At 69.5% G+C, this 114696-nt stretch carries 108 protein-coding genes and 3 tRNA genes; 66 read left to right on the forward strand and 45 right to left on the reverse strand.

The window, feature by feature from the left end; translation table 11 throughout:
* Positions 1-659: 659 nt before the first annotated feature.
* Entirely contained in the window at positions 660-911 is a 252-nt protein-coding gene (locus KBX46_RS06110; RefSeq protein ID WP_210791500.1) for an SCO4848 family membrane protein, read from the reverse strand.
* Positions 912-1058: 147 nt separating this feature from the next.
* Here KBX46_RS06110 and KBX46_RS06115 point away from each other — a divergent pair, with 147 nt between their 5' ends.
* The 6 genes from KBX46_RS06115 to KBX46_RS06140 all read left to right on the forward strand — a co-directional run bounded on the left by KBX46_RS06115 (position 1059) and on the right by KBX46_RS06140 (position 6467).
* Positions 1059-1529 (forward strand): PRC-barrel domain-containing protein, encoded by a 471-nt coding sequence (locus KBX46_RS06115; protein ID WP_099849268.1) that lies wholly within the window; start codon positions 1059-1061, stop codon positions 1527-1529.
* A gap of 273 nt (positions 1530-1802) precedes the next feature.
* On the forward strand, positions 1803-2861 hold the full coding sequence (gene trpS / locus KBX46_RS06120) for a tryptophan--tRNA ligase (protein ID WP_141911733.1): 1059 nt from the start codon (positions 1803-1805) through the stop codon (positions 2859-2861).
* A 59-nt stretch (positions 2862-2920) separates the two neighbouring features.
* The gene (locus KBX46_RS06125; RefSeq protein WP_210791502.1) at positions 2921-4120 is read left to right on the forward strand and encodes a low temperature requirement protein A; all 1200 of its coding nucleotides are present in this window, start codon (positions 2921-2923) and stop codon (positions 4118-4120) included.
* Positions 4121-4230: 110 nt separating this feature from the next.
* Entirely contained in the window at positions 4231-4578 is a 348-nt protein-coding gene (locus KBX46_RS06130) for a YciI family protein (RefSeq protein ID WP_179783609.1), read from the forward strand.
* Between the two features lie 2 nt (positions 4579-4580).
* Positions 4581-5837 (forward strand): RNA polymerase sigma factor, encoded by a 1257-nt coding sequence (locus tag KBX46_RS06135; RefSeq protein ID WP_210791504.1) that lies wholly within the window; start codon positions 4581-4583, stop codon positions 5835-5837.
* Positions 5838-5876: 39 nt separating this feature from the next.
* Entirely contained in the window at positions 5877-6467 is a 591-nt protein-coding gene (locus KBX46_RS06140; RefSeq protein WP_210791506.1) for an HAD family phosphatase, read from the forward strand.
* 4 nt (positions 6468-6471) lie between these two features.
* On the opposite strand, the gene KBX46_RS06145 is transcribed toward KBX46_RS06140, so the two are convergent.
* Positions 6472-7443 (reverse strand): NADP-dependent oxidoreductase, encoded by a 972-nt coding sequence (locus KBX46_RS06145; RefSeq protein ID WP_210791507.1) that lies wholly within the window; start codon positions 7441-7443, stop codon positions 6472-6474.
* A 214-nt stretch (positions 7444-7657) separates the two neighbouring features.
* Here KBX46_RS06145 and KBX46_RS06150 point away from each other — a divergent pair, with 214 nt between their 5' ends.
* Complete coding sequence (locus tag KBX46_RS06150) at positions 7658-8353, forward strand: YoaK family protein (RefSeq protein ID WP_210791508.1); 696 nt, start codon at positions 7658-7660, stop codon at positions 8351-8353.
* 11 nt (positions 8354-8364) lie between these two features.
* Here the strand turns inward: KBX46_RS06150 and KBX46_RS06155 are convergent, their stop codons facing one another.
* The 3 genes from KBX46_RS06155 to KBX46_RS06165 all read right to left on the reverse strand — a co-directional run bounded on the left by KBX46_RS06155 (position 8365) and on the right by KBX46_RS06165 (position 12959).
* The gene (locus tag KBX46_RS06155) at positions 8365-9432 is read right to left on the reverse strand and encodes a WxL protein peptidoglycan domain-containing protein (RefSeq protein ID WP_210791510.1); all 1068 of its coding nucleotides are present in this window, start codon (positions 9430-9432) and stop codon (positions 8365-8367) included.
* Between the two features lie 89 nt (positions 9433-9521).
* The gene (locus tag KBX46_RS06160) at positions 9522-11495 is read right to left on the reverse strand and encodes a metallophosphoesterase family protein (RefSeq protein WP_141911741.1); all 1974 of its coding nucleotides are present in this window, start codon (positions 11493-11495) and stop codon (positions 9522-9524) included.
* 144 nt (positions 11496-11639) lie between these two features.
* Positions 11640-12959: a HupE/UreJ family protein gene (locus KBX46_RS06165; protein WP_308159397.1), complete on the reverse strand. Its 1320-nt coding sequence runs from the start codon at positions 12957-12959 to the stop codon at positions 11640-11642.
* Between the two features lie 80 nt (positions 12960-13039).
* On the opposite strand from KBX46_RS06165, the gene KBX46_RS06170 reads away from it, so the two are divergent.
* Positions 13040-13702 carry a hypothetical protein gene (locus KBX46_RS06170; protein ID WP_210791512.1) on the forward strand — a complete coding sequence of 221 codons (663 nt, stop codon included), beginning with the start codon at positions 13040-13042 and terminating at the stop codon, positions 13700-13702.
* Positions 13703-13721: 19 nt separating this feature from the next.
* On the opposite strand, the gene KBX46_RS06175 is transcribed toward KBX46_RS06170, so the two are convergent.
* Both KBX46_RS06175 and KBX46_RS06180 read right to left on the reverse strand, forming a co-directional pair.
* Positions 13722-14414: a hypothetical protein gene (locus KBX46_RS06175; protein ID WP_210791514.1), complete on the reverse strand. Its 693-nt coding sequence runs from the start codon at positions 14412-14414 to the stop codon at positions 13722-13724.
* On the reverse strand, positions 14407-14907 hold the full coding sequence (locus KBX46_RS06180) for a sigma-70 family RNA polymerase sigma factor (RefSeq protein ID WP_088950649.1): 501 nt from the start codon (positions 14905-14907) through the stop codon (positions 14407-14409). The genes KBX46_RS06175 and KBX46_RS06180 overlap by 8 nt, the downstream gene beginning before the upstream one ends.
* Positions 14908-15087: 180 nt before the next feature.
* Between KBX46_RS06180 and KBX46_RS06185 the strand changes: the two genes are divergently transcribed.
* Positions 15088-18318 (forward strand): S8 family serine peptidase, encoded by a 3231-nt coding sequence (locus KBX46_RS06185; protein ID WP_210791516.1) that lies wholly within the window; start codon positions 15088-15090, stop codon positions 18316-18318.
* A 102-nt stretch (positions 18319-18420) separates the two neighbouring features.
* Here the strand turns inward: KBX46_RS06185 and KBX46_RS06190 are convergent, their stop codons facing one another.
* Positions 18421-19176, reverse strand: a complete 756-nt coding sequence (locus tag KBX46_RS06190) for an SDR family NAD(P)-dependent oxidoreductase (RefSeq protein ID WP_210791518.1) — start codon at positions 19174-19176, stop codon at positions 18421-18423.
* Positions 19177-19519: 343 nt separating this feature from the next.
* Between KBX46_RS06190 and KBX46_RS06195 the strand changes: the two genes are divergently transcribed.
* From KBX46_RS06195 to KBX46_RS06230, 8 genes are all read left to right on the forward strand, one after another.
* Entirely contained in the window at positions 19520-21007 is a 1488-nt protein-coding gene (locus KBX46_RS06195) for an MFS transporter (RefSeq protein ID WP_210791520.1), read from the forward strand.
* Positions 21008-21121: 114 nt separating this feature from the next.
* Positions 21122-21721 carry a trans-aconitate 2-methyltransferase gene (locus tag KBX46_RS06200; RefSeq protein WP_210791522.1) on the forward strand — a complete coding sequence of 200 codons (600 nt, stop codon included), beginning with the start codon at positions 21122-21124 and terminating at the stop codon, positions 21719-21721.
* 157 nt (positions 21722-21878) lie between these two features.
* On the forward strand, positions 21879-22214 hold the full coding sequence (locus tag KBX46_RS06205; RefSeq protein WP_088950652.1) for a hypothetical protein: 336 nt from the start codon (positions 21879-21881) through the stop codon (positions 22212-22214).
* Between the two features lie 21 nt (positions 22215-22235).
* The gene (locus KBX46_RS06210; RefSeq protein ID WP_088950653.1) at positions 22236-22541 is read left to right on the forward strand and encodes a pore-forming ESAT-6 family protein; all 306 of its coding nucleotides are present in this window, start codon (positions 22236-22238) and stop codon (positions 22539-22541) included.
* A gap of 37 nt (positions 22542-22578) precedes the next feature.
* Complete coding sequence (locus KBX46_RS06215; protein WP_088950654.1) at positions 22579-22938, forward strand: DUF6507 family protein; 360 nt, start codon at positions 22579-22581, stop codon at positions 22936-22938.
* Positions 22935-25316: a hypothetical protein gene (locus tag KBX46_RS06220; protein WP_210791523.1), complete on the forward strand. Its 2382-nt coding sequence runs from the start codon at positions 22935-22937 to the stop codon at positions 25314-25316. The genes KBX46_RS06215 and KBX46_RS06220 overlap by 4 nt, the downstream gene beginning before the upstream one ends.
* Positions 25313-26008: a hypothetical protein gene (locus KBX46_RS06225; RefSeq protein ID WP_210791525.1), complete on the forward strand. Its 696-nt coding sequence runs from the start codon at positions 25313-25315 to the stop codon at positions 26006-26008. The genes KBX46_RS06220 and KBX46_RS06225 overlap by 4 nt, the downstream gene beginning before the upstream one ends.
* Positions 26009-26107: 99 nt before the next feature.
* On the forward strand, positions 26108-26443 hold the full coding sequence (locus KBX46_RS06230; protein ID WP_210791527.1) for a toxin-antitoxin system YwqK family antitoxin: 336 nt from the start codon (positions 26108-26110) through the stop codon (positions 26441-26443).
* Positions 26444-26768: 325 nt separating this feature from the next.
* Here the strand turns inward: KBX46_RS06230 and KBX46_RS06235 are convergent, their stop codons facing one another.
* The gene (locus tag KBX46_RS06235; protein ID WP_210791529.1) at positions 26769-27476 is read right to left on the reverse strand and encodes a DUF899 family protein; all 708 of its coding nucleotides are present in this window, start codon (positions 27474-27476) and stop codon (positions 26769-26771) included.
* Between the two features lie 136 nt (positions 27477-27612).
* On the opposite strand from KBX46_RS06235, the gene KBX46_RS06240 reads away from it, so the two are divergent.
* Entirely contained in the window at positions 27613-28542 is a 930-nt protein-coding gene (locus KBX46_RS06240) for an RNA polymerase subunit sigma-70 (protein ID WP_210791531.1), read from the forward strand.
* Positions 28543-28628: 86 nt separating this feature from the next.
* Here KBX46_RS06240 and KBX46_RS06245 read toward each other — a convergent pair whose 3' ends face one another.
* The 7 genes from KBX46_RS06245 to KBX46_RS06275 all read right to left on the reverse strand — a co-directional run bounded on the left by KBX46_RS06245 (position 28629) and on the right by KBX46_RS06275 (position 38384).
* Positions 28629-29594, reverse strand: a complete 966-nt coding sequence (locus KBX46_RS06245; RefSeq protein ID WP_210791533.1) for a DUF6177 family protein — start codon at positions 29592-29594, stop codon at positions 28629-28631.
* Positions 29591-29950: a hypothetical protein gene (locus KBX46_RS06250; RefSeq protein WP_210791535.1), complete on the reverse strand. Its 360-nt coding sequence runs from the start codon at positions 29948-29950 to the stop codon at positions 29591-29593. The genes KBX46_RS06245 and KBX46_RS06250 overlap by 4 nt, the downstream gene beginning before the upstream one ends.
* On the reverse strand, positions 29950-33909 hold the full coding sequence (gene eccCa, locus KBX46_RS06255) for a type VII secretion protein EccCa (RefSeq protein WP_210791537.1): 3960 nt from the start codon (positions 33907-33909) through the stop codon (positions 29950-29952). Before eccCa ends, KBX46_RS06250 begins: the two co-directional genes overlap by 1 nt.
* A 15-nt stretch (positions 33910-33924) precedes the next feature.
* Positions 33925-35010, reverse strand: a complete 1086-nt coding sequence (locus KBX46_RS06260) for a MinD/ParA family protein (RefSeq protein WP_210791539.1) — start codon at positions 35008-35010, stop codon at positions 33925-33927.
* Positions 35011-35023: 13 nt separating this feature from the next.
* Positions 35024-36349: a type VII secretion integral membrane protein EccD gene (gene eccD / locus KBX46_RS06265; RefSeq protein ID WP_210791541.1), complete on the reverse strand. Its 1326-nt coding sequence runs from the start codon at positions 36347-36349 to the stop codon at positions 35024-35026.
* Positions 36346-36600, reverse strand: coding sequence for a hypothetical protein (locus KBX46_RS06270; RefSeq protein ID WP_088950666.1), 255 nt, complete (start codon positions 36598-36600; stop codon positions 36346-36348). The genes eccD and KBX46_RS06270 overlap by 4 nt, the downstream gene beginning before the upstream one ends.
* 242 nt (positions 36601-36842) lie before the next feature.
* Positions 36843-38384 (reverse strand): non-reducing end alpha-L-arabinofuranosidase family hydrolase, encoded by a 1542-nt coding sequence (locus tag KBX46_RS06275; RefSeq protein ID WP_141911773.1) that lies wholly within the window; start codon positions 38382-38384, stop codon positions 36843-36845.
* Between the two features lie 644 nt (positions 38385-39028).
* On the opposite strand from KBX46_RS06275, the gene KBX46_RS06280 reads away from it, so the two are divergent.
* On the forward strand, positions 39029-39793 hold the full coding sequence (locus KBX46_RS06280; RefSeq protein WP_210791543.1) for a class I SAM-dependent methyltransferase: 765 nt from the start codon (positions 39029-39031) through the stop codon (positions 39791-39793).
* A 12-nt stretch (positions 39794-39805) separates the two neighbouring features.
* Here KBX46_RS06280 and KBX46_RS06285 read toward each other — a convergent pair whose 3' ends face one another.
* The 3 genes from KBX46_RS06285 to KBX46_RS06295 all read right to left on the reverse strand — a co-directional run bounded on the left by KBX46_RS06285 (position 39806) and on the right by KBX46_RS06295 (position 42504).
* Positions 39806-41041: an MFS transporter gene (locus KBX46_RS06285; RefSeq protein WP_247667090.1), complete on the reverse strand. Its 1236-nt coding sequence runs from the start codon at positions 41039-41041 to the stop codon at positions 39806-39808.
* 117 nt (positions 41042-41158) lie between these two features.
* The gene (locus KBX46_RS06290; RefSeq protein ID WP_210791545.1) at positions 41159-41659 is read right to left on the reverse strand and encodes a DUF1772 domain-containing protein; all 501 of its coding nucleotides are present in this window, start codon (positions 41657-41659) and stop codon (positions 41159-41161) included.
* Entirely contained in the window at positions 41656-42504 is an 849-nt protein-coding gene (locus KBX46_RS06295; protein WP_210791547.1) for an NAD(P)H-binding protein, read from the reverse strand. Before KBX46_RS06295 ends, KBX46_RS06290 begins: the two co-directional genes overlap by 4 nt.
* Positions 42505-42576: 72 nt before the next feature.
* On the opposite strand from KBX46_RS06295, the gene KBX46_RS06300 reads away from it, so the two are divergent.
* The 4 genes from KBX46_RS06300 to KBX46_RS06315 all read left to right on the forward strand — a co-directional run bounded on the left by KBX46_RS06300 (position 42577) and on the right by KBX46_RS06315 (position 46410).
* A complete protein-coding gene (locus KBX46_RS06300) occupies positions 42577-43515 on the forward strand; it encodes an AraC family transcriptional regulator (RefSeq protein WP_210791549.1) in 939 nt (312 codons plus the stop codon).
* Between the two features lie 91 nt (positions 43516-43606).
* On the forward strand, positions 43607-44077 hold the full coding sequence (locus KBX46_RS06305) for a TspO/MBR family protein (protein ID WP_088950673.1): 471 nt from the start codon (positions 43607-43609) through the stop codon (positions 44075-44077).
* Positions 44078-44963: 886 nt separating this feature from the next.
* The gene (locus tag KBX46_RS06310; protein WP_210791551.1) at positions 44964-45692 is read left to right on the forward strand and encodes a helix-turn-helix domain-containing protein; all 729 of its coding nucleotides are present in this window, start codon (positions 44964-44966) and stop codon (positions 45690-45692) included.
* A gap of 58 nt (positions 45693-45750) precedes the next feature.
* Positions 45751-46410 (forward strand): dihydrofolate reductase family protein, encoded by a 660-nt coding sequence (locus tag KBX46_RS06315; RefSeq protein WP_210791553.1) that lies wholly within the window; start codon positions 45751-45753, stop codon positions 46408-46410.
* A gap of 80 nt (positions 46411-46490) precedes the next feature.
* Here the strand turns inward: KBX46_RS06315 and KBX46_RS06320 are convergent, their stop codons facing one another.
* The gene (locus tag KBX46_RS06320; protein ID WP_210791555.1) at positions 46491-47102 is read right to left on the reverse strand and encodes a TetR/AcrR family transcriptional regulator; all 612 of its coding nucleotides are present in this window, start codon (positions 47100-47102) and stop codon (positions 46491-46493) included.
* A gap of 208 nt (positions 47103-47310) precedes the next feature.
* On the opposite strand from KBX46_RS06320, the gene KBX46_RS06325 reads away from it, so the two are divergent.
* From KBX46_RS06325 to KBX46_RS06350, 6 genes are all read left to right on the forward strand, one after another.
* Positions 47311-47913, forward strand: coding sequence for an NADPH-dependent F420 reductase (locus KBX46_RS06325; protein WP_141911792.1), 603 nt, complete (start codon positions 47311-47313; stop codon positions 47911-47913).
* A gap of 26 nt (positions 47914-47939) precedes the next feature.
* The gene (locus tag KBX46_RS06330; RefSeq protein ID WP_210791557.1) at positions 47940-48920 is read left to right on the forward strand and encodes an alcohol dehydrogenase catalytic domain-containing protein; all 981 of its coding nucleotides are present in this window, start codon (positions 47940-47942) and stop codon (positions 48918-48920) included.
* 33 nt (positions 48921-48953) lie between these two features.
* Entirely contained in the window at positions 48954-49862 is a 909-nt protein-coding gene (locus tag KBX46_RS06335) for an NAD(P)H-binding protein (RefSeq protein WP_210791559.1), read from the forward strand.
* A gap of 339 nt (positions 49863-50201) precedes the next feature.
* Positions 50202-53150 (forward strand): DUF4132 domain-containing protein, encoded by a 2949-nt coding sequence (locus KBX46_RS06340; RefSeq protein WP_210791561.1) that lies wholly within the window; start codon positions 50202-50204, stop codon positions 53148-53150.
* A 412-nt stretch (positions 53151-53562) separates the two neighbouring features.
* Positions 53563-54513, forward strand: coding sequence for a DUF1963 domain-containing protein (locus KBX46_RS06345; protein WP_210791563.1), 951 nt, complete (start codon positions 53563-53565; stop codon positions 54511-54513).
* A 412-nt stretch (positions 54514-54925) separates the two neighbouring features.
* Positions 54926-55363, forward strand: a complete 438-nt coding sequence (locus tag KBX46_RS06350; RefSeq protein ID WP_210791565.1) for a VOC family protein — start codon at positions 54926-54928, stop codon at positions 55361-55363.
* A 720-nt stretch (positions 55364-56083) separates the two neighbouring features.
* On the opposite strand, the gene KBX46_RS06355 is transcribed toward KBX46_RS06350, so the two are convergent.
* Positions 56084-57376: a hypothetical protein gene (locus KBX46_RS06355; protein WP_210791567.1), complete on the reverse strand. Its 1293-nt coding sequence runs from the start codon at positions 57374-57376 to the stop codon at positions 56084-56086.
* Positions 57377-58256: 880 nt separating this feature from the next.
* Between KBX46_RS06355 and KBX46_RS06360 the strand changes: the two genes are divergently transcribed.
* The 3 genes from KBX46_RS06360 to KBX46_RS06370 all read left to right on the forward strand — a co-directional run bounded on the left by KBX46_RS06360 (position 58257) and on the right by KBX46_RS06370 (position 61285).
* Positions 58257-58688, forward strand: coding sequence for a hypothetical protein (locus tag KBX46_RS06360; protein ID WP_210791569.1), 432 nt, complete (start codon positions 58257-58259; stop codon positions 58686-58688).
* A gap of 178 nt (positions 58689-58866) precedes the next feature.
* Positions 58867-60429, forward strand: coding sequence for an AAA family ATPase (locus KBX46_RS06365; RefSeq protein ID WP_210791571.1), 1563 nt, complete (start codon positions 58867-58869; stop codon positions 60427-60429).
* Between the two features lie 4 nt (positions 60430-60433).
* A complete protein-coding gene (locus KBX46_RS06370) occupies positions 60434-61285 on the forward strand; it encodes an HNH endonuclease (protein WP_210791573.1) in 852 nt (283 codons plus the stop codon).
* A 1684-nt stretch (positions 61286-62969) separates the two neighbouring features.
* On the opposite strand, the gene KBX46_RS06375 is transcribed toward KBX46_RS06370, so the two are convergent.
* Together KBX46_RS06375 and KBX46_RS06380 are read right to left on the reverse strand one after the other, a co-directional pair.
* Positions 62970-63683, reverse strand: a complete 714-nt coding sequence (locus tag KBX46_RS06375) for an HAD family hydrolase (protein ID WP_210791575.1) — start codon at positions 63681-63683, stop codon at positions 62970-62972.
* Entirely contained in the window at positions 63680-64546 is an 867-nt protein-coding gene (locus KBX46_RS06380) for a GntR family transcriptional regulator (protein ID WP_210791577.1), read from the reverse strand. The genes KBX46_RS06375 and KBX46_RS06380 overlap by 4 nt, the downstream gene beginning before the upstream one ends.
* A 184-nt stretch (positions 64547-64730) precedes the next feature.
* Between KBX46_RS06380 and KBX46_RS06385 the strand changes: the two genes are divergently transcribed.
* The 12 genes from KBX46_RS06385 (at position 64731) to KBX46_RS06440 (ending at position 72277) form a co-directional block, all read left to right on the forward strand.
* Entirely contained in the window at positions 64731-65129 is a 399-nt protein-coding gene (locus KBX46_RS06385) for a transcriptional regulator (RefSeq protein ID WP_210791579.1), read from the forward strand.
* Positions 65130-65220: 91 nt separating this feature from the next.
* Positions 65221-65388 (forward strand): hypothetical protein, encoded by a 168-nt coding sequence (locus KBX46_RS06390; RefSeq protein ID WP_210791581.1) that lies wholly within the window; start codon positions 65221-65223, stop codon positions 65386-65388.
* Positions 65388-67031, forward strand: coding sequence for an FtsK/SpoIIIE domain-containing protein (locus tag KBX46_RS06395; RefSeq protein WP_247667092.1), 1644 nt, complete (start codon positions 65388-65390; stop codon positions 67029-67031). Before KBX46_RS06390 ends, KBX46_RS06395 begins: the two co-directional genes overlap by 1 nt.
* The gene (locus KBX46_RS06400; RefSeq protein WP_210791585.1) at positions 67028-67333 is read left to right on the forward strand and encodes a spread protein; all 306 of its coding nucleotides are present in this window, start codon (positions 67028-67030) and stop codon (positions 67331-67333) included. Before KBX46_RS06395 ends, KBX46_RS06400 begins: the two co-directional genes overlap by 4 nt.
* 27 nt (positions 67334-67360) lie before the next feature.
* Positions 67361-67549 carry a hypothetical protein gene (locus tag KBX46_RS06405; RefSeq protein ID WP_210791587.1) on the forward strand — a complete coding sequence of 63 codons (189 nt, stop codon included), beginning with the start codon at positions 67361-67363 and terminating at the stop codon, positions 67547-67549.
* On the forward strand, positions 67546-67812 hold the full coding sequence (locus KBX46_RS06410) for a hypothetical protein (RefSeq protein WP_210791589.1): 267 nt from the start codon (positions 67546-67548) through the stop codon (positions 67810-67812). The genes KBX46_RS06405 and KBX46_RS06410 overlap by 4 nt, the downstream gene beginning before the upstream one ends.
* A complete protein-coding gene (locus KBX46_RS06415) occupies positions 67797-68426 on the forward strand; it encodes a hypothetical protein (RefSeq protein WP_210791591.1) in 630 nt (209 codons plus the stop codon). Before KBX46_RS06410 ends, KBX46_RS06415 begins: the two co-directional genes overlap by 16 nt.
* On the forward strand, positions 68423-68860 hold the full coding sequence (locus tag KBX46_RS06420) for a hypothetical protein (RefSeq protein WP_210791593.1): 438 nt from the start codon (positions 68423-68425) through the stop codon (positions 68858-68860). The genes KBX46_RS06415 and KBX46_RS06420 overlap by 4 nt, the downstream gene beginning before the upstream one ends.
* Before the next feature lie 5 nt (positions 68861-68865).
* On the forward strand, positions 68866-69087 hold the full coding sequence (locus KBX46_RS06425; protein ID WP_210791595.1) for a hypothetical protein: 222 nt from the start codon (positions 68866-68868) through the stop codon (positions 69085-69087).
* Positions 69084-70826, forward strand: a complete 1743-nt coding sequence (locus tag KBX46_RS06430) for a replication initiator (RefSeq protein WP_210791597.1) — start codon at positions 69084-69086, stop codon at positions 70824-70826. The genes KBX46_RS06425 and KBX46_RS06430 overlap by 4 nt, the downstream gene beginning before the upstream one ends.
* 12 nt (positions 70827-70838) lie before the next feature.
* The gene (locus KBX46_RS06435) at positions 70839-71045 is read left to right on the forward strand and encodes an excisionase family DNA-binding protein (RefSeq protein ID WP_210791599.1); all 207 of its coding nucleotides are present in this window, start codon (positions 70839-70841) and stop codon (positions 71043-71045) included.
* Complete coding sequence (locus KBX46_RS06440; protein WP_210791601.1) at positions 71045-72277, forward strand: site-specific integrase; 1233 nt, start codon at positions 71045-71047, stop codon at positions 72275-72277. The genes KBX46_RS06435 and KBX46_RS06440 overlap by 1 nt, the downstream gene beginning before the upstream one ends.
* Before the next feature lie 76 nt (positions 72278-72353).
* Here KBX46_RS06440 and KBX46_RS06445 read toward each other — a convergent pair.
* Positions 72354-72426, reverse strand: a tRNA-Arg gene (locus tag KBX46_RS06445).
* A gap of 35 nt (positions 72427-72461) precedes the next feature.
* Positions 72462-72552: transfer RNA gene (locus tag KBX46_RS06450), tRNA-Ser, on the reverse strand.
* Between the two features lie 145 nt (positions 72553-72697).
* On the opposite strand from KBX46_RS06450, the gene KBX46_RS32380 reads away from it, so the two are divergent.
* Positions 72698-74068 carry a hypothetical protein gene (locus tag KBX46_RS32380; protein ID WP_247667093.1) on the forward strand — a complete coding sequence of 457 codons (1371 nt, stop codon included), beginning with the start codon at positions 72698-72700 and terminating at the stop codon, positions 74066-74068.
* 4 nt (positions 74069-74072) lie between these two features.
* Here the strand turns inward: KBX46_RS32380 and KBX46_RS06460 are convergent, their stop codons facing one another.
* On the reverse strand, positions 74073-74843 hold the full coding sequence (locus KBX46_RS06460) for a CPBP family intramembrane glutamic endopeptidase (RefSeq protein WP_088950679.1): 771 nt from the start codon (positions 74841-74843) through the stop codon (positions 74073-74075).
* A 145-nt stretch (positions 74844-74988) separates the two neighbouring features.
* Between KBX46_RS06460 and KBX46_RS06465 the strand changes: the two genes are divergently transcribed.
* The gene (locus KBX46_RS06465) at positions 74989-76104 is read left to right on the forward strand and encodes a globin domain-containing protein (protein WP_088950680.1); all 1116 of its coding nucleotides are present in this window, start codon (positions 74989-74991) and stop codon (positions 76102-76104) included.
* Positions 76105-76172: 68 nt separating this feature from the next.
* Here the strand turns inward: KBX46_RS06465 and KBX46_RS06470 are convergent, their stop codons facing one another.
* A complete protein-coding gene (locus tag KBX46_RS06470; RefSeq protein ID WP_210791603.1) occupies positions 76173-77702 on the reverse strand; it encodes a peptide deformylase in 1530 nt (509 codons plus the stop codon).
* 331 nt (positions 77703-78033) lie between these two features.
* On the opposite strand from KBX46_RS06470, the gene KBX46_RS06475 reads away from it, so the two are divergent.
* Positions 78034-78810 (forward strand): hypothetical protein, encoded by a 777-nt coding sequence (locus KBX46_RS06475; protein ID WP_210792027.1) that lies wholly within the window; start codon positions 78034-78036, stop codon positions 78808-78810.
* A gap of 175 nt (positions 78811-78985) precedes the next feature.
* Here the strand turns inward: KBX46_RS06475 and KBX46_RS06480 are convergent, their stop codons facing one another.
* Complete coding sequence (locus KBX46_RS06480; RefSeq protein ID WP_247667094.1) at positions 78986-80815, reverse strand: hypothetical protein; 1830 nt, start codon at positions 80813-80815, stop codon at positions 78986-78988.
* Positions 80816-81028: 213 nt separating this feature from the next.
* On the opposite strand from KBX46_RS06480, the gene KBX46_RS06485 reads away from it, so the two are divergent.
* Complete coding sequence (locus KBX46_RS06485; RefSeq protein ID WP_210791605.1) at positions 81029-81739, forward strand: class I SAM-dependent methyltransferase; 711 nt, start codon at positions 81029-81031, stop codon at positions 81737-81739.
* A 62-nt stretch (positions 81740-81801) separates the two neighbouring features.
* Here KBX46_RS06485 and KBX46_RS06490 read toward each other — a convergent pair whose 3' ends face one another.
* A complete protein-coding gene (locus tag KBX46_RS06490) occupies positions 81802-82344 on the reverse strand; it encodes a YbhB/YbcL family Raf kinase inhibitor-like protein (RefSeq protein WP_141911806.1) in 543 nt (180 codons plus the stop codon).
* 143 nt (positions 82345-82487) lie between these two features.
* On the opposite strand from KBX46_RS06490, the gene KBX46_RS06495 reads away from it, so the two are divergent.
* Positions 82488-82643, forward strand: a complete 156-nt coding sequence (locus KBX46_RS06495; protein ID WP_157744092.1) for a hypothetical protein — start codon at positions 82488-82490, stop codon at positions 82641-82643.
* Positions 82644-82742: 99 nt separating this feature from the next.
* On the opposite strand, the gene KBX46_RS06500 is transcribed toward KBX46_RS06495, so the two are convergent.
* Positions 82743-82832: transfer RNA gene (locus tag KBX46_RS06500), tRNA-Ser, on the reverse strand.
* A gap of 163 nt (positions 82833-82995) precedes the next feature.
* Here KBX46_RS06500 and KBX46_RS06505 point away from each other — a divergent pair.
* Positions 82996-83970 (forward strand): NAD(P)H-quinone oxidoreductase, encoded by a 975-nt coding sequence (locus KBX46_RS06505; RefSeq protein ID WP_141911808.1) that lies wholly within the window; start codon positions 82996-82998, stop codon positions 83968-83970.
* A gap of 10 nt (positions 83971-83980) precedes the next feature.
* Here KBX46_RS06505 and soxR read toward each other — a convergent pair whose 3' ends face one another.
* Positions 83981-84454 (reverse strand): redox-sensitive transcriptional activator SoxR, encoded by a 474-nt coding sequence (gene soxR / locus KBX46_RS06510; RefSeq protein WP_088950686.1) that lies wholly within the window; start codon positions 84452-84454, stop codon positions 83981-83983.
* Between the two features lie 47 nt (positions 84455-84501).
* Between soxR and KBX46_RS06515 the strand changes: the two genes are divergently transcribed.
* Entirely contained in the window at positions 84502-85197 is a 696-nt protein-coding gene (locus tag KBX46_RS06515) for a transketolase (RefSeq protein WP_141911810.1), read from the forward strand.
* Positions 85198-85202: 5 nt separating this feature from the next.
* On the forward strand, positions 85203-86096 hold the full coding sequence (locus KBX46_RS06520) for a transketolase family protein (RefSeq protein ID WP_210791607.1): 894 nt from the start codon (positions 85203-85205) through the stop codon (positions 86094-86096).
* Here the strand turns inward: KBX46_RS06520 and KBX46_RS06525 are convergent.
* Positions 86082-86789: a glycosyltransferase family 2 protein gene (locus tag KBX46_RS06525; RefSeq protein ID WP_088952086.1), complete on the reverse strand. Its 708-nt coding sequence runs from the start codon at positions 86787-86789 to the stop codon at positions 86082-86084. The genes KBX46_RS06520 and KBX46_RS06525 overlap by 15 nt on opposite strands.
* Positions 86790-86914: 125 nt before the next feature.
* On the opposite strand from KBX46_RS06525, the gene KBX46_RS06530 reads away from it, so the two are divergent.
* Entirely contained in the window at positions 86915-89173 is a 2259-nt protein-coding gene (locus KBX46_RS06530; protein WP_210791609.1) for a glycosyltransferase family 39 protein, read from the forward strand.
* A gap of 164 nt (positions 89174-89337) precedes the next feature.
* On the forward strand, positions 89338-90939 hold the full coding sequence (locus KBX46_RS06535; RefSeq protein ID WP_210791611.1) for a ricin-type beta-trefoil lectin domain protein: 1602 nt from the start codon (positions 89338-89340) through the stop codon (positions 90937-90939).
* Between the two features lie 39 nt (positions 90940-90978).
* On the opposite strand, the gene KBX46_RS06540 is transcribed toward KBX46_RS06535, so the two are convergent.
* The 6 genes from KBX46_RS06540 to KBX46_RS06565 all read right to left on the reverse strand — a co-directional run bounded on the left by KBX46_RS06540 (position 90979) and on the right by KBX46_RS06565 (position 96738).
* Positions 90979-91578 carry a hypothetical protein gene (locus KBX46_RS06540; protein WP_210791613.1) on the reverse strand — a complete coding sequence of 200 codons (600 nt, stop codon included), beginning with the start codon at positions 91576-91578 and terminating at the stop codon, positions 90979-90981.
* Between the two features lie 56 nt (positions 91579-91634).
* A complete protein-coding gene (locus tag KBX46_RS06545) occupies positions 91635-93101 on the reverse strand; it encodes a HAMP domain-containing sensor histidine kinase (RefSeq protein WP_088950690.1) in 1467 nt (488 codons plus the stop codon).
* Positions 93094-93786 (reverse strand): response regulator transcription factor, encoded by a 693-nt coding sequence (locus KBX46_RS06550; protein ID WP_088950691.1) that lies wholly within the window; start codon positions 93784-93786, stop codon positions 93094-93096. Before KBX46_RS06550 ends, KBX46_RS06545 begins: the two co-directional genes overlap by 8 nt.
* Before the next feature lie 85 nt (positions 93787-93871).
* Positions 93872-94384, reverse strand: a complete 513-nt coding sequence (locus KBX46_RS06555; protein WP_088950692.1) for a hypothetical protein — start codon at positions 94382-94384, stop codon at positions 93872-93874.
* 111 nt (positions 94385-94495) lie between these two features.
* Positions 94496-95509 carry a phosphotransferase gene (locus KBX46_RS06560; protein WP_210791614.1) on the reverse strand — a complete coding sequence of 338 codons (1014 nt, stop codon included), beginning with the start codon at positions 95507-95509 and terminating at the stop codon, positions 94496-94498.
* Between the two features lie 56 nt (positions 95510-95565).
* Positions 95566-96738, reverse strand: a complete 1173-nt coding sequence (locus KBX46_RS06565; RefSeq protein WP_088950694.1) for an acetyl-CoA C-acyltransferase — start codon at positions 96736-96738, stop codon at positions 95566-95568.
* Between the two features lie 76 nt (positions 96739-96814).
* Here KBX46_RS06565 and KBX46_RS06570 point away from each other — a divergent pair, with 76 nt between their 5' ends.
* Positions 96815-97279: a PH domain-containing protein gene (locus KBX46_RS06570; protein WP_088950695.1), complete on the forward strand. Its 465-nt coding sequence runs from the start codon at positions 96815-96817 to the stop codon at positions 97277-97279.
* A 4-nt stretch (positions 97280-97283) separates the two neighbouring features.
* On the opposite strand, the gene KBX46_RS06575 is transcribed toward KBX46_RS06570, so the two are convergent.
* Positions 97284-98195: a rhomboid family intramembrane serine protease gene (locus KBX46_RS06575; protein WP_141911823.1), complete on the reverse strand. Its 912-nt coding sequence runs from the start codon at positions 98193-98195 to the stop codon at positions 97284-97286.
* A gap of 100 nt (positions 98196-98295) precedes the next feature.
* The gene (locus tag KBX46_RS06580; RefSeq protein ID WP_210791616.1) at positions 98296-98826 is read right to left on the reverse strand and encodes a peptidylprolyl isomerase; all 531 of its coding nucleotides are present in this window, start codon (positions 98824-98826) and stop codon (positions 98296-98298) included.
* 84 nt (positions 98827-98910) lie between these two features.
* Here KBX46_RS06580 and KBX46_RS06585 point away from each other — a divergent pair, with 84 nt between their 5' ends.
* Complete coding sequence (locus KBX46_RS06585; protein WP_210791619.1) at positions 98911-99723, forward strand: hypothetical protein; 813 nt, start codon at positions 98911-98913, stop codon at positions 99721-99723.
* 134 nt (positions 99724-99857) lie between these two features.
* Here KBX46_RS06585 and corA read toward each other — a convergent pair whose 3' ends face one another.
* From corA to KBX46_RS06605, 4 genes are all read right to left on the reverse strand, one after another.
* Complete coding sequence (gene corA, locus KBX46_RS06590) at positions 99858-101006, reverse strand: magnesium/cobalt transporter CorA (RefSeq protein WP_210791627.1); 1149 nt, start codon at positions 101004-101006, stop codon at positions 99858-99860.
* Between the two features lie 324 nt (positions 101007-101330).
* The gene (locus KBX46_RS06595; RefSeq protein ID WP_088950700.1) at positions 101331-102425 is read right to left on the reverse strand and encodes a PLP-dependent aminotransferase family protein; all 1095 of its coding nucleotides are present in this window, start codon (positions 102423-102425) and stop codon (positions 101331-101333) included.
* Positions 102426-102531: 106 nt separating this feature from the next.
* Positions 102532-102990: an ester cyclase gene (locus KBX46_RS06600; RefSeq protein ID WP_210791629.1), complete on the reverse strand. Its 459-nt coding sequence runs from the start codon at positions 102988-102990 to the stop codon at positions 102532-102534.
* Positions 102991-103096: 106 nt separating this feature from the next.
* Entirely contained in the window at positions 103097-103492 is a 396-nt protein-coding gene (locus tag KBX46_RS06605) for a cyclic nucleotide-binding/CBS domain-containing protein (protein WP_088950701.1), read from the reverse strand.
* Between the two features lie 113 nt (positions 103493-103605).
* On the opposite strand from KBX46_RS06605, the gene KBX46_RS06610 reads away from it, so the two are divergent.
* From KBX46_RS06610 to KBX46_RS06630, 5 genes are all read left to right on the forward strand, one after another.
* Positions 103606-104055 (forward strand): NUDIX hydrolase, encoded by a 450-nt coding sequence (locus tag KBX46_RS06610; RefSeq protein ID WP_210791631.1) that lies wholly within the window; start codon positions 103606-103608, stop codon positions 104053-104055.
* The gene (locus KBX46_RS06615; RefSeq protein WP_088950703.1) at positions 104052-104819 is read left to right on the forward strand and encodes a hypothetical protein; all 768 of its coding nucleotides are present in this window, start codon (positions 104052-104054) and stop codon (positions 104817-104819) included. Before KBX46_RS06610 ends, KBX46_RS06615 begins: the two co-directional genes overlap by 4 nt.
* A gap of 88 nt (positions 104820-104907) precedes the next feature.
* Positions 104908-105639 (forward strand): sugar phosphate nucleotidyltransferase, encoded by a 732-nt coding sequence (locus tag KBX46_RS06620; protein WP_088950704.1) that lies wholly within the window; start codon positions 104908-104910, stop codon positions 105637-105639.
* Positions 105627-106694 carry an iron-containing alcohol dehydrogenase family protein gene (locus KBX46_RS06625; RefSeq protein ID WP_210791632.1) on the forward strand — a complete coding sequence of 356 codons (1068 nt, stop codon included), beginning with the start codon at positions 105627-105629 and terminating at the stop codon, positions 106692-106694. The genes KBX46_RS06620 and KBX46_RS06625 overlap by 13 nt, the downstream gene beginning before the upstream one ends.
* Positions 106669-107391, forward strand: coding sequence for a CDP-alcohol phosphatidyltransferase family protein (locus KBX46_RS06630; protein WP_088950706.1), 723 nt, complete (start codon positions 106669-106671; stop codon positions 107389-107391). The genes KBX46_RS06625 and KBX46_RS06630 overlap by 26 nt, the downstream gene beginning before the upstream one ends.
* Before the next feature lie 358 nt (positions 107392-107749).
* On the opposite strand, the gene KBX46_RS06635 is transcribed toward KBX46_RS06630, so the two are convergent.
* Entirely contained in the window at positions 107750-109021 is a 1272-nt protein-coding gene (locus tag KBX46_RS06635; protein ID WP_088950707.1) for a glycosyltransferase, read from the reverse strand.
* Between the two features lie 163 nt (positions 109022-109184).
* Between KBX46_RS06635 and KBX46_RS06640 the strand changes: the two genes are divergently transcribed.
* The 5 genes from KBX46_RS06640 to KBX46_RS06660 all read left to right on the forward strand — a co-directional run bounded on the left by KBX46_RS06640 (position 109185) and on the right by KBX46_RS06660 (position 114659).
* Positions 109185-110045, forward strand: a complete 861-nt coding sequence (locus KBX46_RS06640) for an Fpg/Nei family DNA glycosylase (protein ID WP_210791634.1) — start codon at positions 109185-109187, stop codon at positions 110043-110045.
* 264 nt (positions 110046-110309) lie between these two features.
* On the forward strand, positions 110310-111881 hold the full coding sequence (locus KBX46_RS06645; protein ID WP_210792029.1) for a sugar transferase: 1572 nt from the start codon (positions 110310-110312) through the stop codon (positions 111879-111881).
* A 39-nt stretch (positions 111882-111920) separates the two neighbouring features.
* Positions 111921-113147 carry a sensor histidine kinase gene (locus KBX46_RS06650; RefSeq protein ID WP_141911837.1) on the forward strand — a complete coding sequence of 409 codons (1227 nt, stop codon included), beginning with the start codon at positions 111921-111923 and terminating at the stop codon, positions 113145-113147.
* 23 nt (positions 113148-113170) lie between these two features.
* Entirely contained in the window at positions 113171-113932 is a 762-nt protein-coding gene (locus KBX46_RS06655; RefSeq protein WP_088950711.1) for a LytTR family DNA-binding domain-containing protein, read from the forward strand.
* Positions 113933-113996: 64 nt separating this feature from the next.
* The gene (locus tag KBX46_RS06660) at positions 113997-114659 is read left to right on the forward strand and encodes a DUF5701 family protein (protein ID WP_210791636.1); all 663 of its coding nucleotides are present in this window, start codon (positions 113997-113999) and stop codon (positions 114657-114659) included.
* Positions 114660-114696 lie beyond the last annotated feature (37 nt).

Consider the following 114696-nt stretch of genomic DNA (forward strand, 5'->3'; position numbering starts at 1 on the left):
CAACCAGCCAGCAAAAACTGACCAGTCCGGGGTATAAATCATAATTGGCACTGGCTTTACAAGCACCCTGTTGAGTTCTCAAAGAACAACCACACACCGACCAGAAGCCCCACCTCAGTGGAACCCCAACCGGGGCTTTTCGTTCGTGTCCCCGTCGCTCTCGCGCCGGGCACTTTTACTACGTTACCTCACCGTCTTCGCCGTGTCAAACCGTGTGTCCCGGTCTGTCATGCTTCGTACGGGTTGGCACCGGCGCACTCACGCAGCAGCGGACCGCTGCGTCAGGTCGTCGGATTTGGCAGAACCGGCCGCTGCGGTTTCCCGCAGTCTCGCCCGGTGCCCTGCCGGTCGTGAACCTTACCCGGTCGGCTTCGCCGCACCAAATCCGCCTCGCGGCCGATCCGGCAAGCCCCGCCCGGACCGTGTCCCGCAGGAGCGAACCCCTGCTTGACCCGGTTGCCAGCTCGTTCCGGACCCTCAGGACTTTCGTCCCGTTTGCCCCGTTCGCGCTGACAGAGAGAAAGTTACGCGTCCGCGGGTTTGATCGTCAAATCCGCGGGTAGCGGCGCGCGTCACATTCGCGTCGTCGACCGATTGCCGAGCTCGGACTGAGGCCCGATCCGTTCTGCGACAGCCGCTGTCACCGAGAGGCGGGCAGGTCAGGCCGCTTGCCGACGAGCGGCGAACCAGGCGCGGATGCCGAGGACACCGACCGTCGTGCCGATGGCGAGAGAGGCCCCGATCAGCAGCGCGTGCACCCACAGGAAGCTGGTGGCGGCGCCGTCGGCGACAGTGCCGGACGCCCAGGACCGCGGGTCCTGCCAGATGGCGATCGCGAACCTCGGCCAGATCACCCAGGTCCAGATCCCGACCCCGACCAGGAAGACAGCCCACCCTCGCGACAGCACCATGGCAGCCGAGTATGCCAGCGCACCTGCTCACCTGGCCTATCAGCAGAAACACGCAAGCACTGGGAGGCGACCCGGTCTGTTTCCGACGGCAGCGGGATGGGCACTTCGAAACAGGACAGCTGAGGACCGTCCCCCCGGAGGTGCCCCATGCAACCCTCGATCTTCAATCCCTGGGCCTGGCGTGACCCGTCCGCCCTGGCCGGCGGATACACGCAGACCACCCCCTCGGTCACCCCGCCCGACGACCAGGACGGCGGGCACGACGGTCCGGACGCTCCCGGCCCCGGCACGCCGGTGGACCTGGTGGGCTACCAGGTCCAGGCGAGTGACGGGCGGATCGGCACCATCGACGAGGCGAGCAACGAGGCGGATGCCGGCTACCTGGTGGTGGACACCGGGCCCTGGATCTTCGGCCAGAAGGTGCTGCTGCCCGCCGGCACTGTGGAGCGGGTGGATCACCAGGAACGCGTCGTGCACGTCGACCGGACCAAGGAACAGATCAAGGACGCACCGCCGTTCGATGCGGATCCGGCCGACCCGGAGTACCGGGAGCGCGTCGGCAGCTACTACGCCGGCGGTCACCTTCCCCCGCCCGGGGCTGTCCCGCGGGTAATGTGAGGCCGTGGTCCGGATGGGCAGCTGCGCGTCGGAGGCGGTCGACAAGGTCGACGGTCTCCCGCTCGGTGCGGTGCCCAGGATCCCGACCAGCTCCGGCGACGGCCGTGAGCAACTTCTGAACGTCCTCCGTGCCGGTGGTCTGCGATACCGCGCCGGCGCGCGATGGCGGACGGCTCGCTGAGCCGATCCCGCTGACCGAGGGGGCCTGAACATCGGCCCCACTCGGCGCGCGCCCACGCGTCACCCAACCTCGGATACGAGAGGCACACCACCATGTCCGTCGCACGAATGCTCACCGGCGACCGGCCCACCGGCCGCCTTCATCTCGGTCACTACGTCGGCAGCATCGCCAACCGGGTGCGGCTGCACCGACGCTACGAGAGCTTCTTCATCATCGCCGATCTGCACATGCTCACCACGCGCAACCGCCGCGAGGACATCGACCAGGTCTCCGGCAACGCCCGGGAGATGGTCACCGACATCCTCGCCGCCGGCGTCGACCCGGAGAGCGCCACGTTCTACCTCCAGTCCGCCATCCCGGAGGTCGGCGACCTCAACACCCTCCTACAGAACCTGGTGACCGTCCCCCGGCTGGAACGGGTGCCGTCGCTCAAGGACATGGCCCGCGACGCTGGCAAGGAGGAGATGCCGTACGGGCTGCTGGGTTATCCGGTGCTCCAGGCCGCGGACATCCTCTGCGTGAAGGGCGAGGTGGTCCCGGTCGGTCGGGACAACGCCGCGCACGTCGAGGTGACCCGGGAGATCGCGCGGCGGTTCAACCATCTCTACGGGCCGGTCTTCCCGGTGCCCGAGCTGATCCCGGCGGACACACCGAGCCTGGTGGGCACCGACGGCGCGGCCAAGATGAGCAAGAGCCGGGGCAACTCGATAGCGCTCTCCGACGATGCCGCCACCGTGCGTCGGAAGGTGCTCGGCATGTACACCGATCCCAACCGGGTACGGGCCGACGTGCCGGGCACGGTGGAGGGCAACCCGGTGTTCGCGTACCACGAGGTCTTCAATCCGGACCGCGACGAGGTGGCCGACCTGGCCCGGCGTTACCGGGCCGGGCAGGTGGGTGATGTGGAGGTCAAGGAACGGCTCGTGGCCGCGCTGGAAGGGTTCCTGGCGCCGATCCGGCAGCGCCGGGCCGAGATCGAAGCCGACCGGGGGTTGGTCGACCGGCTGATCGTCGAGGGCACCGAGCGGACCCGCCTGGAGGTACGCCAGACCTTGATCGAGGTACGCCGGGCGATGGGGCTGACCGGCGCGTACCAGCAGGTGCGGCGGCGGGCCGAGCGGAGCCGGCGGCGGACCGACGCCTCGGCCTGAGGCCGGCGCCCGGCGGGAAGAGCGGATGAACCCGCGACCGACCTGGGCAGAATGCCAGGATGGGGAGGATTTTCGACGAGCGTCCGGTGCGGGCTGCGGAGACGCACCGGACCACGATGTTCGAGATCTTCTTCGACCTGGTCTTCGTCTTCGCGCTCACCCGGGTCATCACGTTCATGGCCGGGTCGCCGACCGCGCTGACCCTGGCTCAGGGGCTGCTCCTCCTCCTGCTGCTGCTCTACTCCTGGGGGCCGTACACCTGGGTGGGAAACCTGGTCCGTGCGGACGTCGGCCTGGTCCGCGCGGCGACCCTGGTCGCGATGGCGGCGATCTTCGTGGTCGCGCTGGTGCTGCCAGACGCGTGGAAACAGGGTCCGGGGTTACTGGACGCCCCGCTCGCCCTCGCCCTGGCCTACGTGGTCGGTCGGGCGGTGCAGCTCGTGGTCCTGTTCTGGGTGAGCGCGACGAACCCGCCACTGCGCTCGACGCTGCGCTTCTTCACCGTGCCGGTGGTGCTGGCGTGGCTCCCGCTGGTCGGCGGCGCGCTGCTCGGCGGCGCGGCTCAGACGGCGCTCTGGACGGTCGCGCTGCTGGTGGACATCGGTGGCGCCCGGATCGCCTCCGCCTTCCGGCCGTGGCAACTGCGCAGCGTGGACCACTTCACCGAGCGGTTCGGCCTGGTGCTCATCATCGCGTTGGGCGAAGCGCTGATCTCCGCCGGTGCGGGGCCACGGACGATGGCACCCGTCGGTGCGGCGGTGGTGGCCGCGCTGCTCGGCCTCACCAGCACTGTCTGCCTGTGGTGGCTCTACTTCGACCGGCTGGCGCCAGCCGCGAGGAAGGCCGTCAGCGATGTGCCGGATGAACGACGAGCCGGCGTGGCCGGTGACGCGTACGGCATCGGGCACTCCCCGCTGATCATCGGTGCGATCTACGTCGCGCTCGGCATCGAGGAGGTGATCAGCCAGCTCAGCGAGGAGTCCGGTCATTCCGACCCGCTGGGCTGGGAAGCGGCCACCGCGCTCTACGGTGGCGCAGCGGTCTACCTGATCAGCAGGCTCGTGTTCCGCCGGCTGACCGTGCGCGTCGTCCACCCGACGCAGGTCGTCGCCGCGCTCCTGCCTCTGGCCCTGCTGCCGATCGGCCGGTCCCTGCCTCCGCTGGCGGCGCTCGCCCTGCTGACCGTCTTCCTGATCGGGGTCACCTGGTTCGAGCGGCGGGTCGATCAACGCGACTGGGCACAGCCGCGCCACGCGTGAACTCCGGCCCGGGAAAAAACCTGACGTGCCGTGTCGACATCCCCGGTGGTCGTTCGTCGTCATGCTGTACGGCGACCCCGCCGCACCGAGAGGAGCCAAACGTGAAGTACATGCTGCTGTTCATGAGCCCCATGGTCGACGGGGAGGTCGTCGACAACGGGTGCAGTTTCGAGGACTGGATCCGCTACGACCGGGAGATGAAGGACGCCGGGGTCTGGGTCTCCGGGCACCCCTTGCAGGACCTGACCACCTGCACGACAGTGCAGGTGGGTCCGGACGGCGAGCGCACGATCACCGACGGGCCGTTCGCCGAGACCCGCGAGCTGCTCGGCGGGTACGACGTCATCGACGTGCCGGACCTCGACGCCGCGCTGGACTGGGCGGCCCGCAGTCCCGGGGCCATCGGCACCGGGTCGGTCCAGGTCCGTCCGATCTTCGAGATCGACATGCAGGCCTGACCGTGCCGGACGAGAGGGCAGCAGTCGGGTCGTCGGTGGAGGCGGTGTTCCGGGAGGAACGCGGCCGACTGCTCGCCTCGCTCGTGCGCCGCTTCGGTGACCTCGACCTGGCCGAGGAGGTCGCCTCCGAGGCCATCGAGGCGGCCCTGGTGCACTGGCCGACCGACGGCGTCCCGAGCCGGCCGGGCGCCTGGCTGCTCACCACGGCGCGGCGTCGAGCCGTGGACCGGCTGCGTCGCGACCAGGTGCTGGCGACGCGGCTCGCCGTCCTCCGGGCGGAGGCCGAGCGGGCCGACCCCGCCCCACCCGCCGACGCTGACCGCGATCTGCCCGACGACCGGCTGGCACTCTTCTTCACCTGCGCACACCCGGCCCTGGCCGCGCAGGACCGGGGAGCACTCACCCTGCGGTTCCTCGCCGGCCTCACCACGGCCGAGGTCGCGCGGGCCTTCCTCGTGCCACCGGCGACCATGGCCCAACGGCTGGTCCGGGCCAAACGCAAGATCCGGGACGCCCGCATCCCGTTCCGGGTGCCCGGCGACGACGAGCTGCCCGGTCGACTGCCCACGGTGCTCCAGGCCGTCTACTCGGTCTTCACCGAGGGGTACGCCGCCAGCTCCGGCCCGGATCTGCAACGGATCGACCTGGCCGAGGAGGCCATCCGGCTGGGCCGGATCCTGCGTCGGCTGCTGCCCGCCGAGCGGGAGGTCGCCGGGCTGCTCGGCCTGATGCTGCTCGTCCATGCCCGACGTGACGCGCGTACCGGGCCAGATGGCGCCATGGTCCTCCTCGACGACCAGGATCGCGGACGCTGGGACCGTCAGATGATCGAGGAGGGGCGGAAGCTGGTGGTGGTCGCGCTGACCGGCCCGGAGCCCGGCCCGTACGGCGTGCAGGCCGCCATCGCCGCGCTGCACGACGAGGCCGCCGACGTGGCCAGCACCGACTGGCCGCAGGTGGTGGCCCTCTACGACGTCCTGCTCGGCCTGGTGCCCTCACCTGTCGTCGCGCTGAACCGGGCCGCCGCGGTGGCGATGCGGGACGGGCCGGAGGCGGGGCTCGCCCTGCTCGACGAGTTGGCCGACGAGCCGCGGCTGCGCGGCCACCATCCCTATCCGGCGGCGCGGGCCGACCTGCTGCGCCGCCTCGGCAGGTACGACGAGGCCGCGACGGCGTACCGCAGCGCGTTGGAGCTGGTCGGCACGGAACCGGAGCGGGTGTTCCTGCTCCGCCAGTTGGAAGCCGTCACGAGCCCGTGAGCGGAGCTCGATGGCCGGCGCGCGCTGTACCCTTCCCCGGTGACTCTGCCTCTGCCTCCCGGTGAGTTCGCCGCGTACCTGTTCGACTGCGACGGCACGATCGTCGACTCGATGCCGCTGCACTACGTGGCCTGGCAGCGGGCTCTGAACGAGTGGGGCTGCGAGTTCCCGGAGGACCTCTTCTACGCCTGGGGCGGCCGGCCGACGGCCGACATCATCGTCGCCCTCAACGAGCAGCAGGGTCTGAGCATGCCGGTGGCGACGGTCGTCGAGCGCCGGGAGAGCTACTACGAGGAGCTGCTGCCGCAGCTCGCGGCCGTGCCAGAGGTGCTGGCGCACATCCACGACGCGCACCGGCGGGTCCCGTTCGCCGTCGTCTCCGGCAGCACCCGAGCCTCGGTCACCGCCTCCCTCGACGCGCTCGGTCTGCTGGACCGGTTCGACGTGCTGGTCTGCGCCGACGACTACACGCGGGCCAAGCCCGACCCGCAGGCATTCCTGCTCGCGGCGGAACACCTCGGCGTAGCGCCCGAGTCGTGCCTGGTCTTCGAGGACACCGACCTGGGCATCCAGGCCGCGACCGCCGCCGGCATGGCATCGGTACGCGTGCCGCAACAGCGCACGCCCTGAGGTCTCAGGCCACCGTCAGCAGGAGCTTGCCGGCGTAGGAGGTCTCCAGGCGCTGGTGCGCGTCCCGCACCTTGCCCAGCGGGAACTTCTCCGCGACGTGCACCACGAAAGGCCCCGCCTCGATGAGTTCGTTGAGGCGCTGCAACTGTCGAGGGCTCGATTCGCCGTCGTAGGCCCGCACCGTGACGCCCGGCCGTTCCTGCGGCTCCGGCCGCACCCCGTGGGCGAACGCGACGACCCCGCCGTCGGCCAGCGCCTCGGTGAGCCGGTCGAGGGTCGCACCGCCGGCCATCGCCAGGATGGCCTTCACCCCGTCCGGCGCCGCGTCCCGGATCCGGGCCAGCACGTCGGTCATGTCGCCGTGGCCGTCGAGGGAAACGTCGGCGCCGAGCCGGGTCACCAGGGCGACGCCGTCCGCACCGGATGCCACGGCGATCACGTTCAGTCCCTGCCGTTTGGCCAGCTGCACGGCCAGGTGTCCCTGACCGCCGCTCGCGCCGAAGATCAGCAACCAGTCGCCGGTCGACAGGCTGACGGTGTCGAGTCCGGCCAGCGCGGTCAGCGCGTCGGTGGGCATGGCGCCGGCGTGCTCCGCCGGCACGCCATCGGGCACCCTGGCCGCGTACTGCGCCTTGACTGCCGCGTACTCGGCGTAGAAGCCACCCTTCGGCCGGGTGGTGGCGGAGACGTAGACCAGGTCGCCGACAGCGACGTTGGACACCTTGCTGCCGGCCGAGACGACGGTGCCAGCACCGTCGGAGCCGGGCACGATCGGAAGGGCAGAGCCCTCCGGTACGAGCACGCCCTGCCGCTCGTACACGTCCCACACCCCCACGCCGGCGCTCCAGACCTTGATCAGCACCTCGTCGTCGGCGATCTCGGGGATCGGCAACTTGCGGAGGGTGATCACCTCCGGCCCACCGAAATCGTCCAGGGCCGCGGCCTGCATCCGCTCTGGCACATCCCCGTCAACCATGTGGATTCCCCTCCCGTGCCGGCGTCACCGTCGCAGCATGCCGGCTCGGGGACAGACGTGACCCCGGTGCCGGGTGCCGTTCACCCACAAGGGCGACCGTCCGCTCGCGGCGTGTCCCGGCGGGCGTAGTCGGGACGGGCACGGGAATGGCTGCGTGCCCGGAGTCAGTCGGCGCCGGGCCAGGGCTGGTGGCAGGACGACGGGAGGCAGCACCGTGCGCGCACCGTCGACGCGGGCGACGGCCTGGCTCCTGGTGACGTTGGCCGCGGCTTCCGGCTGTATCGACGTGATCTGCCTGACCAGGCTCAACGGGTACTTCGCCAGCGTGGTCACCGGCAACCTGGTGCACTTCGGCCACGCGCTCGCCACGGCGGATGCCCGCTCGTTGATGGGTGCCGTGGTGGCGGTCGGTGGTTACGCGGTGGGGGTGGCAGCCGCCACGCTGCCGCTGCGTCGCACCCCACCGGGTTGGAACGGCCGTACCGCCGTGGTGACCTCGGCCGAGGCGGTGCTGCTGCTCGGCTTCACCGTGGGCTGGTTCGCCTGCTCGGCCCGTCCCGGGTACGGCTTCGGGCTGGTGCTGCTGGGGATGGCCGCCGTGTCGAGCGGCATCCAGAGCGTGATCACCGTTGGTGCCGGCGTGAAGGGCGCGTCGACCACCTATCTGACCGGCTCGCTGACCGAGCTGGTCCGACGTCGCATCGTCGACCCGCACCGGTTCGCCGACGTGGGTGGCGTCGGCCGATTGGCCGGGCTGGTGCTCGGCGCCGCGCTCGGCACGGTGCTGCTGCGCACCGCCCCGACCTGGGCACCGGCGCTGGCGGCGGTGCTGGTGATCGCGGTGATCGCGGTCGCCGTCGGTCTGACCCGCCGCGCGAGCGCCGCCGGCGACCACAGCCAGCGGCGCTGACGACAGCTGGATCAGGACGTCTGCGGCTCCTGGCCGCGCAGCGCCTGCGCGACGGCGTCGCGCACCCGGGCGTCCTCGCGCACCTTGCGCTGCGTCCGGTTGCGGCGCCGATACAGGTACGCCCCGACGAGCGCGGCGACCAGGACGACGAGCGCCAGCACCAACGTCCACGGCAGGGCCCAGCCGTGCGCGGTGACCGTGACCGGTTTGAGCGAGGTGGTGGAACCCGACGCGTCGGTGAGCAGCGGCGTGAGGGTCGCGGTCGCGGCCAGCGAGATGGCAGGGGCGACGCCGTGCACGGGCACGGTCACGTTCCAGCTCTCACCCGGAAGCAGCTCCGGCGGCGCGGCGATGTCCCTGGCCCGTACCCGCAGCAACCCGAACGGGCCCGAGACCGACACCGTCTGCTGCCCGGACAGGGCGGCGTTGCCGACGTTGTGGACCTTGTAGGTGATGGTGGCGTCGCCCTTGCCGAACGGGTTGGCCGAGCCGGCGTACGTCACGTGCAGGTCCTCGATCGCGAGGTTCGGCTTCAGCTCACCGCCGACCCGCAGCTTGATCCGGATGCCGAGGCGCCGGTCGACGTTGATGCCCTCGGCCTGGTCGGCCTGCGTCAGCGCGGTGAGGATGCCGCCGACGTAGTCACCGGGCGTGGCGTTGTCCGGAACGCCGATCGTGAAGGGGACCTGCGCCGTCTTCCCAGGCTGGATCACGACACTCTCGGCTTTCGCCTTCACCCAGGCGCCGACCGCGGTGGACTTCTTGTCCTTGGTGAGCAGGTCGAGCTGGCCCGCGTCGGTCGTGAAGCCGTCGGCTGCGTACACGGACAGGGTCAGCGGCGACGGGCCGCGGTTGGCCACGACCATGGCGTCCTCGACGGCGCCACCGGGATTGACGTTGTAGCTGTAGCTGGACCGGGCTTCGCCGTAGCCGTTGGAGGCCGTCCGGACCGTCCAGGCGACGTTGCCGTCCGCCGCCGAGGCGGGGCCGGCACCGACACCGACGGCCGCGACGGCGGCGAGCAGGGAGAGCGCGGTGGTACGAAGGACTGTCTTCCAGCGCGTTACGGACGGATACATGTCGGTTCCTTGGAGTGATCTTGGGAGGATGGCACATGGGTGGCGGGGCAGGCCCCGAAGGTGCCTACCCCGCCGAGTGGAACGTCCGGTCAGCTGCTCAGGGCAGTGATCGTGAGGGTGGTGCGGTAGCTGCCCTTCGCGATGCTGTCCGGGATCTTCAGGTCCAGGTCAGCGCCGAGCTTGGCGCCGCCCCGGGGGTGACCCTGCGCGGCCGCGCCGAGCCCGCTGGAGACCGAGAGGCCCTTGCCCTGGTCGTCGTAGGACGACAGGATCGGCGCCCCGGCCTCGGCGCCCGCGCCGCCGTCGAGCACGTACGGGGTCCAGCCCAGGTAGGAGCCGGAGAACTTCTTCTCGGCGTCCTGGAAGTCGCCGACGTTGGCCGAGATCGACCACGGGGCGAGCGAGCGGCGGCTGTCCGACACGAGGATCGGGTTGATCTTGCCGGTCGCCTCGAAGAAGGTGCCGTCGCGCTCCTGCGCGGTACCCAGGTCGACCAGACCGTTGTAGCCGTCGATCGTCCAGCCGAACTCGCCCGGAGCCGGGTTCGGCACGTTGACCTGGATGGCCTGGCCGTCACCGTGGAACGGGTGCACTGTCACGTTGTCGACGATCGAGCCGACCGGCTGGCCGTCCGGGGTGTTGACGCAGGAGAGGCCCTTCTCCACCGCCGCGTTCGGTGCCGCGCAGGTGCCGCTGCGGACGTTCGCGAGGACCAGCTTGTCGCCGCGGACCTGCACCTTGACGTAGCTGCGGACGTGCTCCTGGTTCTGCACGGAGTTGTACCAGTACTTGTTCGGGTCCAGCGGGTCCGGGCCGTTGCCCCGGATGCCGGTGCCGGTGTTGTCCGGCTTCTTGATGTCGTAGTACTTCGAGCCGGAGGCCGAGTTGGCCGTCACGTAGATGACGCCACCCGGGCCGGGGAACACGTCGGCGGAACCCGGCTTCTCGGCCGGGTTCTCCTTCTGGCCGTTCTTGATGGAGTAGCTGCGGGTGTAGCTGTGGTCGTGGCCCTGGAGCACCATGTCGACGCCGAGGTTGGAGAACGCGGTGGTGAAGTCTTCCCGCCGCTGCTTGTTGTCGGTGTCGGTCGCGTGGCTGGCCGGCGAGTAGATGGAGTGGTGGTAGACCAGCACCTTCCACTTGGCCTCGGAGCCGTGCTTGTTGATGACGTCGGTGACGTACGCGACGTGCGCCGCGTCGCCGCCGGCGGAGCCGTCCGCCGGGTTGACGTAGCTGTTGCTGTTCAGGTCGATGAACAGCACGTCCTTGTGGATGAACCAGTAGTCGCCGCCGGACCGCGTCGCCTGGTCCCCGTTGTAGTACGCAGACGAGCGGTCGGTGTTCGGGGTGAAGTGGTGCTGCTCGTACGACTTGCCACCGACGTCGTGGTTGCCGATGGTGGCCACGAGGGGGATCTGGCGCAGCTGGTCGGGGGCCAGGAACGAGGTCCACTGCCCCTCGTCGTTGGCGCTCTCGACGTGGTCGCCGGCGGACACCAGCAGCTCGGCGTTCGGGTTGGCCGCGGTGGCCACCTTCAGGGTGTCCTCCCAGCCGGCCTGGTCCTTCAGCCGGTCGCCGGAGGAGCCGATCTGCGGGTCGCCGAAGAACAGGAAGTCGTAGTCGCCCTCGAAGTCCTGCGTCTTGAAGGCGTACGTCGGGGACCAGCTGCCCTCGGCGCCGACCCGGTACGAGTAGGCCGTCTTCTCCCGCAGGTTGCTGATCGTGGCGTGCCGGTTGAAGCCGGTGGTGGAGGTGTTCGCCGCACCGACGGCGTCGAAGCTGACGGCGCCGGCCGGGAACTCACCGTTGACGATCTCGGCGGTCGGGGCGAGCTGGATCTTCTGCGCGGTGTCGGCCGAGGAATACCAGCTCACGATGCGCTGGGTCTCGTTGGCGCCGACGCCGAGGACCACGCTGCTGATCGTGGTGGACTCAGCCGCACTCGCGGTGGCCAGCAGGCCACTGCCGAGGGCCGCGCCCATTCCCAGGAAGCCGGCTGCGACCCCGGCCACCAGACGCCGCCGCACGAGCCCGGAGGCCCGTGTCGAGGTCTTCAATGTCATCGACATTGTTCCCTTTTCAAATAGAGAAATGGATTGTGCCTTCACCCGACGCCGGGGAAGCAGATCCACGCTTTCGCCGCCTGATGAACCAACCATGAACGTGATCTTGCGAAAGACTGCACTTCACGAACTACTTAGCCCTACTTATGATCCAGAAATGCGCTGGACAAACCAGATCAATCCGATAATGGACACGCCCGCAGAAACAACCCCGGTCGCCCAGAGGCCGGCTTTCGGCGCACGGCGGCGCAGCACGAACAGCAGCGGGAAGACGACAGCGATAATCGACAACTGAACGACCTCGATGCCGACGTTGAACACCAGCAGCGACCACAGCAGGGTCCACGACCACGCCTCGTCGATGCCCAAGGCGCCGGCGAAGCCCAGACCGTGCACCAGGCCGAAGCAGAACACCACCCCGAGGCGGATCCAGCCCGCTCGGTCGAGGCTGAAGTGACCGGCCCCGGCCGTCTCCAGGTCGGCCGCGTGCGCACCGCGCCGCCAGATCCCCCACAGGTGCCAGCCGGCGACGACGGCGATCGACAACGCGATGACCGGCTCCACGATCGCCGCCGGCACCTCGACCATGCCGAGGGCGGCGAGCATGAACGTCACCGAGTGCGCCAGGGTGAAGCTGGTGGCGGCGAGCACGATCTCGCGAAGGCGCCGCGATCCCGCGATCAACGCCAGCAGGAACAGGATGTGGTCGATCCCGGAGAGCAGATGCTCGGCGCCCAGCAGGAAGAACTCGCCGAACCGCTGGTACCAGGCCTGCCCGGTGGAGAAGGCCGGGTGGTCGGCGTCGAGCGCCGCACTGCCCGACCGGCCGTCGATCTCGTACGTGACGATCGTCTTGGTGCCCTTGACGTAGCCCTCGCCATCGGGGAAGAGACCGCTGCGCACCTCGTGCTCGTCGACCTGCTCAGGGCAGGTCCAGTCCAGCAGCAGATCCGCGTACGGCACGCCCTCGCGCTCGCCGATCGACGCGTCGCCCACCTCTGTCGGTCGGCAGGCCGCACTCCCCGACCTGACCGAGAAGCGGTCGGCGACGTACGCGAGGACCGTCGAGGCATGGCTCTTCAGGGCCGTCGCCTGGGCGGTGGCGTCACCCGCCTCGAACGCGGCCGTTCCCGCCTGGAAGAGCGGATCGGCGTCAGCGGAATCGGCGGCGGACACCACGAGAAGGTCGTATTCGAGCTCCAACGCCGTGCGGATGTGACCCTCGTCTCCCGCAGAGATTTTCGCGTACACGGTCGACGAAAAGCCGTGCGCGGACGCGGTTCCGGCGCCCAGAAAAGGAATCACCGCTGCGGCGATCCCGACAGCGGCGACGATTACGGTACGGCGGACGCGCCCTGACATGCGACTCCCTCGGTTGGCCAGTGCACGTTGCACGGCGCGGGTGAACACCAGCCCGCGCGCCGACGAACCGCCGGAAAACAAAGAGCCCGAGCACCCATCCACGGATAGTTGGCGACCAGAATTGAGATAGGAATAGGAAGACGTACGCGCACTTTCCGCCACCACTCGAAAGGACGATCGCCTTGCGCCCCCCGCTCCGGGCCGTTGCCATGCTGGCCGCGACCGTCGCCCTGATCACCGGCTGCGACTCCGGCGACGACTGGTCACAGCCACACCCCGAGCCCGCCGCCATCGGCACTCTCGGCCCAGGATTCGTCGCCCCGTCCACCACACCCGCTCCGGAGGCGACGATCACGCCGCAGCCGGGCTCCTGGGACGGCGTCCACCCGCCGAAGGACTACCGGGTGGTGTTGCTGACCTCCGGGGACGACGACCCGACCAAGGTGCTCGTGACAGCCGTCAAGGAGTGGGCCGACGACGAGCACGTCGACCTCCGGACGATCGTCGTCGGCACTGCGCACGACGCCGTCCCCAGCATCGCCAAGGCCATGGAGATGGGCCCGGACCTCATCATCGGCGCCGGCAACGACCTCATCGACCCCCTCGCGCTGGTCACCCCGAGCCACCTGGACGAGAAGTTCCTGGTGGTGGGCGCGGAACTGGCCGAGCCCACCCACAACGTCACAGCGGTCGACTGGGACGGCGCGTCGTTCCGCGGGGAAGGGCTGGGCGCGTCCTCGACGTACGACCCGAAGTCGTTCACGGCCGAGCGCTGCGCGGCCGCCATCCGGGCCGGCGTGGCCGCGGTCCTCAACGACCTGACCGGGATCGTCGTCTGGCTCTGATCCCGTCGGTCAAGTCTGCTCAGCGGGCCGGTCCGCGATCCTCGAACTCGTACGTGGTGGTCAGGCCCTCGGGCAGGTCGGGAACCAGGGCGTTGGTGCCGTCGACCACCTGGACGTAGCGCTTGCCCTGGAAGATCGAGTAGCTGCCGTCGGGGACCTGATCGATCCGGAAGAGCTGCGTCTCGGCGGCCGGGTCGCACCCCCGGCCGCGCACGCTGCCCGGCGCGGCGTCGTGCACGACGGTCATGCAGACCGCACCGGCACCCGTGGCCGAGGCGATCTGGTACCTGTCGCCCTGCGGGCGTAGGACCCAGAGCGACACGTCGTCGGTGCCCGGCTCGCTGGCGGCCCGCACCTGGTCGGTGCCAGGGCCGATCACCAACGCGGCTCCGCTCATGCCGGGCACCACGATCCGGACCTGACGCCTGCCGCCGAGGATCTCCTGCGGACCGGCGGTGGCGGTCACGGATGGCACGACAGCCGGTGGGGCCTGGCTGGCCGGGCCGACATCGGGCGTGTCGACGTCGGCCCGCACCTGCGACAGGGCGGTGCCTGCGGCAACGGCCACGACAGCCAGCCCGGCTGCGGTGGCGGCCGTCCGGCGTCGCCGTCGCCGGTCGCTGCGGCGACGCAACGCCTGCGCCCCGGGCAGCGTGGTGACTCGCCGAACCTCGTCGGCGATCGCCGTGAGGTCGTCGCGCGGATCAGCCATGGGAGGTCTCCTCCTGGTGGGCATCGGTCAGCAGCCCGGCCATCGCTCTCCGACCTCGGGCGAGGTACGTCTTCACGGTCCCGACGGGCGCCTGCATCTCCGCTGCCACCTCGGCGACGCTGAGATCGTTGAGGTGGTGCAGCACGACGGCCCGGCGCTCGTTGGCACTGAGCTGCTGGAGCGCCTGCAACAGGGCGACGTGGTCCTCGTTCAGTCCGGGCACGCCCTGGTCGACGGCGGCCCGACGGTGGGCGCGTACCCGGTTGAAGGCCTTGCGCCAGCTGCTCACCGCGATCCGCGAGGCCACCCGGCGGACCCAGGCCTCCGGGCTGTCCGTCTCCCGCACCGTCCGCCAACGCTGCCAGGCCCGCATGAACGCCTCGGCGACGGCGTCCTCCGCCTCGGCGCGGTTGCCGGTCAGCGCGTACACGTGACCCACGACCCGACCCGCACAGGCCGCGTAGAGGGCGTCGAACTCCTCGGCATCACGCATCCGGCCGGTGCCCTCCCACGCCTCGTCCCCTGGTCACCGCGCATGCAACTCGCCCGGGCCGACCGGTCACGTCGGCGCGGGGCAGGAATGTGACCGCCATCACAGCATTGTGATCAACCTGACGCCCTGGCCAGGCGTCATCGTGCCGTCCCGGGAGAGGCCCGTGGCGGAGAGGACGATGTGCGACGACGGCAACGACGCGCCCTGACAGCCGGCGTACTCGCGACCGCGCTGGTCGCTGCAGGCCTGGCTGCCCAACCGGCGAGCGCGCAGGCGAGGCCGACGGCCGCCGGCTCTGGCACTTCCGGCGCCTTCACCCTGATCACCGGTGACCGGGTGACGCTCGACGCGGACGGGCGGCCGGACATCCAGCGGGCGCAGGGACGGGCCGGCATGCGGTTCGTGAGCAGTCGGGAGGACGGTCACCAGTACGTCATCCCGGTCGACGCGATGCCACTGCTGCGCGACGGTCGGCTCGACCGGCGGCTGTTCGACCTCACCGCGCTCGGCGAGTTGGGCTACGACGACCGGGCAGCCGAGTTGCCGCTGCTGGTCGCGTACCCCGAGAACGAGGCGGCGCAGGCGCGGACCGCGACCGTCGGCGGTGACGGGCGGGTGCGGGCCGACCTGCCGGCCGCCCACGCGCTCGCGGTCCGGGCGGGCCGGGACGACCGGGTCACGCTCTGGGCCTCGCTGACCCGCGGGACGAACTCCGCGCGCACCCTCACCACCGGCGTCACCCACATCTGGTTGGACGGCAAGCGCAAGGTCTCCCTGGATCGCAGCGTGCCGCAGATCGGTGCGCCGGCGGCCTGGCAGGCCGGGCTCGACGGCACCGGCGTCACCGTCGGCGTGCTGGACACCGGAATCGACGCCAGCCACCCGGACTTCGCCGGGCACCTCACCGAGGTCCGGGACTTCACCGGCAGCAACGATCCCGGCGACGCGGTCGGCCACGGCACCCATGTGGCGTCGACCATCGTCGGCAGTGGGGCCGCGTCCGGCGGCAGGTACCGAGGTGTGGCGCCGGGGGCCAAGCTGCTCGTCGGCAAGGTCTGCGCCACCACCGAGTGCCAGGACTCGGACATCATCACCGGCATGCAGTGGCTCGCGCCGCAGACGCGGGTGGTCAACCTCAGCGTGGGCGGCGACGACGCGCCCGGACTCGACCCGCTGGAGACCGCGGTCCAGGAGCTGAGCCACCGGTACGGCACCCTCTTCGTGGTCGCGGCCGGCAACGAGGGCAAGCCGAAGTCGGTGTCCTCGCCGGCCTCCGCCGACGACGCCCTCGCCGTCGCCGCGGTCGACGCCGACGACCAGCGGGCCTACTTCTCCAGTCGGGGTCCGCGCATCGGCGACAACCACATCAAGCCCGAGATCAGCGCGCCCGGCGTCGACATCGTGGCCGCCGCGCCCGGCGGCGAGTACGCCACCATGTCCGGCACGTCGATGGCCACTCCGCACGTGGCCGGCACCGCCGCGATCCTCGCCGGGCAGCACCCGGACTGGGCCGGCCCGCAGCTCAAGGCCGCCCTGATGGACTCGGCAAAGCCGACCGGCGAGGACACCATCTACGAGCAGGGCGCCGGCCGGGTCGACATCGCCCGCGCAGTCGCCCAACCGGTCGCCGCCGAGGTCGCCGCCATCGACTTCCCGGTCCAGCGCTGGCCGCACGCCGACGACACCCCGGTCACCCAGGTCGTCGGCTATCGCAACACGGGCACCGCGGCGGTCACCCTGACGCTGGGCATCGCCCCGGCCCCGTCCGGCATGCTCACCGTCAGCCCGACCACCCTGGTGGTGCCGGCCGGTGGCCGCGCCCAGGCGACGATCACCGTGGATACCCGGGTGGACGCCCCGGACGGCGTCTACCAGGGGGCGCTGACCGCGACGGGCGCCGGCGATCTGCGGGTACGGACGCCGTTCGCGCTCAACCGCGAGATCGAGAGCTACGACGTACGGCTCGACCACACCGGGCGCGACGGCAGGCCGGCCACCGAGTACACGACAGTGGCCGCGAACCTGGCCACCGGAGAGTTCAGCACCCTCGCCGTGGCCCCGGGCGGCGGAATCCTGCGCCTTCCCAAGGGCCGTTACGCGCTCTGGAGCACCATCCACGAGGCCGACATGTCGACCCTGCTCGTGCAGCCGGTCCTGGACGTACGCGGTCCGGTCACCGAGGCGCTCGACGCCCGTAACGCCAAACCGGTCGCGTTGACCGTGCCGGAGCGCGACGCCGCAGCCATCTCGATCAACGTGAGCGCCAACTGGGACGACGGCTTCCGCTATCCAGGCGTGCAGCTCAGCGGCGTGTCCTTCGCGGACGTCTTCTTCGGCCGGATCGGGCCCGCGGTCGCAGCACCCGAGTTCACCGCCACACTCGGTGTCGGGCTCGCCCGACCGGGCAGGGACGGCACCTTCCGGAACAGCCCCTACACGTACGACCTGGCGTACGTCCGCCCGGGCGATATGTTCACGGGCCTGACCAGGAAGCTCTCACCGAAGAACCTGGCCACCGTACGGACGACCTACCGGAGCCAGTCCACGGCGACGACGGCCGTCCGGTTGCACCGTGCGGCGGCGCCTGGCGGCTCGGGCCCGATCGGTTCGAGGACGCCGGTCGACCTGCCGTTCCGCGGCACCGAGTACCACAACACCGACGGTGGTATCAGCTGGACGTCCACGTTCGTCGAGGGCGACAACTCCACCACGCAGACGTCGACCTTCACGGCGGGCCGGTCGTACACCCAGACCTGGAACGCGGCGCCCTTCGGGCCCACCGTGGCCCAGGCACCGACGCTGTCGCCCCTGGGGTACGCGGGCCGCGACGGCGACACCATCTCGGTCGCGTCGTTGCCCCTGTTCGGGGATGCCACGGGTCGCCCCGCGAACCGCGATGACCGGCCGGTGCAGATCCGGCTGCTGCGTGACGGCAAGGAGATCGGCACCTCGGACAGCCCGTGGGCCGAGTTCGGGGTGCCCGCCGGCAAGGCGACCTACCGGCTGGAGGCGACGGCCACCCGGGGCGCACCGGACACCCTGTCGACGTCGGTCTCGGTGGCCTGGACCTTCACGTCGGCGCACACCACGTCGCCGCAACGGTTGCCGCTGACGACGGTCCGGTCGACGCCCGTGCTCGACGACACCAACACGGGCCGGGCGGGCCGGATCACGACCATCCCGCTGGCGCTGGATCGGCAGGCGGGCTCGACGGCGGCGGCCAACCGCAGTCTCGGCGTGTCCGCGTCGTTCGACGACGGCAGGACGTGGATCGCGTTGCCGGTGCTCCGGAACGTCGCCCTCATCAGTCACCCCCGGCGAGCCGGGTTCGTCTCGTTGCGCCTGACGGCCACCGACACCGCCGGCAACACGGTCACGGAGACGATCCAGCGGGCCTACCGGATCGCCTGACACACTGCCCGGTCCGGGGTGGCGGCCGTTTGAGCCGCCGCCCCGGACCGGACCTCAGTACCTCGGTGCCTCAGTACCTCAGTGCCTCGGTGCCTCGGTGCTTCAGGCGGTGAGGGCACCGTCGATGGCGATGGACGCGCCGCTGATGAAGGTGGCCTCGTCGCTGAGCAGGAACGTGGTCAGCGCGGCCACCTCGTCGGAGGTGCCGGCCCGTCCAGTCGGCTGCACCGACAGGTAGCGCTCTGCGGTCGACGGGGCCTGGTTCACCACGTTCTGCCACAGTGGGGTGTCGATAAGGCCGGTGACCAGGGCGTTGACCCGCACACCGGAGCGCGCCACGTCGAGGGCCGCCGAGCGCGTCAGACCGATGACCCCGTGCTTCGACGCGTTGTACGCGGCCTGGGTCGCGTCACCCTTCACACCGGACACGGAGGCGTTGTTGACGATCGCGCCACCGCCGGAGGCGATGATTGCTGGCAGTTCGTACTTGAGGCCGTAGAAGACGCTGGTCAGGTTGAGGGCCAGCGACCGGTGCCAGTCGGCACTGTCGGCGTCGCGGACACTGGCCATCGGACCCCCGCCGGCGTTGTTGAACGCGCCGTCCAGTCGCCCGAACTCCGACACCGCGCTGTCGACGAGCCGCGCCATCTCCTCCTCGACCGTCACGTCGGTGGGCACGAACAGCGCGTTGCCGCCCGCCTTCCTGATCTGCGCGGCCACCTCCTCGCCCCGGTCCTTGTCCCGGGCGCCGATGACGACGCTGGCACCTTCGGCGGCCGCCCGCTGCGCGAACGCCAGGCCCATGCCCTGCGTGCCGCCGGTCACGACCAGCACCTTTGCTTCCAACCGTCCGGACATCTCGTCTCACATTCACTCGACTGGTCAGCCGCCGCGCGGCTCAGGATCGAAGATCGCGGGTTGCCGGCGGTCGAACGTGTCCGGCCGGCCCGCAGGACCCACGAGGCGGAACGCTAGCCTTTTCTGGAACGATCGACAAAGTAATGCCACTCACAGCTTTGGGGTTTAGGTGGCGATATCAGGCATGGTTGGCCGGCTTCTAGCGCTCAGATCCCTCCAGGCGCGGTTGGCTGACCACCTCAACCCCCTGTAATCGGAGGCACATTCTGTGGCGGTCGTTCCACAACTTCGTTAGCGTTGGGCGGGTTGCGCAAATACCCATAAACCGCCCTTAAGGAATGCCATGCCCACACGTCACGCCGCCCCGCAGTCCCAGCGGTGGAAGGCACTGCTGTTCATCTCCATCGCTCAACTGATGGTGGTGCTCGACGGGGCCGTCATGAACATCGCGCTCCCCTCGGCGCAGCAGTCGCTGCACTTCACGGACGGGAGCAGGCAGTGGGTGGTCACCGCGTACGGTCTGGCCTTCGGCGGTCTGCTGCTGGTCGGTGGCCGGATCGGTGACATGGTCGGGCGCAAGCGCGTCTTCCTGATCGCACTGGCCGGGTTCGCGATCGCCTCGGCGATCGGCGGCCTGGCGGTCAACGCCGCGATGCTGCTGACCGCGAGGGCGTTGCAGGGTGTGTTCGCGGCCCTGCTCGCGCCGGCCGCGCTCGCGTTGCTCTCCCTGTCCTTTCCGCAGCCGAGGGAACGGGCGAAGGCCTTCGGCGTGTTCAGCGCGGTCTCGATCGCCGGTGGAGCGGTCGGTCTGATCGTCGGCGGTCTGCTCACCCAGTACCTGAACTGGCGTTTCTCGATGTTCGTCCTCGTCCCGGTGGCGATCATCGGGATCCTGGGCGGCAGTCGCACCGTCCACGACGACGGGGAGCGGCACCGTTCCCGGCTCGACCTTCCCGGCGTGGTGCTGGCCAGCCTCGGACTCGTCGGCCTGGTCTACGGCTTCGGCGTCGCCGAGAGCCGCGGATGGTCGTCGAGCGTGACCATCGGATCGTTCACCGCAGGCGTGCTGCTGCTGGCGGCCTTCATCCTGGTGCAGACGCGGGTCACGTCCCCGCTGCTGCCGATGCGCGTCCTGACCGAACGCAACCGGGCCGCCGCGTACCTCTCGGTCGGCCTTGCCATCGTCAGCATGTTCGGGATGTTCCTCCTGCTCAGCTACTACTTCCAGCAGGTCAAGGGATGGTCGCCGGTGCTGGCGGGCCTGGCGTTCATGCCGATGGCGGTGGCGCAGGCCATCGGGGCCACGCAGATCGGCGCCCGGCTGGCGCACCGGATGGCCCCCAGGCCGATCATGGTCGGCGGCTACCTCGTCACAGCGGTCGGTCTCGTGCTGCTCGCCCTGCTCGACGCGGACAGCGCCTTCCTGGAGATCGCGTTCGCCGAAGCGGTGATCGGGCTCGGCATCGGCACCGCGTTCATGCCCGCGATGAGCATCTCCACCCACGGCGTCGAACCCAGGGACGCCGGGGTTGCCTCCGCGATGATCAGCTCGTCGCAGCAGGTCGGTGGCTCGATCGGCACCGCACTGCTCAACACCATCGCGACCAGCTCGGCCGCCACCTATCTGGTGTCGCACAGCGGCCCAGCGGCCCAGGCCCACGAGAGGAACCAGGCGCTGATGCACGGCTACTCGGCCGCGTACTGGACCGCCGTCGGTTTCGTGGCGGCAGCAGCTCTGGTCTCCGCGGTCATGGTGAACGCCGGCGCCCCGAAGCATGCTCCGGCGTCAGCCGACGTCCTACCGGACATCGCGCCCTTACCCGCGCACTGATCGGCGCGACTCCGCGTGCCGGACGCACCACCGGTGATCGAGGACACGGTGCACCGATGCGTCCGGCAGGGTGGAATCTGATGCGTGAGCAGAGCAGGCACCACGGGTGACGTTGTGAAGCGCACTCTGCCCATCCACGATCCGGCTGGCGCCACCGGCGATGCCGCCTCCTCGCCGGACGAGCCGGCGCGTCCGACGACCGCCCACCGGCAGCGCTGGGCGATCCAGACGATGGCTGTCGCACCCGACGACAAGGTGCTGGAGATCGGATGCGGTCGGGGGGCCGCCGTTTCTCTGGTCGCCAGCCGACTCACGACCGGCCGGATCGTCGCCATCGACCGGGCCGCGACGATGGTGCGAATTGCCGCCAAACGGAACATGGCCCATATCAACGCCGGCCGAGCTGAAATTCAATGTGTCGGATTCGAGTCGGCGGACTTCGATTCGCTCCGTTTCGACAAGATCTTCGCAGTGAACGTCAGCATCTTCTGGCTGGGCGACGCAACACAGCAGATCGAACGGATGCGGAGCCTGCTGACGCCTGGTGGACGGCTCTACGTCTTCGGCGAGCGGCCCACAACCGCACACGCCACAGCGAACCTCACGTCGACCACGCTGCTGCTCGAAGCCCACGGGTTCGCGACAACCACAGCAAGCGCCACTCGCGGTAAGAGCCAGGTGCTCACCTGCGCGATCGGTACGCCAATCGGCTGAGTCGTGCATCTGCGGATGCGGTGGTGTGGTGATCTCCGTGGCCCCGCCGAGACAACCGCTATTTGATCTATCGCGGTCGGTGGATGTCCAACCGTGTCGCACGGGTGACGTAGCATTGACCGCGAACGTTATTCATCCCGGCACGGGGAGGAGCGGCATGAAGTTCGACATGGGAGCGCAGACTCTCGGCAGCCTCACCAAGCAGACCCAGGGTTCGTCTGATGATCTCGGCAGCCTGATCAAGCAGTTGATCGCTGCCGCTGAGCCGCTGCAGGGCAACTTCAACGGTGCCGGGCGGGTGGCATTCGATTCGTTCAAGGCCAACGCCGATTCGATCACCGCCTCTCTCAATTCCGCACTGGGCGCGATTCTGGGCGGTCAGGGCGGAATGGATTCCGCGTTCGGCCAGGGTGACACCGAGATGGCCGACAACGCGTCGTCGGCTGCGGGCACCGCCAACTTCGACGCGGCCAGGTTCTCGAGCAGCCGCTGATTCCCGGGGGAGTGACAGGTTATGAGCACAGATCGACGCAGCTTTGACGTGGGCACCTCGCAGCAGGTCCAGAGTGACCTCGCCGGGATCATCGCCCGGCTGGAGGCCGTGATCTCGCAGCGCAGCGCCGACGTGTCGGCCGCGATGGCCGACTTCCAGGCCGACGGCGTCTCCGAGGAATACCGGACCGTCGAGGATCGGTGGAACCGCGCCGCCGGCGAGGTGCGCACGATCATCGATCTGGTCAAGACCACGATGGTCAAGAACGACGAGACGGCGACGACCACGCTGTCCAAGGCGCGCACGGCGGTGCAGTCCATCGGCTGAGTTGTTTTCCATCGAGTGTTGACGAGGGAGCACAAGCGTGAGCGCCTGGGATATCTCCCCCGGTGGAGTGCGCGACGTCCTGAATCGCACCCATGCCGCGGCCGCCCCGTTCGAGGGGCAGATGACCAAATTCAACTCGGCGCTGGAGGGCTCCGCCGTCCAGTCGAGTTCGGAGATCGTCGGCCAGGCACTTCAGGGCTTCGTTGAGTCGATCAAAACGGACCTCGAGTTCGTGTTCACTCGCACGGGGGCGTGCATGAATGCGGCGGCACAGGCGACCAACGCCTACGTCCAGGGTGATCTGGACATGGCCGCCAACGCGCAACGCAGTGCCTCGGCGGCACCTGACCCCTCGGCGACGATGCCGGGGCCGGGCCGTGGGGCGGTGCCGCGATGATCAATCCGGGGGAGATTCCCCAGATCCCCGGCAACATGGAGCAGTTGGCCACCCACGCACAGACGATCAAGACGACCGGTGTCGACTTTGCCAACACCGGTCAGACGATCGACACCACCTGGCAGGGGTTGGCTGCGGTATACGAGGCACCGGAGGCGGCACAACTGTTCGCCGCCTCCGGCCCGATACGCACCGTGTCGGCCTCGGTCGGTGAGGACGTCCAAGCCGTCGGCACCGCCCTGGCCACGTACGCCAGCGAGGTCAAGGAGATCAAGGCCCAACTCGCGGCACTGAAGGGCCAGGCGGAGCAGTTCGTCGAGTCGACAAAGGACGACGACGACTGGCGTGAGGACGAGGGCAAGGTCAACCAGCACAACGGCCTGATCTCTGCGGTGAACACGCAGGTCGCCGCGTTCTTCGAGGCGCAGCGCAAGTGCGCCAACACAATCAACGCCCTGTACGGGGGCCGCCAGTACCGCGCCGACAACGCCGACGGCCGAGCCGACGACGGCGAGTACGGCTTCAACGCCGACACGCTCAACGCCGCGGCCGGTGAGGACGGCGCTCTGCCCTGGGGCAGCAACGAGGAGCACGACCGCGGGTTCCTCGGTGACGTGGGCGCGTTCTTTGGTGGCATCGGTGAAGGCTTCGTCACCATGCTCGAAGACCTCGGCGGGCTGATCGGCCGCGACCCGACGACCGGCGAGTGGAGCTGGGGCACCGCCGGCCAGTCATGGTTGGGCCTCGGCAAGTTCGTCTGGGCGGTCTCCATCTACGTCAACCCGGTCACTATCGTGATCGACCAGACGGTCGGCATGCCGTTCCTGGAGAAGCGCGAGGCGGGCAACCTTCTCCTCAACGCCGGCAAGAGCATCATCGCCTACGACATGTGGAGTGAGGACAAGTCGAGGGCCGGCGGCCTCGCCACGTTCAACATCGTCTCCGCCGTCATCGGCACCAAGGGGGCCGGCTCCGGCGTACGCGGCGCAGGTGCCGCGGTCAACAGCATCCGGGGCAGCGCGACCGCCGCCCGAATCGGCGCCGGGCTGATCCGCGCCGGCAACTGGCTCGACAACCTGCCCACGGTGGGCGAGGTCGCCATCAACTTCGCCAAGAAGTTCGACATCCAGATTCCGCAGATCGGGCCCCTGCCCGCCATTGCCGGCGACGTGCCGGTCGGGCGCGGCTTCGACGTCGAGATGCCGAACGACCGCGGCGGCAACCCGATGAACATGGACGCTGGCAACGGCCCCGGCAACACACCCGGTGGGCGCACCCCGGGAGAGTCGACCACTGGCAACCTCCCCGGCGACAACACACCCGTCCGGAACGGGCCGGAAGACACGCCACCCGTGCGGAACATGCCGGAAGACAACACGCCGCCGGGCAACCTGCCGGAGGACAACACGCCTCCCGGCAACCTTCCAGAGGACACCACACCGGGCAACGTCCCCGACGACACCACGCCCGGCAACGTCCCCGACGACACCACGCCCGGCAACGTCCCCGACGACACCACGCCGGGCGGGGGAAGCCCGGACCGAGGGCGGGATCTCACCCCGGCCGAGCAGCAGCGGTTCGTCGATCAGGCCGAGCGTCTGGATCCTGCATCGCGGGCCCAGGTGGAGAACCTGCTCGCCCGTACCGACCTGCCGGACGGTATGGCCAACCAGGCCGTCCGGGACTTCATGGACCTTCAGGACTCCGGTCGGCTGGCGGGAAGCGTCGACCGGCAGGGAGACATCTTCCGCGACATGCTCGACAACCTCAGCGGGGACCGCTCCGCCTTCGAGGGCGCGGCGACGGAGTTGCGTGCCGCGAACGATGTGATCCAGAGCGGCGACCTGGCCCCGGGCAGCAGGATCGGTCTGAATGTCGTCGCCGGCGAACGGGTCAACCTGGGCAACGGCACGGTCGTCGACACCGGTCGCATCCCCGAAGCCGATCTCGTCTACCAGACCGCTGACGGCAACGTGCATGTGGTCGAGGTAAAGGCCGCCGCGCAGACCGTGGCCAACAAGTTCCGATCCGACCCCGCCCAGTTGGAGCGCATGCTCGACTGGCGTGATGGCGCGCCGGGGCGGGAGGTGAGCATCCGGGTCGGCACCGACGAGGGTTGGACGGGGCTCTTCAGTCGCGCTGGCAACAACCCGCCGCAAATGGCGATCGAACGGCTCGCCGACCAGAACGTACCGATTACGATCGGCGGGCGTACCTTGTCGGGTGAGCAATTGGCCGCGCTGCACCAGGCGGTGGAACGGGCTGCGGCCGACCCGGCGCACCCGATGAAGAAGCCGGCTGCCTGGTTCGGCGAGCACCTGCCGAACCTCGACGCGGCACGTGACTTCCTCAGGCCCTACGGAGTTGATTTCCTGTGACCGGTCCCTGGGTTGCCCCCGAATTGCTGGCCGCCCTGCCACTTCCGTGGCGGCTGGCGGATCCCGTCGAGCGTGGCAAGGCGACACGAGAGCTGTTGCCCGACCCACAGCAGCGGGCTGAAGCCCTACAGGCGTTGGAGATGTGTCTCGCCTACCTGGTGGACGTGAGGGACCGTTACGGCGACGAGACCGACTGGGGGCTTCCCAAGGAGTTCTTCGACGACTATTGGTTCATCCTCTACGCGGGGCTCAAGCAATCGATGCCGACCCTCGCCGACGTCACGCCCGAGAGGGTGCGCGACTGGGCCGAGGCGTACCTGGACCCGGAGGACGTCTTCGGTGCCACCTGGACGACGCCACCGGACGAGGTCGTTGACAGCATCGGTCGGTCGTGGGTCTTCTTCATCGTGCAAGGTGCGACGGAGAGTCTGGTTCGATGGCTCCGCGGCGTTGGACCTGAGCATCTGGACGATTGGGAGCGGGCCCGAGTGGTCGACCTGCTCAAGGAAGCCACTCCTCGTCTGCAGTGGCGTCTGACGATCATCACCATCCCGACGATTCTTGATCTCGGGGGCCCCGACCAGAAGAGCTACTTCGATCGACTGGCCAACGACCAGGGCCTGCACGAGAAGACCCGCGCCGAGGCGGAGAGTGTGAGCTCGTTCATCGACCGCGCACACGAGCCGATTTAGGGCCGTCGCGAGTGCGGCGGCCACCCTCGAGGCGGTGTCGGCCCTGGTCCAGTGCCGTGGTCACGACGACTCGGGATCCGTCACCCCCGGAGTAGGCACATGCGAGTCGAGTACGACGACGTTGAAATCGAGGACGACCTGCGGGTGACCCACCAGGGCGAACTCTTCACCGGCGAGGTGGTCGAACGCTCGCCGCAGGGTCAGGTCATCGCCGTCACCACGTACTTCAAGGGCATGGAGGACGGCCTCTCCGCCGAGTGGTACCCGAGTGGCGAGCGCAAGGCGGAGGGCAGCGCGCACTATGGCATAGCTGTCGGCGTCCACGAGGAGTGGCACCGCGACGGCAGCCCCGCCGCCCGTGTCGAGTTCGACGACCAGGGCAAGCTGATCAGCCGCCAGCGCTGGGCCGAGGACGGCACCCCGATCAAGAACTAGTACTCCAACGTCATTTGATCTGCCGACTGGCTTGCTCGGCTAGCTCATGAAGAAGATCATGGCCGCGAGGCTTGCCCCCATGGCCAGGTGCTCCCAACGGAGCAGGTCCGTGATCGGTCGATTGCGCAGCCGGACGAGTGCGGTCGCCATCCAGCAGAATTAAGCCGAGGTGGCGGCGCGAGCGCCATGAGCACGGCTCCGGCCATACGGTGCCACTTCAGCTCCGGGCCGCGGTCGGTCGGACCGCCGACGACGATTGCCACCGCCAAGGCCAGGAGCAGCAGCAGGCGGAGACTGCGGCCGACCGAGCATGATCATCAGGACGTCATCGCGGTGCGACGCCGGGGCGTGACCATTGCGCGGTGGGGCGGCCGTTGAGACGCCACGGGTGCCCGGTGACCCGCGGCCAGCCTTCAGGCGAGTTTTCCCAGTTCTCCTGCCGGCCGTACACCGTGAGGTCCAGGGCTTGGTAGGTGGTCATCAACGCCTCCACGCCCCGCCCGGTGGTCCAGTAGGTCTCGTAGACCTTGTCGCCGTCGCGCAGGTAGCACGCGATGAACCCGAAGTCACGACCGTCGGCCAGAGCTGGGTCGGAGTCTTTCGCCGAATACCAGGGGAACCTGTAGCCCATGAACTCAGCGAACGGGGCACTTTCGTCGTAGGGACCCTCGCAGAACACGGCGTAGGTGACGTCCCGAGCGTGCAGGTAGTCCAGCATCTGCAGGTGACAGGTCGAGAAGGTGCACCCCTCACACTGATGCTCGTGCGGTTTGCCGTCGTGCCACATGTGGAAGTAGGCGATGAGCATCCGGCGGCCCTCGAACACCTCCACCAGCGGGGTGTCCCCGCCTGGGCCCCGCACCGTCACCGTCGGCATCAAGGTCATCGGCAGCTGACGACGAGCGGCTGCGATCGCGTCTCCTTCGCGGGTATGGGCCTTCTCCCGGACCAGCAGTTCGTCGCGCTCGCGCAGCCAGGTCTCCCGGTCGACGACCGAGGGCGCGGCGGCGCTGGACGCGGGGGTTGCCGTCATGGCTATCTCCTTCGTGGAGTGGGGATCGGTCACAGGTACAGACGACCGAGTCGGCGATCGTCATCGGTGACCGATGACGGATGGGTCCGCGGTCGTCAGTACGGTTGTGAGGACCAGTCAGCCCCGGGGAGATCACATGTCCGACTCGCCTGATGAGCAGGCGGTCTGGCTGCAGCGCGCTTTCGACGAGCACCGGCGTGAGCTACACGTCCACTGCTACCGCCTCGCCGGGAACGTCACCGACGCGGAGGACCTGGTGCAGGAGACCTTCCTGCGTGCCTGGCGGGCTCGCGACCGCTTCGAGGGTCGGGCGTCGGCGCGCACCTGGTTCTACCGGATCGCCACGAACGTCTTCCTCGACAGCCGCAAGGCGGCCGGTCACCGGACGGTACCGTACGGTGATCCGCTGGAGTGGTCCACCGAGCTCGGTCCCTATCCCGACGCTCTGCTGGCCGACGATCCGCAGACCGGTCTCGCCGCCCGGGAGACCGTCGAGCTGGCCGTGATCGCAGCGCTCATGTACCTGCCGCCGCGGCAGCGGGCGGCCTTCGTGCTGCGCGACGTCTACGGCTGGACGCCGCAGGAGATCGCCGCCGCGCTCGACACCGCCGTAGCGGCCGTCAACAGCCTCCTCCAGCGGGCCCGCCACACCCTCCGGCGGCGCGCTCCGTCGGACCCGAAGGACTGGCGCCGCCCGCAGCTCACCAGTGAGGACGAAGAGATCCTGCGCCGCTACGCCAACGCGAAGGACCCGGAGACTTTCCGGGCACTGCTCGCCGAGGACGTACGGATCACGATGCCGCCCGAGCCGCCGGTCGTCGGGATCGACGCGGCCGCGGAGTTCCTCGGCCGACCGCTCGACTGGCGTACGTTCCCCACCACGGCCAACGGGCGCCCGGCACTGATCAACTATCTCCGCCGGCCCGGCAGCCCGCACTACGAGGCGTTGGTCGTCGACGTACTCCGGATCGAGAACGGGAAGATCGTAGAGAGCAACGCCTTCATCGGTGCCCGTCACGTCGCCGCCTTCAGCATGCCCGCCACGCTCGACGCCGAAGCCAAGTGACGGTGGAGTACCAGGCGGCGGAGAGCTGAGCAGGTGATGCTGACAAGCGGTCGGCGAAGAATCTCGCGCAACGGCTCGCCGATCCCTCAGCCGGTGCCTTGGCGGTCGGTACGCAGGCCGTACCTGCGCAGCACTGCCGAGAGGTTCTCGTACGGGGCGCCCGGCCCGCTGTCCAACCTGTACCACCAGGATCGCCGCGCGCCCCTGCCGAGCGCCCGGCCCGGAATCACCTCGGGCTCGGAGTCGAGCGCCTGTTCCTGACGGCCGACCAGGATGCCCCACGGCAGCGCGGGAAGGCTCGGCGTGCTGGCCCGCTTTCCGCCGGACCGGCCCGGGTGCACGGCCACGATCATGCTGCGGACGGTCGACGCCAGCTTCTCGGCGAGTGCCTCGATCGTCGCCTCGTCAACAGCCGACAGTGGGGGGCCGGCCAGCCGGAGTTGTTCGCGGACGCCGACGTCGACCCGCTCGACAGTGAGGACACCGAGCAGCGCCGACCGATTGTCGCCGCCGACGATCGCCACGCTGGTCGGTGCCGGTGCCCGCGTACGACAGAAGGACGTGAGGTCGCGGCGCGACCACGTCTCGGTCACCGGCTCGGCGACGCCCCACCCGACCGGGTCGTTGCCGGTGAGAGCGCGCACGGCGGCCTCGGTGCTGGCGCCGAGGTCCAGGGCCTCGGTGGCCGGGTGCAGCGTGACGATCTGGATCTCCAGGCCGCCGGTCCACGGTTCGGAGGCCGGCAGCGCGCCGGCGCCCTGGGAGCCGTTGGCCGACGAGAAGCGGTGGCCGTCCCACTGCAGCGGCAGGCCGGTGAGACCGTCGCGGTACTGGTCGCCGGCGCGCACCACCCACTGCCCCTGTGCCTGCGCGAGCATCACCTCGACCGGGTACGTGATGAAGCCGTCGGCCGGAGTGACGAGCTGGAGCATCAACCCGTTGCGGACCGCGTCGACAGCGGCTTCGGCGAGCCAGGGCGACAGGCCGACCACCGTACGGTGCTGGTGCAGGACGATGGCCTTGTCGCTGATCGTGTCGGTCGTCCCCGTCATCGGTCCGCCCATGTCAGCCCTCCCGTTATCGATACGAGCGCGGCGGTGAAGCGGCGGGTCACCTCGGCGGCCTGCGGGTCGCCGTCGGGTGCCCGGCTCTCCACCCACCAGACGCGGCCGCCGAAGGAGCCGTCGAGCGTGACCCCGAGCAGCCGCTCCGCCTCCCCTGGCACCTGGACCAGTCGCGCGGTCTCGACGGTCAGCAGCAGCCGCCCGTCGCCGGGGTCGAACAACTGCACCAGCCCGGCCGAGTCGACAGTGTCCATCTTGAGGTCGGAGCCGACCGCGAGCAGGGCGCCGAGCATCGCGGCAGCGTCGGGCTCGGCGCGGCACAGGGCCACCGTGTCGTACGTCATCAGTGCTCCTTGGTCTCGCCGAGGTACGCGGTCTGGGTCATTCGTGGGGGGTGCCCGGGGCGGATGAGCTGCCCGCGCCCCACCGGCAGGACCATCGGCCGTACGCCAGTGAACAGTTGCCCCTCCGTCCGGTCACCGGACATGAGCAGGCCCAGGCAGCCGGCCTCGCGCACGGCCAGCGGGAACGGCTCGAACAGGCCACGTGAGGCGCCGGACACCCGGCGGGTCATCACGACGTGCAGCCCGGTGTCGCGCCCGGCCGCCACGTACGGGACGAACGCGCCGAGCGGTTGGCTGGCCGACGCGGCGAGGATGTCGTAGTCGTCGATGAGCAGCACGATCCGTGGACGTGCCGCCTCGGACGGCTGCCTCTTCGCCAGCTCCTTGCACACCGCCGCAGACAACTGCTGGGCGAGTGTCGCGTTGGTGGCGTAACCACCGAGGTAGGACTCCGGCACCACGTCGGCGAGCCCCCGACGCGGATCGAACACGGCGAACACCAGCTCGTCGGAGGTGAACTGCCCCATCAACTCCTCGGCCACCAGCCGCAGCAGGTTCGTCTTGCCGGTCCGCGGATCGCCGAGGACGAGGAGGTGCTGGTCGCGGCCGAAGAGGTCGAGCACGGCAGGGGTGAAGTCGCTCTCGAACCGGCCGAACGGCACCACCCCGTGCCCGGCCGGCGTGCCGGCGAGGTCGGCCACCGGCAGCACCGCGGGCAGCACCCGGACGGGCGGCGGCACGGGCCCCGACCACGATCCTCGTACCGACTGCACGGCCGCGACCAGGCCGGCGTTCGACGGGTCGGGCTGGCCGTCCAGGCGCGGAAGGGCAACCTGGGCGAACAGCTTGCCGCTGGTCAGCGCCCGGCCAGCCTGGTCCGCCGGGATGCCCCGGGCCAGCCTGCCGTCAATGCTGGACTCGGCGGGCTCGGTGAGCCGCAGCTCGATCCGGTTGGCGAAGGCGACCTGCTGCGCGGCGCGCACCTCGTTCCACCGCCGGGCGGTGCCGATGACGTGGATGCCGTAGCGGCCACCCCGGGCGAGCAGGTCGTGCACCTTGGGTTCGAGGCTCTCGAACTCGGCGTTGAGCTGGCCGTACCCGTCGATCAACAGCACCACGTCGACGCAGCCGACCTCCGCGCGTACGCGCTCGTCGGCGGCACGCAGATCGTTGATCGTGTCGAACTGGTGCTGTGTGTAGATGCGCTGACGTTGCGCGAGCATCGCGTGCACCTCGTCGACGGTGCGTCGAATGCGCTCGCGGTCCTCTCGACTGGCGACGCCGCCGACGTGGGGCAGCTCGGCCAGGCCGGCCAATCCGTTGCCCAGCAGGTCGATGCCGTAGATCCCGACGTCGGTCGGACGGTAGGTGGTGGCCAGGCCCAGCGCCAGGGTGCGCAGCGCTGTCGTCTTGCCGGTGCCGGGTCCACCGAGTACGAGGGCGTTGCCCCCGCCCACGGCCAGGTCGATCAGCCAGGGGCCCTGCCACTGGCGGGCCGGGTCGTCGAGGCGGCCCAGCGGCACCGGCAGCCCGGTGGCGGCCTGCTCGGCTTTGTCCAGGCGGAGCCCGTCCGGGGTGCTGCGGATCCCACCGGCCGCCTGGTCGAGGGTGAGCGCGGCCGGCAGCGGCGGTAACCAGATGGCCTGGACACGCTGGTCGCTCATCGACATCTGCTCCACCACTGTCGACAGCAGCGTCGGGCCGGTGGTGCGTCTGGTCGCCTTCGGCTCCTCGGGTGCGTCGTCATCGGTGTCCCGGCGGACGGTGCCGAACACCGGCATGGGCTTCGCCAACGGGCCGACGATCGGGGCGAGCTCTGCTTCGGCGCCGTCGGTGAGCGGGCCGGACACGTAGGCGGCCTTGAACCGCTGGTAGATCGAGACGTCGACCTTCAGATACCCGTTGCCGGGCAACGGCGGCAACTGGAACGCGTCGACCGTGTCGAGAACGGTGCGCGACTCCATCTCGGTGAGCGTGCGCAGCCCGAGGCGGTAGGCCAGGTAGTTTTCCAGGCCGCGCATCTTGCCCTGCTCGACCCGCTGGCTGGACAGCAGCAGGTGCACCCCGATGGACCGGCCGATCCGCCCGATCCGGAGGAACAGGTCGATGAACTCCGACTTGGCGGCGAGCAGCTCGCCGAACTCGTCAATGAGCACGAGCAGATGCGGCAGCGGTGGGAGGGTGCTGCGCTCGCCCTGCACCGCGCGGAGCAGGTGGTACTCGACGATGTCGGTGACCTTGCCCGCGTCGGCGAGCAACTGCTGGCGGCGCTGCACCTCGCCGTCGAGGCTGGTGTACATCCGTTCCACCAGCGCGGCGTCGGCGACCAGGTTGGTGATCAGGCCGGAGACGTGCGGCATCTCGGCGAACGGTGCGAACGTCGCGCCACCCTTGTAGTCGACGAGCACCATCGCCAACCGGTCGGGCGGGTGGCTCGCCGCCAGGGCGAGCACGAGCGTCCGCAACAGCTCACTCTTGCCCGACCCGGTGGCACCGACGCACAACCCGTGCGGACCCATCCCGAGCTGCGCGGACTCCTTCAGGTCGAGCAGCACCGGGCGTCCCACCGGGTCGACCCCGATCGGTACGCGCAGGAAGTCGCGCTCGCCCCGCGGCCGCCACAGCGTGGCGAGGTCCAGGTTCGTGGGATCGGACAGCCCCAGCAGATCCTGGAAGTCCGCCGGCGGGGTGCCCGTGCCGTCGTCGTAGGAGTCGGCCGACAGCCGCAGCGGCGCGATCCCCCGGGCGAGGCCCTCGACGAGCGGCACCGGCACCTCGTCGACAGTGCCGGTCACGGTCATCGGCGGCGACGCGGTGAGGTCCTCCAGGACGAGTGAGCTGCCGTCGATGGTGATCCGCCGGGAGATGTCGCCGGGCTCGTGCAGCCGGTCGGCGAGCAGGTGCACGACTGTGACACCAAGGCTCCCGAGGCCCACGAACTGGTCGGGGCTCGCCAACCCCCGCGCGACCTCGCCGTGGGCATCGTCGATGACCAGCAACCTCGACCGTGTACGGGCCTCGGCGCGCCCGGCATTGTGGCGGAAGGACTTGAGGGCGTTGGTGGCCCGCTCCTCCAGGTCCACGGCGAGCAGCTCGGCGAGCGTCTCGGGGGCGGTGACCAGCAGCGGGGTCGGGCCACTCGGGCCGATCGACGTCCGGTCGAGCAGGTGCGGCAGCCAGCGCGCCCACTGCCAGGTCACCGCCCGCTCCGGGGTGGTGACGATCGCGAGCGTCACGTCGTCGGGGGCGTGGAACGCGGCGACCTGGACGAGGATGGCGCTGGCGAGGGCGACCACCTCCTGGTGGTCCGGTGAGATCACGCTGACATCGCCGGCGCAGTCCAGGTCGACCCGCAGCGGCAGCCCCGGCGTCAGTTCGAAGCGGCGCATCAGCGAGTGGGCCTCGTGGCGCATGAACGGGTCGAGGGGGTTGGTCGGTGTGCTCTGCTCGCGCAGTTGGATCGGCCGGACGGGCAGCGCGCCCATGCCGACCCGTACCCGCAGGAAGTCGATGTCCGCGCGGCGGCGCTCCCACAACCGAGCCGGGCTGCGCACGACGTCGAGCAGTCGGCTGACCGGCGGGTCGAGCACTGTCGCCTGCTCCTGGAGGCGCTGCTCGTCCTCGCGCAGTTGCTCGCGTAGCTCTTCCAGGTAGTCCTGGTACCGCTCGCGCTGGACCCGGCGCTGCCGACCGGCCTTGCCGAGCTGGGTGAGGTACATCGCCCCGGCAGCGGCCAGCGCGACGACCATGACCACCGCACCCAACGCCGCGAAGCCGGAGCCGCGCATGAACATCATCATGCTCATCGCCACCCCCGCGCCGGCCATCGGCAGCAGCGCCTGGAGCCCCACTGCGGATCGGCCGTCGGGCAGCTGCGGTGGTGCGTCCAGCACGAGCGGGTCCATGGTGGATGCCGGGCGGGCCATCCGGGTGGGGCGGTGCACCATGCGCGTCGACATCGGGACGTCCTCCGCTTACATCCGCCTGGCCGCAGCCAGGGCGAACGCGGCCGCGCGGGTCGCCTCGACGAGCGTCGCCTCACCGATCCGCGACGGCGTGATGAGCGCGCCGGCAGCCAGGTGACGGTCGTAGGGCAACACCACCACGGGTACGCCCGTCTGCTCGATCAGCTCGCGCGCGGCGTCATCGACGAGGGCGGCCCGGCCATCGGGGTTGCTGGAGTTCAGGACGACCACCACACGTGCCAGCCACGACCCGTACCCGCCGTCGATGATCCGCCGCAGTGCCTGGTAGGTGGCCCGGACCCCGTCCGGCGTCGCCGCGGCGACGAGCACCACCGAGTGCGCGTCGGACATGGCCGCCGCCGCGGTCCGCGACTCCAGGCCAGGTGGGCAGTCGACGACGGCGACAGCGAAGAGGCGCGACAGTGACCGCGTCACCTCGCTGCACAGGGTCGGGTTCGCGGTGCCGCTCGGCAGCACCCACAGGCCCGTGCCGGTGCGCGGAAGGAACGGTTCGAGCGCGCGGAGATCACCGCCCCGTGCCCCGATCAGGTCGGGTGCCAGCCGGTCCAGGGGCGGTTCGCTCGGCACGCCGAGCCGCCAAGTCAGCGAGCCCTCGTACGGGTCGGCGTCGGCGGCGAGCACGGGATCGGACCGGCGCGCCGCGAAGACCGATGCCAGCACCGCCGCCACCGTGGTCTTTCCTGCCCCACCGTGCACGGAGGCCACCGCGATCCGCCGGCCGGTGTGCACCGGCAACTGCACCTCGGCGGCGAGGTCGGCGAGCGCCCGGGTCGCGCGGCTGCTGGTGAACATTCGGCTGGCGCTGCGCCACATCCGCCGCAGTGGCGGATCGCCGGCACGGATCCGCCGGACGATCGACAGGTCGTTCGGCTCCGACCCCGCAGGATCGCCAGGTGCCCGGGGCGTCGGTGCCGGTCGGGGTGCCTGCGCGGGCTGCGGCGGTGCCTGCGGTGCCGACGCCGGCTGGCGAGGAGCGGCAGCGGGGGTGGTCGAGCTGTCCTGCACCCGCCGCTGTGGTGGGTACGGTCCGTGCCCCCCGGAGTGGGTCGGGCCGGGCACCGGTGGAGCGCTCATGCCACCGCCTCAATCAGAACGTGGTGAGAAGTCGCGAGTAGAGCCCGAACACCCCGACCGCAACGGGCACCAGTGCCATCACGGTCAACGCCTCGGCGCGGTCGGCGTACTGCCGGGCTCGGGCCAGCGCGTGCGGTGGCGGCCGGTACGCCAGGATCACGAGGGCCACCGCGCAGACGGCCAGCGCCGTGAGCGCCGGACCCCACCACGCGTCGGGCGTGTCCCGCACCCAGCGCGTCAACAGGCCGCCCACGATCACCAGGGCACCGGTCACCAGCCCCACCACCTCGACGGCCAGCGGGAACGCACGCATCCGCAGCAGCAGAGCGCTCGCCACCAGGGCCGCCAGCACCAGCGCCCACGGGCCCGCCGCGGCCGCCAGGACGAGGCCGCCGAGCGTCGCCGACGTCGCCGTCGCCACGGCGGCCACGGCCAGCCCGCGGTGCGCGGAGTCGACAGCGGCCTCCACCGTCACGCGACTCACCAGCTCGTCGTTGCTCCGCCGGTCGTCGAGGCGGGTGAGCCCGGACGCGATCATCGCGATCCGGGGCAGGAGCCCCAGCATTCCGACCGCCACGATCGTCAGCACCGCCGCGACACGCTCGGCGGGCATGTCCAGCGCCAGCGGTACGCCCCAACCAGCCACCAGGGCCAGCACCGTCCCGCCACCGAGGACGCCGGCGCGACGGTTGCCCGTCACCGTGCCCACGGCGAGCACGACGCAGCCGACGCCGGCAGCCCAGAGCGCCCAGCGCAAGGTCTGCCCGTTCGTCAGCCCGGGCACCATGCTCATCGCCATCGCTGCACCGCTGAGCAGCACCGCCATCCCGACGGCCCGCTTGGCCACCAGCCCGACGAGGAGGCCGGACAGCGCGATCACGCCGCCGATCGCGCTCACCAGCGCGGCCCCCAGTCGCGGGGCGGCGAGCACGGCCGCCATCGTCGCGGCGAGCAGGCACACGGCGGTGGCGGTCCACATCCGGGCGGCAACGCCCCAGCGGCCGTACCTCCGGGAAAGGTCGTCGCCGACCTCGTCGGCGACGTCGTGCACGATCGCCGCCGGCGGCGCCTCGGAGATCGGGTCGACCCGTAGCATCGCGCCGTCCGGAACGGCCGCCTGTCGCAGGCTGCCGGCCGGATCGAGCACCGTGCCGTCGAGAGTGCTGATCTGGTATCCCCGTGAATCGTCCATCGGTCGGTGGCCGACCATGGCGACGATCTCGGGCAGGAGGAGGCCGAGCGGTTCGTCGGCCGGCAGCACCAGGTCGATGCGTCGACGCGCGCCGGCCAGGGTCACCCGGCTGAGCTGGCCTGCGGCGGGCGACTGTGCCTGGGTCATCGCGTGCCCTCCGACTGGACCGTCGGAGGGTTGCGGGCCTTCTGCTGATCGGCGATGACGTCCTTGAGGAAGGACCAGCCCACACACCCGGCGCAGGCCACGGCCGCCAAGACGAGCCCGATCCGCAGCCACCTGAACCCGTCACCCGTGGCACGGACCCGGCGCTGCCGGCCCCACAGCAGCAGCTCACGCATCCGGGCGCGGCGGACCGCGACCGACTCGATGAGCTGGGTGTCGTATTCACGAGCCACGGGCCGATTCTATCCACGCCCGCTAATCCGAAGGGGGTGTCGATCGTGAGGTGGCGACGGAGGTCGGGCCGCCAGCAAGATCCACGCGCCTGCATGTTCGCTCTTCGTGGAAAGAGCCCCCGGCGGATCACTCCGCCGAGGGCCCTTGTCCACCGCTTCGGTTACCTGGCCTGCCCGAACCCGCCGAGGACGACGATCTCAGGAGGCCGACAATCCGCGACGAGTCAGACCTGCGTCATGACTCAGCGCTGCAGGGTCAGCAGACCCGGCCGGTACGGCAGGAGGCCGTAGTCGACGCCGTTGGAGCTGGGGGAACGACCCTGGTAGAGCAGTTGCAGGTTGCAGGCGTTGACCGTCATCGTCTGGTCGGCACTGGTCCGCAGCAGCTCGCCGTGGCTGATGTCGTTGGTCCAGGTGGCACCGCTGTTGGCCTTGCCGGCAAAGGGGTTGCTCTCGCTGGCGGCCTGCGGCGTCCACGAACCGCCGAGGCTGGTGGCCGTGAACGAGCGGAAGTAGCGGCCCTGCGAGCCGATCGCCTCGACGATCATGAGGTACTTGTTCAGGCCCTGGAGCTTGTAGACCTGCGGGGCCTCGAACAGGTTGTTCGTGGTGTCGCTCATGATGGTCGTGTAGCTGCTGCCGAAGCTGCCCGGGAAGTTCCCGATCGGCATGCTGGCCCGGTAGATCTTGCCGTTGTCCCCGGCGAAGAACAGGTACATGTTCGTACCGTCGCCGATGAGAGTCTGATCGATCGGGCCGGTGCCGGAACCGGTGATGCTTCCGGTGAACAGCGTCTGCGGCGACGACCACCCGTTCGGGTTGGTCGGGTCGGTCGAGGTCCGGTAGGAGAACGCCGGCCCGCCCCACTGGTAGGCGAGCACCCAGATGTTCTTCGGCGCGAAGTAGAACAACGACGGCGCCACAGTCCCCGAGTTCATCGCGTTCTGACTGGCCGAGGCCATCTGCGAGTAGTTCGAGAAGAGGCCGAAGTTCATCGAACCCCAGCTGGACCCGAAGTCGTGCGTGGTGGCGTAGACGAGCTGCTGGCCGTTGAACGGAGCAACAGTGAAGTCCTTGAGCGACACCCAACCCGACCTCGGGTTGGCCAACACCCCGGTGGAGGACCACCGGTACGTCGAGGGAAGGTCGCACGTGCCGCCCGGCGGCGGGGTCGTCGGAGGCGGCGTGGTGGGGTTGCCGCCACCGTCGACGCGGACGAGCTGCCACTGCTGGTTCGCGCCGTTCCAGTCGTCGTACTGCACGATGTTGCCGCCGTCGGCGGTCGAGGCGCCCTGCACCTCCATCACCTTGTTGCTGTTGCGGTTGATCAGCCGGACGTAGCCGCTGTCCGAGTCGGCCAACCGGAACTGCTGGTTGGTGCTGTTGTTGTCAGTCCACTGCACGATGCTGGCGCCGTTGGCCGTCGAGAAGCCCGAGACGTCCAGCACCTTGCCGGACAGCCGTGACTTCAACCGGTAGTTGCCACTCCCGGAGTCGACGAACTGCCACTGCTGCTGGTTGCCGTTGTTGCGGGCCCACTGGGTGATCCGGGCGCCGTCATTCGTGGCCAGGTTGTAGACGTCCAGGGCCTTGCCGCTGTTGCGGTTGACCAACACGTACCACGCGGTCGTGTCGACCGTCGCCGCGGCGGCGGGTGACGACACCACTGCTGCGGCGACACCGCCGACCATCACCGCCATCGCGCCAGCAGCGAGAACTCGGGGCAACCACCATCGCCGCCGCGCCGGCGGCGCGATCGATGGAGACCTATCAAGGGCAGACATGATCCTCCTTCAATGACCAAGAGCCGAGCGGCCTGCCCGAAGATGGGCGCACCGCGACGCGTGGCCGGGCACATGCGTCGTAGTAGTTAGCGCTAACAAGACTTCTGCATGCCCTGGCGCACGCCTGATTCGAGGTCGACGAAGCAGGCTCGCCCGGTAAGCCAGAGGTGTCGTCGCCCTTAAGCATCGACTGTGAGCGATAACATGGCGTTCGTCAAGTCGTAACTTGCTGGGAACATCGGTCGATGGCGCACGGTGATCCTTGGACGTGATCACCATCCGCAGACACCACCTCTTGCCTCCGGCCCGGACGCCACTCGGACCCTTGAGCGAGGCCCCTCGTGCGCGCTAACATCGACGGCTGCCCATGATGCAGCCCGCCTGCGGAGGGCAAGCCGCAGCGCGGCCGGCCGAATCGACCAGACCCGCATCAGGATTCAGAACACCACCCGAAGCCCTCGACCGTCGCCTGGGCTCGGCTCGGTGACGCCTGCCCCGTACACCCGGTTGCCGCGTGGACCGCGCACGGCCGCCCCGCGCGGAGACACCTTGTGGGGTGATGCGGCGTCGAATATCGTCCCGATGTATCGGCACGATATATCAAGGCGGCGATCTCCGGCCGCCCGATGGATCCGGGAGGTTCGATGAGGTCGATCGACTACGACACGGAGCAGCACCAGGACTACGCGCGAGGCCGGGCACTCGCCCAGCAGCAACTGCGCGAATGGCTCAGGGCCTTCGAAGCGGTACTGCCCGATCGGCGTCCGCTCACGGGGCTCGACGTCGGGTCGGGGACCGGCAGGTTCACACCCGCGCTGGCGGAGGCGTTCGGGCCGGTCACCGGCGTCGAGCCATCGGTCCGGATGCGCGAGGTCGCACAGACGCAACCCCAGCACCCGGACGTGCGGTATGTGGCCGGCGCCGCCGAGGACCTGCCGGTGGCGTCCGACAGCGTCGACTACGCACTCATGTTCCTGTCCTGGCACCACGTGCAGGACAAGCCCCGGGCAGCCCGGGAGCTGACCAGGGTGATCAGGCCCGGCGGCCGGCTGCTGCTGCGGGCGAACTTCAGCGACCACCATCCCCGGCCGTGGTGGCTGGCGCACTTCCCCAACGGGTACGAGCTGGACGCTGCCCTGTTTCAGCCCCTGCACGAGGTCATCGCGATGTTCACGTCCCTCGGCTGGCGCGTCGCCAGCTTCGACACTGTCACCGAGCCGTCCTCCGGCACCTACGGCGACATGCTCGAACGGCTGCGCCTGCGTACTCTCTCGTTCTTCGCGCAGCTCAGCCCCGACGACCTGGAGGCCGGCTTCCGCCGGTTGGAGGACGCCGTCGCCGCGGACCCCGACGCGCCGGCACCCGTCTTCGCCGAGCCGTTGCTCACCCTCGAACGCGCCAACGACTAATAGGTGCGCAGGTCAGGCGGTTGCTGGGGCGTCTCTGCGGTCCGTTGCCGCGCCATCGGGCAGGGCGGAGCGGATCACGAGCGGACCGCGACGTCCCAGCGCCCACACGGCGAGCGCGAAGCAGCAGAGTGCCGTACCCGTGATCGTGACCGCTGCCCAGCCACCCACGGACCAGAGCGTGGTCGCGACGGCGGAGCCGACAGCCGCGCCGATGAAGTTGCTGACGGCCAGCGCAGTGTTGAGCCGGCTGCGGGCTTCGTGGGAGAGGGCGAACAGCCGCGCCCGATTGAGGAGGGCCTGCGTCTGGAGAGCGACGTCGATCATGACGATCACGGTGATGAGAAGGACGACGGACCGACCGGCGAACACCGCGACGACGAAGGCACACAGGGCCAGCAGCCAGGCCGCACCGGTAGCCGGCAACGACCAGCCGCGGTCGTGCAGACGACCGCCGCGCAGGCCGGAGAGGACACCAGCGAGCCCAGCCAACCCGAACAACCCGATCACCGGCGCCGGGTACCGGAACGGTGGGCCGCTGAGCAGGAACGTCAGCGCCGTCCAGAACAGCGAGAACGCGGCGAAGCCGGTGGCGGCCAGGACCAGCGTCCATCGAGCCGCTCGCTCGCGCATGACCACCGCGCCGACCGAGGCGAGAAGCTGTGGGTACGGCATGCGCGTCCGCGGTGCCAGCGGCGGAATCGCGCGGTAGAGCAGGACCGCGAGCAGCACGGCGACGGCTGCGGCGAGGACGCAGATCGCACGCCACCCCGCGGCCTCGGCGACGAACCCGCTGATGGTGCGGGAGGCCAGGATCCCGGTGAGCGTCCCGGATCCGACGGTGCCGACCACCCGGCCGCGGTCGGCAGCACCGGCAAGATCACCGGCGAGCGGGGTGAGGACCTGTCCGGAAATCGTCGTCACGCCGAGCAGGCCGAGTGCGAGCAGGAGTACGCCCATCGACGGCGCCAGCGCGCACAGCAACAGTGCGGCCGCCGAGGCCAACAGCATCAACGGGACGAACCGACGACGGTCGAGGACATCGCCGAGCGGCACGAGCAGCAGCACGCCGACGGCGTACCCGACCTGCGTCGCGGTGACGAGCCAGCCGGCCGTCGCGGTCGCGGTATGCAGATCGCCTGCGATGAAGCCCAGCAGCGGCTGCGCCCAGTACAGGTTGCCGATGGCCACTCCCGCCGCCACCGCGAACAGGAACGTCAGTCGTCGGCTCATCTGCGACGGCGCTGCCATGCGGCTACTCCCGTCCCGGTCAGCCAGATGTCGGCGGCGGGTGCGACCCTCAGAACTCTGCCTCAAGCAATACGTCGCCCCCGAGGTCTGTGAAGCCCTCACCCCGTTGTAAAAGCATCATCCGGTGGCGCGGCCATAGACGACCAGAGCCCAGGAGAGGCAGCCGAAGGCGGCCGTGCTGGCCAGCGCGCGGACGATGTTCCAGGTGACCCAGCTCGATTCGAAGTGCGCGCGTACGGCTGCGAGATCAGCGATATGGCCGGGATCGCCGGCTGACGCCAGCTTGTCGTTGAGCGGGACGTTGACGGCGGTGGTGATGACGAACATCGCCAGGTACAGGGTGAGCCCGACGATGATCCACGGCAGCGCCGGGCGGCCGTCTCCGCGCCAGGCCAGGAGAGCCGAGAGTGCGGCGAACACCAGTGCGCCCAGGAAGCTCAGCATGAACCAGCCGTTGACGATGGACACGTTGATCCGCTGCATCGTGTCGACGAACGTCTGGTCGTTGGCCGTTCTGAGTGCGGGCATGACCGCGTAGGCGAAGGCGGCGAACAGTCCTGCCATGAGTCCGCTGGTGATGGTGGCGGCGATCAGTGACACCTGCTGCGCAACTCTCATGATGTCTGTCCTTTGTCCCAGACGCCGGTGGCGGCGGTGTCGGTGGCGTAGTCGGCGAAGTCGCGGGGCGGTCGACCCAGGGCGCGCTGGACCCCGTCGCCCAGATGGGAGTTGCGCCCGTCCAGCACGGTCGTGAACAGGTACATCAGCAGCTCCACGACCCCGGGCGGTGTGCCCTCTGCGGTGAGCGCCGCCGCGTAGTCGTCGGGGGGCACCTGAACGAAATCAATGCGGCGGCCCGTCGCTGTGGAGATCTCGCCGATCGCCTCAGCGAAGGTGAGCAGGCGGGGACCGGTCAGCTCGTAGACCTGTCCCGCGTGCCCGTCCTCGGTCAAGGCCGCCACGGCCACCTCGGCGATGTCGTCGACGTCCACGAACGGCTCGGGCACGTTCCCCACCGGCAGGACGACCTCGCCGCCCAGCAACGGCTCCAGCAGATAGTCCTCGCTGAAATTCTGGCTGAACCAGCTGGACCGCAGGATCGTCCACTCGACCCCGGCCGACTGGACGAGTCTCTCGCTGGCCCCTGCCTCGTCCTCACCGCGACCGGACAGCAGCACCAGCCGCGAGACCCCGGACGCCACCGCAAGCTCAGCGAACGCCCCGACCGTCTCGGGCGCGCCCGGCACCGCCAGGTCCGGGTAGTAGGACACATACACCGATCCGACCCCCTGAAGCACCGGCGCCCAGGTCGTCCGGTCCGTCCAGTCGAACGGCTCGGCAGCGGAGCGGGAACCAGCCCGAACAGGCACTCCGCTCCCCTGCAGCCGCTCGACGATGCGGCGGCCGGTCTTGCCGGTTCCGCCGAGTACCAGGACCGTCTTCCGCTCTCGTTCCTTCGTCATAGGGATCATTGAAATGCAGCGGCGTGAGACTGTGGATAGCCAAAGCTCGCGACTCTGTGTGTAATCGTCTACGTGGACGCAGTCGCCAGTCTCCTCAACGGACCCCGAGCCCAGGGCGCGTTCCTCCTCCGCTCGGTCCTGACCCCGCCCTGGTCGATGCGGATCGAGGACCAGGCGCCACTCACCCTGGTTGCCATGGTCCAGGGGCACGCCTGGGTCCTCGCCGACGAGACTGCCGCCGTACGCCTCGGTCCCGGCGACCTGGCGATCATTCGCGGCCCCGACCCGTACACGGTCGCCGACGACCCGACCACGGCGCCGCAGGTCATCATCCATCCGGGCCAGCTCTGCACGACCCCGGACGGGCAGGAACTGCCCGAGATGATGGAGCTGGGCGTACGCACCTGGGGCAACAGCCCGGACGGCCCGACAATGCTGCTCACCGGCACCTACACGATGCGGGGCGAGGTCAGCCAGCGGCTCCTGAGCGCACTGCCACCGCTGCTGGTGGTCGCGGGCCACTCCTGGGACTCCCCGTTGGTCCCGCTGCTGGCCGCCGAGATCGTCAAGGACGACCCGGGGCAGGAAGCGGTCCTCGACCGGTTGCTCGACCTGCTGCTCATCGCCGCGCTGCGCGAGTGGTTCGCCCGACCTGCGGCCAAAGCCCCCGGCTGGTACAGAGCGCACAGTGATCCGGTCGTCGGCCGGGCTCTGCAGATGCTCCACAACAACCCGGCCCAACCCTGGACCGTCGCCTCGCTGGCCGCCAGGACCGGGGTCTCCCGGGCGGCGCTGGCCCGCCGCTTCACCGCCCTCGTCGGCGAACCGCCCATGTCGTACCTCACCGAGTGGCGGCTGGCCCTGGCAGCCGACCTGCTCCGTGAGCCAGGAGCCACAGTCGGCGCCGTCGCCCGGCACGTCGGCTACGGCAGTTCCTTCGCCCTGAGCACGGCCTTCAAACGCATCCGCGGTGTCAGCCCGCGGGAACACCGACTGGCTGCCGGACAGTAGCGGGCACCGGCATCGAGACGGCGCTGCCAGTCGGATGTTGAGTCGGTAACCGGGCGCGGTTGATCCGTCGCAGGTCGGGTAGCTGAACATCATGCGACTACCAACCCTGGTCAAGACCGCAGCGGCGGTCACCGTGACGGCCGCCGCAGGAGCGACGGTCACCGACGCTTCCTCGCGCTGGTACCAGCGGCTCCGCAAGCCGACCTGGCAACCCCCACCCGTGGCGTTCCCGCTGGCATGGACGCCGCTCTACGCGCTGATCGCAGTGGCCGGCGCCCGTGTGCTGGACCGCACCAGCGAAGCCGACCGCGCCGCGTTCACCCGCGCCTACGCACTCAACCTGGCCCTCAACTTCGGGTGGAGCGCGCTGTTCTTCAAGGCCCAGAAGCCTGCCGTCGCGCTGGCCGAAATCGCCGCGCTCAACGCCTCCAACTTCGTGCTGCTTCGCCGCGCCTCGCAAACCGACCGCGTTGCGGCCGTCGCACTGGCCCCGTACGCCGCGTGGACGCTCTTCGCCACCGCCCTCAACGGAACCATCGTCCGTCTCAACACCAACAGGTGAGGCCGTGGTTAGCAGATCCCTCAACATCGCGGGATGGCATCGAGTTGCCGAACGGTTTCGGCGGGACTATCAGAGTCCGCCGGCGGCCCACTCAGCTAGCCGGCGCGTCATCGATTCCAGCCGCTGTCGGAACCCGTCGCGCAGCTGCTGCTCCTGCGCTGCGTGTACACCCGCCGGAACATCTGCCCAGAACTCCTGAGTCAGACGGCATGAGTCAGGGTTGAGCGCCTCGATGGTGAGTGCGCTCCAGCTAGGACACCAGGAGGTAAGGCTACGGGTAACTGCGCGACGGCCGGGATCAAGCTCAGTCACCTCATGCAGGACACCCATTCGGCCGCCTGGGGTCCGCTCTACGAAAGCCTGGATTTCGCCGACTCGCTCCCGACCTGGGAGAGCCACGGCTACCTCCGCCTCAAAGAGCTTGAGAGAAGATGCCGGGTCCCACATGAACGAAAAGGCCGCTTCCGCGCTCCGTGGTAGGTCAACGGCGGCCGTCTCTCGTACCTGAACGGGCCTGGTTGTCACTCTGACCATGCGTAGGCGTGTGCGCATGCCGCATCGTCTCAGGTGTTCGTGAGAGGCGGGGGGCGGAGGCTGGCGGCTAGGGCTGACTCCGCAGTTCCCGCCCTCTGGAGCTGCCGGTACGCGCGGTGTTGTCGCGCAGGGGGCCCTCGCGCCCGGCCCGGACCTGATTGGCCCAGCCTTGAGCATGCCCTGGTACGTCCCGGGCGATCTGCGCGACCGGCTTCCCCGCCTCCTCGACGATTCGGACCGGCCCCTCACGGAACTCCGGTCGTACTTCTTGCGCTTCTGAGGTTGTCGGTCCTGATTGTCGACGTCGCTAGCCTCAGGAGCGAACCTCGGCAGATTGAAGACGGAGGGGGCCGTGGCGTTGCGGTTCGAGCATCGCGACACCGACATCGACATGAGCCTCGTCGACCGCGTGTGGCGCACCCGCTCTGACGCGGAGGAGACGATGACGTCCGCAGCACGCACCTGCTGGCATCTGATCCTCTCGCGGGCGCAGGGACGCCTACTCGCCAGCCTGCGCGGGCCGGAAACGAGGGCGACTACGGCACCGGTCCCGCCGGGCACCGAGTTCCTCGGGGTCCGGTTCGCATTCGGCGCGGTTCTTCGGCCGCATCCTGCAGCCTCGATCGTCGATGGGTACGTGCCGTTCCCAGTGACGGAATCGGGCAGGATCGTCATCGGCGGCGAAAGCTGGGAGGCGCCGACGTTCGAGAACGTCGAACATTTCGTCCGGCGATTGCAGGACGCGGGCCTGCTGGTGCGATCGCAACTCGGGGACGAGGAGCAAATCGCCGAGCATCCCAAAGCCAGCCCGACCGAGCGAACCCTGCAGCGTCGCTACCGGGCGATCATCGGACTGTCGCAAACCGCCGTTAGGCAGATCGACCGCGCGAACGCCGCAGCCACGATGCTGCGCGGCGGCCTTGACTGGCGCGCAGTCGTCGAGACGTTGGGGTACTTCGACCAAGCCCACCTCGCGCATGCGCTGCGTCGCTACGTCGGGTGCACCGCACGCGAGCTGCAGGCGGACCACTTTGCCGCGATGTCGTTCCTGTACAAGACGCACCCCGGGCCCGGCAGCTAGCGTCCGTCTGCCAACCAGCCCTGGCCGGCTGTCCGCAACCAGAACTTGAAGGAAAACCGTGCTACTCAGCGTCAACATCTTCGTCAGTCTCGACGGCGTCATGCAAGGACCCGGAAATCCCGACGAGGACCGCTCCGGCGGCTTCGACCGCGGCGGGTGGCTCGTTCCGCACGCCTCGACGCACACCAACGAAGTCGTCGAGAGCTGGTTCCGTGAGGCCGACGCGTTCCTCTTCGGCCGCACCAGCTTCGGCCTGCTCGGCGGGTACTGGCCGAAGGTCACCGAACCTGACAACCTGATTGCCGCCAAGCTCAACACGCTGCCAAAGTATGTCGTCAGCTCTACGCTGACCGACGATGAAGCCGATTGGAACCCGACGACGGTCCTACGCGGTGACCCTGCCGACGAGGTACGCCGCCTCAAGGAGCTTCCCGGCAAGGAGCTCCAGGTTCACGGAAGCTGGAAACTCGTGCAGACGCTGCACCAGGCAGGACTCGTCGATGTCTACCGGCTACTCCAATACCCGGTCATCGTCGGCACGGGAAAGCGCCTGTTCCCGGACGGATCGACGCCCGCGACGTTCGCAACCGTCGAAGAGACCTCGCGCGTACTGCCCGGCGGCGTCGTCTCGCTGACCCTCAACCCCACGAGCCTCGGCGCGATCTCCGCAGGCGCGTACACGGTCGACGAAGGGCGCTCGGCGACGGTCCTCGACTGACAACGGTGCCCGACCGGCTTCGAGGTGGCGCGGGAACGGTTGCTGGTTGCCGCACTCAACAGCACCGACTGAGAGGCCGTTCAAGCCTGCTTGAGCCGAGAGTTGTTCGCCTTGAGGATCTCGTCCGCCAGGGCCGGGGAGGACCTGACGACCGCTCGCGAGACGACGAGCGCGCCGACCATCTGGCTAAACAGAGCAATGGCCTGCTCGCGGGCCTGTTCGACATCCAGGTGAGTGCCGGACTGACTGGCGTTCTCAAGCACCATCTCTGTGATGACACTGAAGAAGCCCTCGAGCCCGTGCTGGTACTCGGATTGGGCCGCGACGCCTTCACGTCCGACATCCGTGACCAACGCGGCGGACGCGCAGCCGATTTCGGGATGGTCACGGTGCTCGACGGCCAGGTACTGGTCGAAGATGTGATCCAGGGCCGCCCGGGCCGAGCCGGGATGTTCTTCGCGGATGCCGGCCAGATCGCCGAGGGAGCTGCCGAAGCCCTGCCGGATGACTTCCAGGGCGAGCTCATCCTTGGAGCCGAAGTGATTGTAGAAGCCGCCGTGCGTCATCTCGGCGGCCTTCATCAGCTCGGCGATGCCGATCCCGTTGACGCCGTGGGTCCGGAAACCCCGACCTGCGGCCTCGATGATCTTGTCGTGGTTGAGCTTCTTCCGCTCCGGCGTGAGGCGGGGCACGTGAGTCTCCTTCCCGGGCGGGTGGCGCACCCGAGCCACTGCTGAACAGGGCCGACGCCACCCGAACCTTCGATGATACCCATCATCAATGATGCCCGTCACGTCGGCACCCACCTTGACAGTTAACGATGTCAACCATCATTATTCCTTTGATGACGGTCGTCATCGTAAGAGGCCTCAAGGGGTCTGCAACGGACAGAGGTTGGGTATGGACGTGGGAACGATCGGGGCGGGTACGGTCGCGCAGGCCATTGCCAGCCACCTCGTGGCTGCGGGCCACCGCGTGATGCTGAGCAACAGCCGCGGGCCGGCGTCGCTGAACGAGGTCGTGGCCGGATTAGGGCCGCTGGCCAGCGCCGGCACGGTCGCCCAAGCCGCGGCAGCCGACATGGTGTTCCTCGCCGTCCGGTGGAGCGATGTACCGACTGCGCTGGCCGGTGTGCCCGCCTGGAAAGGGCGCATCCTGGTGGACGCCACCAATCACATCGTAGGTCAGACGCCCGCCGACCTCGCCGATCTCGGCGACGAGACCAGCAGCGAGATTGTCGCCCGCCACGCCCCCGGCGCGCGGGTGGTGAAGGCCTTCAGCACCTTGTATGGGCAGTACATCGCGGCTGATCCCCAGCACGCCGAGGGCCGTCAGCTCCTCTTCTGCGCCGGAGATGACACCGAGGCGAAAACGCTCGTCCAGCAGACGTTCGAAGCCGTCGGCTTCGCGCCGGTAGACGCGGGGCCGTTGCGCGAAGGCGGCCGCCTCATGCAGGTCGGAACGGGTCCGCTCTCTGCTCTGCACGCTCTCAAACAGGACTGACCCCCAACGTCCGACAGGAGTATCCATTGAAGGCACTGGCCTATGAGAAGGCCCACCCGCTCGAAGAGTTCGCCCTGAAGCTCACGGATACGGACGAACCGCAGATGCGTGAGAGCGATCTGCTGATCGAGGTTCGGGCCGTGGGCGTCAACCCGGGCGAGGCGTCCGTCCGAAAGCTGCGCAGTGCACCCCCGGGTGGGCGGGTCATCCTCGGCTGGGAGTTCGCCGGAGTGGTAGCCAGGACAGGATCGGCGACGCAGGGATTCGCCGTCGGAGACCGCGTCATGGGGACCGGAGACGTCACCCGGGACGGCTGCTGGGCCGAACGCCTGGCCGTTGACCACCGGGTCGTCGCCCGGATTCCGGATCAGCTCTCCTTCGCCGATGCCGCTTCCTTGCCGATCGGCGGCCTCACCGCCTCCGAAGCCTTGTTCCGGGCCCAGGACGGCCTGCCCACTGGGGTCGAGAACGTCCTGGTGGTAGGCGGCGCCGGAGGCGTGGGTTCGCTGGCGACGCAACTGCTCAAGAGCAAGACCTCCGCCCTGGTGCTCAGCACGGCTTCCCGGCCTGACTCCCGCGAGTGGTGCACGGCCATGGGGGCCGACCTGGTGCTCGACCACACAGCGGACGTCGCCGGCCAGCTGCGGAACGCGGGCGTCGACCGGATCGATCTGGTGCTCTCCACCAAGGGAACCGCCGCCAACATCGGCTGGATCGCCGACGTCCTGCGGCCGTTCGGCCATATGGCAACCACTGACCTCACCGGCACCACCGACATCGAGCCCCTGATCCAAAAATCCGTTTCCCTGCACGTGGAGATGGTTTTCAGCCGTGTCATCGCCGGCCACGACCTCCACCGCCAAGGTCAGATTCTTGCCGATCTGGCGGGCCACGTACGTCCCATCGTGACGACGCAGCTGCACGGTCTCACTGCGGATTCCATGCGGGAGGCTCACCGGCTGGCCGAAAGCGGACGCACCATCGGCAAAACCGTCATCAGCGTCTGAACACCGACCGAACTACAGAAAAGGAATGGACACATGGAAAAGCTGCTCGTCACTGGAGCCACGGGAAACCTCGGCCGCCTGACCCTGCAACTCCTCCTTGAACGCCTGCCCGCCGAGCAACTGGCCGGACTTTCCCGCAACCCCGACCGGGCAGCCGATCTGACTGAGCGTGGTGTGGACATCCGCCAGGGCGACTACTTCGACTATGCCTCGCTCGTACGGGCCTTCGACGGCGTGGACAAGCTCCTGCTCGTCTCGGCGGTGGCCTTCACCGATCGAAACACCCAGCACTACAACGCCATCACGGCCGCGAAGCAGGCCGGTGTTAAGCATGTGATCTACACGGCGATCCAGCGCGACGAGGACCTCGGCATCAATCAGGTGGGCGTCACCGAGTCCGACGTCTTTACGGAGCAGACCCTGCGTGCTTCCGGACTGACCTACACCATCCTGCGTAACCCGATCTACCTCGACTATCTGGAGCAATACCTCGCGGCCGACGTGTACGAGAAGGGCCTGCGAGTTCCCCCCGGCGAGGGCACTATGGCGCCCGCGCTGCTGCGCGACCTCGCAGCAGGCAACGTGGCCGTGCTCACCCAGGCCGGCCACGAGAACAAGACCTACACGCTCAACGGCAGCCAAGCGGCGTCGTACCGGGACATCGCCGCCACATTGAGCGAGATCCACGGCCAGCCGGTCCCCTACCTGCCCGTCCCGGTTGAAGAATTCCTCGAAAGTTACCTCCAGAAGGACGTTCCCGGCCCGGTCGCCGAGTTCCTGACGGCCTGGGTCGCAGGTGTCGGCCTCGGATCGTTCAGCAAGCACACCGACGATCTGGAGCGGCTGATCGGGTACCGGCCCACCGGCTACCGCGAATTCCTCGAGAAGAACTACCCCGCGGTTGGTCCGGGAACGACGAATGAGTCAGCGCGCAGCGCATGATCGCCCAGACCAGCCCGGAGCCTCGCAAGCCGTCCGGTAGTGGGCGGCGCTCTCCCAGACGGCGGAGTTGAGTAACGCGCCGGCTCTACCGGTGCCGGCCTGGAACCGCGCAGGGACGAACCTCGGCGCCGACCTGAACCGACGCAGGACATCACCCCGGTAGGCAACCCGATCCTCACTCTGGTCCGGGGCTCCGTCACCCTCAGAAACCGGTCCGATGACGGAAAGACCCTCGCACACTTCCGCTGCGCTGCGGCCCTGTGGAACACCGTCCGCTGTGGACGATCTGTGTCATACCGATGTACTACCCTCCCCGCGAACTGTGGACGAGGAGGCTTTATGCGCAGGTTCGTCATGCCGGACGAGGACGCCTGGCACATGCCGAAGGATTGGTCGGGCCGTGTCCATCCGCGGCGAGGTGGCCGGTGGCGGCCAGCAATTGCCGATCCGGCGGGCGCCGAGCAGCGGCTTCGGGACCTCCTCGCGACGGACAAGGCCGCGAAGCAACGCGCCAGCGTGCTGGGCCGCAACGCCGTCTTCGACACGGCGCTGCTTGCCGCCGGTGAGCGGCATCTGCGGACACTAGATGACGACCCGATCGCCGCCGCGGTGGCGGCACTGCTGATCGTCTATCGCAATGTGCCCGCCGACGGGCAGGGTTTGGTGGACGGGTGGGTGGCCCGGGCCGGGCTGCTGTTCGCGGTCCGGGCCGTCGTGGCGGCGAACCAGATCTGCCACACCGGTGAGCTCTGGACCCGCGCCTCCGAGGGCGACACCTACGAGCAGGGGTGGCGCGGCGATGACCTCGGCGCCACGTACGCGGTGGCCCGGGCGGTCCGGCGTCACCTCGCGGTCGCGTCGGACCGGGATTACAGGGAGGCGGAATCCGTCCTGGCCGAGCATCGGAGCTTCCCGGCCGGCCGCATCTTGGCCTCCTACCTGATGCCGACCCGGCAGGACTGGGTGGACGAGGACTGCGCGGCGGCAGCGGCCTGGTTCGACGAGTCCGGCCGGGAGGAGTGGATCCAGGCCGACCACCGCACGATGTCCGGGATCCTGTTGCTGGCCGCGAGCCGCACCGAGCATCTCGAGCAACTGCGCGGCGCGATCCGCCCCACGCTGCTCGGCTTCGAGGAACCCGGGGACGCCCTCACGGTGCTGGACGGTGTGGGACCGGCCGCCGTCACCTTTCTGGCTGGCGAATTCTATCTGGAACTGCTCTACCTGCACGAATGGAACGGCCTGAACCAGCCGACACGGCTCAACCCGGATGCGGCCCGGTTCGTCGCCGGCACACCCAGCGACGACGCGATGCGGATCCTGGTCCGCGACCACCTGGACGAGAAGCCGTGGCGGCCGGGGAACCTGCTCAAGTCGGGCGTGCTGACCCGCTACCCGCTGCGGGTTCTGCGTGTCCTCGCCGAGCGCGACGACGCGGTGTCGCGTGACCTGTTCGGCGCGATGGTGCTCACCGAGCCACGTTGGATCCCGCACCTGGCCGGGCCGGGCCGCGCCCGGGCCGGGGAGATCGTCGCGAACGGCGGGGCCGGGCTCGGCGCCGGGTGGGCGACGATGCTGGACCAGCAGGACTACTACCGTGGCATCGACGGCGCGGACAATGTGAGACGGGCCGTGGCCGCGCTGGCCGCGATCCCGACCGAAGAGGCGTTCGGGCTCGTCGTGGACCGGGTCGAGCGCCAATACTTCCGGCCGGCGTTGCTGGCGGCGGCCAAGCGCGATCCCGGGACGGCGCTGCGGGCACTGCTCACCAGCGCCACCGAGCCACTCGTCATCGAGTTGCTGCGCGACCACGTTCTCGCGTACCCCCAGTCGGTGGCGACCCTCGACGACGACGGGCGGGCCCGCGTCCAGGCGATCGCCGGTCTGCCTTCCCCCGGCCCGCGGGGCGTGGTGCCGCCGGTTCTGGCCGGCGTGCTGCCGCAGGAACCGGACCTGCCGGAATGGCTGATCCCCGCCAAGCTTGCCGAGGTCACCGTCCGCGACACCGGCGAGAGACTGGCCCCGGAGGCGGTCCACCGGCTGTGTGTGCTGCTCGCCCTCTCCACGATCACCGAGCCGCGACCGGAGCTCATTGCCGCCCGTGACATCTGCGAGCCACGACAGCTGGGCGCTTTCGCCTGGGCCGTCCTCGAGCAGTGGCGGGCGGCCGAATATTCGCCGAAGAGCGGCATCGCGCTGGTGTCCATCGCCGCGCTCGGTGACGACACCACCGTCGCCGACCTGGTGGCCGTACTCCCGCAATGGTCGTCCGCCAGCGCCCGGATCCGCGCCGCGATGGACGTGCTCGCCGCGATCGGCACCGACTTCGCCCTGACCCAGCTGCATCGGCTCAGCCGCAGAGCGTCAACCGCCGGTCTGCGCGAGCACGCCTCCCAACGACTCGCCGGCACAGCCGCCGCCCGCGGCCTGAGCCCCGAGCAACTCGCCGACCGGATCGTGCCGGACCTGGGTCTTGACGCCGACGGCCGAACGATCCTGGACTACGGGCCACGCCGTTTCACAGTGGATCTCGACGAGCAGTTGCAACCGTGGATCGCGGCCTCAGACGGACGCCGGTTGTCCCGGCTGCCGCGCCCTGCGGCCACCGACGATCCGGTGCTGGCGCCAGCGGCGTACGCGCGGTTCGCCGACCTGAAGAAGGAGGTCAAGCAGATCGGCGGCGACCGGATCCGGGCCATCGAGGACGCCATGGTCACCGGGCGCCGGTGGAGTGCGGCCGAGTTCCGCGCCCTGTTCCTGGATCACCCGCTGATGTGGCAGCTCACCCACCGGCTGGTGTGGGCGGCGACCGGCGAACACGGCACCGTCAGCTTCCGGGTCGCCGAGGACCGGACGTTCGCCGACCTGCACGACCAGGCATGGCAGCTCGATGACACGGCCACCGTCGCCGTGCCGCACCCGTGGCACCTCGGTGACGACAGGGCCGCCTGGTCGGAGATCTTCGCCGACTACGCCATCATCCAGCCGTTCCCCCAACTGGGCCGCGAGCTGGCAACACCGGGCGAGGTAGACCTGGCTACCTTCGCCGGCATGAAGGTCGACGCACGGAAACTGTTCGTGCTCACCTCGAAGGGCTGGCGCTTCGGCGACGACCACACCTCGGTCCTGCGCGACTGGCCGCAGACAGTCAAGATCACGTATACGCCTCGATATAACTGGCATGACCCGGACCAACCCAAGACCCTGACTGGCGTACGCGGGTGCGATGGCCTGGGCCCCGTCGCGTTCTGCGAGGTGGTGCGAGACCTGGGCTATTTGACGAGCTGATCCGCGGCTCGGGGGCGCGGCAACGACCCCCGAACCCACCGCCGCCTCACTGCTGTGACGATCGCGGCTCGTCCGGGCCGGACGGCGGCCAAGATGTTCGAACGGGGCAGTTGCACCGGAGCCTCCGTGGGCGCCATGAGCGCGGCGGCGACGCCACGCACTCGGGCAAGTGCCTGCTGCGCGGAACTCTCACGAAATAGCCGCACCATCCGGCCGGTCCGAGCGAAGTACGGGTGGTGGATCCCGCAGCCACCACCCGTACCCGATCGGAAAGGGCTCGAAGACAAGGTTCACCCATTCGACCGCAATGGCACGACTACGACATCCTGGCCGCCGCGGTGGGCGAGCAGCCGAAGAGCGGATACGAGAAGCCTGCCGCCGCCGGTTATTCAGGCCTGTCAGTATGACGTCCGTGGATCACGACGAGCTTTTTTGGCGAGCCGCGACCGACGCGGGTTTCACCAAGACCGAGACGGCGACGTTCGCCGAGCTGCTGCGCTTCGCCATCTGCACGACTCAGCAGGACAACGGCGAGATCGCAGCCCATCCTGGGGACCTGCCGCCCGGGCGGCCTGCCGACCTGCATGTCGGCCGGGCCGGCGGCCTACCGCAGCTCCCGGTCGGCATGCCGTGGCCCACCGACCCGGAGGGCTACCCGCTGCCGTTCATCGCGTCCTTCGACTGTGCCGCGCTGCCGCGGGTCGAGCGCCTGCCGCTACCGTCGGACGGCTCCCTGCTGGTGTTCCTGCATCACGAAGAGGACTACGACGTCTGTGAGCGCAGCGGCGAGCAGCAGTACGGGCGGCTGCTGTATGTGCGCGCCGGCACGGAGACCGCGGCGCAGCTGCCGGCTGACTACGCCGCCCATCCCTACTACGCGAACCGTGACTTCATCGCCCCCGAGCAGGACCTTTTCGCTGTCGTCCACGCCGACCTACCCTCCTGGTTGACCGCGGAGGATGCGGACCTGTCCGTCTTTCAGCAGCAGCTGGCGCGCGACATGCCGCATCGTCGGGAACTGTGTGCCCTGGTCGACCGGCTCCGGCCGGCCGCCAACTCCGCCGCCTTCCAGTTCGGCGGCTACTCGTGGCACACCGGCGGCAAGTCCTACGGCCACCTGTACGACGACCCTGAGCTGGAGATGGCGGAGAAGAAGCTTCGAGGCCGCCTGACCGGCATCAGCCGCACCCAAGAGGCCTTCCTCGTGGAACAGAAGTTGCAGCGGATCCGCCGGGAGTGGCTCCCGTTGGTGCAATTCGAGACCCGTGACTACGTCTACTTCGGCCGCTTCATGATCCGCGTCGACGACCTCGCCGCCCAGCGGTTCGACCGCGCTGTCTCCTGGACCGAGTTCACCGAATGAGCGAGGACAGGTGTTGTCCCGTACGGGCGGAGCTCAAGCGCCTTCAGAAACCGCGACCATCACCACCCGATCACCACGCACTCACTAGATGGGATTCTCAGGAGTGAAAATGGGAAAGAAGAAGGCCGTGACCCCTGTTTCCACAGGTCACGGCCTTGATCTCTTGTGCGCCCGAAGGGACTCGAACCCCTAACCTTCTGATCCGTAGTCGGCGCGAAAAAGCTGCCCCGACCTGCATGTATGCGGGTTTGCCCTAATTCGGCATGTAGCAATGTCGACGGAACGTGACGCTGAGCACCGCTTCCGACCCCCATGGTGCCACTCAAGTGGCACGCCCGCTGCAGGTACAAAGTTCGACCGGACCGAACTGGCCCGGCCCTCGGTGTGACGTTTGGCGGTCTAGGGTGTGGCGGTGTCCGAGCAGTGGTCGTTGACCCTCGACTGCGCGCGCCCGCGCGAGCTGGCTGCGTTCTGGTGCCTCGCGCTGGGATACGTTCCGGCCGCACCACCGGAAGGGTTCGCCACCTGGGAAGCGTGGCAGACTCACTTCAAGGTTCCCGAGGACGAGTGGGACGACGGCGCCTTCATCGAGGACCCGGACGGCGTCCGGCCCGGTGTGTCGTTCTTGAAGGTACCGGAGCCAAAGGCAGTCAAGAACCGCATGCACTTTGACATTCACGTCGGCGGCGGCCGGAAGGAGCCGTTCGAGGTGCGCTGGCCGCGGGTCCAGGCGGTGGTCGACAAGTTGGTGGCGGCGGGCGGGGCCGTGCTCCGGGTGGACGAACTGGATGGGACGCCTGACCACGTGACGATGGCCGACCCAGAGGGCAACGAGTTCGACGTCCTTTAGGCCCGTTCGGTAGGACAGTCGGCCGCCGGGCCCCGGATAGCGCATCGAATGCTCGGACGGCCAACCTCAGCTAGGGAACGGGGCCTAGACCACCGGACCTTGCGACTCAATTCGTACGAGCAACGGCAACAATCTCGCTTCTCAAATCCGACCTCGACGATCGGCTGGGGGTCCTGCCCTGGACGACGTAGAGCTGTCTTAACGACGGGTGCCGGCCTGGTCCAGCAATCTTCAGAAGATCTCCTCGTCGGGCAGGCGCAGGCCGATGAAGCCTCCCCGAGCGGAGAGTGGGTGGAGTCCACTGGATGTACGACCTGCAGTACCCCTTGCGACAACCCACCCGGACGGGGCCGTGCGCGGCAGTGGGATCGGCGACGACTGCACGACAGGACCGCGGTCAACCTTCACCGAAGTTCGGGTGTGACCACTCTCTGTCACGGGAGGCCGAAGCCGGTGGCCGTGGTGCCACTCAAGTGGCACAGAAAACGCCCCATCCGGTCGACGATTGTCGATGACCTGAGGGGCGTTTTGCCTGCTCAACTTCTGTGCGCCCGAAGGGACTCGAACCCCTAACCTTCTGATCCGTAGCTCCGGGCGATGCATTCTTGTAGGCACCTGCGAGCCGTTAGGCAGTCCCACGTTGCCTTGGGGCGGCCGTCGCAGGGCGGGTTGGTTGCTGTACTTCGCTGCTGTACTACGGCCCGCTCGGCACTACGTACGTCAGCCGCGGAACATGTTCGAGTGGTGCCAGGCGTAGTAGGCCGAGCTAGCCTTCGTGTGGGTGTTGACGAGCCGTCCTTCGAGGTCGGCCAGCTTGGTAGCAACCGCTTTGTGCTCTGACTCAAAGCTGCTGGTAACGATCTGGCCGTTCTCGTTGACGCTGATGTAGCCCGTCTCGAACAGCGCATCGCAACCGAAGACACAGGCGAGCATGCCCACGTGCGATAGGTCGCGGCGTTCGGCGTCCGTGCAGACCGACCGCGGCTTGATGTGGGCTGCCCACAGAAAGCGCGCTGGGTAGGTCTCGCCGCAGATAGCGCACTCTGCTTCGGACATCGAGCCGAGCAGTCGGCGGCGCAGAGCCGGTTGCTCTCCTCGCTGGGTTCCCGCGAACGGCTTCTCGAGGCTGCCTGTGAAGGGATCCGTTGCGACCTTGTCGGTCGGGGGCGTTGGGCTGGCGTCTGACTCAACCGCGGCACCGGCCTGGAAGCTGATGACGGGAGGACTGCCGGTCGCTCGGGCGTAGGGCAACTGGAGTAGAACGGCTCCGATGAAGGCACTCCGGTAACCGACCTGGTCGGGGTGGATGGTGACTGAACCATGTTCCCGCAAAAGCTGCAGGGCCTCCTCGACCCAAGCGATCTGTACCAGCGCCCCGGCGGGTGACGACTCCGTGGCAACAACCACATCCGACGGTTGAACGGCAAGGATCTTGTTCGTCCGACCCTTAACGGTGAGCAGAGGCACGCCGATGAGTGCACGGAGCAGCTCGGCTGCCTCCATCCGCGCTTCGCTCGGCACATAGCTGCCGGCGGCAACTCCCAGGGCTGGAAACCTGTAACTGAAGGTCGCTGTGAACGACTCGCCGAAGGCCTTGCTCAGGGGAAAGAGATAGCCCTGCTTAACCTTGCCCGCACGGTCGAACGGCCCAGCCTGTGGCTCCCTCAGCCGTTCATCAAGCAGCAACTCATCCAACGCAATCGCGTCCGCGGCTTCGCTGTACGTGGTCCGAACCACGCGTCCGTCGCGGTCCCACATGTCTTCTGGCAGGTCGCCGGGCCTGTGTGCGTCGACCGCGGCGGTCGCGACCACGCTGAGCGCACGGACGCCCTTCGCGTAGTGGAGGATCACGTCTCCTGCCCGCACGTCGAGCATCGACTGCCAGTGCAAAGGCTGGACGCCATTCTTCTGCACCTTCGGCGCCCAGAGGATCCCAGCCTTGCGCTCCTGGGGGTAGGTCTGGCCCTGGTTGACCCACCAGTAGTTCGTCTGCCCTAGCTCTGGTTCTGCCACGACGTCTGGTCTACCGAGTCATGCCAGCGGAAGACAAGGTTCGTTCGGTCGACCCTCGTCGGCAACAGAGGTAGGGCGGCGCACTTGTGTCCATAACCTTCGGCTCCATGGCGCCGATCGGTCCGTCTAGTACCCCCATACGCGCCATGACCCGATCGCCAGCCATGGCGATGCTGGCCGTTACAGCCCAGTAGCTGCTGTTGCAACGTGCTCTCCGTTGCCATCGCCTGCTCTCTCAGGCCATCGCGTCACCCCCATCCACTGCCGCGCGCTACCCCCACGAACTAGATGGCAACTCTGTCATGTACCTGATAGACATCCAGCTCCACATAGGCCTGAGTAGGGGGCCGGGCCAGTGAACAGGCCTTACACGCCTGGGTACTTCTAACTGAGAGCATCGGTCAGTACGCTCACAGCTACGACTGTCGGGGGTGCGGCTTACCTTGGAGGTGCTTCGTGACGGCGAGTCAGGGCCACCATCGGGAGGGGGAAGCCGAGATGTCCGTAGTGCCGCTACAGCGCCGGTATAGCCCTCCCCCAGCGAAGGCCTGCCAGGGATACGTGATCCCTTTTCGGCTGCCGAAGCCAGGCAACGAGCTGCATGTGGAATGCAGGACCTACCGAGACCACATCGTCGACTTCAGCGTTACACAGAGCGTTAGAGCTGACGGTCGGTGGGCAAAGGTGTCGCAGGTCCTGCAGGACGACGGGGCAGTAAAGCTCCGCCAGTACACAAGATCGACACAGTCAGAGGCAGCCGCAGAACTCGAGCTGCAAGTCATTCCTACGGATGGAGCCTGGGACGTGGTCGATAGGAGCTATGCCGAAGCGGTAGCCATGATGCAAGATAAGTGGGAAGAAAACCTTCGGAGGTGGGACGATGACAGCGCGTGACATCGACGAGCGCAGCGCCGCCTTTGATCTTGCCCAGCGACTAAGGGATCCACAGTTCCGGGCATACATGGTCCGAAATGGGTATGTGTCGGGCACGACAGTGGTCGTTGCTTACGACGATGAACCAGTGGCTGAGGTCTTCTCGCGGATAGTCAGTGAAGCCCAGCCGCCGGTCATCGTTGCAGTCCATCGGCCATCTGCAAAGCCTTACGGCTTCGTGTTTATGCAGATAGGCCAGGTGGATTACGACGCCTCACCCGCGGCCCCCGATGACGATCCAAACATCGGCGACTCGGCAAGCATCGGAATGCTCTACGACACGATGGATACTCAGACGCGACCTAAGACTCACCTAACCATTCCGAACGATTGGCGGCCGGCACGATTCAAAGTGCAGCTAGCCGGGGCGGCTTTTTAGCGTCCATAATATTCACCAGAGGCCGAAGCAGCTCCTTGGCGCGCTTCGGCCTCTGCACATGTATGGGATCGACCCCCCAGGCCTCGAGGACGCAACACATGCAAACAGCCATGGCAGAGGATAACCAGCGGAGGCGGCGTGTCATATCCACGTGTCCTCCCAAGGGTGGTGTTCGGCCATGAAGTTCTATGTCATTTATGACTATCGCGACACTCCTCCGGCCTTGGAGTATCCCGCCGCCCTGCTCTACTGGGATAAGTGGGACGATTACGGTTTCAAGACGACATACACCTTGCTAATTGCGCTAGATCAGAACCGGCTGACGGAAATTGGTGCGGTAAAGATCTTAAAGGACAGTCAGGCTTCCGGCGCGACTCCCTTGTCAGATTCGCCCTTCAGTCACTTGGACGAGTCGTACTGCTCTCTCGGTCAATCCCTGAGCTACTACCAGAGTTTAAAGCAACTAGGCGACCGATATTACCCTGCGATCCTCACAGGGCTTAAGGATATCGTTTACGACCCCAGCATAGCTCAGCCATTCCTTGCTCACCGAGGCTTCAAGGACTCTCTGGAGCGCTTTGGAAGCTCTGTTCGAGCCATCAGCGACGCTGCTCCACTCTTCCGCGAGGCAAGCGTTAGGCTGACGGGCGAGTCAGTCACGATGCGCTTCCAGACATCAGTTGGTGGAAATCAATTTCAGGTTCCGCTGGTCTTCAACGACGTACCGGAAATCCCTGGTCGACTAAATGCTCTCATCGGCTACAACGGGAGTGGCAAGACCCGGCTACTTGCGAACCTTGCGCAGGTGGCCCATGCGGGACTCACCACTCGGGGCGATTCAACCTTCGTTGATAAGAATGGCGCCTTCGTTGAGGGGCACGACTTCCGGTTCAGTTCGGTTATCGCGGTCTCGTATAGTGCTTTCGACACCTTCGACGTCCCTGGCGGGCACGAAGAGGAACGCGAGCAGCTGGGACGGCGAGGGGAGGTCTTTGGGTATGTCTACGCCGGTCTACGCAGCTTCGCTGATGCAGACGCCGATGACGCTGAGCTATCGGAAACGGCGATTGAGGAACCTGACCGACTCAAGTCCATCCAAGAGATAACTGCTGATTTCGAAGCTGCGCTTGCCGCGACACGGCACCCCTCCCGCGGAGAGCCACTAAAAGAGGTCTTGGCAAAGGTGCTGAGCGAAGCCTCATTCTTGCGGCTGGGTGTGGACCTGAATTCGATCCATGACGCGAACTTTGTGCAGGACGTGTTTGCTCGGCTTAGCACGGGTCATAAAGTTGTCTTGAATATCGCGGTCCAGCTTGTGGCCCACCTTGGGTTTCGTTCTCTTGTGCTCATCGATGAGCCGGAGTCCCACCTGCATCCTCCTCTGCTGGCTGCACTGCTCCGTGGTATAAATACAGCGCTTGACATCTATGACTCGTACGCCGTGATTGCTACGCATTCCCCAGTCGTCCTTCAGGAAGTCCCACGGCGTTACGTCACAATTTTGCGCCGGTTTGATTCTGTAACCATTGTAGAGCAACCAACAGACGAGACATTCGGCGAGAACGTAGGGTTTTTGACCAAGAACGTGTTCAACTTAAACACGTCTGCGACCGATCACCATGCCGTCCTCAGGGAACTTGCACGCAGCCATTCTTTGCCCGAGATTGAGGAAATGTTTGGGAACCCTCTAAGCCTTCCAGCTCGAGCTTATGTAGAAAACATCCGTCGGTCGATCGGGTAGGTGCATGTACTCTCTCACCCCTCCCAACCGGGATGACTGGGAGGACTTTCTGGTCATGTGCACCCGCCGGGCTCCCGAGAATCGTTCAGTTCTATCAGGGGTTTCTGCACAAGTTGAAGCCGCCTACGTCGATTACCATCGTCAGTATCAGAAGCCGTCTCGCCTCTCGGCAATAAGCATCACGAAAGAGCAGAGCGACGCATTAAAAGGAAACTTTGACCTCTTTGACGTGGGGCGACCTTTTCGCACACTGCGCACGCAGCTGATGGCTGAGGCGCGGAATAGGAAATGCCCGATGTGCGGGCATCGAGACGTTGCGACGTTGGATCACTTTCTGCCTAAATCGGTATACCCAGAATACAGCGCCCTGTCGATCAACCTGGTGCCCGTATGCCCTTACTGCAATAACGAGAAGGGGAACAAGCTGGGCGATGCGGCTGGCCGACGGTTTATCCATGCCTATTACGACACATTGCCGGAAACGGAACTACTCGTTGCGGACGTCACTGTTGACTCGTCGGTCTTTGTAACTTTCCGAATCGATCGACCGAGTGGCTTTGCTGATCCGCTGATTGATAATCTGGAATACCATTTCAAGGAGCTAAAGCTTGGGGAATGCTTTGAAAGCGAAGCTTTTGACGAGCTGACCGGACGCGCCGGAACGTTCCACTACCAATACGCTAACAACGGCGGTGAACAGGGCTTAGCCGCCATGCTTAGCGTCGAGGCCGTCAGTGAACGACGCAAGGCTGGCCTGAACAGTTGGCGAGTTGCCCTCTACAATGCGCTGGCTCGCAACCGTGATTTTTGTTCGAGTGGCTTCCGCCTTCTTTCACGGGAGGACTGGGACTTCTAGCATCCTGCAGTGCCTAGTTCTGGCGCCAGAATGAGCGTGCTTACTGCGCCATCCCGTCTGCCGCCGACCCACACCTCGGTGGAGCGGGCCAGGGCCAGGGTGACAAGGTGGAGCGCCCTACCGGACGAACGACCTTGGCGCCCTGGCCCTGGTCTGCTCGGCTTGCCTGGGTCGGTGGTAGACGGGATGGCAGCTCCCCAACCACCCCACGCACCCAAACCGTTCGGCAACTACATCCCGGAGTCGTCTGGCCCCCGCCGGAGGCAGCCCTTACCCCGCCCCTCCCCCACCTTCCCTCTCTCCACCCCTCCCCTTCCATGGGCCTCAGCGGCCCCGTGACGGTCGTTCGGCAACTTCGGGCTGCCGACTGCCTGCCGGTCTTCCCGCGCCATTGGATCGCTGAGAACGGGCAGAGGTACGTCCGCCCGACCACGGTCTTCCGGACTCGTCACCGGGTCACCTCACTGACCCAGGGGTGACGCGCGGGGCGGGGTGTGGGGTTCGGGCCGGCTGACTTTCCGCCCCGGCGCCGTAGGCGGCCGGGGCGGCGGCTCCGTCAGGAGCCGGTTACCGCGCCCCGGCCCGCGCCGCGCGGAGCGCCTTGATCTAGTACAGGCCGATTCGGCAACAGATCACAGGCAGGCTCCGAACCCGACCAAGGCCAGCAAGGCACGCACCCATCCCGGCCCTTGCCATCCAAGCCGCCACACGACCGCTCAGCTCACCCCTTCGGACCGCGCGGGGATCATGCTCGTGGCATCTCATCCGTGCCGCTGACCACACTCCTTGATCGGCCCTGCGGCTTCCCTTTGACTGACCAGTCCGCCGCCGCCCTCTTCCCCCTCCCCCAACCACTCACTTAGAACGCTTGTACGATCGTCGGGTGGCAAGGGAGCTGGTGGCGCGCTGGTGGAACGGCGTCTGGGGTCGGCTAGCCCGCCGCGACGTGTGGCTTGCTCGTGAGGTCCGATGGCATGTCATCGCGAGGTCCGGTGACTCGGAAACGGGTCAAGTGATCCGGTGGGCGTTCGACAGCGAGGACGAAGCTCGGCGGATGGTTCAGCGACTCGTGCACGCGGATGGTGGTCGGTGGCGCGAGGTCAACAGCAACGCAGCCACCCCACCCCCGACCTGAGGTGGGTAGCCGCCGAGGCCAACGAGCCGGATGCTCTCGTCCGGCTACTTTCAGTGATGAGTCAGAAAGAGATCATCTTTTCGTTCTGCAATTTGCAAGATCGCGTTCATGTGCATCACAAATTGTTGGAAAGCCGGATAAATAGGGGCAAAACTCGGGCAAAATGGGACTGACTCGCCAATCACTTTTTGCACGGGCTTCTCGTTTCACATAAGCGGGCTGACGACAGCCTGTGCAGGAACGGGGCGGCACCCAGCCTGATCCGCGAGTGCCGCCCCTGGACTGCGTCCAACCTCGGGCGAGAGGAAAACGCAGAACGATGAGATTAACGAGCGTACGGAGGTTCGGTGGTTCCAACGATGGGATTGTCAGCGGTTCGAACCGCCGCAAGCCCACGATCGGCGAGGCCGCTGCGCTGATTGCTGCGCTGGCTACGGCGATCAGCGCACTCACCGGCCTGCTTGGTTCGTGCGGTAGCTAGTTCGATGGAGGGTTGGCCGCCCATCTGCACGTCGCGGTGGGCGGCCCGCTCGATGTTCCGACCAGAATTCAGCTCACATGGTCGCCTGAAGCTACGTCCAACCCCACCAAAGCTTGCGCTACCTCCCGCATGCTCGTCACCACCCAGTCTGCCCCCGCCTGCTCGAACGCCTGCTTCTTCGCCGGTCTATTTGCGAAGCCGATCACGCGGGTGCCGGCTGCCTTAGCGCCCTCAATGTCGGAGAGCGAGTCACCCAGGAGCACGCACAGGTCAGGCTCAACGCCCAAGGCTCTCGCCGCCTGCAGTATCGGAGCCGGGTTTGGCTTCATTCGGGTCGGTGCCGCGTACGCCCGTCCCACAACCAAGCGGACATGTCGGTCGAGCCGATGTGCGCGTAAGTACGCCTCCACGGCTTGCGATGAGTTGTTACTGACCACCGCTAGCGGAAGGCCTACCTGGCGGGCAGCGACGATAACCTCACGCGCGTAGGACGTTGGTTCGGCCGACCCGACGGCACGCAGCTCAGCCGCGACGAGCGCATCTTCGATCATCTCGGTGAGGCTGGCGTCGGCCAAGGCACCCGTCAGTCGAAGGACTTCGAGCGGGTCTTGCTCGTCGTCCAGGTCGCCAGCGAACTCAGCCCTCTGCGCGATGAGCACCTGCACGAGGACGCGCGCGACGATGGGAGCCGGGTAACCAGCGAATATGCTGCACACAGGCCCGTCGAAGTCGAGCAGCAGGGCAGCGGCTTTGCCGCCTAGCTGCTCAAGCGCGGCAGTCACCCTTCGTACCGGTAGGCAATGGTCGACCACAAGGAGTCGAACCATTGGCGGGAAGCTTCCACAAACTGTGTGCCGTGTGAGGTGTCGTCGTCGGTGACGGCGTAATGAAAGAGGGGAACGTCCTTCCCCATCAAGTCGTAGATCGCCATCGGCTCGCCCTTAACCGTCACGGTGCGCTCGACCGCCGGGTAGAAGCCAAAGAAGACCTCCTCCCCGTTCAGTATGTAGAGCTTGAACTGGGGGGAGCCGCGGTGCATCCGCACCTCGACTGTTGCTGAGCGGACCAAGCCAAGGTCGGCGAGTTCCGACACCTGGTCGATGATCCCATCCACCGCTCGACGTGTGATGCGGTCAGCGCGCTCCCGTACCGCTGGGTCGTCGGCCTGAGTTTCAGCCCTGGCGGGCAGGGCTACTGGCGCCGACATGTCCGAGATCAGAACTCGGGCGGCGATGGTCTCCGGTGCGAGTCGACCTACCCGGACTTTGTCCAACACCTCGGCGAGAGCATCTCGGAGTGTCTCTCCCGAGAAGCCCGCGAAGTCGAGCGTCACGTGAGGCCGCTCGAAGGCTGCCTCAATGTGGGGTCGGAGTTCGACCGCACGCTGTGTCTGTGCTCGGACGAAGGCGCCACTTCCCTGTCTCGTCACGATGAGCCGCTCAGAGCGGAGCGCTTCGAGTGCTCGCTTGACGGTCTCGCGTGCCACCCCGTACCGGGCGGCTAGGTCAGGTTGCGACGGCAGTTTGTCGCCTGGCGCCAGTCGGCGCGTGAGGATCGCTGCCCGGAGCTTATTGGCGATCTGCTGTGACGCCTGCTTCGGGTCATCGGGGTCAAGTCCCCCGAGGTAGTCCAGGTTCTCGGTCACCGCCCAATCCTACTTCTGACTAGCCAAGCCAGGAAAGTGCGTCCTAGACCATTGACCTGGCTAGCCAAGACGCCTTAACCTCATCCCATGCCGCTTGGCTAGCCAGGCACGCCAACCTGGTGGAGGTACTCAGTCGGATCGACCGGCTGAGCGATAAGCGCCGTTGGCGCTGAGGAGGAACACCATGGCTCTTCGAGGTGGAACTCGCTTCTCGGTCCCGTTCGAGGCGGTCTTTCCGCACGGCTGTGTGTTGGTGCCGGACTCGATCGCGGAGGCGCAGGACTTCGATGAGAAGACTCGGGCGCGGACGCCGAGCAAGGACAAGCTGACGGGTCAGCGGGTGTGGCAGTGCCGGGTGATGGACATGGACCCGGAGTTGGGTTCTCGTTCGCGTGAGGTGTCGATCAAGGTTCTGGCGGATGTGCAGCCGGTGCCGCCGGTGGGTCCGTTCCAGCTGGTGGAGTTCGAGAACCTGATGGTGACGCCGTATGTCGGCAGCAACGGCCGGCTGGCCTACTCCTACCGGGCCACGGCGCTGACGGCGCCGAAGACCCTCGCGGAGTCGCGCGGCAAGGCTGCTTGATCCCTTTTCGTGGCGCGGGGCGGTCCGCTTCCTACGGCCTGACCGCCCCGCTGCCCTCTCAACCCTCTCGGCCTGGAAGGGCAGGTTCATCATGCCAATTTCCTTGGACTGGACTCGTGGCGGTAGTGCCGGCGTGCCGGTCCCGTGTGTGCTCTGCGGAAAGCCGGCGATCTGCCGCAGCCCTGCGGGCAAGCCGGTGCACAAGACCTGCGCGGAGGCGTGGACCGAGCAGCACAGCGCCCGTAAGGCGGTGGCGTGATGCGCGCTCCGCTGGTCAACTTCCGCCGCCTCCAGGTGGCTACCCCGTGGCCCCTGGTCTGGACGGTCACGATCGCGTTCCTCCTGGTCCGTCTCGCTGTGGCCGTGGTGCGCTTCGCCGTTTGGGCGCTGCGGCACTGGCGGGCGTGGCCTGCCGTCGCCCTGGTCCTGGTCGCCGTCGACGTTCACCAGTCGCGCGGCTGGTGGCCTCACCTCCTGGTCCTGCTCGCCCTCGCCGCCGCGGGCGGTGTGTGGTTCTGGCGCGGTCGCGACTCCTTCCACCGCCTGGTTGTCCTGCGTGCGGTCACGGTGTGGCGGCGGCTGTGGGTCTACCGGCGTCAGTGGCACGAGGCCATGACGCTGTGCGGGCTGGTGAAGAAGTACGACGGTGGCGAGAAGGTCCCCGACCTGCTCTCGGTGCGCTGCTCCTACGCCACGGATGAAGTGGTGCTGCGGATGCCTCGGGGACAGAACCCGGAGGCGTACCACAAGGCTGCCCGGGACTTGGCGTACTCGTTCGGCACCCGGCACTGCCGCGTCTTCTCCGGCCGCCGGCAGGCACCACCCGTGCGCTCGGGTCGCCTCGCGTGGCTGCTGCGCCGGGTCGACGCGATTCGGTTCCGGGACCGGCCGCGGCATGTGTGGTTGGTGTTCATCCGCCGCGACCCGCTGACCCGCATCGTGGCGCCGCTGCCCGTGCCGGCCCGCCCGGACTTCACCGCCCTACCGCTCGGACTGCGGGAAGACCTAGCCGTGTACTGCCTGCGGCTCCTGGCGACGCACGTCCTGATCGGCGGGGCGACCCGGATGGGCAAGGGCTCGGTCATCTGGTCCCTGCTCCGTGCGCTCGCCGCCGGCATCAGGTCTGGACTGGTCAGGGTGTGGGCGATCGACCCAAAGGGCGGCATGGAGCTGTCCATCGGCCGGCCGTTGTTCTCCCGCTACGTCGATGACGACTGGTCGCGCATGGCAGACATGCTCGATGACGCCGTGACCCGAATGCGCGCCCGGCAACGGCTGCTGCGGGGCAAGGTTCGGGTGCACACGCCGACCGTTGATGAGCCGCTGATCGTCATCGTCATTGACGAGATCGCCGCCCTGCTGGCGTACCTGCCCGACAGCGACATCCGCAACCGGATCGCCCAGTCGCTGGGGCTGCTGCTGTCGCAAGGTGCCGGGCTCGGCGTCTTGGTCGTCGCCGCCACCCAAGACCCCCGCAAGGAAGTCGTCTCGGTCCGCGACCTGTTCCCGACCCGCATCGCCCTCGGCCTCACCGAACGCGGCCACGTCGACCTCCTGCTCGGTGACGGCGCCCGCGACCGGGGAGCACTCGCGGATCAGATCCCGCTGTCGGCCAAGGGCGTGGCCTACGTCCTGCTCGACGGCCAGCCAGAACCCGCCCGCGTCCGGTTCTCCTACATCGCCGACGACGTGATCCGGGACATGGCCGCAACTTTCCCCGCCTCGCCCGAGATGGCGCCGGAACCCATCGAAGCCCCGACCCCGGTGAAGCCGACCCGCACCAACGGGCGACACACCTACCGGCCGACCCCGCCCCGGCAGGCCTCCGCGCCGCTGCTGCCGCCGTCGCTGCTCAACGCCCTGGACGTCAACACCACACCGAACGGCGGTGACCCCCGATGACCGACCTGCCCGAGGACGTCCCGGTGCGGATGCCCTACGCCGACGAACCCGACGAGCAGACCCCGGAGCCGCGTCGCTTCTACCGGCTGCGCGCCCCACACGTCGACAAGGCCACGGTGCCGGTCACGGTCCGCGTCACCCCCGACGCCGACCTGTACATCGCAGTCGGCTCCGGCAGGCGCCGCATGTACCTCACCCCGGCTGAGGCATGGGCGCTGTGGCGCTGCCTCTCGGAAGCCGTGGCCTCGACCGGTGAGCCGCCGGAGTGGATCCGCGTGCACATCACCCCCACCCACCGCTGACCCCCTGCCCTGCTTGGAGCTTGCGCGATGCGTACCCGTCGACTCAACCGCCGGCCCATCCGCCGGACCTGCCTCGACCTCGCCCACACCGACCCCGACCAGCAGTGCCCCTACTGCGCCCCCGACACCCACGCCGACGCGATCCTCGCCGCCGCGCTCGCCCGGCACGCCGAGATCGCCGCCGACGACGCCGAAGCGTGGGGGTGGGCCGCATGAACCCGCAGCTGTGGTCCTGGCTCCTCATGGCCGTCGGCGTCACCGGCCTCTACCTCGCCGGTAAGCGCTCCTGGACCGGCTGGGCCGTCGGCCTCGCCGCCCAACTCCTGTGGCTGGCCTACTCCATCACGACAGAGCAGTGGGGCTTCCTCGTCTCCTGCTTCGCCTACGGCGCCATCTACATCCGCAACCTGCTCGCCTGGCTCCGCCCCACCCCGCCGACCGCGACCAAGGCGGAGGTGACCGAATGCGCCGCGTCCTGAACGCCGATCGGTTGGAAGCCGTCGCCCTGGTCCTCATCCTCCTGGCCGTGGGAGGGATGGCCGGCGCCGCGTCGTTCACCCACGTCAAGGACTGGACCATGCTCCACGCCCCCGCAGGCACGGGGGACTGGTTCGGCTGGTCCAACGCCGTCATCTCTGAACTGACCCCGGCCGCAGCGCTGCTGGTCATCCGCCGACGCCGCCGCCACGACCCGGAAGCCTCCGTGCTCTACCCGCTGGCAATCCTCGTCGCCGCCGTGGCGCTGTCCCTGGCCGCGCAGATCGCCGTCGCCAACGACAGCTTCTCATCTCGGCTGCTGTCCTCGGTCCCAGCGCTGGCGTTCCTCGCGCTATCCAAACTCGTCCTCAACGGCAAACCCGCTCAGTCCGCGCCGACCCCGTCCGCCCCGGCTCCGACCCAGCCCACGCCGGTCCCAGCACAACAGCCCGCCGACCTCGCTCCGGTCACCGTGCCCGCCGATCCGGCTCCGGCCGCCGTGGTGCCGACCGCGCCGACGCCCGCCCCGGCATCGGTGGTGCGCCCTGCGCTGGTGTCGTCCGTCGTCCAGTCGCCCCGCAACGGCCAGGTCTTCACCTCGGAGGTGACCCGATGACCCGCACCCAGCTCGCCCGCGTCCAAACTCGCCGCCCCGCCGTCGTCGCTCGCCGGATCGTCGGCACCCCCGCCGAAGTCGCCGCGACCGTCGCCCTGGTCCGCGACTCCAACCGGCTGCTCTCCATGAGCGAGCCCCAACTGATCCCCGGGGACTCCCGGGTGACGGTCACGGTGCGGTTCCTCGACACCACGCGACCCACGCCCGCCCCGGCCCGCAGGGTCAACCGCGGTCGAATCGCCGTGGCGATCGCCGTCCCGACCGTGGGCGCCCTCGCCGCTGTCGGCTACCTCGCCGCGCAGCTCGTTCAGACGATCCGGGCCGCGCTCCCCGCTATCGCGGGCGTCGTCCTGGTCCTGATCGTCATCGCCCTGCTGCTGCGGCGCTCGGGTCGCTGCTGCCCGGGTCTGCACTGCCCCGGCTGCGGCCACTGACCGCCATGGCTACCGGCTGGCCCACCTACTGCGCCCGCTGCGGTGGGCCAGCCACCGCCCTGATCGAAGCCGGCCACCCCGGCACCGGCCGCTACCGCGCCGAAACCACCTGCGAACGCCACACCGCTGCCGCCCACCGCTGGGCCAGCACCGCCGGCCCGACCCGCACCACCCCGATCGGTGACACCCAACCCGCCCTGTTCGACCTCCCGGAGGTGACCCGTTGACCCCCCCGACCCTGCCCGGCCTCGCCCCCGACACCACCACCGAAACCACCCTCGCCCCGGCTGTCCCGCCGGCGAGCGGGTCCCGTGCCGCCCGCCTTGCTCTGCCCATGTCGCGTCAGGTGCTCAAGGAGATGGCCGCCGAGTACGGCGTGTGCCTGCGTCCGGTCACCCTGCGCCGCACCGACCTGCACACCGGCCAAACCGAAGTCATCGACCTGCCCTGCGGCTCCACCCGGGAGGACAAGTGCGAGCCGTGCGCCAAACGCGCCCGCCGGCTACGCCAAACCCAGATCCGGGAAGGCTGGCACCGCACCGACGAACCCGCCCCCGCCCCCAACCCCGCCACCGACGCCCAACGAGAGCTGATCCTGCTGCGCGCGCACCTGGAATTCGCCCGCGACGAAGCCCAACGCGCCGCGCAATTCGACCAGGTACCCGGCATCGACCACGCCATCACCGAAGTCGAAGAAGCCATCGCCGCTGAAGGACTCCGCGGACAAGTCGCCCCACCCCACGACGACGCCGACGGCTTCGGCCTGGGCATCAACCTCGGCGGACGCCGCAAACGCTCCACTCGCCGCCGGCAGGACGCCCCGGACCTGCCCCGCAAGAAAGTAGAACGCCGCACCCTGGGCAAGATCTACACCGCTCCGGATGGGACCGAACACTGCCCCTCGATGTGGCTGTCGCTCACCCTCGACAGCTACGGCCGCGTTCGACCCGACGGGACGCCGGTCGATCCAGAAACCTACGACTACCGGCGGGCTGCCTGGGATGCGGTGCACTTCGCCCGGCTTCTCGACCGGTTTTGGCAGAACCTGCGCCGGTGCGTGGGCTGGAACGTCCAGTACGCCGGGTGCGTCGAGCCTCAACGCCGCTTGGCGCCGCACGGCCACTTCGCCATCCGAGGCACCATCCCCCGCGCGATGCTGCGGCAGGTCGCCGCCGCCACCTATCACCAGGTGTGGTGGCCGCCGGCTGACGACCTCGTGTACTCCCTCGACCGGCCGCCGGTGTGGAGCAACGACCGCGGGGAGTGGGTCGACCCCGACACTGCCGAGCCGCTGCCTTCATGGCGGGACGCGCTGGACCTGGTTGACGCGGACCCCACCGCCGAACCGGCGCACGTCGTCCGCTTCGGCCAGCAAGTCCACGCTGAGGGCGTCACCCCCGGCACCGTGCACGCCGACCGGACCATCGGCTACATCACGAAGTACATCACCAAGAGCGCGGCCGACTGCCACAAGACCGACACCGACCGTCAGCGGGACCACCTCGACCGGCTGTGGCACCAACTCCGGGTGACCCCGTGCAACGAGAGGTGCGCCAACTGGTTGCTCTATGGCATCCAACCCAAGAAGGCACACGAGCGGCTGCATGCGGGACGCTGCAAGGGCAAGGTCCACCAACGGGCCACCCTCGGCATCGGCGGCCGACGCATCCTCGTCTCCCGCGACTGGTCCGGAAAGACCCTCGCCGACCACCGCGCCGACGCCCGCGCCTGGGTCCGCAACCTCCTCGGCATCACCACCAATGCCGACGACGCCGACCCCGCCACCCCGGACCAACCCGCCGCCTACGCCTGGGAAATGGCCCGCCCCGACGACCCCGACATCCCACCCCTGCAACACCGACTACTGCGCGCACTGTCCCAACGCGCCCAATGGAAAGCCGCCCTGCTCGCAGCGAGAGACAGAGCTTTACCCCATTCCTCCCTGCCCGCCCAACAGCCAGCCTGACGAGAGGACGATATGAGCACCCGTTCCCAGCCTCTGGCCCCGAAGTGGTACTCGCCCGCCGAGGTCGCTGCTCTGCTTGGCTTCGGCTTGTCGAAGGTAAAGATGAAGATCGCCACCGGTGAACTGCGCTCGGTAAAGGACGGCAAGTATCGGCGGATCCTGCCGGAGTGGGTCGACGAGTACATCCGTGATCAGGTCGAGCGGCAGGAGGCGGCCTGATGCCCGGCCGCACCCGCGCCAACGGCGAAGGTTCGATCTTCCCCTACCGCAACGGCTACGCCGCCTACGTCTGGGTCCACAAGCCGGACGGCAAGCGCGATCGCAAGTACGTCTACGGGAAGACCCGCGAGATCGTCCACGAGAAGTGGCTGAAGCTGCACCATCAGGCCAAGGCGGGGCCGGTGGCAACCCGGGTGCCGACCCTCGCCAGCTTCCTCAAGTACTGGCTGGAAGAGATCGTCAGGCCGAATCTTGCGCCGGCAACCTACGTGTCGTACGAGGGCTTCACCCGTCTCTACATCGTGCCGGGCATCGGGGCGAAGCGGCTCGACCGTTTGCAGGTAAAGGACGTGCAGACCTGGATCAACAAGGTCGCTCGGACGTGCCAGTGCTGCGCCCAGGGCAAGGACGCTGCCAGGCCACCTGGAAAGCGACGCTGCTGTGCGCTCGGTGTCTGCTGCAACGCCGTCCCGTCGGATAGCGCGGTCAAGGGACTGCGGGCGACGCTGCGAGCCGCACTCTCCCAGGCTGTGGCCGAAGAGCTGATCCCCAGGAACGTGGCGGCCCTGGTCAAGCTGCGGGCTACCCGCAAGAGGCCGGGCACGGCGTGGGACAGCGACGAAGCACGACGATTCTTGGAAGCAGCGCGGGCAGACAGTGATCCGATGTACGCGGCGTGGGTGCTGCTCCTAGTGCTCGGGTTGCGCCGCGGGGAACTCCTTGGTCTCGCCTGGGACGACATCGACCAGGAAGCGGCTGAGCTCAACGTCTCCTGGCAACTCCAACGCATTGGTCGGCAGCTCGTGCGCCGCGAGACCAAGACAGCCGAATCCGACGCAGCGATGCCGCTACCGGACATTTGTCGGACAGCTCTGGCCATCCGTCGCGCGGAGCAGTCGGGAGACATGAAAGCGGCCGGCGAGGTATGGCAGAAGTCGCCGCTGGTGTTTACCACCCGCTTCGGCACGCCGATTGAGCCTCGGAACTTCAACCGGGCTTGGGAGGCTCGCATCCGCCGTTACGGCCTACGGGAGATCACGCCGCACGGCGCCCGGCGGACCTGCGCCAGCATCCTGGCCGATCTCGACGTGCACCCGCGGGTGGCCATGCAGATCCTGCGGCACGCCGATTTCAAGGTGACGATGGAGGTCTACACCCGGGTCAGCTCGAAGCAGACCCGCGAGGCGTTGAAGCGCCTGGGCGACCGGATGAATGGCACGGAGTCGGCATGACCGCTGCTGTACTTTGCTGCTGTACCACGCCAAGAAGGGGCCATCTCGGATTCCCGAAACGACCCCTCACCTGCTGTGCGCCCGAAGGGACTCGAACCCCTAACCTTCTGATCCGTAGTCAGATGCTCTATCCATTGAGCTACGGGCGCTCGTGCTCAGCCAGTGTACACACCTGACTTTCGCGCGGAGACTCCGGGATTCGAACCCGGGAGGGGCTTTAAGACCCCAACCGCATTAGCAGTGCGGCGCCATAGACCAGACTAGGCGAAGTCTCCCTGGTGGCCCGTAGACCACCGCGCCCGAGGATACAGGTCGCCACCCACCGGGAGCAAAACGACTTCCGGGGTACGCCCCCCGGGACCGTCCGCCCTCGTGTTTCACCGCTGTGCGGCGGCGTGATCGGGACTACGCTCCATCGATATGCAGGAGCAGCCGCCCAGCGAGCCGACCCGTCGAGAGCCTGCTGAAAGAGCGCGTCGGCGCTCCCCGCGGGCCACCTTCACGCCGCCGACTGCCGCCGAGCAGCCCGCCGAGACGGCGGTGCCGCCGCCAGCCGCTCCGGCGAGCCAGCGCCCCCGCCGGGCGAAGCCCGCCCCGGCGGTGCTGTTCCAACCACCGGATCCGGACCGGCCGCTGCCACGACAGCCCAGGCGGGCCCCGACCAGCGACGCGGGCGCCGAGCAGCCACAGCCACAGCCGCCGACCGGCGACGCGAACGGCGACCGACCAGCTCCCCCGAGCGTCGACGCGAGCACCAGCCAGCCAGACCCGGGGAACGCCAAGCAGGCAGGCCCGGCAAACGCCGAGCAGCCACGCCCGGCGACCCCCGACCAGCCACGCCCTGCGGCCGACGACCAGCCGAGCCCGCAGGCCGCCACGGCAGCCACCGACCCACCACGACAAGCAGCACGCGTCGAGCCCAAGGCCCGGACCACCTCCGTTCGCAAGGCTGCTCCGAAGAAGGCAGCCGAGGCCACCGTCGAGGTGACCCCGACCACACCGGCACCGCGCAAGCGCGCCGCCAGTCCCGCCAAACGCACGGCATCCCCTCGCAAGAGCACGACGCCGAGGAAAGCCGTCCCCGAGCCCGCGGCCGAGCAGCACACGCCGCTGGCATCTCCCGCCGGGCAGCAGGTCGAGCCCGCTTTGGCGCGTACCCCGGAATCGGAGCTGCGGGCGGTCGCCGCGCGCGTGCTCGACCACCCGGGCTTCGCGCCGGAGCTGTTGGCTCTGGCGGCCGTGCGGGCGCTCGGGCCCGGCGCGGCCGACTGGGCAGGGCGGTTGCGTGCCCGGTATCCGGACGCGCCGGCGGACGGCCTGGCCCGGTTGGCCACCCGGCGGTTCGTCCGCTCGGCGGGCGCGGGTGGGGCGACGGCGGCCCTGGCCGGGTTCTTCGCGCCGCTGGCCGAGCTGACGTCGGTGCTGTGGACGCACGCGAACCTGGTGCTGCACCTGGCCGCGGCGTACGGCAGGGATCCGGCGCATCCCGACCGGGCCGTCGAGCTGCTGGTCCTCACCCAGGTGCACCCGGACGCGGCGAGCGCGGAGGCGGCCCTGGCTGCCGCACAGGCGGCGGGCGACCCGGTCGAGGGGGCCTGGCCGCGGGCTGCGGAGGCCGCCTGGCGGCTGGCCGCCCCGCTCACGGCGCAGGCCGGTGGCTGGGTGGCGTTGCGGCTGGTGGCCCGGTTGCTGCCGGGCGCGGCGGTGCTGGCGGCGGCGCTGGGTGACGCGGCGGCGGCCGACCGGCTCGCGTCCCGAGCGGTGGCCGTCTACCGACCCGACCGGCGCTGAGCCGTCAGAGCCAGTCGAACCACTCCCGGGGCAGCAGCGCGTAGCCGACGAAGGCGACCACGTCGAGCAGGGTGTGCGCGATGATCAGCGGCATCACCCGCCGGGTGCGCAGGTAGAACAGGCTGAACACCACGCCCATCACCGCGTTGCCGACGAAGGCGCCGAAGCCCTGGTAGAGGTGGTACGAGCCGCGCAGCAGGGCGCTGGCCGCGATGATCGCGGCGAGCCGCCATTGGAGCTGGCGAAGCCTGGTGACCAGGTAGCCGACCACGATCACCTCCTCCAGCACGGCGTTCTGCACGGCCGCGAGGATCAGCACCGGGACCGTCCACCAGACCTGCGGGAGTGCCGCCGGCACCAGCGTGGCGTTGATGCCGAGTTGGGCCGCCACCCAGAACAGGGCCAGCCCGGGCAGGCCGATCAGCGCCGCCAGGCCGGCACCACGGGCCAGGTCCTGACCGGGCCGCCGCGCGTCCAGGCCGAGCGCCCGTGCCGGGTCACCGGGGTCCCGGGTGAGCAGGTGTACGGCGAGCAGCACCGGAAGCAGCGCGAACACGATGCCGAGCAACTGGTAGGTGAGGTCCAGCCAGGGTCGGCTCGACGCCGAGGTGTTCAGCGAGGCGGTCTGCTTGGAGAGCGGACCCTCGGCGGTCAGCTTCGCGATGATCGAGACCACCGCGTAGACCGCTGACTGGCCGAGGGAGAGGCCGAGGACCAGCAGCGTCTCGGTGCCCAGCAGTCGGCGGGACACCGGGCGGGTCAGCTCAACGGTCACCGCACCACTCTGCCCGACAGGCGGCGCCCGGGGCACGGCCGACCGGCCAGCATGAGCCGATCGCACATTCTGTGCGACCAGTCGACACTCTCCGTGGAGATTCTATGGGCGCCCGATCCGCTGCCGTCTGGAGAAGGAGCGCCCCGTGGACAACCTCGCGCGGTTGCTGAAGGAGAGCTGGACCCTGGTCGAGGACGACCGGGCCCGGCTGACCGACCACTTCTACGCCCGAGTGTTCCTGCTCGACCCCGCGCTGCGGCAACTCTTCCCGGTGCAGATGAGCGGCCAGGGCGACCGCCTGCTGGAAGCGATCATCGCGGCCATCCACACGGTCGACGACCCGGAGAGCTTCGACGAGTTCCTCCGGGCGCTGGGCCGCGACCACCGCAAGTACCACGTCGATGACCGGCACTACGCGACGATGGGAGTCGCCTTGCTGGACGCGCTGCGCAGCACCGCCGGCGACGGCTGGAACCTGGAGTACGACCAGGCGTGGCGCGAGGCGTACGCCGCGATCGCCGCCCTGATGGTGGCCGGGGCGGCGGCCGACGACGGCCCGCCGTTCTGGCACGCCGAGGTGCTGACCCACCAGCGGTACGGCCCGGACACCGCCGTGCTGACCTGCCGGGCGTTGCAGCATCCGCTGCGCTGGAAGGCGGGCCAGTACGTGAGCCTGGAGGTGCCCCGCCACCACCCCCGGGTGTGGCGGAACTACTCCGTGGCGAACGCCCCGAACGACGACAACGTGCTGGAGTTCCACGTGCGGTCGCCGGGTGCCGGCTGGGTTTCCGGTGCGCTGGTGCGTCGGGTGCGACCGGGCGAGCTGCTCCGCCTCGCGGCGCCGATGGGGTCGATGACCCTGGACCGCTCCTCGGAACGGGACATCCTCTGCGTGGCCGGCGGGGTCGGCCTGGCGCCGATCAAGGCCCTGGTGGAGGAGCTGGCCAGCTACAACCGGACCCGCTGGGTGCACGTCTTCTACGGCGCCCGGCAGGCGGGGGACCTGTACGGCCTGGCCGGCTTACAGGAGCTGGTGGCCGTACACCCGTGGTTGTCGGTCACCCCGGCGTGCAGCGAGGACCCGGACTTCGACGGTGAGCAGGGCGACATCGCGGACGTGGTGGCCCGCTACGGCCCGTGGACCACGCACGACTGCTTCGTCTCCGGCTCGGCCCGGATGGTCCGGTCCACCCTGCGGGTGCTCGCCGCGGACGACGTGCCGCCGCCGCAGATCCGCTACGACACCTTCGGTGACCTCTAGACGTTCCTCCCCCCACACCGGGGCGCGTGCCCCTGCCCCCTGGGGCACGCGCCCCGGTCCCTCGTTGGTCAGTAGCGCCAGGGGTGCCCGGTCTCGCGGTATTCCTCCACCGGCACCAGCGGCACGCCGGGCGCCATCCGGTCGACGTAGAGCCGCCCCTCCAGGTGGTCGATCTCGTGGGCGACCAGCCGGGCCATGCCGAACTCGAACGAGGTGATGACCCGGCTGCCGTCCCACTGGGCGTGCTCCACGTCCAGTCGGAGCGGGCGGGGCACCAGACCCCGGAAGTCGAAGAAGGAGAGGCAGCCCTCGTACTGCTCGTCGGTGTCCGGGTCGGCGTCGACCACCCGGGGGTTGAGCAGCACGACCGGCTCCGCCGAGCGATCCGGCGGCCGGACCACGGCCACCGCCCGGTCGATGCCGAGCTGCGGGGCGGCCACCCCCACCCCCTTGCTGAACGGGTGCAGCTCGTCTAGCCGGGCCAGGGCCGTGACGAGCCGGTCGACCAGGTCCCGGGCAACCGGCTCCTCCACGGGCAGGTCGAACGGCCGGACGCGTCGGCGGAGCAGGTCGGCGCCGCGTTGCACGATGCCGAGCCCGCGCATCCGGTCGCTGGGCCGGACCCGGACGCCGCCGGGGCTGCTGTCGGGTTCGGTCTCCGGTCGGGCGCGGAAGCGCCACTGCATCCGGTAGCGGGCGTTCAGCGGCGGGTCGTCGGTCTGCCAGTCGTAGATCGCCCGGTCGCCCTCGTCGTGCCGTTGCGGGGCCGTCCGCAGCGGGCCCTCCTCCGCGGAGAGGGAGGTTTCCACGCCCCAGACCTGCGGGTCGAGCCTCACCGGCAGGTCCAGGCGTACGGCGAGCTGCCGGGTGGGCAGCCGGACGGCACGTTGGAACCAGGGGCCCCACTTCTCGTGCCCGACGCTGTACGCGTACTCGATGGTGGCCCGGTCGCCCGGGTAGAGCGGGAAGCGCCGCTCCCCGTTCTCGAAGAGCAGCCAGATCTCCTTGAACGCGTCCCGATCGTGTTTGGCCCGCCAGTGCATCGGCTCCGGGTCGCCGCCACCGTCGTCCCTGCGGGCCTGCAGTTGCAGCTCGGCGAACGTGAGCGGGTGCTCCCGGTGGTGCCGGTTGGAGCGGCCGGGGTCGTTCGGGTAGCGGTCGACGGCGACCCTGGCCAGATAACGGGTGACGGGCTCGGTCCCGGCGTTGTACAGCTCGCGGTGGATCACGCACCGGTAGCCCTCGTCGGTGTGGGTGAGGGAGGCGAGTTCGCGCTCCACGACGAGGCCGGTGCCCGGCGGCAGCCACTGACCGGGCAGGTACGGCTCCCGGTGTGGTTGACCGGCGCGGGCGTGCCGCAGGTCGTCGTACTCCCGGAAGCGCTGCCAGATCGCGCCGCTGGCCTCCAGGACGGCCTCGGCGCGGCGGGCGAAGTCCTCGGTCGGACGGTGCCGGCGCCCCTCGACGTGACTCACGTAGGACGGGTCGAACCCCATCAGGACGGCCAGTTGCTTCTTGGACAGCCCTCGCCCGGTCCGTTGCCGGGCGAGCTCGGCCGCGAAGGAGTCGGCAGCCCGTTCGAGGGGTGAGGTCGTCATCAGCTTCCTCGTGGCCGGGGCTACAAGTTTCACGTTCTGTGCCCGAGCACACACGCATCTGGCACCTTGCCGACACACTGCTTGACAATCCACCGACAAACGTCGATCCTCTGGCAGCGTTTCTCCGTGTTGACGCCGGGTAGTACGCGAGGCACGGAGCGCTGTTCCCGCCGGAAAACCGGCGTGACCTGGGCCTCCCGATTTGGCCAAGGTGAGGCTTCCCTTAGACCAGGGGGCATGGTTAGGCTAGCCTTAGCTCAGGACGGCACTGGTCGTCCGCCGAGGCTCGCTCCTCGGTCACGCGGACGGGGGACCTCAGGTGACAGCGGTGCTGCCGAGGCGCGACGCCACCGCCACGCCACTCGCCCCCGTCACCGCGGCGCTCCGCGCCATGTTCGGCACCGACGACCTTCCCGGGCTCGCCCGGGGCCTGGTGGTCGAAGACGAGCTCGGCTGGGCGCCCGCCACCACCCTGATCGACGGCAGTCGGCTGCCAGAGCTGCTGAACGGCGCCGCCGTCCGCTGGGGTGGCACCCCGCACGCCTGCGCCGCGCTGGCCTGGAAGTCGTACAGCTACTGGACCGCACTGCCGGTCGTGCTCGGCTGGGCCTCCGCCCGGCGGGTGCCGCTGCTCGACCCGGCCGACGTGCTGATCCACTTCGAGGACCACCGACAGCTGCTCACCATGGGCCTACGCCGTGGCATCACCGTGGCGGTGCTGCCGAACGACCCGCTGGCGCTCGCCGGCCTGCCGGAGGTGCGGGTCGTCGCCGACGAGGCGGAGCTGCTGGGCGCACTGCGCTCCTCCCTGCTCGACGCCCACCTGGCACCGCTCATCACGGCGATCCAGTCAGAGGTGCGGGTGGGCACCCGGACGCTGCTCGGCTCGGTCGCCTCCGGCATCGCACACGGCATCCTGCGGGCCGCCGACAACCTGCCCGGCTCCACGGTGCAGAGCATCGACACTCTGCTCGGCGCACTCGACCTGGCCGACCTGATCGAGCTGGTGCCGGGGCCGACCGGTGAGCCGAGCGTGCAGCGGCGCACCTGCTGCCTCGCCTTCACCCTGCCGCGGCCGAAGGTCTGCCAGGGCTGCTGCGTCCGTTAGGGCGTGTTTCGGGAGTGTCGGTCGACGCCGAGCCGGAGTCCAGGCGTCGTCCGGCAAGGCGGAGCGGTGTCCGGATACCGGTGTTGTATCCGGACACCGCGACAACGCCGCCGGGCGGCGGCTGGGCCCGGCGCAGGCCGGCCAGCACTTCCGAAGCACGCCCTGGGCGGATGACTCAGTCGGTCAACGGCCGTACGTCCCACACCCACGCACCGCCGGTGAAGACCGGCTGGATCCCGGTCAGCTCGGTCATCCCCCGACGCAGCGCGGCCTCGTGCTCCTGCGGGCCGAGGATGACCACGCCGGCCCGCCAGAACCGCAGGTCGTCGACCGCCTTGACCCGGGCCTGCGGGGTGATCGGCGGCACCGCCCCGGTACGTCGGATGGTGGAGAAGAAGCTGCTGGTGGGGCGCGGCGTGGCACCGAACAGGGCGACCTTGGGAGGGTCGGCGCTCGGACGGGTGTCCGGGCCCAGGAAGTAGCCACGAGCCAGCGGCATGTCCAGCCGGGTCTCGGCGGACCAGCGCAGCGGCTCCGCGTAGGTGGTGTCCGGCAACGGCAGGGTCACCACACTGCGCCCACCGGTCACGTAGGGACGCCAGGCCCCACTGGTCACGAAGGTGGGCACCGGGTCCAGATGGGCCACTGGCAGCGGAGTGGGCACGATCGGCAACAGGGCCATCACGAGCACTGTGGCGGTGACGAAGCGGATCTGCCCGCGGGCGGCCGGGTGCGAGCGGGCCAACTCGTGGGCGCGTTGCGCACCGAAGGCGAGCAGCAGGCCGACGATCGGGGTGATCGCCAACGCCCACCGCGTCGGCACGACCGAGTGCAGGATGGGCAGGTTCTCCAGCGCCGCCCAGGGACCGGGCACACCTGTACCCCGGTTGTCGAAGCGGACCTCGCGGCCCAACGAGAGCACCGCGAAGAGCAACCCGAGCGCGGCGAGCGCGAGCACCACCACCGAGCGGCGCATCCACCACACCAGGGCGATCACCAGCACCACCAGCGCCCAGCCGAAGAAGCTGTTCTCCTCGGTCGGGTTCTTGGCCAGGCCGGCTGCGGTGCGCGGGCTGCCGGCGAGTGACTCCCGGGAGTACGCGACGAACGAGGCGAGGTCGCTGGAGTAGCCACGGATCAGGCGGGACAGCCCGGAGTACGCGCCCGGCCCGAAGAACTGCACGTAGAGCGGATACGCGAGCAGCAGCCCGGAGACCCCGGCGGCGACGGCAAGGCCGGCGAGGAAGGGTCGGATCCGCGATCGTAGCTCCGGGCGGCCGAGGGCGAGCACGCCGACGACCACGCCGAGCCCGATCGCGGTCATCAGCAGTATCTCCAGGTTGAGGAAGGCCTGCCAGACGATCACGAGCGCGAGGAGGACCCCGTTGCGCAGCCAACGGCCCGGTTCACCGAGTCGCAGCGTGCGCCAGATGATCAGTGGCACGACGAACTGCGACACGATGTTCGGATGCCCGTTGGCGTGCGACACCATGGCGGGCGCGTACGCGCAGAAGCCGGCGCCCAGCCACGCGGGCCCCCGGGTGCCGATCAGGACCCGGGAGAGCAGGAAGTACCAGGCTGTGGCGGTGGCAATCATGCCGAGGGTGAGAAAGACCAGGAATGCCGCCCGAGGCCCGAACAGCAGAGTGATCGGGGTCAACGGCAATGAAATGGATAATACGGACGTATTAGCCATTAGATTCACGCCGTCCGGGACGTTCATCTGGTCGGAATGGAATGGATATGCAAAATGCGTCACGACCCGCGCACCGTGCGCCATCATCCATTCGAACTGCGACTGATCTGACTGGTTGTCCCGCACATCACTGCCCGGGTCCAACCAGAGCCGACCGGTGACCCAGAAGCCGAGCACCACGAAGCTCAGCACGGCGGCCAGATCGGCCCACTTCCCGCTGCGGGACGGCCGAGCATCACCAGAGGCCCCCTGCGCCGACGACGCGGCGGCCGGACCGTCGCTGGGCACGTCCGGTTCGGGAGTAGTCATGACAATTCATAGGGTAGTCAGGGCCTGGCGCTGCCGTGACATGTTTCGGGGTACTGCCGTACTATGTGCCGGGTTCGCCGACCGCCGATCACGAACCCACCCCCCGACCACAATTCGGCCACCCCCGATGCCCCGATTCTTCTGCCGTCCCAGCGGATGATTCACTCTGTCGGTCCAGGCACGGGTCGAGTTCATATCGTGAGGAATCGACGCATGGCAGAAATCACTGGGGATCAGCGCGTGCAGTCCGAGGTCCTGGAAGGCCTGGCCACCGCTGTCAACCACCGTCGCTGGTTCATCGAACTGGCCGTGCCGTACCTCGGCGACGACCCGATCGAGATCGGCAGTGGCCTCGGTGACTACGCCCTGGAATGGTCGCAGCGGCTGCCCCGGTTCACCGCCACCGAGGCCGACCCGGACCGGCTGCTGCAGCTCAAGGAGCGCCTCGCCGAACGGCCGAACATCGACGTCCGGCAGATGCTGCTGCCGCACGAGGACGGGGGCGACTACAGCGCCGCGGTCTCGTACAACGTCCTGGAGCACATCGAGGACCACGTGGGCGCGCTGCGCAGCATGCGCGACCTGGTCCGACCCGGCGGCGCCGTGATCATCATCGTGCCGGCATTCCAGTTCGCGATGGGCCCGGCCGACATTGCAACCGGGCACGTCCGCCGCTACACGAAGAAGACGCTCCAGGCGGCGATGACCGAGGCCGGCCTGACCGTCGAGAAGATCCACTATGCCAACGCGCTGGGTCTGATCGGCTACTTCATGGCCACCAAGGTCTTCCGGCTGATGCCGAAGGAGGGCCCGATGGTGAAGGTGTACGACACCGTCGTCCTGCCCGCCACCAAGGCCGCCGAGCAGCTCGTCCGGCCCCCGTTCGGGCAGTCCGTCTTCGCGGTGGCCCGCGTTCCGTCCTGACCCGCCACCCCCGCGATCTTGCACTCTGTTTCGCCAGCACGTGCAAGATCGCGGGGTACGGATCACTCCTTGATCTGGTACGTCGGGCGGATCACCGCTCGGGCCAGGGTGTGGAACGTGAGGTTGAAGCCGACGTAGGCGGGCGTGGCGTCCGGGGTCAGGTCCAGCCGGTCGACGTCCACGGCGTGCACCGCGAAGACGTACCGGTGCGGGCGGTCACCGGCCGGCGGAGCCGCCCCGCCATAGCCGTGCTGGCCGTAGTCGTTGCGGACCGAGAACGCCCCGCCGAGGTCGGTGCCCGCCGCGCCGTCGGCGCCGCTGGGCAACTGCGTGACGTCGACCGGCAGGTTCACCAGCACCCAGTGCCAGAGACCGCTGCCGGTCGGCGCGTCGGGGTCGTAGCAGGTCACCGCGAAACTCTTCGTCTCGGCGGGGAAATCCGACCAGGTCAGCTGCGGCGAGACGTCGTCACCTCCGACGCTGTCATGCGCGTGCCGGACGTCCATGGGCTCGCCGTTCTGCACGTCGTCACTCGTCAACGTGAACGAGGGCAGCGTCGGCAGCAGCTCGTACGGGTCCGGGGCAATCGGTCGTTCCAGGGTCATCGGGACGCGTCCTTCCGGTGTGCGGAGTTACCAGCCCCTTCTTACCCCGCCGCAGCCCCTCCAACGACCGGAAGTACGCGCTCACCGAGGGTGGTTTGCCAGAGCTACCGTTGAGGTCGGGCAACGTTCCTCAGGGGGACACCGTGGCCGGCATCTGGCGGGACTTCGTGGCAGCGGTCTTCACCGCGTTCCGCCGCCGGGACGAGCAGGCCATCGCCGAGGAACGCCGACGCGCGGTGGAGCGACTGGCCGAGGAGACGATCCGCGAGGCCCGACGGCCCACAGACCCGCCGGAGTGACCGGCCCTGATCCACTCGCCTTCAGGAAAGTCGCGGTATCCAGGGCGCGCCGATACGCCGATTCATGGAAACCGAGTCGATCAGCGATCGCGAGCGTCGTGGCGGAGGGTGTGGGATTCGAACCCACGAAGACATCGCTGCCTTACCGGTTTTCAAGACCAGCGCCATCGGCCACTAGGCGAACCCTCCCAGGCCGCCACCCGCAGGCGTACGGCCACGCATAGTCTGCCACGGCTCCCGTCGGGCGGCCCGGCGTCCCTCCCCGAATGCGGCGGCCAGGCGGTCCGTCGCGTCCACAGTGGGCTGGAGGGTGCACCTGCGGTGCCGGGCGAGATCGGGTAAGACTGACTCCATGAAGGCGATCACCATCCCGCAGCCCGGTGGACCCGAAGCGCTGGTCTGGGCCGAGGTGCCCGACCCGGAGCCGGGCCCCGGCGAGGTGATCGTGGATGTGCGGGCCAGCGGGGTCAACCGCGCTGACCTGCTGCAACGGCAGGGGCACTATCCGCCACCGCCGGGCGCGTCCGCGTACCCCGGGTTGGAATGCTCTGGGGTGATCACCGAGGTCGGTTCGGAGGTCGCCGGGTGGGCGGTCGGGCAGCAGGTCTGCGCGCTGCTGTCCGGCGGCGGGTACGCCGAGCGGGTCGCGGTCCCCGCCGGGCAGTTGCTCCCGGTGCCGGCCTGCGACTCGGTGGACGCCGCAGGGCTGCCCGAGGTGGCCTGCACGGTCTGGTCGAACCTGGTCCAGGTGGGTCGGCTCAGCGCGGGCGACACGCTGCTGGTGCACGGCGGGGGCAGTGGGATCGGCACCTTCGCGGTCCAGCTCGGGGCGGCCCTCGGCGCGACCGTCGTGACCACCGCCCGGGCGGCCAAGCACTCCCGACTGCGTGAGCTGGGCGCGTCGCACCCGATCGACTACCGCGAGCAGGACTTCGTGGAGGAGGTCCGGCGGGTCACCGACGGTCGCGGCGCGGACGTGATCCTGGACATCATGGGCGCGTCCTACCTGGGTCGGAACGTCTCCGCGCTGGCGACCGGCGGTCGGCTGGTGGTGATCGGCATGCAGGGTGGGCGCAAGGCTGAGCTGGATCTCGGTGCACTGCTGACGAAGCGGGCGACCGTCGCCGCGACCTCGCTGCGCTCCCGACCGATCGCGGAGAAGGCGGAGATCGTCCAGGGCGTACGGGACGAGGTGTGGCCGTTGATCGAGGCGGGCAGGATCCGCCCGGTGGTGGACCGGCGGCTGCCGATGACCGAGGCGGCCGAGGCGCACCGGCTCGTCGAGTCGAACGATCACTTCGGCAAGGTCCTGCTCACCCTCGGGTGAGCAGCCGGCGTCAGGCGGGTGAGCCCGCCGGTGTCGGATCGTCGGCCGGTCGGGGCAGCACCAGCCGGGCGCCCGGGCCCTCGCCGGCCAGCGCGTCCCCGGGGTTGTTGAGCGTGCAGCGCTGCAACGACAGGCAGCCGCAGCCGATGCAGCCGTCCAGGTCGTCGCGGAGCTTGGTGAGCAGCCGGATCCGCTCGTCCAGCCGGCTCCGCCAGCTCGCGGAGAGCCGCGCCCAGTCCTGTGGGCTGGGCGTACGGGCTTCGGGGAGCGAGTCCAGTGCCGCGCGGATCTCGTCGAGGGAGACGCCGACCTGTTGGGAGATCCGGATGAAGGCCACCCGCCGCAACTCGGCGCGGGCGTACCGGCGCTGGTTGCCGCCGGTCCGATCGGCGCGGATCAGCCCCAGTCGCTCGTAGTAGCGCAGCGCCGACGGCGCCACGCCCGAGCGGACCGACAGCTCGCCGATCGTCAGTAGATCCTGCATCACCAGGTCCTTGAGTTGAAGTCCACTTCAACTTACACAGTAGTGGCATGACGATCACAGTGACCACCAACACCGGCTCCCGGCTTCCCGGGCTGATCCGACGACTGACCGGCGACGAGAAGCACGCGCCGAGCGCGCACTCGACCATCGACGTGCTCCAGGTGCTCTACGACCGGGTGCTGCGGGTCACCCCCGACACCGCCGACGACCCGGAACGCGACAGGTTCCTGCTATCCAAGGGCCACGGACCGGCCGCCTACTACGCGGTGCTCGCCGCGCACGGCTTCATCCCGGAAGCCTGGCTCGACGACCTGGCCGGGCCGGCGAGCCGACTCGGCCATCATCCGGACCGGCTACTGGTCCCCGGAGTCGAGATCGGTTCCGGCTCGCTCGGGCACGGGCTCGGGCTGGCCGTCGGCAGCGCCCTCGGGCTACGGGCCCAGGGGCTGCTCAAACCCCGGGTGTACGTGTTGCTCGGCGACGCCGAACTGGACGAGGGCTCCAACCACGAGGCGATCGCGTACGCCGGTGCCACCGGCCTGGCGAACCTCACCGCGATCGTGGTCGACAACTCGTCGGCCACCCACGGCTGGGCGGGCGGCATCGCCAGCCGGTTCACCGTCAACGGCTGGACCGCCGACACCGTCGACGGCCGCAACCACACCGACCTGTACGTGGCGCTGACCGGGCACCGGCCGGGACGGCCGCACCTCGTCGTCGCCCACGTCGAGAACAAGGGATGACCGCCATGCGTGACGCCTTCATCGACGCCACCACCGCGCTGCTCGACGACGACCCGCGGACCGCAATCGTGCTGGCCGACATCTCGGCCACCCAGTTCGCGCCGGCCGGCACCCGCCACCCGGACCGGGTGTTCAATGTCGGCATCCGGGAGCAACTGATGATCGGGGTGGCCGGCGGGCTCGCCCTGACCGGGCTTCGCCCGATCGTGCACTCCTACGCGACGTTCCTGGTGGACCGGGCGTACGAGCAGATCAAACTGGATCTGGACCACCAGGGCGTGGGCGCGGTCATGGTCAGCATCGGAGCATCGTTCGACGGGTCAGCTGAGGGCCGGACCCACCAGTCGCCCGGCGACGTGGCGCTCTTCGACTCGTTGGGCGACGGCTGGACGGTGCGGGTGCCCGGCCACCCCGACGAGGTCGCACCGCTGCTGCGCGAGGCGGCGATCACCGACGATCCGGTCTACCTGCGGCTGAGCGAGCAGCGCAACGCCCGGGCGTACCCGGACGCCGACCGGTTGCGGGTGATCCGGCAGGGTGGGACGAACGCGCCGCTCGTGCTGGCTGTCGGGCCGATGCTCGATCCCACCCTGGCAGCGACCGAGGGGATGGCCGTGACAGTCGCGTACACCCACACTCCCCGGCCGTTCGACACGTCCGGGTTGCGGGCGCTCGCCCCGACCGAGGTGGTGCTGGTCGAGCCGTACCTGTCAGGAACGTCGAGCGCGGTCGTCAGCCGGGCCATGGCGGAGGTGCCGCATCGGCTGCTCGCCCTCGGGGTGGATCAGACCGACCTGCGCCGATACGGACATCCGGCCGACCACGCCCGGTGGCACGGCCTGGATGCCGACGGTCTGCGCCGGTCGATCAGTGCGTTTCTGGGATCAGCGCGCGGGTGACGCGGTGGAACGGCGGCGGGCGCGTTCGCGGCCGAGGATCCAGATCGCCTCGACGCCGTCCTTCCAGGTGATCTTCTTGCCCTCTTCCCGGCCACGAGCCCGGTAGCTGATCGGCACCTCGTAGGGGCGGATCCGGCGACGCAGCAGCTTGCCGGTCACCTCGGCCTCCATGCCGAAGCCGCGCGAGCGCACTTCGAGCGACCGGTAGAGCGCCACCGGCATCAGCTTGAAGCAGGTCTCCAGGTCGCCGATGTACGAGTTGAACAGCACGTTGGCCGCCATCGTGACGCCCTTGTTGCCCATCACGTACCAGAAGCTGTAGGCGCTGTGGCTGCCAAAGGTGCGATTGCCGTAGACGACAGTGGCCCGCCCGTCGAGCACCGGGTCGAGCAGCTTGGGGATGTCCTGCGGGTCGTACTCCAGGTCGGCGTCGAGGATGACCATGTAGTCGCCCTCCGCGCTGTCGACCGCCGTCTTGATGGCGGCACCCTTACCGGCGTTGCGCTGGTGGGTGATGACACGCAGACGTGCGTCGTCGGCGCGGCCGAGGACCTCGCCGGTGCCGTCCCGGCTGCCGTCGTCGACGACGACCAACTCGATTTCGCAGGGATAGTCAACCGCCAACGCCTGCTTGAGGGCATCCGCGATGCGTTCTTCCTCGTTGTAGACCGGCATGAGGATCGAGAGCTTCAAGGGAATCTCCACGGTGGCGGCAACACGTCGGGCACAGCCTAGCCTGGCTGGTTGACCTTCGATATGCCGCCACCATCGGGGCCGTCGGCGTGGCTAGCGCAGACGAATGGTGTTTACTACCCGCCATGTCGGCTGGCGGCTCTCTGCTCGCGGCGGTTCCCGCCGCCGGGGCGCTCCTGCTCACCGTCGCGATGAGGCCGCGCGAGGTCGGCGCGGTCGCGCCTCTACGGCTCGCCGTGGTGCGCGCCGCGCTGCTCACCGGCGTGTACGCGGTGCTCGTCGTCGAACTTCTCGGCGCGTTGCACGCGCTGACCCGGCCGGCCTTCGCCGCCGCGTGGCTGCTCTTCCTGGCCGCCGCCGCGACAGCAGCCGGTCTGCGGCAGCGACGCGCGACCCGTACCGCGCCGACGCTCACCGCCGCACCGCGACCGGTGCCGGTCGGTGCCGTGGTGTCCGGCGGCAGCGCCGACCCGCCCGCCGCCGTCGAGCGCGGTGCGACCGGGCCCGACCCCACGCCGACCCGCGCCGTCCGGGCACCGTCCGGCCTGCTCGCCGTGGCCCTCGACGCCTGGCGTACGGCGGGACGCGGCGAGCGGCTGCTCGTCGGCGCGATCGGCGGACTGGTCCTGCTGGAGCTGCTGGTCGCGCTGCTGGCCGAGCCGAACAACTTCGACTCACAGACCTATCACCTGCCGAAGGTGGAGCACTGGGTGGCTCAGGGTGACCTGGACTTCTGGCCCACCGCCATCCACCGGCAGGTGACCATCCCGCCCGGAGCCGAGTACCTGCTGCTGCACCTTCGCCTCCTCACCGGCGGGGACCACCTGTACAACCTGGTGCAGTGGGCAGCCGGAGTGCTCTGCCTCCTGGTGGTCGCACGGATCACCGCGCAGCTCGGCGGCAGCCGGCGGGCCCAGCTGCTCACCGCGTTCGTGTTGGCGACCACGCCGATGGTGGTGCTCCAGGCGACCAGCACGCAGACCGACCTGGTCTGCGCGGCGTGGGTGACCTGCGCGGCGACCCTCGTGCTGGACGGGCTGCGTCGGCGGACAGGCTGGGGCACGGTGCTCGGGTTGGGGGCGGCCACCGGTCTGACCGCGGTGACCAAGACCAGTGGTCTGATCGCGGTCGGGCCGCTGCTGCTGCTCTGGGGGTTGGCCCAGCTCCGGCTGGCGCTGACCGCGAGCACGGCGACGCCCGGCCCGACGGCCGCCGGCGCGGCACCACCCAACCCGACGGCCGGCGCGGCATCGCCCGGCCCGACGGCGGCCGGCGGGGATCGGCAGCCTCGGCCGGTCGGCGGGCTAGCTCGCACGGTCGGCGCCTCGGTGTTGATCCTGCTGGTCGCGGCCGTGGTGGTCGGCCCGTTCCTGGCCCGGGTGACCGCCGAGTTCGGGCACCCGCTGGGGCCGCCCCGGCTGCGCGAGTCGATCCCGATGGAACGGCACGACCCGCAGTCCATCCTGGTCAACGCTCTGCGGATCGGGCACACCGCGTTCGACACGCCGCTGGCGCCCCTGCACCGGGCCGGAGCCGAGGCGATCATCGACGGAGCGGGCGCGATCGGGGTCGACCCGCAGGACCGTGCGATCACCTTCGGTCGGGAGATCTTTCCGGAGCCGGCCTGGTATCCGGACGAGGACCGGGTGGCGTTCCCCCTGACCGGGGCGCTGGTGCTGATCGGCGCGGTAGTCGCACTCGCCCGTCCGCGCCGGATCGATCCCGAGCAGGCCGGGCCGCTGCGCGCGTACGCGGTGGTGGTGTTGGCCGCCGTCCTGTTGCACACCTCGATGATCAAGTGGCAGCCGTGGGGCAACCGGCTGATCCTCTACGCCGTGGTGCTGGCCGTGCCGCTGGCCGGGCTCTGGCTCGACGCGCTCTTCCGCCGCCGCCGCGCGAACCCGGGTCGGCAAGGAGCCCGCCGGTCGGTGGCCACGCTGACGGCGGTCACCGTGCTGGCCACCTCGGCGCTGGCCGGTGTGCTCGCGCTGTCGTACGGCTTTCCGCGACGGCTGGTCGGTGCCGGTTCGGTCTTCACCACCTCGGACTGGGACACCCGGTTCCTGCGGCGTCCGCAGTGGGCCGACGAGTTCCGCTGGGCCGCGACGGCGGTCCGCGACAGCGGCGCCCGACGGATCGGGCTGGTGCAGCAGAACGACAACTGGGAGTACCCGTGGTGGCTGCTGCTCCGGCAGCCGGACGGGGGTTCGCCGGACCTGGTGGCGTTGCAGTCGGTGCTGCCGGAGCGACCGCCGGCGGACCCTGCCTCGGTCGACGCGATCGTCTGCACCGGCAGTCGTCCGGCCTGCACGAAGCTGGTCCCGGCCGGCTGGCGGCTGGAGTTCCGCGGCTACGTCGGCTACGCCCTGCCGCCGGGCCGCTGACCCGGCGGTCTGCTTCGGCGCATCTCGATCGCCCGGATAGTCCGATCCGGGCGGTTCTGCAGCCTGCGCGCAAGGATCCGAGACGCATTCACATCCATTGATCCGCACGTTACCTTCTGGTAACTCAGTCGACGTCCCGCGACTGAGCCGAAAGGAGTGCGTCGATGCCTGCAATCCCCGCCAGGCCCGAACGCGCGACCCGACGACGGGCCATCACCGTCGCCGTGGCCGTCGCCGCCCTCGTCCTACCGATGCTCGCCGGACCGGCCACCCCCGCCACCGCCGCCGACCGTCCAACCGTCCAACCACTCCCCGCCAACCTCGAGGCCATCCGGGCCGCCGAGGCCACCGCCCTCTACGGCACCCCCGCGATCCGCCCGATCGAGCAACGCCGCACCGCGCTGATCACCATGGGCGACAGCCAGATCTCCGGCGAGGGAGTCGGCAACTACGTGCCCGGCACCCACCAGGACGGCAACTGGTGCGACCGCTCGTACGACCAGGCGGTGTTCCGCACCGGCATCCCGTCCGACGCGAGATACAACATCGCCTGCTCCGGCGCCACCCCGTGGAACCTCATCGCCGGCGGCCCGACCCAGCACAACGAGCTGAACCAGGGCGACTACCTGGGCATCAAGGCGCGCAACACGCACGTGAAACTGATCTGGGTGGTGGTCGGCGCGAACGGAGACGGCACCATCCAGTTCGGCCCCGTCGCCACCGACTGCGCGGTCAGCCGGGTCTTCCTCCAGGGCAACTGCTACCCCGACTACACCGACCAGTGGACGATCCGCACCGACGGCAGCCGCCGGGCGGTTGCGGACGCCCTCACCGACATCCGACAGACCATGACCAGGGCCGGCTACCTGCGCACGGACTACGAGCTGGTGCTCATGTCGTACCCGAGCCCGGCCAGCCCGGACGTTGAGGACAACCCGAACTTCCCCGGCTGGTACTCCGGCGGCTGCCTGCTCTACCTGGCCGACGCCGCGTTCGCCCGCAACAAGGCGGTGCCGCTGTTCGAGTCGGCGCTGCGCGCGGCGGCCACCCAGACCGGCACCCGCTACCTGGACGCCAGCCGGCTCTTCCACGGCCACGAGGTGTGCACCGACAACACCTCGGTCCGCGGCCTCAACATCGAGATCGGGATCTGGAACGAGAACGCCGCCCGGCAGTCGTTCCACCCCAACGCCCGCGGGCACGGCATGTTCGCCCAGTGCATCACCCAGTTCTGGAACTCCGGACAGAACCAGGCCACCTGCGTCGACCCGGCCAGCACCGGCGCTGGCGTGCTCTACTCGGGCCTGATGCAGTTCAAGCAGTTGCGCAACCCTGCCACCAACACCTGCGTCGACGGTAAGGGTTACGACTCCCGCAACGGCACCGCCCAGCAGTCGTACGGCTGCCACGGCGGGCGCAACCAGGGCTTCTGGTACGACGCGGCCAAGCGGTCACTGCACTCGGAGCTGTCCCACGACCGTTGCCTCGATGTCGCCGGCGCATCGATGACGGCCGGCACGGCGGTCAACATCTACGACTGCAACGGCACTGCCGCCCAGCAGTTCGCCTTCGTCGGCAACCAGATCAAGCCGACCGCCGCCAGCAACCTCTGCGTGGCGTTCGACAGCCCGTCGTCGGGCGCTCCCCGGCTGCGGTTGGCCACCTGCTCCACCAGCACCCGGCAGCAGTGGTCGTTCGAGGCCCGTACCGCCGCCAACCCGGTCGGCTACGGTCACGACGACTTCATCGGCTCCCGCGTCTACTGACGGAAGGAGGGGCCCCTGGTCGACTCAGGGGCCCCTCGCTCACTTCGTGCGGGGGATGAGGACGAGTCGCGCCACGCCCTTGTCGCCGTCCTTCGCGCCGGCGACGCCGAGCGTCGCGCCGACCTTCACCTCGCTCGGCTGCACTGTGGCGCGCCGCTCGACGACCCGCAGGTCCTCGCCGAAGGTCCAGGTCATGGTGAAGCCGTCGGTGGACCTGACGGTCATCGAGTCGCCGTCGATCGCGGTCACCTCGCCGCGCTGCACGGCGACGGTCTGCGTACCGCCGTCCTTCGTCTTCACGACCGCCTCACCGTGCAGGGTGTTCTTCCGCAGCAGCACCCGGGCCTGCCGGCGCTTGCGCCACTCCTCGCCGCGCTTCTCCCGGGCCTTGTCCCTGGCGGTGGGGGATGCACCCGGCGTCGGGGTGGCCGGCGCGGCGACGGTCTGCACGTCCAGGTCGTCGGCGTCGAAGCCCATCGCGGTCAGCGCCTGACCCTCCACGCCCATCGCGGCGGCAACCTCGACGGCGGCCTCCCGGGCAGGCTGGCTGGCCACCTCGGCCGCACCGCAGCCGCTGACGCCCAGCGTGACCGCCGCGAGCAGTGCCGTGGTGCCGGTGGCGAATCCCCAACGTGGCATGACGTTCCCTCTCGTCCGTGGAGCCCTCAGCATCTCCGTCGAGGACGAGCGGAGCGTCAGGCCGATGTTCGAGCCAGGTAAGGATCGCCGGGCAGTCGGACCGTGAAGGCGGCACCGCCCTCCGGCGCGTGCCCGGCGGCGATCTCTCCGCCCAGCCGGCGGACCAGGCCGGCGGCCAGCGCCAACCCCAGCCCGCTGCCCACCTTGCGCACACCCCGGTAACGCTGGTGCAGTGCCCCGCGTTCGAACGCCACCGCCAGGTCGTCGTCGGTGAAGCCGGGCCCGCCGTCCCGGACCTCCAGCTCACCGCCGGAGGCCGGGTCCGCACCCGCCGCCCGGACCGCGAGCACCACCGGCGAACCCGGGGGTACGACCCGCAGCGCGTTCTCCAGTAACCCGTCCAGCACCTGCCTGATTCGCCCCGGATCGGTGTACGCGGGCACCGGCTGACCTGGCGTCTCCAACCGGAACGGCACGCCCACCGCCGCGCACCGGCCGGACCAGGTCGGCTCCGCGTCCACGGCCAACTGGGTGAGGTCCACCGGCACCGGTTCGAGCGGGAAGTCGGCGGCCTCCAGCCGGGCCAGCGCCAGCAGGTCCCCGATCAGCCGGTCCAGGTGTTGGGCCTCAGCCAGCATCGTCCGACCGGTGTCGACGGTGTCGTCCGCGCCGAGCACCCCGTCGGCGAGCGCCTCGGCGTACCCCCGGATCGCGGTCAGCGGGGTGCGCAGCTCGTGCGAGACGGACAGCAGGAACTCCCGCTGCCGCCCCTCACTGGTGGCCAGCGCACCGGCCAGACCGTTCAACGCCTCGGCCAGGTCGGCGACCTCGTCCGGTGACTCGACCGGCACCCGGACGGCGCGGTCGCCGGCGCGTAGGCGGGCGGCTGCGGTGGCCGCGACGCGGATCGGCCGGGCCAGCCGGCGGGCCAGCAGCAACCCGGCCACCACGCCGGCGGCCAACCCGGCCAGCAGCGGTAACCAGAGGCTCAGCAGCACCCGGGCCCACAACCCGTTCGCCGAGGGGCGGGAGAGCACCACCCCGTTGCCGTTGGGGAGCGCCCGGCCCTCGACCAGGGCACGTTCGCCGTTGACGACGCGCCGGACCGACACGTTGCGCCCCTGCCCGATTCGCTGCACCACGCGAGGTGGCAGGCCCGGCCGGTCGACCGCTCCGCGCCGGATCAGGTACGCGTCGATGCCCTGGTTGCGCAGTTGCTGGATGAGCCGCTCCTCGTCGGCGCTGCGACCCCGGTCCAGGCGGGTGCGCAGCACCTCGGCCGCGAGCCGGGCCTGCGCGGCGAGCGCCTCCTGGTCGCGCCGCTCCGCGCCACGGATCGCCAACGGCACCGCCACGATCGCGGTGACCAGCACCGACACCAGCGCCACCGCGCAGGTGACCAGCACCGCACGGGCGGTGAGCGTACGGCCGAGGCCGCCACGTCGAGGTGCGGCGGGTGGGGAGGTGCCGACCACCGGCAGCGACATGGTCGGCGACCCGGCACGCCCGGATTGGTCAGGCATCGACCGCGTACCCGACGCCTCGGTGAGTCCGGATCACGCTGGCCGGGCCGAGCTTCGCCCGCACCTGGGCGACGTGCACGTCGACCGTGCGGGTGCCGGCGTGCGCCGCGTACCCCCAGACCCCGGCCAGCAGCTCCTCCCGGGTGAAGACCCGACCGGGCCGGGCCATCAGATGGGCCAGCAGGTCGAACTCGGTGGAGGTGAGCTGCACCGGTGCGCCTGCGGCGGTGACCGTTCGGCGGGCCGGGTCGAGCGTCACCGGGCCGACGACGCGCTGCCGGTCCGCGCCCTCCGGGCCGCCGGCGGAGCGACGCAGCACCGCGCGCACCCGGGCGACCAGCTCCCGGGGGCTGAACGGCTTGGTCACGTAGTCGTCGGCGCCCAACTCCAGGCCGACGATCCGATCGACCTCGTCGTCGCGGGCGGTGAGGAAGATGACCGGGGTCCAGTCGCCGGCCTCGCGCAGCTGGCGGCAGATCTCGGTGCCGGGCAGGCCCGGCAGAGCGATGTCCAGGACGCAGGCCACCGGGCGGATCCGGCGGGCGGCGCTCAGGCCGGCGGCGCCGTCCCGTTCCAGGTGGACGCCGAAGCCGTCCCGGGTGAGATAGAGCCTGACCAGGTCGGCGATGGCCGGCTCGTCCTCGACCACGAGGACGAGCCCGCGGTGCGGCGGTTCGACGGTCACCGGCCCATGATTGCCGACCCGGTGGACCCGATGCGATCGGTGCGTGTTCGAGTCAGGTAAAGGCGACGCAAAGCTCGGTCGGGCGTCAGCTCACCACGGCGGGGCGGAACGCGTTGGGCCGCGCGGCGGCCGGCGCGTCACCGATGGTGGCGAGGATGCGCTCACGGGGCACCCGCAGGCGGGTCCGAAAGGCATGGTTGAGCAGCGCGTCGAGCTGCCAGACCTGCTTCGGGTGACTGGTGCGGATCAGGAACCGCTCGCGGATCCCGTCGATCGCGGTGGCCGCCATCTCGACCGACTGGAGTCGCGGGTCCGGGCTCCAGGTGACGTTGCTCAGCTCGCGCAACTCGGTGTTGAGATGCAGGCGCAGACGGTGCAGTAGTCGGGTCTGCTGGGTGACCACCAGTCGACGGTGGGTGAGCAGCAGCAGATAGTCGCCGGTGACCGGGCGGTCGGGGCGGCTGCAACGGGTGACCAGGATGGTGGCGTCACCGGAGCCGACGCAGCGCCGGAAGACCGGCATGTGCCGGCTCACGGTCTGCACGGCCAGGCCAGCCTCGGCGGCGGCCGGAAGGAACGTTCGGGAGAAGACGTCCATGACCTGCCCAACGACGTCTTCGGCGGGGTGACGTGGGTCACGCGGGTTTTTTGGAAGTTCCACGCCGCAGGTCGCACTGCCTGTCCGACTTCCGACTTGGACGGATCGTGGTCAGGAGTCCGGTTGAAGAGGGCTTGCGGCGGACAGCTCCTCCAGCCAACCGGGGACCGCGTCGGCGTACTCGGCACGGGACTCGTCGACGGTGTCCAGGGCTCGCCGCCAGGACAGCGACCGGCTCACCGGCCCCAGGCCGATCGCAAGGTCGGCGGCCTCGACGAGGGTTCGGCGGTCGTACCGGTCGGTCCACGCCTCCAGGTAGGCGTCGCGCAGCCGCGCCAACCCCGTGTCGTCGGCCGCCAGCTTCTTCGCGTGCCGGATGGACCGCAAAGTCACCAGCAGCGTGCCGAACGGGTGCGCCACGGAGGCGTCGCCCCAGTCGAAGTAGCGGTAGCCGTCCGGGCCCGCGAAGACGTTGCCGTCGTGCAGGTCGTCGTGCTGCACGGTGGCCGGGATGCCGATGTCGGCGAGCCGGCGGCACCGCTCGGCGTACGACGGCAGCTCCGCCCGCAGCCGCTCATGCAGGTCGGGGCTGAGCCCGCCCTCGGCACCGATGAGCAGCGACTCGCGATCGTCGAGCAGCTCGGCGAGGAGCCCGGCCAACACCTCGGGGCGGTGGTCCGGCACGCCCAGCGCGACCAGTTCGTCGGCGCGCGGCGCGGTGGTCAGTTGGAGCGCAGCGTAGCCGGGTAGTGCCCGCTCCCAGTGCGCCAGATCGGGGTCGCGCGCCAGCACGTCGCGCAACGACTCGCCGCCGTCGGGCAGCAGCGACCAGCCCTGCTCCGGGTCCACCGCGATCGGTGTCAGCACCCGTTCCGGTGTCAGCTCGGCGAGCGTCGCGATCAGGGCGGCCTCGTGCACGGTGCCGGGGTTGTTGGCCTTGAACCAGACCGGGCCGTCGTCGGTGGGCACTCGCCAGACCAGAGACCACGGGCGTACCCGAGGCTCCACCAGACCCGTCACCCGACGGCCGGCCCGGCTCAACCTCGTGTCGACCCAGGACCGGGCCCGCACCTGCCACTGCTCACTGGACCAGTCGGGGGCACGCTCACCGGCGATCGTCGTCACGCTGGGCACCTTAGGCGGCCCTCCCGGGCCGGGGCGAGGCGTTTTCCCCAGCGGTGTCAGACCAGCTCGACGATGGTGGCGTTGGCCATTCCGCCGCCCTCGCACATGGTCTGCAGTCCGTAGCGGATCCCGTTGTCCCGCATGTGCTGGAGCATCGTGGTCATGATCCGGGCACCGGAGCCGCCGAGCGGGTGACCGAGTGCGATCGCCCCACCACGCGGGTTGAGCCGCTCCGGATCCGCCTCGGTCTCGGCCAGCCAGGCCAGTGGCACCGGGGCGAACGCCTCGTTCACCTCGTACACACCGATCTCCTCGATGCCCAGCCCCGCGCGGCGCAGCGCCTTCGCGGTGGCCGGGATGGGGGCGGTGAGCATGGTGACCGGGTCGTCGGCGGCGACCACGGCGGTGTGGATCCGGGCAAGCGGCCGAAGGCCGTGCCGGCTGGCCCACTCGGATGTCGTCACCGCGAGGGCCGCGGCGCCGTCGGAGATCTGGGACGCGGACCCGGCGGTCACCACGCCGTCGGCACGGAACGGCGTGGCCAGCTCGCCGAGCTTGGCCAGGGTCGTGTCCCGGCGGATGCCCTCGTCGGCGGCGAACTTGCCACCATCGCCGAGTGGCACCGGCGTGAGCTCCGGGTCGAACGCGCCAGCGTCCTGTGCGGCGGCTGCCTTCTCGTGGCTGGCCAGCGCGAACTCGTCGAGCTGGGTGCGCGAGAGGCGCCACCGCCGGGCGATCAGCTCGGCACCGACGCCCTGGTTGAACGGCAGTGGCGCGTCGTCGGCGAAGCCCTCGACACCCCGGTAACGGTCCCGGAGCTGGTCGCTGAACGGCATACCGCCGGCCACACTGGAGCCCATCGGCACCCGGGTCATCGACTCCACCCCGCCGGCGACCACCAGGTCAGCCTGGCCGGAGAGCACCGTCGCGGCGGCGAAGTGCAGTGCCTGCTGGCTGGAGCCGCACTGCCGGTCCAGCGTCGTGCCGGGGACCGTCTCGGGCCAGCCGGCGGCGAGCACGCCGTTGCGGGCGATGTTCCACGACTGCTCGCCGACCTGGGACACGCAGCCCCAGAAGACGTCGTCGACCTGCGCCGGGTCGAGCCCGGTGCGCTCGGCGAGGGCGCGCAGCACGTGCGCCGAGAGATCGACCGGGTGGACGCCGGCGAGGCTGCCCTTGCGCCGCCCGACCGGGGTACGTACCGCGCCGACGATGACCGCGTCACTCATGTTTACTCCCCGGTAACTTGGGCTGTCCCGATCCTACGTCGTCCCAGGACCGACCGTCCGGCCCCACCAACACGAGATGCCGGAATCCGACGGCCGCTGGCATGCTGGGCGGGTGGATGAGATCACCGGGGCCCGGCAGTGGCGAGTGCCGTCGAGTCTGCCAGCGGCGAAGCTGGCCGGCGCCGTCCTGCTCGTCGCCCTCGGGCTGCTCTTCGCCGACGGCGACCCGGTCCGCCTGGTGGTGGCCGTCCTGGCCGCGGTCACGGTGGCCGTCTGGGCGGTACGCGACCTGGTCGTGCCGGTCCGGTTGGCGGTGGACCCGGCGGGGCTCACCGTCATCCACGGGTTCGCGGGCCGGCGGCTGCTGCCCTGGTCGACGGTCGAGGCGATCACCGTCGACCGTCGGCCACGGTTGGGGCTGACCAGCGAGACCCTGGAGATCGACGCGGGCAACTCGCTGCACCTCTTCGGCCGCTACGACCTGGGAGCCACCCCGGAAGAGGTCGCCACCGCACTGCGTGCCGCCCGCCCGAACCCCTGAGCTGTCAGCCGAGCAGTTGGGCGGTCCGGAAGAGCACGAGCGCGAGCAGGACCACCAGGATGATCGCCGCGCCGGCGACCTGCACCAACGTTCGCCGGCCACGAGGCGCGTACGCGAGCACCAACGCCATCAGCGCGCCGACGACCAGCCCGCCGAGGTGCCCGGGGATCGAGATGCCCGGCACCGCCAGCGTGAACACCAGGTTGATCACCAGGATCGGGATGATCCGGGAGATGTCCCGACCCAGCTTGCGTTCGATGATGATCAGTGCGGCGAAGAGACCGAACACGGCTGTCGACGCCCCGACGGTGGCGGCCCGCGGGCTGCTGAACAGATAGGCGGCCACGTTGCCGCCCAGACCGGCGATCAGGTAGAGCGCGGCGAAACGGACCCGCCCGAGGTTGGCCTCCAGCGACCGACCGAGCACCCACAACGCCCACATGTTGAGCAGCAGGTGCAGCACGCCGTAGTGCAGGAACATCGCGGTGACCAGCCTGTACCACTGGCCCTCGGCGATCCCACCGAGCGTGTAGTCGGACAGGTACGCCCGGCCGAGCACCGCACCCCACTCGGTCAGCGGCGTGCTGCCACCCATGAGGCCGCCGAAACCGGAGCCCCCCATCGCCGCGTCCCCACCCCGAGCCGAGGCGATGGAGAGCAGCAGGAGCAGCGCGTTCACCGCGATCAGGGTCTTCGTGACATAGCCGTGCCGGCCGGCCGTACCACCACCGAAGGCGGTACGCGCCGGCCGGACACTGCGACGACCCTCGTTGACGCACTCCGGGCACTGGTGCCCGACCGACGCATCGCGCATGCAGTCCGGACAGATCGGCCGGTCGCAGCGGCTGCACCGGACATAGGTCTCCCGGCCGGGGTGCCGGTAGCAGACCGGGGTGGTCGGCGGAGACTCGCTCACCGGGCCGACCCTCCGTCCACCGCCGCGCGAACCACCGGCGCAGGCCGGTGCGGTGCTCCGGAGCGCTCAATCATGCGAGCAAAGGTACCTCGCCCGTTGGTCAGGAAGCAGACCGCTGGATCTCGACCCGCTCGATGACGACGTCCTGGAGCGGACGGTCGCTCGGGCCGGTCGGGGTGCTGGCGATCGAGTCGACGACCTTCACCGACTGCTCGTCGGCGACCTGCCCGAAGATGGTGTGCCGGTTGTTGAGGTGCGGCGTCGGCGACACGGTGATGAAGAACTGCGAACCGTTGGTGCCCGGTCCGGCGTTCGCCATCGCCAGCAGGTACGGCCGGTCGAAGCGCAGCTCCGGGTGGAACTCGTCCGCGAACTTGTAGCCCGGTCCGCCCCGGCCGGTGCCGGTCGGGTCGCCCATCTGGACCATGAATCCGCTGATCACGCGGTGCGAGATGGTGCCGTCGTAGTACGGCCCACTGCCCGGCTGACCGGTGCGCGGGTCGGTGTACTCCCGGTTGCCCTCAGCCAGGTCGATGAAGTTGCGGACCGTCTTCGGCGCGTGGTTCGGGAAGAGCTCCAGCCGGATCGGGCCAGCGTTGGTGTGCAGGGTGGCGTAGACAGCCTCGGCCACGGGTACTCCTCACTTGTTGGTCAGTTCCATGCGGATCCTCCCATGTGCCCGATCTGGCATCGCGGAGGCATCCGAAGGTGGAGGATGACGAAGGAACAACTCCCAGGAGGTAGGACCGTGTTTGGATTCGGGCGGCGTAAGTCCCAGGGGCAGCTGGCCAAGGCCGAGCTGAACCAGAGCATCAGCCACCTGATGCAGGCAGCCAACCACGCAGCCAAGGGCGCTGGCGCAACCGTCGGTCCGCGGGTCCAGGTGGCCCGGGGCTACGTGGCGCCGACCGCGGCGAAGGTGCGCGACCGCGCGTCGACCGGCTGGGGGGAGACACTCACCACGCTGGCACCGCTGGCCGCGGCGGCCCGTGACGGCGCCGCGCAGGCAGGGCCGCTGACCAGGAAGGCCAAGTCGAAGACCATGCGGATCACCGGTAAGAAGAAGCAGCCGCGTCGTCGCGGCTCGATGATGACCGGCCTGTTGGCAGCGGGCGTCGTCGCCGGCGTGGCCGGCGCGGTGGCCATGCGCCGTCGCCGCGAGCAGCAGGAGTGGGCCGAGTACGACCCGACCCGCACCCTGGAGCCGATGCGCGACGAGGTCGACTCGATCGAGGTGCGCACGCCGTCCGCCACCAAGGGGAGCGACGGGTCCGCGATGACCGGCGGGTCCGCCATGACCGGTACGGCGGGTATGACGGGTGCGGCGGGGATGACGGGTGCCGGCAGCTCGGCGGTGGCCGGCGGCAGCAGCGCCAGCACCACCGGCACGGCCAAGCAGACCAGCGTCCGGCCGACCGACAAGGTCCCCTCGGTCGCCGAGGGTGCCACGGACGTCTCCGGCCGGCCGACCGACGACCTCACCAAGGCACTGGGCAAGGACACGGCCCGCACCAACGGCCGTCGCTGACCCAGCGACAACGCATCGAGCGCCGGCGCAGCGGGGTCACCCCCGCTCGCCGGCGCTGTCGCGTGCCAGCGCTCGGCGTGCGCTCCGCGTCAGCGGCGGTCAGGTGGCAGAGCGGGTGCTTCCGCCCCCGGCGGTCAGAGCCAGCCGTTGCGGCGGAACCAGCGGTAGAGGGCCAGCGAGATGCCGAGCATGATGGCCAGGACCACCGGGTAGCCGTACGTCATCTTCAGCTCGGGCATGTTGTCGAAGTTCATCCCGTAGATACCGGCGATGGCGGTCCACACCGCGGCGATACCGGCCCAGGCGGCGATCTTGCGCATGTCGTTGTTCTGGTCGACGGTGACCTGGGCGAGCCGCGCCTGGAGGATCGAGTTCAGCAGGTCGTCGTAGGAGTTGACCTGCTCCACGGTGCGGCTCAGGTGGTCCTGCACATCCCGGAAGTAGCGGCGGATCTCCTTGGGCACGTCCCGGTTGACCTGGGAGGTCAGCGTCATCAGTGGCCGCTGCAACGGCACCACCGCCCGCTTGAACTCCACCAGCTCCCGCTTCATCTGATAGATCCGTTGGATCCGCCCATGGCTGTGGCGGTCGAAGACCTCGGCCTCCAGCATGTCCAGGTCGTCCTCCAGTTGGTCGGCCACCTCCAGGTAGAGGTCGACCACCCGGTCGGTCACCCCGTACGCCACCGCCCACGGACCCTGGAGCAGCAGATCCTCCTTGGTCTCCAGGTCAGCGCGGATCGGGGCGAGCCGGCAGGCGTCCCCGTGCCGGACGCTGATCACGAAGTTCGGGCCGATGAAGAGCATCACCTGCCCGGTCTCCACGACCTCGGAGTTCTCGGTCAGCTCGGCGTGCTCGCAGTACCTCGCGGTACGCAGCACCAGGAAGACGACATCGCCGAACCGCTCCAGCTTGGGGCGCTGCTCCGCCTTGACGGCGTCCTCAACGGCGAGTTCGTGCAGACCGTAGGTCTCCGCGATGGCGGTCATCTCGGCCAGCTCCGGTTGGTGCAGACCGAGCCAGACGAAGCCGTGCTCCTCGCGGCGGGCCGCCGCCAGGGCGTCCGCGTACGTCCACTCGCCGGGTTGCCGCTTGCCGTCGACGTACAGCGCGCAGTCGACCACCGAGCTGCGGTCGGTGCCGGTCGGGGTCGGGACGGGCGGCGAGCCGTCGGCGTTGAGGATCCGGGTCATCGCCCGGACCGGGGAGGGCCAGGCCCGAGGTCGCAACACCCGACCGGGGGTGGACGACGCCGTCCGGTCCCGCTCTGTGCGATCCGTCATCGCGTCACCTCCCACGCTCGGCTGCGGCTTGCAGGCTACGCCGACTGTCGTCGAGGACATGTGTGACGGCGGTCGCGTGGGGGTGGTGCCGGGTGGGCCGGGCCGCATCGGGGGGTGTGCGGGGACGACACGGCCCACCCGACACCGGTGGGGGCGGGAGGTTGTGCTGCCGCATCGTCCGAGATGGGGGGCCGGCCCGGAGGCCGGGCGGTGATCTCCGCTACATCACGGGCGACGCTCGCAGCATTGTGGGCCGCCGGCCGCCCCGGACGGGAGTCCCGGGACGGCCAGCATCGTCGTTCTGTCAGGAACCCGACAGTTGGCTCAGGCGCGGACGGCCTCGACGGCCTCCGCGAGGCGACGGACACCCTCGTCGATCCGGTCGGCGGTCACCGCCGAGAAGGCCAACCGGAGGGCGTGCTGCCCACCGTCCAGCACGAAGTCACTGCCCTTGACCACGGCGACCCCACGCTCGGCGGCAGCCGGAGCGAGCCGGTCGACCAGCACGTCCTCCGGGAACTCCACCCAGAGGAAGTAGCCGCCGTCGGGCTCCACGAAGCGCGCCTGCGGCAGGTGCCGGCGCAACGACTCGGCGAGCACCTGGGCCCGCTCACCCAGCGCCGCGCGGACCGTCTCGATCGAGCGGTCGATGTCACCGGAGACGCAGAACTGGTGCACGATCGCCTGCGACACCATGCCGGGCGAGATGTAGAGGCTGGTCGCGTTCTTGGCGATGTCGGCGATCAGGTCCGCCGGGCCGACCAGATAACCGACCCGGACACCCGGGCAGACCGTCTTGGTGAAGCTCGACGCGTGCACCACCACGTTGCGGGTGTCCAGCGAGAGCATCGACGGCAGCGCCTCGCCACGGAAGCGGATGTCCGCGTACGGGTCGTCCTCGAAGATCGTGAACTCGTACTCGGCGGCCAGGTCGAGCAACTCCCGACGCTTCCCCTCCGAGAGCGTCATGCCGGCCGGGTTCTGGTAGTTCGGGATCACGTGCGCGAGCCGGGGTCGGACCCCCGACTCCAGCAGCTTGCGCAGCTCGGCAGTGTCCAGGCCGTCCGGCTGGACCGAGATGCCGTGCAGCTCGCTGCCCATCCGCTGGAGGTTGAGCAGCGTCCGGTCGTACGTCGGGCGTTCCACCACCACCGCGTCGCCCGGGCGGACCAGGTGGTCGAAGAGGAACGCGTCGGCCTGAAGCGACCCGTTGGTGACCAGCACCTGGTTGGCTTCCACCCCGTGCTTCTCGGCGATCCACTTTCGCAGCGGAAGGTAGCCGACGGAGGTGCCGTACGCCGTGACCCCCGCAGGGTCGGCGTCGAAGGCGCGGACGGCGGCGGCCTTGAGCCCCTCGACATCGACGATGTCCAGCGAGGGAGCCCCACGGGCAAAGGAGATCAACTGCTCGGCGGTCATGGATGTTGAGCGTACGGGCGGCGATGGGGGACGCGCGGACGGCACGGCGATGTCCGCATCCTGAGCCACCGGGACGGGTGACCCGACTCCACCGGTCGGCGACAGATCAGACCGGAAGGGCGAGCGCGTCGTGGTGCGCCGCCCGGGAAAGTCCCTCCAACTGCACGCCGAGCGCGTCGAGGAGCTGGCTCCAGTCGAAGTAGGAGCGCCAGGCGGTGATCCGACCCTTGCGGGCCCGGACCACGTCGGCCACCTCCCAGCTCACCAGCCGGCCGGTGGGAGCGACGGTGCCGTACGGCGAATGCAGCGTGCCGGTGTGGGTGCCGGTCAGACGCAGCTCGACGGCGGCGCCACCGCCGGTGCGAACCGTGCCCAGCGGGTCGACCCGCAGGTCCGGGAAGGCACCCGTCCAGGTGCGCAGGAGTGCGGGCAGCTCGATGGGCCGGACCGTCACGCCCGGCATGGAGTAGAACGCCTCCGGGGCGTAGAGATCCGGTAGACGGGCCACGTCCCGACGCAGGAGCATGGCGTACTGCTGCTCGACCAGCCGCTCCGCGTCGCGCATCGGGACCTCCCCCGCGGGCCACGGCATCTCCGCGCCCGCGAGGAATCCCTACCCGTCTATCCGGGCATGCACACCTGCGCGGGCCGAGATTCCGGCCCCGGCCGGGTCAGGTCGTGGAGACGGCGGCCTGATCCTCCGCCCACACCCGCATGATGTCCCGCACGGAGATCACCCCGGCCACCTCCCGACCGTCCAGCACCACCAGGTGCCGGAACCCGCCCCGGGCCATCGCCGCGGCGGCCTCGGCCACCGTCCACTCCGGCCCCGCGTAGACCACGTCCCAGGTCAGGTGGGCGCCGGTGCGTTCCACATCACAGTCCAGGCCGGCGCCGATTGCCTTCAACACGTCGCGTTCGGTCATGATCCCGACGCCCTCGGAGTCCGGGTCGATCACGACCGCCGACCCGACACCGCGGGCCGACATCATCCGGGCCGCCTGGCGGAGCGTGTGCTCCGGACCGACGACGAGGACCTGGCTGGACATCGCATCCCGTACCTGCATCACACATCACTCCCTTGGGACGGTGGCATCCGGTACCGACATGGTCGTCCGTGGATGTTTCCGGGACAAGACCGAGCCTCGGGGCAACAGCGGACGCTCGCTACTGTCGAGCGGTGTCCACCGAGCCCCTGCGCTGCGCCGGCGCGCTGATCGTCGACCACGACGGCCGCATCTTCTTTCAGCGCCGCTCACCCCAACGGCGCCTCTTCCCCAACTGCTGGGACATCGTCGGTGGCCACCTGGACCCCGGCGAGGACATCGACGAGGCGCTGCGCCGGGAGATCACCGAGGAGACCGGCTGGGTTCTCTCGCACGTCCTCGGCCAGGTGGGCGAGTACCACTACGTCGGCGACGACGGCCTGGCCCGCATCGAGTACGACTTCCTGGTCCGCGTCGACGGCGACCTCGACCGCCCGAGGCTGGAGGCCGGCAAGCACACCGAATACCGCTGGCTGGCCGAGGACGAGGTGACAGTGCTGGACGAGCACCGCCACGTCAACGACGGGCTGATCCGGCGGATCGCGGAAGAGGGCTTCGCCGTCCTGCGGTCGATCGGTCTGTGAACACCGTCGAGCTGGCGCCGCACCGGTTCGCCGGGCTGCTCGCCCCGGCCGTGGACCGGGCCTTCCGCGCCGGCATGCTGGCCGGCCGCGACGGTGGCGGAGCCGTTCTGTCCCAGCGGTACGGAGGAGTCGCGGCGACCGGCTTCCTGGTTGACCTGCGCACCCGACTCGCGGCACCCGGTGGCACTGTCGACGGGCCCGGGTTCGCGGCGATCACCCGTTACCAGGACCCGGTCGTCTGCCGGCGGACGGTGGACAAGCAGGTGGCGTACGGGATGCTCCACCGCGGCCCGGACGGCACGCTCTCCGCCACCGAACGGGGAGCGGCCTTCCTCACCGAGCTGTACCAGGTGCACGCCGAGGTCACCGAGGAACTGTGGGCCGGGCACGGCGAACGGGTGTCACGGCTGGTGGCAGCCCTCGGCCGGCTGCTGTCGTACGCCCTGGTGCTGGCCGACGAGGCCGGTGACCGCGGCGGCTCCGCCTTCGCCGCGATGGCGCCCCCGCACGAGCCGGACGGCATCCCGTCGGGCGTGCTGCTGCTCAACCGGCTCGGCACGTTGCGATACCACCGGGCCGACGCGCACGCCGCAGCCTGGGAAGCCGCCGGGCACACCGCATCGAGCGTCGCCGCCCTGCCGGCCGGCCCCGAGCGGACCGCCATCGAGCTGGAGACCGACCGACGGGCGGCCGGCCCGTACGCCGCTCTCGGCGCGGAGGAGCGACTGACGATGCTCGCCGACCTGGCGGCGTTGCCCGGCTGACCCGGCTGACCCGGTTGACCACAGCGGCCCGACCAAGCGGCGCTATCCTCCAGCGATGACGGGGAGCAGGACGAGGGAGGATGTCGCGATGATCGGAATGGTGCTCGCGGCCGGAGCGGGACGCCGGCTGCGCCCGTACACCGACACCCTGCCCAAGGCTTTGGTGCCGGTGGACGGCGAGACCACGATCCTGGACATCGCGCTGGGCAACCTCGCCGAGGTCGGGCTCACCGACGTCGTGATCGTGGTCGGCTACGCGGCGGACGCGGTCCGTGAGCGGCAGGCCGACCTGGAGAAGCGGTACGGGGTGACGATCACCCTGGTGCACAACGACAAGGCCGAGGAGTGGAACAACGCCTACTCGCTCTGGCTGGCCCGGGAATACTTCGCGCGCGGGGTGCTGCTGGTCAACGGGGACACCGTGCACCCGGTGAGCGTGGAGAAGACCCTGCTCGCCGAGCGTGGCCCGGGCATCCTGCTCGCAGTGGACACCCTCAAGCCGCTGGCCGAGGAGGAGATGAAGACCACCTTCGACGCCGCCGGTCAGCTCACCCGGATCACCAAGATCATGGACCCGGGCGAGGCGTACGGGGAGTACATCGGCGCCACGCTCATCGAGCCGCAGGTCGCCGACGCCCTCGCCGACGCGCTGGAGGCGACCTGGCGACGGGACCCGAACCTCTACTACGAGGACGGCTACCAGGAGTTCTCCGACCGGGGCGGGGAGGTGCGGGCGGCGCCGATCGGTGACGTCCCCTGGGTCGAGGTCGACAACCACGCCGACCTGGCCCGCGCGCGGGAGATCGCGTGCCGCTACTAGCTCGGAGCATCCTCACCCCGCTGCACATCGACGTGCGACGCGGGGCGGTCGCCGACCTGGGCGCGATCCTGGCCGACGGGCGAATCTCCTCCGGGGGCGACGTCGCGGTGGTGGTCGGCCCCGGTCAGGGCGCCCAGATCGCGGAGCTGATCCGACCGTCGCTGCGCTCCGCGGACGTCTTCACCGTCTCCGGCGGGACGCTGGACGCCGCCGACGACCTGGGCGGCAAACTCCGCGCCCGGTCGTACGACGCGGTCGTCGGCATCGGCGGCGGCAAGACCATCGACGTGGCCAAGTACGCGGCGACCCGTCGGGGCCTCCCGATGGTGTCGGTGGCGACCAGCCTCGCCAACGACGGGATCGCCTCCCCGGTGGCCAGCCTGATCACCGACGGGATCAAGGGCTCCTACGGCGTCCACATCCCGATCGGGGTGATCGTCGACCTGGACTTCGTGGAGAGCGGCCCGGACCGGCACAACCGGGCCGGCATCGGCGACGTGATCAGCAACATCAGCGCGCTGGCCGACTGGGAGCTGTCCCGGCAGGTACGCGGTGAACCGGTCGACGGGCTGGCCGCCTCGCTCTCCCGAGCGGGCGCCGAGGCGGTGCTCAACCACCCGGGCGACATGAGCGACGACGCCTTCGTGATCGTCCTCGCCGAGGCGTTGATCTCCAGCGGCCTGGCGATGGCTGTCGACGGCACCAGCCGTCCGTGCAGCGGCGGCTGCCACGAGATCATGCACGCGGTCGACTCGCTCTTCCCCGGCACCGCCTCACACGGCGAGCTGGCCGGGCTGGGCGCGCTGTTCTGCACCTGGCTGCGCGGGGACCTGCGCCGGTTCGGGGAGATGTCGGCCTGCCTCGCCCGACACGGTCTGCCCCGGCTCCCCGCCGACGTGGCGCTCACCGACGACCAGTTCGTCGAGGCGGTGCAGTTCGCGCCGCGTACCCGACCGGACCGCTACACCATCCTGGAGCACCTGGCGCTGTCGCCTACCGAGACGCGGGAGCGGCTGGCAGACTACGCCGGTGCAATCCGCGACCAGCTTGGCTGACCCCCGTCCCACCGTCGCCGACTTCCACCGGGTGAACCGGGGCGGCGGCCTGTTCAGCGAGTCGATCAGCCAGTGGCTGGGAGCCGTCTTCGCGTTGGTCGCCCAGCGGCTCGGGTTGCGCCCCACCGCGCTGACCATCAGCAACCTGGTGCTCGGGCTGGCCACCTCGGTCACCGTCGTGGCGCTCGCCGGCCCGGTCGCCGACGGCGACGTGCCGGCCTGGGCGGTCGGCCTGCTCGCCCTGATCGGCTGGCAGGTGGCGTACTCCCTGGACTGCGCCGACGGGCAGCTGGCCCGGGTGACCGGCCAGGGCAGCGCGGCCGGCGCCCGGATCGACATCCTCTGCGACGTGGCCGCGCAGATCGCCCTGGTGGCCGCGCTCGCCGCGACCGCCGTGGCGCAGGAACCCTCCACCCCGACCTGGCTGGTGGCGACCTTCGCGGGCACCTGGATGGTCAACCTGGTCACCTCGGTGATGCAGGCCGGCCCGAACGCCGCCAGCATGGTCACCTCGACCTCGCTGCCGGTCCGCGTGGTGAAGCTGATCCGCGACTACGGCGCGGTGATCTTCGTGGCCGCCCTGGTGCTGGCCGTGGCGCCCGCGCTGGTCCTCTGGGTGATGGTCGCGTTCACCATCGTCAACGGCGGCTTCCTGCTCGCCAGCATCGCCTTCTCCGCCCGCGCCTCCCTGCGCTGACCGCCACCGCCCAGAACGCGTCCGCACGCGCCACCCGCGCCGCTCGCCCGCACAGGCGCGCCGCTCGCGCCCTTGGCCCGCTCGCCCTCACGCCGCACGCCCGCACGCCCTCACGCCGAACGCCCGCACGCCGCACGCCGCAGGCCGCACGCCGCACGCCGCACGCCCGCAAGATCCACCCAACTTCCCCGAAGTTGCTGCCTCGGGCTCGCGTGAGACCCCAACATCCCTGATGTTGCGCGGATCTTGCCGGCAGATCCGCCCGCCCGGTTCTACGGTGCGGCGCGGCGCGGTGCGACCCGGCGCAGTCCCAAGATCGTGCGGAAGCGTCAGGTGCGGACGCGTCAGGTGCGGCGATTCAGACGTGGTTGGGGTTGCGGGCTACGCCCGCGTAGATGTCGATGAGCTGCTTGGTGACCACGTCGGGGTGGAAGGTGCGCTCGTAGCGAGCGCGGGCGGTCAGCGCCAGCCCGGGGGCGCCGGCCCGAGCGATGGGCAGGGCGGCGGCGAGCGCGGCGGGCTCCGGTGCGACGACCCAGCCGGCATCGCCCAGACCGATCCCGTCCGGCATCGGCGACCCACCACCACCGCCGGCGACGGCGGAGGCGACCTGCGCCGGGCCGGTGCCGGCGGGCTCGTGCGGGGCGTCGGCTCCGACCAGGTAGGGGATGCCGCCCAACGCCGTGCCGAGCACCGGCCGGCCGCTGGCCAACGCCTCGATGATCACGGTCGGCAGTACGTCGTGCCACATGGAGGCGGCGATCACCACCGCACTCGCCTCGACGGCGGCCCGCACCCCGGCACGGTCGAGTTGACCGAGGTAGACGACGTCGGCCCGCTCGGCGGCGGCTGCCTCCACGAGCGGGCGCAGCTCGCCGTCGCCCGCTATGCGCAGCGTGCCCAGCGCACCCACCGGGTGCCGGCGCCAGGCGTCCAGCAGCAGGTCGACGCCCTTCTCCGGGGAGAGCCGGGCCATGTAGAGGAACCCGTCACCGAGCGGCGTCGGCCGGCCCGGGTCGGGCACCGAGTTCGGCTTCACCACGATCCGTTCGTCCGGTATGCCGTAGTCACGGAGGTGATCGGCGATCGCCGAGGTGAGCGCGACGTACCGGTCGACGGAGCGCCAGGTGCCCCGGTGCACGGCAAGGGTGGTCGCCATCAACGCGCTCTGGGCCGCCGAGTCGCGGTAGCAGCGGTGCTTGATCGCCGGCACACCCAGCGCCCGGCCCTTGCAGTCCTGGCAGATCACGCCGTCGCGGAAGTAGATCCCCGAGGAGCAGACCTGCCGGTAGTTGTGCACGGTCTGCACCACCGGCACGCCGTGGCGGTGCGCGGTCCGCACCACCCACGGCGACAGCAGGGGGTACGGGTTGTGCAGGTGCAGGACGTCCGGTCGGTGCTCGGTGAGCAGTCGGCTCAGGTCGTGCTGGGCGCGCGGCGCCCAGATCGGCGAGATCGGCAGCAGCGCCTTCGCCACCTTCGACATCGACGGGATCTCGTCCGAACTGCGGATGAACGGCAGCACCTCGACGCCGGCGGCGGTCAGCTGAGCGATCTCCGAGTCGACGATCGTGTTCTCGCCGGAGGGCTGTGCTTCCCGGTACCGGTTGTGCGCCACCACGATTTTCACGGAGCCTTGCCTTTCGTTCCCGGCCGTGCCGGCTTCTGCCCCCGCCTGCGCGAAGGCTCGCAAGATCACGTCTGCGGGACTCGCGGGCTTACGCCTCGCGCTCGCGACAGGGACTCGCGAGCTGATTCCGCACGCTCACCGGAAAGAAGGCTACCGTTGTGTCGTGCCCGAGCTACCGGAGGTTGAGGCGCTCGCGGGTTACCTGCGACAGCGCGCGGTGGGGCGGCGTGTCGACCGGCTGGAGATCGCCGCGATCAGCGCCCTGAAAACGTACGAACCGGCACCGACAGCGGTTGCCGGTCGAACGGTGGTCGATGCCAGCCGGCACGGCAAGTTCCTCGACGTGCTCTTCGAGGGCGACCTGCACCTGGTGGTGCACCTGGCACGGGCTGGCTGGCTGCACTATCGGGAGGCGTTCCCGTCCACCACCCCGTTGCGTCCCGGCAAGGGCCCGATCGCGGTGCGCGTACGCCTCGACGACGGGTCCGGCTTCGACCTGACCGAGGCCGGCACCCAGAAGAAGCTGGCCGCGTACCTGGTCAACGACCTGGCGACGGTGCCCGGGGTGGCCAAGTTGGGCCCGGACGCGCTCTCCGCGGACCTGCCCACCTTCGCCGAGCGGCTGCGGAGCCGGCGGGGGCAGGTCAAGGGGGTGCTGACCGACCAGTCGGTGCTGTCCGGGGTGGGCAACGCATACTCCGACGAGATCCTGCACGCCGCGAAGCTGTCCCCGTTCGCGATCACCAACCGGCTCACCGATGACCAGATCGCCACCCTGCACGCGGCCACCCGGCAGGTCCTCGGTGACGCGGTCGAGCGGTCCCTCGGTCAGCGGGCGGCGGAGCTGAAGGGCGAGAAGCGGTCCGGGTTGAAGGTGCACGCCCGCACCGGGCTGCCCTGCCCGGTGTGCGGGGACACCGTGCGTGAGGTGTCGTTCGCCGATTCGAGCCTTCAGTACTGCGCGACGTGCCAGACCGGCGGCAAGCCGCTCGCTGACCGACGGTTGTCTCGTCTCGTACGGTGAGTAGCCCCACTCGGCGACTACGGAGCGGAATCGCCCTTACTGAGCGGAAGCTCCGGTCCGCCATTCTGGCCACGCGCGCATCCATCGGTATAGTGGCCCGGTCCCCGGCTTCTGAAATGGTGCGGAGCCGGCCAGATCCCGCCGGCACCATCGGTCGCCAATCTCCTTCGGGGCGGCGACCGGTCGGAGCCCGCGTGGGAGACTGGGACGGTGGGCGACCCGGGCCCTCACTGCGAGTGAGCGGCCCGTGTCATGCGGGAGGACATGGGTGAGGTGACGGCAAGCCTCCAGCGCCCGGTATCCAACGAAGGCCGGAGCAAACTCGTGCGGCACGTCGACAGCTTCGAGATCCAGCCGCCGACGCCGTCGTCACACAACGGCGTCCCCCGCTCGGCGTGGACCAGGGCGCGACGTCGTGTCTCCCGTTGGCACCGCCCCTACATCGCGATCCTGCTGCTGCTCGACTTCGGCGCGGCAGCGTTCGCCAGCTGGATCGCGATCCAGCTCTTCGACCAGGCCGCCTCCGGATTCTCCGGCACCAAGCAGGACCCGACCTGGTTCCACACGATCTCCTACCTGCTGCTCCCGCTCGGCTGGGTGGTCATCCTCTGGAGCAACCGGGCGTACGACCGGCGCTACCTGGGGTTGGGCCCGGACGAGTTCAAGCGGGTGATCCGGGCGGCGGTGACGGTCGCCGCGAGCGTCTCGTTCCTCGCCTTCTCCACAGTGACCCAGCTCTCCCGGTTCACCGTGGGCACGGCGCTGCTCGGTGCGACGCTGCTGATCCTCTGGGGCCGGTTCGTGGCCCGCTGGGCGCTGCACTACATCCGGCGGCGGGCCGGTCAGGCCGCGCACCGGATGGTGCTGGTCGGCACCCTGCCGGAGTGCCTGGAGGTCTACGCGGCGGTCACCCGCAACCCGAACGCCGGGCTGGTGCCCGTCGCCATCCACATCACCGACGGCTATGCGGCGGCCCGGGGCATGCCGACCCCGGTTCCGATCTACGCCGGTCGCGACGTTCTCGCCCTGGTCCGGGAGGTTGGTGGCGACACGATCGCCGTCTGTGGGTCGGCCAGCGCCGAGCCGGGCGAGCTGCGCCGGCTGGCCTGGCAGTTGGAGGGCTCGGGCGTCGACCTGGTGGTCGCACCGCAGTTGACCGACATCGCCGGCCCTCGGGTGCACATCCGGCCGATCGAGGGTCTGCCGCTGCTGCACGTCGAGGAACCGACCCTCTCCGGGCCGGCGCTGCTGGCCAAGAACCTGATGGACCGGGTCGCCGCCGGTCTCGGCCTGCTGCTGCTGATCCCGCTCTTCGTGGGCATCGCCGTGGCGATCACGATCTCCGACCGGGGTCCGGTCTTCTTCCGCCAGCCCCGGGTGGGGCACGAGGGGCGCACGTTCCGGGTGTGGAAGTTCCGGACCATGTACGTCGACGCCGAGGACCGGCTGGCCAGCCTTGTCGACCGCAACGAGACCGACGGCATGCTGTTCAAGATGAAGCAGGACCCGCGGGTCTTCCCGGTGGGTCGCTTCCTGCGGGCCACCTCGCTGGACGAGCTGCCGCAGCTGATCAACGTGCTCTGGGGTGAGATGTCGCTGGTCGGGCCCCGCCCGCTGCCGGCCGACGACGGCGACTTCCTGGGCGACGTGCGCCGCCGCCTGCTGGTCCGCCCCGGCATGACCGGGCTGTGGCAGGTCTCCGGCCGCTCCGACCTGTCCTGGGACGAGTCGGTCCGACTGGACCTCTACTACGTCGACAACTGGTCGCTGGCGTACGACCTCAGCATCCTGTGGCGCACCGTCGGCGTGGTGCTCGCCCGCAAGGGCGCGTACTAGGGGCTTGGCGCGCAGGCCCGCAGGGGCAAGGATCGCTGCGTGGCTGCCAACCTCTCCGCCGTGGTCGGCGTCGTCTCGCTCGTCACCGCGCTGACCGCCGCCCTGTTGGCGGTGCTGCGTCTGCGGGCTCGCCGGGGCATCGCCACCGCCACCCAACGGGCCACCTACGAGGTGCTGCACACGGCCGGTCTGGCCGCCGAGCCGCTGCGAGCCGGGCTGAGCGAGGCGGGCGCCGCGAAGGCCGTACGCCATCTGCGGGCTCTGGTGGGCGCGGCCGGGCTGGCGCTCGCCGACGCCGACCGGCTGCTGGCCCTCGATGGGCGCGGCACGCACCACGGCGAGCAGCTGCTCGCGGCGGCCCAGCGGACGGTGGACACCGGCCGCTCTACGGTGCTCGGTGAGCAGGAGCTGCACTGCGACCGGGTCGACTGCCCGATCCGAGGGGCGGTGGTCGCGCCGTTGCAGGGGGCGGACGGCCGGGTGGTCGGCGCGTTGGTGGCCATCGCCGACGGCCCACCACCGCCGGGGTTGGTGCAGGCCACCCTGGAGACGGCGCACTGGGCCGGTAACCAGCTCGCCCTGGCCGAGCTGGATTCGTCCCGCGAGCGGCTGGCCCGCGCCGAGATCCGCGCGTTGCGGGCGCAGATCAGCCCGCACTTCATCTACAACGCGCTGACCGCGATCGGGTCGTTCGTCCGCACCGACCCGGAGCGGGCCCGCGAGTTGATCCTGGAGTTCGCGGAGTTCACCCGGTACTCCTTCCGGGCGCACGGGGAGTTCACCACCCTCGCCGAGGAGCTGCGCTCGATCGACCGCTACCTAACCATCGAGCGGGCTCGATTCGGCGACCGGTTGCAGGTGCGGTTGCAGATCGCCCCGGAGGTGCTCCCTGTGACGTTGCCGTTCCTCTGCCTGCAACCGCTGGTGGAGAACGCTGTTCGCCACGGGTTGTCCCGCAAGCCGGGCACGGGCATGGTGAGCATCGAGGCCCGGGACGCGGGCGCCGAATGCCACATCACGGTGGAGGACGACGGAGTGGGAATGGATCCGACCACGCTGACCGCCGGCATCGCCGAGCTGGCCCGCGGCACTGGCGACCCGGGCGACGACACGGGCCAGCACGTCGGTCTTTCCAACGTCGACGAGCGGCTGCGGTCGGTCTTCGGGGACCGGTTCGGCCTGGTCGTGGAGACCGGGCTGGGCTCGGGCACGAAGGTGAGCATGCGGGTGCCGAAGTTCCACCCCGGCGTACGGGCAGGGTCGTGAGCGAGCGAAGCGGGACGGGTGCGGTGAACGCGTCCGGTTTTCTGCGGGTGCTGGCGGTGGACGACGAGCCGCCCGCACTGGACGAGCTGGCGTACCACCTGCGGGCCGACCCTCGGGTGGCCCGGCTGCACACGGCCGGTGACGCGACGGAGGCGCTGCGGCTGCTCCGGGACGGTGACGTGGACGTGGTCTTCCTGGACATCCGGATGCCCGGGCTGGACGGGATGGAGCTGGCCCGGGTGCTGCGCCGGTTCGCCCGGCCGCCGGCGATCGTCTTCGTCACCGCGTACGACGACGGCGCGGTGGACGCCTTCGACCTGGGTGCCACCGACTACGTGCGCAAACCCGTTCGCGCCGACCGGCTGGCCGAGTCACTGCGTCGGGTGATCGGGTCGCGGGTGGTGCCGTCGCACCCGGCGGCGCTGGCCCGCGCCGAGGAGGACCCGACCATCCCCATCGAGTTGGCCGGCACCACCCGGATGCTGCCCCGCTCGGCGGTGCGGTGGGTGGAGGCGCAGGGTGACTACGCCCGGTTGCACACCGCCGAGGGGTCGCACCTGGTGCGGGTCTCGCTGGCCACACTGGCGGAGCGTTGGGCGGATGCCGGTTTCGTCCGGGTGCACCGGTCGTACCTGGTGCAGTTGAAGTTGATCGCAGAGCTGCGGCTGGTCAACTCCGGCTACGTCGTGGTGATCGACTCCACCGAGCTGCCGGTGAGCCGGCGGCACACCCGGGAGCTGAAGGACAAGCTGGTCAGGGCCGCAAAGCAGGACTGGAGTCGCTGATCCGGGAATGAGACGACAGCTGCCGTACGTTGTACGCTAGTCCGTACGACTTCCGGAGGCTGCCGTGACTGTTTCCCCGTTCGACGCCGAGACCGAGTTCGACCGTCAGGTCGACCGACTGGTCCAGCTCGGCTACCCCGCCCTCGCCGGGCTGCCCGAGCGCGCCTTCCGCGACCTGGTAGCGCCGCTGCGCGCGAGGGCGATCGAGGGTGCCGACGGGCTGTCCGCCCCCACCGACGCCCGGGTGCCCTTCCTGCTGGTCATCACCCGCGACCTGGTCGGCGTGCAGGAACGACTGGAGCTCACCACGCTGGCCGGCAAACGCAAGCCCGGCGTCCTGGACCGCCACTACGCCGAGGACGACCTGCCGCGCTTCGACCCGATCAAGGAGCTGGAGGTGCCGGCCGGACCGGCGTACCTGCTCTTCGACGTCGACCGGGGCGAGGAGTTCCGCAACCTGGCCCCGGCCACCGCCATGGAGGGGATCACCGCCCAGGGTCGGCTGCCGCTCACCATCGACGAAGGTCTGGCCTTCGTCACGCTGCACCCGGCCGCGCTGGCGAGCAACCGGTGCTTCTCGCTCGTCGGGTCCCGATGCGGCGACAAGCGGGTGCCTGCGCTCTGGATCAGCCAGGGCGCGCCGAAACTGGGCTGGTGCTGGTACGGCAACCCGCACACCTGGCTCGGCTCCGCCTCCGCCCGCCCGGAGCGCATCGGTCTGGAGTGACCGACGGCCGGTGCCACCAGGCCCGGCCTCGATCGAC

The sequence above is a fragment of the Micromonospora sp. C81 genome, from assembly GCF_018070425.1.
Taxonomy (GTDB): Bacteria; Actinomycetota; Actinomycetes; order Mycobacteriales; family Micromonosporaceae; genus Micromonospora; species Micromonospora zamorensis.

Coding starts and splice junctions, on each gene's coding strand:
- KBX46_RS06395 (WP_247667092.1), top strand. CDS start 65,388: ATGCGCGCTCCGCTGGTCAACTTCCGCCGCCTCCAGGTGGCTACCCCG.
- KBX46_RS06645 (WP_210792029.1), top strand. CDS start 110,310: ATGGGTGAGGTGACGGCAAGCCTCCAGCGCCCGGTATCCAACGAAGGC.
- KBX46_RS06160 (WP_141911741.1), bottom strand. CDS start 11,495: ATGACATTGAAGACCTCGACACGGGCCTCCGGGCTCGTGCGGCGGCGT.
- KBX46_RS06485 (WP_210791605.1), top strand. CDS start 81,029: ATGGCAGAAATCACTGGGGATCAGCGCGTGCAGTCCGAGGTCCTGGAA.
- KBX46_RS06390 (WP_210791581.1), top strand. CDS start 65,221: ATGCCAATTTCCTTGGACTGGACTCGTGGCGGTAGTGCCGGCGTGCCG.
- soxR (WP_088950686.1), bottom strand. CDS start 84,454: ATGCAGGATCTACTGACGATCGGCGAGCTGTCGGTCCGCTCGGGCGTG.
- KBX46_RS06250 (WP_210791535.1), bottom strand. CDS start 29,950: ATGACGTACGACACGGTGGCCCTGTGCCGCGCCGAGCCCGACGCTGCC.
- KBX46_RS06480 (WP_247667094.1), bottom strand. CDS start 80,815: ATGACTACTCCCGAACCGGACGTGCCCAGCGACGGTCCGGCCGCCGCG.
- KBX46_RS06520 (WP_210791607.1), top strand. CDS start 85,203: ATGCGTGACGCCTTCATCGACGCCACCACCGCGCTGCTCGACGACGAC.
- KBX46_RS06505 (WP_141911808.1), top strand. CDS start 82,996: ATGAAGGCGATCACCATCCCGCAGCCCGGTGGACCCGAAGCGCTGGTC.
- eccCa (WP_210791537.1), bottom strand. CDS start 33,909: ATGTCGACGCGCATGGTGCACCGCCCCACCCGGATGGCCCGCCCGGCA.
- KBX46_RS06240 (WP_210791531.1), top strand. CDS start 27,613: ATGTCCGACTCGCCTGATGAGCAGGCGGTCTGGCTGCAGCGCGCTTTC.
- KBX46_RS32380 (WP_247667093.1), top strand. CDS start 72,698: ATGCAGGAGCAGCCGCCCAGCGAGCCGACCCGTCGAGAGCCTGCTGAA.
- KBX46_RS06400 (WP_210791585.1), top strand. CDS start 67,028: ATGACCGACCTGCCCGAGGACGTCCCGGTGCGGATGCCCTACGCCGAC.
- KBX46_RS06565 (WP_088950694.1), bottom strand. CDS start 96,738: ATGAGTGACGCGGTCATCGTCGGCGCGGTACGTACCCCGGTCGGGCGG.
- KBX46_RS06295 (WP_210791547.1), bottom strand. CDS start 42,504: ATGACGAAGGAACGAGAGCGGAAGACGGTCCTGGTACTCGGCGGAACC.
- KBX46_RS06130 (WP_179783609.1), top strand. CDS start 4,231: ATGCTGCTGTTCATGAGCCCCATGGTCGACGGGGAGGTCGTCGACAAC.
- KBX46_RS06540 (WP_210791613.1), bottom strand. CDS start 91,578: ATGCCACGTTGGGGATTCGCCACCGGCACCACGGCACTGCTCGCGGCG.
- KBX46_RS06245 (WP_210791533.1), bottom strand. CDS start 29,594: ATGACGGGGACGACCGACACGATCAGCGACAAGGCCATCGTCCTGCAC.
- KBX46_RS06190 (WP_210791518.1), bottom strand. CDS start 19,176: ATGTCCGGACGGTTGGAAGCAAAGGTGCTGGTCGTGACCGGCGGCACG.
- KBX46_RS06385 (WP_210791579.1), top strand. CDS start 64,731: ATGGCTCTTCGAGGTGGAACTCGCTTCTCGGTCCCGTTCGAGGCGGTC.
- KBX46_RS06360 (WP_210791569.1), top strand. CDS start 58,257: ATGACAGCGCGTGACATCGACGAGCGCAGCGCCGCCTTTGATCTTGCC.
- KBX46_RS06470 (WP_210791603.1), bottom strand. CDS start 77,702: ATGACGACCTCACCCCTCGAACGGGCTGCCGACTCCTTCGCGGCCGAG.
- KBX46_RS06440 (WP_210791601.1), top strand. CDS start 71,045: ATGCCCGGCCGCACCCGCGCCAACGGCGAAGGTTCGATCTTCCCCTAC.
- KBX46_RS06370 (WP_210791573.1), top strand. CDS start 60,434: ATGTACTCTCTCACCCCTCCCAACCGGGATGACTGGGAGGACTTTCTG.
- KBX46_RS06425 (WP_210791595.1), top strand. CDS start 68,866: ATGGCTACCGGCTGGCCCACCTACTGCGCCCGCTGCGGTGGGCCAGCC.
- KBX46_RS06605 (WP_088950701.1), bottom strand. CDS start 103,492: ATGCAGGTACGGGATGCGATGTCCAGCCAGGTCCTCGTCGTCGGTCCG.
- KBX46_RS06275 (WP_141911773.1), bottom strand. CDS start 38,384: ATGTCTGCCCTTGATAGGTCTCCATCGATCGCGCCGCCGGCGCGGCGG.
- KBX46_RS06410 (WP_210791589.1), top strand. CDS start 67,546: ATGAACCCGCAGCTGTGGTCCTGGCTCCTCATGGCCGTCGGCGTCACC.
- KBX46_RS06280 (WP_210791543.1), top strand. CDS start 39,029: ATGAGGTCGATCGACTACGACACGGAGCAGCACCAGGACTACGCGCGA.
- KBX46_RS06335 (WP_210791559.1), top strand. CDS start 48,954: ATGGAAAAGCTGCTCGTCACTGGAGCCACGGGAAACCTCGGCCGCCTG.
- KBX46_RS06490 (WP_141911806.1), bottom strand. CDS start 82,344: ATGACCCTGGAACGACCGATTGCCCCGGACCCGTACGAGCTGCTGCCG.
- KBX46_RS06585 (WP_210791619.1), top strand. CDS start 98,911: ATGACGAAGGAACAACTCCCAGGAGGTAGGACCGTGTTTGGATTCGGG.
- KBX46_RS06405 (WP_210791587.1), top strand. CDS start 67,361: ATGCGTACCCGTCGACTCAACCGCCGGCCCATCCGCCGGACCTGCCTC.
- KBX46_RS06195 (WP_210791520.1), top strand. CDS start 19,520: ATGCCCACACGTCACGCCGCCCCGCAGTCCCAGCGGTGGAAGGCACTG.
- KBX46_RS06290 (WP_210791545.1), bottom strand. CDS start 41,659: ATGAGAGTTGCGCAGCAGGTGTCACTGATCGCCGCCACCATCACCAGC.
- KBX46_RS06600 (WP_210791629.1), bottom strand. CDS start 102,990: ATGCGCGACGCGGAGCGGCTGGTCGAGCAGCAGTACGCCATGCTCCTG.
- KBX46_RS06205 (WP_088950652.1), top strand. CDS start 21,879: ATGAAGTTCGACATGGGAGCGCAGACTCTCGGCAGCCTCACCAAGCAG.
- KBX46_RS06230 (WP_210791527.1), top strand. CDS start 26,108: ATGCGAGTCGAGTACGACGACGTTGAAATCGAGGACGACCTGCGGGTG.
- KBX46_RS06415 (WP_210791591.1), top strand. CDS start 67,797: ATGCGCCGCGTCCTGAACGCCGATCGGTTGGAAGCCGTCGCCCTGGTC.
- KBX46_RS06115 (WP_099849268.1), top strand. CDS start 1,059: ATGCAACCCTCGATCTTCAATCCCTGGGCCTGGCGTGACCCGTCCGCC.
- KBX46_RS06545 (WP_088950690.1), bottom strand. CDS start 93,101: ATGCCTGACCAATCCGGGCGTGCCGGGTCGCCGACCATGTCGCTGCCG.
- KBX46_RS06125 (WP_210791502.1), top strand. CDS start 2,921: ATGGGGAGGATTTTCGACGAGCGTCCGGTGCGGGCTGCGGAGACGCAC.
- KBX46_RS06435 (WP_210791599.1), top strand. CDS start 70,839: ATGAGCACCCGTTCCCAGCCTCTGGCCCCGAAGTGGTACTCGCCCGCC.
- KBX46_RS06530 (WP_210791609.1), top strand. CDS start 86,915: ATGTCGGCTGGCGGCTCTCTGCTCGCGGCGGTTCCCGCCGCCGGGGCG.
- KBX46_RS06180 (WP_088950649.1), bottom strand. CDS start 14,907: ATGCGTGATGCCGAGGAGTTCGACGCCCTCTACGCGGCCTGTGCGGGT.
- KBX46_RS06365 (WP_210791571.1), top strand. CDS start 58,867: ATGAAGTTCTATGTCATTTATGACTATCGCGACACTCCTCCGGCCTTG.
- KBX46_RS06305 (WP_088950673.1), top strand. CDS start 43,607: ATGCGACTACCAACCCTGGTCAAGACCGCAGCGGCGGTCACCGTGACG.
- KBX46_RS06595 (WP_088950700.1), bottom strand. CDS start 102,425: ATGACCGCCGAGCAGTTGATCTCCTTTGCCCGTGGGGCTCCCTCGCTG.
- KBX46_RS06570 (WP_088950695.1), top strand. CDS start 96,815: ATGCCGGAATCCGACGGCCGCTGGCATGCTGGGCGGGTGGATGAGATC.
- KBX46_RS06155 (WP_210791510.1), bottom strand. CDS start 9,432: ATGTATCCGTCCGTAACGCGCTGGAAGACAGTCCTTCGTACCACCGCG.
- eccD (WP_210791541.1), bottom strand. CDS start 36,349: ATGACCCAGGCACAGTCGCCCGCCGCAGGCCAGCTCAGCCGGGTGACC.
- KBX46_RS06515 (WP_141911810.1), top strand. CDS start 84,502: ATGACGATCACAGTGACCACCAACACCGGCTCCCGGCTTCCCGGGCTG.
- KBX46_RS06340 (WP_210791561.1), top strand. CDS start 50,202: ATGCGCAGGTTCGTCATGCCGGACGAGGACGCCTGGCACATGCCGAAG.
- KBX46_RS06210 (WP_088950653.1), top strand. CDS start 22,236: ATGAGCACAGATCGACGCAGCTTTGACGTGGGCACCTCGCAGCAGGTC.
- KBX46_RS06220 (WP_210791523.1), top strand. CDS start 22,935: ATGATCAATCCGGGGGAGATTCCCCAGATCCCCGGCAACATGGAGCAG.
- KBX46_RS06175 (WP_210791514.1), bottom strand. CDS start 14,414: ATGGCTGATCCGCGCGACGACCTCACGGCGATCGCCGACGAGGTTCGG.
- trpS (WP_141911733.1), top strand. CDS start 1,803: ATGTCCGTCGCACGAATGCTCACCGGCGACCGGCCCACCGGCCGCCTT.
- KBX46_RS06555 (WP_088950692.1), bottom strand. CDS start 94,384: ATGGACGTCTTCTCCCGAACGTTCCTTCCGGCCGCCGCCGAGGCTGGC.
- KBX46_RS06620 (WP_088950704.1), top strand. CDS start 104,908: ATGATCGGAATGGTGCTCGCGGCCGGAGCGGGACGCCGGCTGCGCCCG.
- KBX46_RS06235 (WP_210791529.1), bottom strand. CDS start 27,476: ATGACGGCAACCCCCGCGTCCAGCGCCGCCGCGCCCTCGGTCGTCGAC.
- corA (WP_210791627.1), bottom strand. CDS start 101,006: ATGACGGATCGCACAGAGCGGGACCGGACGGCGTCGTCCACCCCCGGT.
- KBX46_RS06420 (WP_210791593.1), top strand. CDS start 68,423: ATGACCCGCACCCAGCTCGCCCGCGTCCAAACTCGCCGCCCCGCCGTC.
- KBX46_RS06110 (WP_210791500.1), bottom strand. CDS start 911: ATGGTGCTGTCGCGAGGGTGGGCTGTCTTCCTGGTCGGGGTCGGGATC.
- KBX46_RS06260 (WP_210791539.1), bottom strand. CDS start 35,010: ATGAGCGCTCCACCGGTGCCCGGCCCGACCCACTCCGGGGGGCACGGA.
- KBX46_RS06145 (WP_210791507.1), bottom strand. CDS start 7,443: ATGGTTGACGGGGATGTGCCAGAGCGGATGCAGGCCGCGGCCCTGGAC.
- KBX46_RS06325 (WP_141911792.1), top strand. CDS start 47,311: ATGGACGTGGGAACGATCGGGGCGGGTACGGTCGCGCAGGCCATTGCC.
- KBX46_RS06285 (WP_247667090.1), bottom strand. CDS start 41,041: ATGGCAGCGCCGTCGCAGATGAGCCGACGACTGACGTTCCTGTTCGCG.
- KBX46_RS06535 (WP_210791611.1), top strand. CDS start 89,338: ATGCCTGCAATCCCCGCCAGGCCCGAACGCGCGACCCGACGACGGGCC.